At 64.7% G+C, this 104009-nt stretch carries 92 protein-coding genes, 1 tRNA gene and 3 pseudogenes; 57 read left to right on the plus strand and 39 right to left on the minus strand.

What is annotated here, in order from left to right:
- Positions 1–301: pseudogene (locus tag BLS91_RS20345) on the plus strand (IS110 family transposase); the annotation flags it as partial.
- A gap of 181 nt (positions 302–482) precedes the next feature.
- Here the strand turns inward: BLS91_RS20345 and BLS91_RS14900 are convergent.
- Positions 483–2003, minus strand: a complete 1521-nt coding sequence (locus BLS91_RS14900) for a SulP family inorganic anion transporter (RefSeq protein ID WP_092341552.1) — start codon at positions 2001–2003, stop codon at positions 483–485.
- Between the two features lie 183 nt (positions 2004–2186).
- Complete coding sequence (locus tag BLS91_RS14905) at positions 2187–3707, minus strand: SulP family inorganic anion transporter (protein ID WP_092341553.1); 1521 nt, start codon at positions 3705–3707, stop codon at positions 2187–2189.
- Positions 3708–3905: 198 nt separating this feature from the next.
- On the opposite strand from BLS91_RS14905, the gene BLS91_RS14910 reads away from it, so the two are divergent.
- A complete protein-coding gene (locus BLS91_RS14910) occupies positions 3906–4304 on the plus strand; it encodes a MerR family DNA-binding transcriptional regulator (RefSeq protein ID WP_092341554.1) in 399 nt (132 codons plus the stop codon).
- Between the two features lie 15 nt (positions 4305–4319).
- On the opposite strand, the gene BLS91_RS14915 is transcribed toward BLS91_RS14910, so the two are convergent.
- A complete protein-coding gene (locus BLS91_RS14915; protein WP_241983152.1) occupies positions 4320–5591 on the minus strand; it encodes an MFS transporter in 1272 nt (423 codons plus the stop codon).
- 366 nt (positions 5592–5957) lie between these two features.
- Between BLS91_RS14915 and BLS91_RS14920 the strand changes: the two genes are divergently transcribed.
- A complete protein-coding gene (locus tag BLS91_RS14920; RefSeq protein ID WP_134505321.1) occupies positions 5958–6401 on the plus strand; it encodes a hypothetical protein in 444 nt (147 codons plus the stop codon).
- 26 nt (positions 6402–6427) lie between these two features.
- Positions 6428–8113: a ribonuclease J gene (locus tag BLS91_RS14925; RefSeq protein WP_092341557.1), complete on the plus strand. Its 1686-nt coding sequence runs from the start codon at positions 6428–6430 to the stop codon at positions 8111–8113.
- Positions 8114–8187: 74 nt separating this feature from the next.
- Here the strand turns inward: BLS91_RS14925 and BLS91_RS14930 are convergent, their stop codons facing one another.
- The 3 genes and pseudogenes from BLS91_RS14930 to gnd all read right to left on the minus strand — a co-directional run bounded on the left by BLS91_RS14930 (position 8188) and on the right by gnd (position 11606).
- On the minus strand, positions 8188–9837 hold the full coding sequence (locus tag BLS91_RS14930) for a peptide chain release factor 3 (protein ID WP_092341558.1): 1650 nt from the start codon (positions 9835–9837) through the stop codon (positions 8188–8190).
- Positions 9838–9880: 43 nt separating this feature from the next.
- Positions 9881–10240 carry a helix-turn-helix domain-containing protein gene (locus tag BLS91_RS14935; protein ID WP_092341559.1) on the minus strand — a complete coding sequence of 120 codons (360 nt, stop codon included), beginning with the start codon at positions 10238–10240 and terminating at the stop codon, positions 9881–9883.
- Positions 10241–10658: 418 nt separating this feature from the next.
- A pseudogene (gene gnd / locus BLS91_RS14940) lies at positions 10659–11606 on the minus strand (phosphogluconate dehydrogenase (NAD(+)-dependent, decarboxylating)).
- Positions 11607–13047: 1441 nt separating this feature from the next.
- Between gnd and BLS91_RS14945 the strand changes: the two are divergent.
- A complete protein-coding gene (locus BLS91_RS14945; RefSeq protein WP_092341560.1) occupies positions 13048–13452 on the plus strand; it encodes a VOC family protein in 405 nt (134 codons plus the stop codon).
- A 122-nt stretch (positions 13453–13574) separates the two neighbouring features.
- On the opposite strand, the gene BLS91_RS19995 is transcribed toward BLS91_RS14945, so the two are convergent.
- A complete protein-coding gene (locus BLS91_RS19995) occupies positions 13575–13730 on the minus strand; it encodes a hypothetical protein (RefSeq protein WP_158252850.1) in 156 nt (51 codons plus the stop codon).
- 530 nt (positions 13731–14260) lie between these two features.
- On the opposite strand from BLS91_RS19995, the gene BLS91_RS14955 reads away from it, so the two are divergent.
- The 3 genes from BLS91_RS14955 (at position 14261) to BLS91_RS14965 (ending at position 21251) form a co-directional block, all read left to right on the plus strand.
- Positions 14261–18208 carry a Pls/PosA family non-ribosomal peptide synthetase gene (locus BLS91_RS14955; protein WP_092341562.1) on the plus strand — a complete coding sequence of 1316 codons (3948 nt, stop codon included), beginning with the start codon at positions 14261–14263 and terminating at the stop codon, positions 18206–18208.
- Between the two features lie 18 nt (positions 18209–18226).
- On the plus strand, positions 18227–19552 hold the full coding sequence (locus tag BLS91_RS14960; protein WP_092341563.1) for a M1 family metallopeptidase: 1326 nt from the start codon (positions 18227–18229) through the stop codon (positions 19550–19552).
- Between the two features lie 709 nt (positions 19553–20261).
- Complete coding sequence (locus tag BLS91_RS14965) at positions 20262–21251, plus strand: type IV toxin-antitoxin system AbiEi family antitoxin domain-containing protein (protein ID WP_092341564.1); 990 nt, start codon at positions 20262–20264, stop codon at positions 21249–21251.
- Between the two features lie 413 nt (positions 21252–21664).
- Here BLS91_RS14965 and BLS91_RS14970 read toward each other — a convergent pair whose 3' ends face one another.
- Entirely contained in the window at positions 21665–22273 is a 609-nt protein-coding gene (locus tag BLS91_RS14970) for a 4'-phosphopantetheinyl transferase family protein (protein WP_159433875.1), read from the minus strand.
- Between the two features lie 89 nt (positions 22274–22362).
- Here BLS91_RS14970 and BLS91_RS14975 point away from each other — a divergent pair, with 89 nt between their 5' ends.
- The 3 genes from BLS91_RS14975 (at position 22363) to BLS91_RS14985 (ending at position 27444) form a co-directional block, all read left to right on the plus strand.
- On the plus strand, positions 22363–23379 hold the full coding sequence (locus BLS91_RS14975) for a magnesium and cobalt transport protein CorA (RefSeq protein ID WP_092341566.1): 1017 nt from the start codon (positions 22363–22365) through the stop codon (positions 23377–23379).
- A gap of 79 nt (positions 23380–23458) precedes the next feature.
- Positions 23459–27229 carry an ATP-binding protein gene (locus tag BLS91_RS14980; RefSeq protein WP_092341567.1) on the plus strand — a complete coding sequence of 1257 codons (3771 nt, stop codon included), beginning with the start codon at positions 23459–23461 and terminating at the stop codon, positions 27227–27229.
- Positions 27226–27444 (plus strand): hypothetical protein, encoded by a 219-nt coding sequence (locus tag BLS91_RS14985; RefSeq protein ID WP_092341568.1) that lies wholly within the window; start codon positions 27226–27228, stop codon positions 27442–27444. The genes BLS91_RS14980 and BLS91_RS14985 overlap by 4 nt, the downstream gene beginning before the upstream one ends.
- On the opposite strand, the gene mscL is transcribed toward BLS91_RS14985, so the two are convergent.
- The 3 genes from mscL to BLS91_RS15000 form a co-directional block, all read right to left on the minus strand.
- Entirely contained in the window at positions 27445–27930 is a 486-nt protein-coding gene (gene mscL / locus BLS91_RS14990; protein ID WP_233206106.1) for a large conductance mechanosensitive channel protein MscL, read from the minus strand. It lies immediately after the preceding gene.
- A gap of 4 nt (positions 27931–27934) precedes the next feature.
- Entirely contained in the window at positions 27935–28285 is a 351-nt protein-coding gene (locus BLS91_RS14995) for an FmdB family zinc ribbon protein (protein WP_092341570.1), read from the minus strand.
- A 107-nt stretch (positions 28286–28392) separates the two neighbouring features.
- Positions 28393–28971, minus strand: a complete 579-nt coding sequence (locus BLS91_RS15000) for a 5-formyltetrahydrofolate cyclo-ligase (protein ID WP_092341571.1) — start codon at positions 28969–28971, stop codon at positions 28393–28395.
- Positions 28972–29005: 34 nt separating this feature from the next.
- On the opposite strand from BLS91_RS15000, the gene galU reads away from it, so the two are divergent.
- The 4 genes from galU (at position 29006) to BLS91_RS15020 (ending at position 31810) form a co-directional block, all read left to right on the plus strand.
- The gene (gene galU / locus BLS91_RS15005; RefSeq protein ID WP_092341572.1) at positions 29006–29899 is read left to right on the plus strand and encodes a UTP--glucose-1-phosphate uridylyltransferase GalU; all 894 of its coding nucleotides are present in this window, start codon (positions 29006–29008) and stop codon (positions 29897–29899) included.
- A 40-nt stretch (positions 29900–29939) separates the two neighbouring features.
- A complete protein-coding gene (locus tag BLS91_RS15010; protein WP_092341573.1) occupies positions 29940–30599 on the plus strand; it encodes a GNAT family N-acetyltransferase in 660 nt (219 codons plus the stop codon).
- 105 nt (positions 30600–30704) lie between these two features.
- Positions 30705–31634, plus strand: coding sequence for a hypothetical protein (locus BLS91_RS15015; RefSeq protein WP_092341574.1), 930 nt, complete (start codon positions 30705–30707; stop codon positions 31632–31634).
- A 100-nt stretch (positions 31635–31734) separates the two neighbouring features.
- Positions 31735–31810 (plus strand) — tRNA-Ala (locus tag BLS91_RS15020).
- A gap of 118 nt (positions 31811–31928) precedes the next feature.
- Here BLS91_RS15020 and BLS91_RS15025 read toward each other — a convergent pair.
- Positions 31929–32801: an IclR family transcriptional regulator gene (locus tag BLS91_RS15025; RefSeq protein ID WP_092341629.1), complete on the minus strand. Its 873-nt coding sequence runs from the start codon at positions 32799–32801 to the stop codon at positions 31929–31931.
- Between the two features lie 167 nt (positions 32802–32968).
- On the opposite strand from BLS91_RS15025, the gene BLS91_RS15030 reads away from it, so the two are divergent.
- Complete coding sequence (locus BLS91_RS15030; protein WP_092341575.1) at positions 32969–33685, plus strand: CoA transferase subunit A; 717 nt, start codon at positions 32969–32971, stop codon at positions 33683–33685.
- A gap of 11 nt (positions 33686–33696) precedes the next feature.
- Positions 33697–34344, plus strand: coding sequence for a CoA transferase subunit B (locus BLS91_RS15035; protein WP_092341630.1), 648 nt, complete (start codon positions 33697–33699; stop codon positions 34342–34344).
- 50 nt (positions 34345–34394) lie between these two features.
- On the opposite strand, the gene BLS91_RS20000 is transcribed toward BLS91_RS15035, so the two are convergent.
- From BLS91_RS20000 to BLS91_RS15050, 4 genes are all read right to left on the minus strand, one after another.
- Positions 34395–34565, minus strand: a complete 171-nt coding sequence (locus BLS91_RS20000; protein ID WP_158252848.1) for a hypothetical protein — start codon at positions 34563–34565, stop codon at positions 34395–34397.
- A complete protein-coding gene (locus tag BLS91_RS15040; RefSeq protein ID WP_233197442.1) occupies positions 34546–35532 on the minus strand; it encodes a trypsin-like serine peptidase in 987 nt (328 codons plus the stop codon). The genes BLS91_RS20000 and BLS91_RS15040 overlap by 20 nt, the downstream gene beginning before the upstream one ends.
- Before the next feature lie 177 nt (positions 35533–35709).
- Positions 35710–37953 (minus strand): hypothetical protein, encoded by a 2244-nt coding sequence (locus BLS91_RS20005; protein ID WP_092341576.1) that lies wholly within the window; start codon positions 37951–37953, stop codon positions 35710–35712.
- A gap of 32 nt (positions 37954–37985) precedes the next feature.
- Positions 37986–38402, minus strand: a complete 417-nt coding sequence (locus BLS91_RS15050; RefSeq protein ID WP_174774995.1) for a DUF6855 family protein — start codon at positions 38400–38402, stop codon at positions 37986–37988.
- A 327-nt stretch (positions 38403–38729) separates the two neighbouring features.
- On the opposite strand from BLS91_RS15050, the gene BLS91_RS15055 reads away from it, so the two are divergent.
- The 14 genes from BLS91_RS15055 to BLS91_RS15120 all read left to right on the plus strand — a co-directional run bounded on the left by BLS91_RS15055 (position 38730) and on the right by BLS91_RS15120 (position 53623).
- Positions 38730–39542, plus strand: a complete 813-nt coding sequence (locus BLS91_RS15055) for an IclR family transcriptional regulator (RefSeq protein WP_092341577.1) — start codon at positions 38730–38732, stop codon at positions 39540–39542.
- Between the two features lie 115 nt (positions 39543–39657).
- Complete coding sequence (locus BLS91_RS15060; RefSeq protein ID WP_092341578.1) at positions 39658–40839, plus strand: 4-hydroxybenzoate 3-monooxygenase; 1182 nt, start codon at positions 39658–39660, stop codon at positions 40837–40839.
- A 147-nt stretch (positions 40840–40986) separates the two neighbouring features.
- On the plus strand, positions 40987–41484 hold the full coding sequence (aroQ, locus tag BLS91_RS15065) for a type II 3-dehydroquinate dehydratase (protein ID WP_092341579.1): 498 nt from the start codon (positions 40987–40989) through the stop codon (positions 41482–41484).
- Positions 41481–42383 carry a shikimate dehydrogenase gene (locus BLS91_RS15070; protein WP_092341580.1) on the plus strand — a complete coding sequence of 301 codons (903 nt, stop codon included), beginning with the start codon at positions 41481–41483 and terminating at the stop codon, positions 42381–42383. Before aroQ ends, BLS91_RS15070 begins: the two co-directional genes overlap by 4 nt.
- Positions 42383–44260 (plus strand): bifunctional sugar phosphate isomerase/epimerase/4-hydroxyphenylpyruvate dioxygenase family protein, encoded by a 1878-nt coding sequence (locus BLS91_RS15075; RefSeq protein ID WP_092341581.1) that lies wholly within the window; start codon positions 42383–42385, stop codon positions 44258–44260. Before BLS91_RS15070 ends, BLS91_RS15075 begins: the two co-directional genes overlap by 1 nt.
- Before the next feature lie 55 nt (positions 44261–44315).
- Positions 44316–45671: an MFS transporter gene (locus BLS91_RS15080; RefSeq protein WP_174774994.1), complete on the plus strand. Its 1356-nt coding sequence runs from the start codon at positions 44316–44318 to the stop codon at positions 45669–45671.
- A 92-nt stretch (positions 45672–45763) separates the two neighbouring features.
- Positions 45764–46471: a TetR/AcrR family transcriptional regulator gene (locus tag BLS91_RS15085; RefSeq protein ID WP_092341583.1), complete on the plus strand. Its 708-nt coding sequence runs from the start codon at positions 45764–45766 to the stop codon at positions 46469–46471.
- A 77-nt stretch (positions 46472–46548) separates the two neighbouring features.
- On the plus strand, positions 46549–47358 hold the full coding sequence (pcaH, locus tag BLS91_RS15090; RefSeq protein ID WP_241983151.1) for a protocatechuate 3,4-dioxygenase subunit beta: 810 nt from the start codon (positions 46549–46551) through the stop codon (positions 47356–47358).
- Entirely contained in the window at positions 47351–47914 is a 564-nt protein-coding gene (gene pcaG, locus BLS91_RS15095; RefSeq protein ID WP_092341584.1) for a protocatechuate 3,4-dioxygenase subunit alpha, read from the plus strand. The genes pcaH and pcaG overlap by 8 nt, the downstream gene beginning before the upstream one ends.
- The gene (locus BLS91_RS15100) at positions 47907–49451 is read left to right on the plus strand and encodes a lyase family protein (RefSeq protein ID WP_092341585.1); all 1545 of its coding nucleotides are present in this window, start codon (positions 47907–47909) and stop codon (positions 49449–49451) included. The genes pcaG and BLS91_RS15100 overlap by 8 nt, the downstream gene beginning before the upstream one ends.
- The gene (gene pcaDC / locus BLS91_RS21060) at positions 49448–50782 is read left to right on the plus strand and encodes a bifunctional 3-oxoadipate enol-lactonase/4-carboxymuconolactone decarboxylase PcaDC (RefSeq protein WP_092341586.1); all 1335 of its coding nucleotides are present in this window, start codon (positions 49448–49450) and stop codon (positions 50780–50782) included. The genes BLS91_RS15100 and pcaDC overlap by 4 nt, the downstream gene beginning before the upstream one ends.
- A 12-nt stretch (positions 50783–50794) precedes the next feature.
- The gene (locus tag BLS91_RS15110) at positions 50795–51589 is read left to right on the plus strand and encodes a CoA transferase subunit A (protein ID WP_092341587.1); all 795 of its coding nucleotides are present in this window, start codon (positions 50795–50797) and stop codon (positions 51587–51589) included.
- Positions 51589–52263, plus strand: coding sequence for a 3-oxoacid CoA-transferase subunit B (locus tag BLS91_RS15115; protein ID WP_092341588.1), 675 nt, complete (start codon positions 51589–51591; stop codon positions 52261–52263). The genes BLS91_RS15110 and BLS91_RS15115 overlap by 1 nt, the downstream gene beginning before the upstream one ends.
- Before the next feature lie 136 nt (positions 52264–52399).
- The gene (locus BLS91_RS15120; protein WP_092341589.1) at positions 52400–53623 is read left to right on the plus strand and encodes an acetyl-CoA C-acetyltransferase; all 1224 of its coding nucleotides are present in this window, start codon (positions 52400–52402) and stop codon (positions 53621–53623) included.
- Positions 53624–53684: 61 nt separating this feature from the next.
- Here the strand turns inward: BLS91_RS15120 and BLS91_RS15125 are convergent, their stop codons facing one another.
- The 4 genes from BLS91_RS15125 to BLS91_RS20985 form a co-directional block, all read right to left on the minus strand.
- The gene (locus tag BLS91_RS15125; protein ID WP_092341590.1) at positions 53685–54194 is read right to left on the minus strand and encodes a peptidase associated/transthyretin-like domain-containing protein; all 510 of its coding nucleotides are present in this window, start codon (positions 54192–54194) and stop codon (positions 53685–53687) included.
- 111 nt (positions 54195–54305) lie between these two features.
- Complete coding sequence (locus BLS91_RS15130) at positions 54306–55559, minus strand: acyl-CoA dehydrogenase family protein (protein WP_092341591.1); 1254 nt, start codon at positions 55557–55559, stop codon at positions 54306–54308.
- Positions 55560–55865: 306 nt separating this feature from the next.
- A complete protein-coding gene (locus BLS91_RS15135) occupies positions 55866–56735 on the minus strand; it encodes an alanyl-tRNA editing protein (protein ID WP_092341592.1) in 870 nt (289 codons plus the stop codon).
- Between the two features lie 147 nt (positions 56736–56882).
- A complete protein-coding gene (locus BLS91_RS20985; RefSeq protein ID WP_255408738.1) occupies positions 56883–57005 on the minus strand; it encodes a hypothetical protein in 123 nt (40 codons plus the stop codon).
- 179 nt (positions 57006–57184) lie between these two features.
- Between BLS91_RS20985 and BLS91_RS15140 the strand changes: the two genes are divergently transcribed.
- Positions 57185–57430, plus strand: coding sequence for a hypothetical protein (locus BLS91_RS15140; protein WP_134505318.1), 246 nt, complete (start codon positions 57185–57187; stop codon positions 57428–57430).
- A gap of 52 nt (positions 57431–57482) precedes the next feature.
- Here BLS91_RS15140 and BLS91_RS15145 read toward each other — a convergent pair whose 3' ends face one another.
- Genes BLS91_RS15145 through BLS91_RS15155 form a run of 3 tightly spaced genes read right to left on the minus strand, consistent with a single transcriptional unit; the run spans position 57483 to position 60920 of the window.
- Entirely contained in the window at positions 57483–58829 is a 1347-nt protein-coding gene (locus BLS91_RS15145; RefSeq protein WP_092341594.1) for a threonine/serine exporter family protein, read from the minus strand.
- The gene (locus BLS91_RS15150) at positions 58826–60049 is read right to left on the minus strand and encodes an acyl-CoA dehydrogenase family protein (protein WP_241983150.1); all 1224 of its coding nucleotides are present in this window, start codon (positions 60047–60049) and stop codon (positions 58826–58828) included. The genes BLS91_RS15145 and BLS91_RS15150 overlap by 4 nt, the downstream gene beginning before the upstream one ends.
- Before the next feature lie 10 nt (positions 60050–60059).
- Entirely contained in the window at positions 60060–60920 is an 861-nt protein-coding gene (locus BLS91_RS15155) for a DUF4349 domain-containing protein (RefSeq protein ID WP_092341595.1), read from the minus strand.
- Positions 60921–61061: 141 nt separating this feature from the next.
- Between BLS91_RS15155 and BLS91_RS15160 the strand changes: the two genes are divergently transcribed.
- Positions 61062–61283 (plus strand): hypothetical protein, encoded by a 222-nt coding sequence (locus tag BLS91_RS15160; protein ID WP_092341596.1) that lies wholly within the window; start codon positions 61062–61064, stop codon positions 61281–61283.
- Positions 61284–61285: 2 nt separating this feature from the next.
- Positions 61286–62125, plus strand: coding sequence for an alpha/beta fold hydrolase (locus tag BLS91_RS15165; protein ID WP_092341597.1), 840 nt, complete (start codon positions 61286–61288; stop codon positions 62123–62125).
- Here the strand turns inward: BLS91_RS15165 and BLS91_RS15170 are convergent.
- Together BLS91_RS15170 and uriH are read right to left on the minus strand one after the other, a co-directional pair.
- The gene (locus BLS91_RS15170) at positions 62122–63078 is read right to left on the minus strand and encodes an SDR family oxidoreductase (protein WP_092341598.1); all 957 of its coding nucleotides are present in this window, start codon (positions 63076–63078) and stop codon (positions 62122–62124) included. The genes BLS91_RS15165 and BLS91_RS15170 overlap by 4 nt on opposite strands.
- A 405-nt stretch (positions 63079–63483) precedes the next feature.
- Entirely contained in the window at positions 63484–64434 is a 951-nt protein-coding gene (gene uriH / locus BLS91_RS15175) for a uridine-preferring nucleoside hydrolase UriH (RefSeq protein WP_092341599.1), read from the minus strand.
- 192 nt (positions 64435–64626) lie between these two features.
- Between uriH and BLS91_RS15180 the strand changes: the two genes are divergently transcribed.
- The 5 genes from BLS91_RS15180 (at position 64627) to BLS91_RS15200 (ending at position 69208) form a co-directional block, all read left to right on the plus strand.
- Positions 64627–65745, plus strand: a complete 1119-nt coding sequence (locus tag BLS91_RS15180) for an adenosine deaminase (RefSeq protein ID WP_092341600.1) — start codon at positions 64627–64629, stop codon at positions 65743–65745.
- A gap of 69 nt (positions 65746–65814) precedes the next feature.
- A complete protein-coding gene (locus BLS91_RS15185; RefSeq protein WP_092341601.1) occupies positions 65815–66258 on the plus strand; it encodes a PTS sugar transporter subunit IIA in 444 nt (147 codons plus the stop codon).
- Positions 66255–66530 carry a PTS sugar transporter subunit IIB gene (locus BLS91_RS15190; RefSeq protein ID WP_092341602.1) on the plus strand — a complete coding sequence of 92 codons (276 nt, stop codon included), beginning with the start codon at positions 66255–66257 and terminating at the stop codon, positions 66528–66530. Before BLS91_RS15185 ends, BLS91_RS15190 begins: the two co-directional genes overlap by 4 nt.
- 588 nt (positions 66531–67118) lie before the next feature.
- Positions 67119–68171 (plus strand): NAD(P)-dependent alcohol dehydrogenase, encoded by a 1053-nt coding sequence (locus tag BLS91_RS15195; RefSeq protein ID WP_092341603.1) that lies wholly within the window; start codon positions 67119–67121, stop codon positions 68169–68171.
- A gap of 344 nt (positions 68172–68515) precedes the next feature.
- Complete coding sequence (locus tag BLS91_RS15200) at positions 68516–69208, plus strand: DUF1345 domain-containing protein (RefSeq protein ID WP_092341635.1); 693 nt, start codon at positions 68516–68518, stop codon at positions 69206–69208.
- A 142-nt stretch (positions 69209–69350) separates the two neighbouring features.
- Here BLS91_RS15200 and BLS91_RS15205 read toward each other — a convergent pair whose 3' ends face one another.
- Both BLS91_RS15205 and BLS91_RS15210 read right to left on the minus strand, forming a co-directional pair.
- The gene (locus BLS91_RS15205) at positions 69351–71132 is read right to left on the minus strand and encodes a phospho-sugar mutase (protein WP_092341636.1); all 1782 of its coding nucleotides are present in this window, start codon (positions 71130–71132) and stop codon (positions 69351–69353) included.
- A 389-nt stretch (positions 71133–71521) separates the two neighbouring features.
- Positions 71522–72355, minus strand: a complete 834-nt coding sequence (locus BLS91_RS15210; RefSeq protein ID WP_092341604.1) for a purine-nucleoside phosphorylase — start codon at positions 72353–72355, stop codon at positions 71522–71524.
- A gap of 182 nt (positions 72356–72537) precedes the next feature.
- Between BLS91_RS15210 and BLS91_RS15215 the strand changes: the two genes are divergently transcribed.
- Positions 72538–73974 (plus strand): NAD(P)H-quinone dehydrogenase, encoded by a 1437-nt coding sequence (locus BLS91_RS15215; RefSeq protein ID WP_092341605.1) that lies wholly within the window; start codon positions 72538–72540, stop codon positions 73972–73974.
- 48 nt (positions 73975–74022) lie between these two features.
- Here the strand turns inward: BLS91_RS15215 and BLS91_RS15220 are convergent, their stop codons facing one another.
- Both BLS91_RS15220 and BLS91_RS15225 read right to left on the minus strand, forming a co-directional pair.
- Complete coding sequence (locus BLS91_RS15220; protein WP_092341637.1) at positions 74023–75795, minus strand: acetyl/propionyl/methylcrotonyl-CoA carboxylase subunit alpha; 1773 nt, start codon at positions 75793–75795, stop codon at positions 74023–74025.
- Between the two features lie 85 nt (positions 75796–75880).
- Entirely contained in the window at positions 75881–76531 is a 651-nt protein-coding gene (locus BLS91_RS15225) for a Maf family protein (protein ID WP_174774993.1), read from the minus strand.
- A gap of 85 nt (positions 76532–76616) precedes the next feature.
- Here BLS91_RS15225 and BLS91_RS15230 point away from each other — a divergent pair, with 85 nt between their 5' ends.
- From BLS91_RS15230 to BLS91_RS15245, 4 genes are read left to right on the plus strand one after another with little or no spacing between them, the layout of a single operon-like run.
- Positions 76617–77933, plus strand: coding sequence for a class I SAM-dependent RNA methyltransferase (locus BLS91_RS15230; RefSeq protein ID WP_092341606.1), 1317 nt, complete (start codon positions 76617–76619; stop codon positions 77931–77933).
- A 38-nt stretch (positions 77934–77971) separates the two neighbouring features.
- Positions 77972–78679 (plus strand): response regulator transcription factor, encoded by a 708-nt coding sequence (locus BLS91_RS15235; protein WP_092341607.1) that lies wholly within the window; start codon positions 77972–77974, stop codon positions 78677–78679.
- Positions 78672–79991, plus strand: a complete 1320-nt coding sequence (locus tag BLS91_RS15240; RefSeq protein WP_092341608.1) for a sensor histidine kinase — start codon at positions 78672–78674, stop codon at positions 79989–79991. Before BLS91_RS15235 ends, BLS91_RS15240 begins: the two co-directional genes overlap by 8 nt.
- Positions 79988–81037 (plus strand): hypothetical protein, encoded by a 1050-nt coding sequence (locus tag BLS91_RS15245; protein ID WP_233197437.1) that lies wholly within the window; start codon positions 79988–79990, stop codon positions 81035–81037. The genes BLS91_RS15240 and BLS91_RS15245 overlap by 4 nt, the downstream gene beginning before the upstream one ends.
- 417 nt (positions 81038–81454) lie before the next feature.
- Here BLS91_RS15245 and BLS91_RS15250 read toward each other — a convergent pair whose 3' ends face one another.
- A complete protein-coding gene (locus BLS91_RS15250) occupies positions 81455–81691 on the minus strand; it encodes an acyl-CoA carboxylase epsilon subunit (protein ID WP_092341609.1) in 237 nt (78 codons plus the stop codon).
- The gene (locus BLS91_RS15255; protein WP_092341610.1) at positions 81691–83295 is read right to left on the minus strand and encodes an acyl-CoA carboxylase subunit beta; all 1605 of its coding nucleotides are present in this window, start codon (positions 83293–83295) and stop codon (positions 81691–81693) included. The genes BLS91_RS15250 and BLS91_RS15255 overlap by 1 nt, the downstream gene beginning before the upstream one ends.
- A 243-nt stretch (positions 83296–83538) precedes the next feature.
- On the opposite strand from BLS91_RS15255, the gene BLS91_RS15260 reads away from it, so the two are divergent.
- Entirely contained in the window at positions 83539–84363 is an 825-nt protein-coding gene (locus BLS91_RS15260; RefSeq protein ID WP_092341611.1) for a biotin--[acetyl-CoA-carboxylase] ligase, read from the plus strand.
- 8 nt (positions 84364–84371) lie between these two features.
- Positions 84372–84947, plus strand: coding sequence for a PH domain-containing protein (locus tag BLS91_RS15265; protein ID WP_092341612.1), 576 nt, complete (start codon positions 84372–84374; stop codon positions 84945–84947).
- Here the strand turns inward: BLS91_RS15265 and BLS91_RS15270 are convergent.
- Positions 84924–85454, minus strand: a complete 531-nt coding sequence (locus tag BLS91_RS15270; RefSeq protein WP_092341613.1) for a GtrA family protein — start codon at positions 85452–85454, stop codon at positions 84924–84926. The genes BLS91_RS15265 and BLS91_RS15270 overlap by 24 nt on opposite strands.
- Before the next feature lie 131 nt (positions 85455–85585).
- Here BLS91_RS15270 and BLS91_RS15275 point away from each other — a divergent pair, with 131 nt between their 5' ends.
- The 3 genes from BLS91_RS15275 (at position 85586) to BLS91_RS15285 (ending at position 88634) form a co-directional block, all read left to right on the plus strand.
- Complete coding sequence (locus tag BLS91_RS15275) at positions 85586–86722, plus strand: 5-(carboxyamino)imidazole ribonucleotide synthase (protein ID WP_092341614.1); 1137 nt, start codon at positions 85586–85588, stop codon at positions 86720–86722.
- Positions 86723–86805: 83 nt separating this feature from the next.
- Positions 86806–87273, plus strand: coding sequence for a 5-(carboxyamino)imidazole ribonucleotide mutase (gene purE / locus BLS91_RS15280; RefSeq protein WP_092341640.1), 468 nt, complete (start codon positions 86806–86808; stop codon positions 87271–87273).
- Positions 87270–88634, plus strand: a complete 1365-nt coding sequence (locus tag BLS91_RS15285; RefSeq protein WP_241983149.1) for an LCP family protein — start codon at positions 87270–87272, stop codon at positions 88632–88634. Before purE ends, BLS91_RS15285 begins: the two co-directional genes overlap by 4 nt.
- Positions 88635–88641: 7 nt before the next feature.
- Here BLS91_RS15285 and BLS91_RS15290 read toward each other — a convergent pair whose 3' ends face one another.
- From BLS91_RS15290 to rfbB, 6 genes are all read right to left on the minus strand, one after another.
- Positions 88642–89910 (minus strand): type II toxin-antitoxin system HipA family toxin, encoded by a 1269-nt coding sequence (locus BLS91_RS15290; RefSeq protein WP_092341615.1) that lies wholly within the window; start codon positions 89908–89910, stop codon positions 88642–88644.
- Between the two features lie 3 nt (positions 89911–89913).
- Positions 89914–90174, minus strand: a complete 261-nt coding sequence (locus BLS91_RS15295) for a helix-turn-helix domain-containing protein (protein ID WP_158252847.1) — start codon at positions 90172–90174, stop codon at positions 89914–89916.
- 165 nt (positions 90175–90339) lie between these two features.
- On the minus strand, positions 90340–90753 hold the full coding sequence (locus tag BLS91_RS15300; protein ID WP_092341617.1) for a GtrA family protein: 414 nt from the start codon (positions 90751–90753) through the stop codon (positions 90340–90342).
- A gap of 2 nt (positions 90754–90755) precedes the next feature.
- On the minus strand, positions 90756–91898 hold the full coding sequence (locus BLS91_RS15305) for a glycosyltransferase family 4 protein (protein ID WP_092341618.1): 1143 nt from the start codon (positions 91896–91898) through the stop codon (positions 90756–90758).
- The gene (gene rfbD / locus BLS91_RS15310; protein WP_092341619.1) at positions 91895–92749 is read right to left on the minus strand and encodes a dTDP-4-dehydrorhamnose reductase; all 855 of its coding nucleotides are present in this window, start codon (positions 92747–92749) and stop codon (positions 91895–91897) included. The genes BLS91_RS15305 and rfbD overlap by 4 nt, the downstream gene beginning before the upstream one ends.
- A gap of 1 nt (position 92750) precedes the next feature.
- Positions 92751–93737, minus strand: a complete 987-nt coding sequence (gene rfbB, locus BLS91_RS15315; protein ID WP_092341620.1) for a dTDP-glucose 4,6-dehydratase — start codon at positions 93735–93737, stop codon at positions 92751–92753.
- Positions 93738–93810: 73 nt separating this feature from the next.
- Between rfbB and BLS91_RS15320 the strand changes: the two genes are divergently transcribed.
- Positions 93811–94419, plus strand: coding sequence for a dTDP-4-dehydrorhamnose 3,5-epimerase family protein (locus BLS91_RS15320; protein WP_092341621.1), 609 nt, complete (start codon positions 93811–93813; stop codon positions 94417–94419).
- Between the two features lie 5 nt (positions 94420–94424).
- Positions 94425–95288 (plus strand): glucose-1-phosphate thymidylyltransferase RfbA, encoded by an 864-nt coding sequence (gene rfbA, locus BLS91_RS15325; RefSeq protein WP_092341622.1) that lies wholly within the window; start codon positions 94425–94427, stop codon positions 95286–95288.
- Here the strand turns inward: rfbA and BLS91_RS15330 are convergent.
- Entirely contained in the window at positions 95285–96175 is an 891-nt protein-coding gene (locus BLS91_RS15330; protein ID WP_092341623.1) for a glycosyltransferase family 2 protein, read from the minus strand. The two genes, rfbA and BLS91_RS15330, sit on opposite strands and share 4 nt — an antisense overlap.
- 70 nt (positions 96176–96245) lie before the next feature.
- Here BLS91_RS15330 and BLS91_RS15335 point away from each other — a divergent pair, with 70 nt between their 5' ends.
- From BLS91_RS15335 to BLS91_RS19700, 6 genes and pseudogenes are all read left to right on the plus strand, one after another.
- Positions 96246–97082 carry an ABC transporter permease gene (locus BLS91_RS15335; protein ID WP_092341624.1) on the plus strand — a complete coding sequence of 279 codons (837 nt, stop codon included), beginning with the start codon at positions 96246–96248 and terminating at the stop codon, positions 97080–97082.
- Positions 97079–97825 carry an ABC transporter ATP-binding protein gene (locus BLS91_RS15340; RefSeq protein WP_092341625.1) on the plus strand — a complete coding sequence of 249 codons (747 nt, stop codon included), beginning with the start codon at positions 97079–97081 and terminating at the stop codon, positions 97823–97825. Before BLS91_RS15335 ends, BLS91_RS15340 begins: the two co-directional genes overlap by 4 nt.
- Positions 97826–97924: 99 nt before the next feature.
- Positions 97925–100438 carry a glycosyltransferase gene (locus tag BLS91_RS15345; protein ID WP_092341626.1) on the plus strand — a complete coding sequence of 838 codons (2514 nt, stop codon included), beginning with the start codon at positions 97925–97927 and terminating at the stop codon, positions 100436–100438.
- Positions 100439–100480: 42 nt separating this feature from the next.
- Entirely contained in the window at positions 100481–100798 is a 318-nt protein-coding gene (locus tag BLS91_RS15350) for a hypothetical protein (RefSeq protein ID WP_092341627.1), read from the plus strand.
- A 5-nt stretch (positions 100799–100803) separates the two neighbouring features.
- Entirely contained in the window at positions 100804–102354 is a 1551-nt protein-coding gene (locus BLS91_RS15355) for a glycosyltransferase family 2 protein (RefSeq protein ID WP_092341628.1), read from the plus strand.
- Between the two features lie 128 nt (positions 102355–102482).
- Positions 102483–104009, plus strand: a pseudogene (locus BLS91_RS19700) (hypothetical protein); the annotation flags it as partial.

Consider the following 104009-nt stretch of genomic DNA (forward strand, 5'->3'; position numbering starts at 1 on the left):
AGAATACGTGGCCAGAAAGCGCTCCGAGGGAAGAACACCCAGGCATATCCTTCGCTGCCTCAAACGCTTCATCGCAAGGGAAATCTACCGTATCCTGACCGATCCACATCCGATCACTTCAGTCGAAGACCTCCGACCGAAACGAGTCGCCCTGGGCATGTCCATGCAGGTCACCGCCAATCACTGCGGCGTTGCTCAGGGCACCATCTCCCGCCTCGAACGCGGCATCAATGTCAACTACGACCTCGCCCGGCACTACCGCACCTGGCTAGACCAACAATCGGCCACAATTACCACTTGACATCAATAGGAGCATCAAAACGGCGGCATGAAACCCGGGACGGTTCAGACTTCTCGTTTAGTTTTCGTTTGTCATTTTTTTGGCCACTCGTGAAATGTCGCGCGGTGAGATTGATGAGCCGAAGCGCCGATTGGGACGATTTTCTGACGTCTTGGTGCTGCACTGCATAACGGCGAACTCGTCAGTGGCCGGCGCCGAGGTTTCCGGCTAGGCGGCTGTGCAGCTCATGGCTGGCCTCGTTGAGTCCCTCGATGACGACGTACTTGTCGTGCCGCTCATATTTGTAGGTGATCGCGTCGAGAGTGGCAACGGTGGAGGCGTCCCAGATGTGCGAAGCCGACAGGTCGATGACGATGCGGTCGGGATCGTCCGCGTACTCGAACTGGGTCAGCAGGTCATTGCTCGAGGCAAAGAACAGCGCCCCGGTCACGGTGTAATAGGCGGTCGGCACGGGCTGGTTGAGCTCGACGGTGCGTTCCACCCCGGCGAGGTGGGCGACGCGGCGCGCAAACGCGACCATCGCGACGATCACGCCGACGACGACGCCGATGGCGAGGTTGTGGGTGAGAACGATGACGACGACCGTGGCGACCATGACGGTCGTCTCGCTCTTGGGCATCCGTTTGAGCGTTGACAGACGGATGCTGTGCCAGTCGAACGTGAGGTACGACACGATGATCATCACGGCGACCAGGGCGGCCATGGGTACAACGGCGAGCACGTCGCCGAGGCCGAGCACGAGCACGAGTAGAAAGACTCCGGCAAGGAACGTGGAGATGCGGGTGCGAGCGCCGGAGGCCTTCACGTTGATCATGGTCTGGCCGATCATGGCGCAGCCGCCCATGCCGCCGAAGATGCCGCTCATGACGTTGGCGACGCCCTGGCCCCAGGTTTCCCGGGTCTTGTTCGAGTGCGTGTCGGTGATCTCGTCGACGAACTTCGCGGTCATCAGAGACTCGAGAATTCCGACCAGGGCCATGCCGAGTGCGTAGGGCGCGATGATCGTGAAGGTGTCCCAGGTGAGGGGAATGTTAGGAATGAACAGCTCGGGCAGGCTCTGGGGCAGTTCGCCCTGGTCGCCGATGGTGGGCACGTTGATGGCGGTCACGACGGTCGCGACGGTGAGCACAACGATGGCCACGAGCGGGGCCGGGATCACCTTGGTGATGCGTGGCATGACGATCATGATGATGAGGCCTGCGGCGACGAGCGGGTAGACCATGAACGGCACGCCGAGCAGCTGGGGGAGTTGGGCGCCGAAGATGAGGATGGCGAGGGCGTTGACGAAGCCGACCATGACGCTGCGCGGAATGAACCGCATGAGTTTGGCCACCCCCACCAGACTCAGCACGATTTGGAGCACCCCGGAGAGGATGACCGTGGCGATGAAATACTCCATGCCATATTCCCGCGCGACCGGGGCGATGACAAGCGCGATCGCGCCGGTGGCGGCGGTGATCATGGCCGGGCGGCCACCGACGAAGGCGATCGTGACGGCCATGACAAAGGATGAGAACAGGCCCACGCGCGGGTCGACACCGGCGATGATCGAGAACGCGATCGCCTCGGGAATGAGCGCCATGGCCACGACAAGACCGGCGAGCACCTCACGGGTGAGCAGTCGAGGCGTGCGCAGCGCGGTCAGAACCGACGGCTCCGCACGGTAGCGGTTCGCGGTGATGGGCTTGGAAACGATGGCCATGAGGCCTCCAGAAAGGGGAAGGGACCTCACGGAGAAGCCGAATGAATGGGAGTCGGCGACAGTGCCACGTTGACCTTGGCAAGGTTACCTTAACGTAAGGGTTTATCGATCCGGGCAGCACAAATCGGCCGAGCCCCCGTCATGCGACGGGGGCTCGACCTGATGAGGCAGTGATGTGCCGGGTCAGTGGCCCGAGCCCATGTTGCCGGCGAGGCGGGCGTGTAGCAGGCTGCTCGCTTCGTTGAGTCCCTCAATCGTCACGGTCTTCTCGTGGCGTTCGTATTTGTATTTGATGTCGTCGAGGGTGGCGACGGTGGAGGCATCCCAGATGTGCGAGTTCGTCATGTCGATGATGATGCGGTCGGGGTCGTCGAGGTAGCTGAACTGTGTCTTGAGGTCGTTGCTCGAGGCGAAGAATAGTGCGCCGGTGACGGTGTAGTAGGCGACCGGGCCCTGGTCATCCACGGTCAGGCTGCGTTCGACCTGTGCGAGGTGGGCGACGCGGCGGGCGAAGGCGACCATGGCGATGACGACACCGATCACGACGCCGACGGCGAGGTTGTGGGTGGCGACGACGGCGATGACCGTGGCGACCATGACCGTGGTCTCGCTCTTGGGCATTCGTTTCAGGGTGCTCAGGCGGATGCTGTGCCAGTCGAAGGTCAGCACGGACACGATGATCATCACCGCGACCAGAGCAGCCATGGGCACGACGGACAGTACATCGCCGAGGCCGAGCACGAGCACGAGCAAAAAGAGGCCGGCGAGGAAGGTGGAGATGCGGGTGCGGGCCCCGGAGGCCTTGACGTTGATCATGGTCTGGCCGACCATTGCGCAGCCGCCCATGCCGCCGAAGAAGCCGGAAAGCATGTTGGAAACGCCCTGAGCCCAGGACTCGCGGGTCTTATTAGAGTGGGTATCCGTGCTCTCGTCGACGATCTTGGCCGCCATCAGGGATTCGAGGATTCCGACCATCGCCATGCCGAAGGCGTAAGGAGCGATGATCGTCAACGTTTCCATGTTGAGCGGCACGTTGGGAAAGAACAGCTGCGGCAGCGTGGTGGGCAATTCGCCCTGATCGCCGATGGTGGGGACGTTGATCGACACCACGACGGTGAGGATCGTGAGAACGACGATCGCGACGAGCGGTGCGGGGACCACCTTGGTGAAGCGGGGCATGACGACCATGATGATGATGCCGACCGCGACGAGCGGGTAGACCATGAACGGGACGCCCAGCAGCTGCGGTAGCTGTGAGGTGAAGATCAGGATGCCGAGGGCGTTGACGAAGCCGACCATGACACTGCGGGGGATGAACCGCATGATTTTGGCGACGCCGATGAAGGCGAAGACAATCTGGAAAATACCCGCCAGGATCACGGTAGCGATGAAGTAGTCGATGCCGTAGTCCCGCGCGACCGGGGCGATTACGAGCGCAATGGCTGCGGTCGCACCGGTGATCATGGCGGGGCGGCCACCGAGAAATGCGATCGACACGGCCATGATGAAGGTCGAGAACAGTCCGACGCGGGGGTCCACACCGGCGATGATGGAGAAGGCAATTGCTTCGGGGATGAGGGCCATGGCCACGACGAGGCCGGCGAGCACCTCCCGGGTGAGGATGCGCGGTGTGCGCAGAGCTTTCATCACGGTGGGATCGGCTTTGTACCGATTCTTTTCCGTGGTTTTTTCAATGATGGCCATGGGGCCTTCCTGGAGCGGGACACACGAGTGGTGTCGGATGAGTAGAAGAAGTGAGTGTGGGCGCCCCGTCGCGCACCTCCACCAGTCATCAGGGACAATGGTGGGAGAGTGGGCTCACATGACAATGTCAGCCAACTTCTGCAACACTACTCTAACGTTAGGGTTGATTGCTAATCCGTTCGAGAAAAGGTATCAACTATGACTTCCCAAGCCGCCACGGCCACCACGGGCACCATGCACATTGGAGAGCTCGCCGAGAAGACCGGTCTCTCCTTGCGCACCATTCGTCACTATGACGAAATCGGGCTGCTTAAGGCCTCTGGTCGTACCGAGGGCGGTTTTCGCCTCTATACGCAGGAAGATCATTCTCGGCTGATCTTGATTCGCCGCATGAAGCCGCTGGGGTTCTCTCTCGAAGAGATGATGGCGCTGTTGAAGATCATCGACACGCTGCAGGGCGGCGTGGCTGGTTCGGACAATCCGGATGTCCGCGCGGAGCTCGACACCTTCATTGCACAAGCGGTTGAGCGTCGGCAAAAACTCCAAGACCAGCTGGGAATGGCCGACGAGTTTCTTGAGGTTCTGCGCACTCAGTAGGGCCGAGCGAGCGACCTAGGCGCGCTGCGGTGGTCGCACGAAGAGAGTGATACCGACGACGATGACGGGAATAAGCGCCAGTGCCAGTGCCGGTGTGGTGAAGCTGCCGGTCAGGTCGAACCCGAGCGAGAGCGCGACCGGACCGAAAGCCGTCGACGCGAGGCCGATTGCCGTAGCTACTCCTCGGATATTGCCAATGTGTGCCAAGCCGTAATAGCGCACGTATGAGGCGGCTTCCATACCGCGCAGGCTCCCTCCGGCCGCACCCAGAACGAGGCCATAGACGATGGCCGCCACTCCGCTGCTCACCCACGGCAGCAGAACGAGAGACGCGGCCAGCGTCACCATGGAAAAAACGATGAAAACCTTGGGACTAACCCGGTCGACGAGGCTTCCCGTGAGCAGGGTGGCCAGGATCCCGGTCACGGTCTGCGGCAGGAAGTTCGCCGCCGCTTCTAACGGAGTCAGGCCTTGGGCGCCTAAAATGGCAATTTGGTGAAACGCCAGCGCCGTTGTCAGCATGCCCGAGGTTGCCAGGCTCGCGGCGATGACCCAGAACATGCCCGATCGGATGGCCTCCGGCAGTGTCCACGATTCTTTCTGAATGGTGAGTTGAGCCGTGGAGGGGGTCGATTCCGGATCGACGGCGGGGGCGCGCTTGGGAAAGATCAACGCCAGCGGAATGACCACCACGGCCACAAGCACCGCTTCCCACCGCCACGCATCATAAATACCCACGGATGCGATCAGCCGCTCCACAAAGATCGGTGCGAGTGAGATGCCGGCCGAGCCGATGGCACTCGCAATGCCGAGGGCCAGCCCGCGCCGATGGTGGATGGCCCGGGCAACCGCGGTGGTCGCGGCCAGGGTAAGCGCGCCCTGGCCGGCCATCCGAACACCGGTGAAGCCGGCGGTGAGTCCGATGATCTCGCCAACGAAGCTGAAGGCCAGAAGGATGACGGCGAAGCCCACGCCAATCGCGACCGTGACGGACCGTGCTCCCCATCGATCCAACGCCCGCCCAATGAACGGCTGCACGGTCGCGCCAACGAGCGTGCCAATGAGATAACTGAGCGAGACATCCGTTCGCGACAGTCCCAGGTCGGCAATCAGGGGATCTGTGAAGACGGAGAGACCGGCAGTCTGGCCGGGGGCCGTCATGACCGAGATCAGCCCGGCGGCACCGATGAGGGACAGCCAAGACCACGAGATTCGTGGGCGTAGGCGTGGCGCTGCCTCGCGGTCGGACGGCGCGGGGGAGTGGGGGGAGTGCGGTGTAGAAGACACGGAAGCTTTCACAAGAATGGGGCAGACGGCGCGCCAGCAGTGCGTTAGCTGCGACGTGGGAAAAGAGCGCATCTGGAAGGTTCGAACAGCTTTCGAACAGCTTTCGAATGGTGAGCGACACGCAAGCCCACCTACACTCTACTCTCACGTGAGAGGAAGGTGATCGATGGTGGATAGGAGAGCGCCGTCAATTCCTACTCTTCCCTTACGTTACGGTAGAGTTGCTGTAAGTGGTTGACAGAAAACTGCTTAGCGGTCCGTCACCCGATCGCGGTCCCAACTTTCCCCGTTCTAGGTTCCCGAGAGGAGCACTCCATGTTCATTCATCCCCTCGCTCGTACCGACCAGCACCTAATTCAGGATTTCATGCTGACCAAGATCACCCTCCTGCTGGCCCGCCACGCGGAACATGAGGAGTGGGAATTTGAACTCACAGCAATGGACGACAAGTCCCGCGAAGGATCGTCGCAGGGACACGCATTCCTCTTCATTTACACCGTCGCGCGGTACTACGTCGCGGTCACGCGCGCCCACGCGGAATTCAACACCTCCCAGACCGGTCCCGATCGCGACGAGTCAACATTCTTCGGCGACTTCATCGATGCTGTCGCCAGCAACGACCCCAAACGAGCGTTGACACGGTGGTTCTCCACCGACATCAGCGCCGAAACCGATATCGCCGCTCCGGCAATCCGACAACTCGCCTTTGAATTCCTCGACCGGCTCACCATGCCGGCCTCGGATTTCATTGCCAGTGACGTGGCCGATTTCCTGCCCGACCCGTACGAATCTGACCATTGCCTGGGCTGACGCCCGCGCCCCAAGAAAAGAGCTCCATGAGCACCCATCCACTGTCCCTTACCGCACCGCCCGCACTTCCTGCGCGCGGCCTGCGCATCATCCCGCTCGGCGGTCTCGGCGAAATCGGCCGTAATATGACCGTGTTTGAGCACAAAGGCAAACTGCTCGTCATCGACTGCGGGCTGCTGTTCCCGAAAGACATTCAGCCCGGCATCAACGTGATCCTGCCCGATTTCTCGATCTTGCGTGACCGGCTCGACGACATCGAAGCCATCGTCCTCACCCACGGCCACGAGGACCACATCGGCGCCGTGCCCTACCTGCTCAAGGAACGCGGCGATATTCCCGTCATCGCCTCCAAGCTGACCCTCGCCTTCGTCGGAGCAAAATTTCAGGAACACCGCCTGCATCCCCCGGTCGTTGAAGTCAAGGAAGGCGAACGCCGCTCTGTTGGTCCCTTCGACCTCGAATTCCTGGCCGTGAACCATTCCATCCCCGACGGCCTTGCCATCGGCATCCGCACAGAAGCCGGGCTGGTCGTGCACACCGGCGACTTCAAAATGGATCAGTTCCCCCTCGACAACCGGCTCACCGACCTGCCCGGTTTCTCCCGGCTCGGCGACGAAGGCATCGACCTGCTGCTGATCGACTCGACCAACGCCGTTGTACCCGGATTCACCACACCCGAAGCCGACATCGGTCCCGCCATCGACACCGTGTTTCGCACCGCGCCACGACGGATCATTGTCTCCAGCTTCGCCAGCCACGTCCATCGCATCCAACAGGTGATCGATGCCGCTGTACGCCACAACCGCAAGGTGGCCTTCGTCGGCCGATCCATGGTGCGCAACATGGGTATGGCCGCTGAATTGGGGTATCTGCACGTCCCAAAGGGACTGCTCGTCGATGTCAAGGCCCTGGAGCGGATGAAAGATGACAAGGTCGTTCTTATCTGCACCGGTTCACAGGGAGAGCCGATGGCGGCTCTGGCCCGTATGGCGAACCGTGAACACACCATCCGCATCGGAAAGGGCGACACCGTTCTCTTGGCCAGTTCGGTCATTCCCGGAAATGAAAACTCCATCTACCGGGTCATCAACGGACTCACTCGCTGGGGTGCCAACGTCGTGCACAAAGCCAACGCCACAGTCCACGTGTCCGGGCACGCCAGCGCGGGCGAACTCGTCTACTGCTACAACGTGATGCGCCCCACCAACGTGATGCCCGTACACGGTGAATGGCGCCACCTCACCGCCAATGCGGACCTGGCCGTGCGCACCGGAATCAGTAAAGACCGCGTTCTCGTCGTCGAAGATGGCATCGTGGTCGACCTGGTCGATGGACGCGCCACCGTCGTGGGCCGAGTGCCAGCCGACTACGTCCTGGTCGACGGGGTGACCGTCGGAGGAGACGCAGCAGAAGCGATGGAAGACCGTCGACTCCTCGCGGAAGACGGTGCCATTACCGTTCTGGGAATTCTCAACACCGAGACGGGACGCCTGGCCGAACCTGTGGAATTCATCTCCCGCGGCTTCAATCACGATGCCGACTGGGCAGCCAATGCCGCGCAGGTCATCGACGAGGCCATGGTCGCAGCAACCCGGAGCAACGCTCTCGACGGAGCAGCCCTCGAGCGCATCTTCTCCGAGAGCGTGACCCGATGGATGCAACGCAAGTATCGGCGCAACCCGGTGATCACGGCGGTCGTCGTTGACGCCTAGACGATAGCCAGCACAGCAACGGCCCGGCACATTACGTGTGCCGGGCCGCTGCTGTTCTCGCCGGTGACTCACCTTCAGCGACGTTTATCGCCGCGGGCTGCGCCCTCGACGGACTCCATCTCGACGGACGGGCTGAGGTTCTCCAGCACGATATCCGGGAACTCCCGAGCGACAGCCTGAAACCGCCATGGGGTGCTGAACAGGGCCAAGAGCGTGTTGTCGGATCGAGTGAGCACTTCCACCTGGCGCAGCGACCCCAGTCTGCCCGCGCTTGCTCGATCGGTGCGGCGCGCGACTTGGTAGGGCAACGCCTCCATGCGGATATCAGCACCAAAATCATGCGTCATGCGTTCCTCAACGACGTCGAACTGCATCGGACCCACCGCCCCGAGTACCGGTGCCTGGTCGCCCCGCAGGTCAGACCGCATGACTTGAATGACCCCCTCATGGTCGAGCTGATCGATTCCGCGACGGAATTGCTTGTGCTTGCTGGTGTCGGCGGGGCGTACGGCACGAAAATACTCGGGGGCGAACACCGGCAGCGGCGGGTATTCAACGGGTTCGGAATCATAAAGTGAATCGCCCACCCGAAGAGAGGCTGCGTTGATCAACCCGACGACGTCGCCGGGCCAGGCCTGCTCCGCCATGGTGCGTTCCCGTCCGAACATCTGTTGCGCATACTTCGTGGCAAACGGACGGCCGGTCGATGCCTGCGTCACAACCATCCCGCGGTGGAACATGCCCGAACACACCCGCACGAATGCGACGTGGTCACGGTGCGAGGCGTTCATGCCGGACTGAACCTTGAAGACAAAGCCGGAGAAGTCACCGTTGACGGGCCGTTGTCGACCGGTGATATCTGCCCGGGCCAGAGCGGGCGGAGCGAATTCCACGAGAGCGTCCAGCAGCTGGTGAACACCAAAATTGAGGACGGCAGCGCAAAAAAGCACCGGCGTGGTCGTCGCACGAAGAAAAAGTGCCTCGTCGTGGTCGTGCCCTTCGGCATGGAGCAGTGCTGATTCTTCGGCAGCATTAGTCCAATCCTGGCCGAGTTCCGCGGCAGCGGCCGTCGCCGTGGTACGAGCTTCAATGGCAGCGGTCGCGCCTCCTGGAGTTCGGGTGAAACGCACAAATCCGGGGGATTGTCGATCCAGAACTCCATGAAACTCGCCGGCGAGCCCGACCGGCCAGGTGAGCGGTGTGGGCACAAGTCCGGTGCGATCCTGGATCTCGTCCATGAGATCCAACGCGGACTTTCCCGGGCGATCCCATTTATTGATGACCGTGATCACAGGCAGGCCGTGTTGTCGGCACACCTCAAACAACTTCATGGTTTGCGGTTCGAGGCCCTTGCTGGCATCGACGAGCATCACAGCGGCATCAACAGCGGAGAGGACCCGGAAGGTGTCTTCCGAGAAATCGGCGTGACCGGGGGTGTCAACGAGATTGATCACGGTGTCGCGATACTCAAACTGGATAGCGGCGGATGTCACGGAAATGCCACGGGCCTGCTCCATGGCCATCCAGTCAGATACGGTGCCTCGCCGGCCTGCTTTACCGTGTACCGCACCCGCCCGATCAATCGCGTGCGCGTGCAGCAGGAGTGCTTCGGTCAGCGTGGACTTGCCGGCATCCGGGTGAGAAATAACGGCAAAGGTGCGCCGTTTGTGGGCTTGGGCGAGGATGTCGAGGTTAGAGACGGTGGGGGTGGTTTGATGCGTCACGGTGTTCCTGTCTGAGCGTGATCACGAAGTGGGCGTGGTTGAGTCACAGACTCCGCAGCAGGTCGACGAACCCGCTGGCTACGCGAACCTGTTCGCAAAGAGCACGTTCACGCGCTTCGATATCGCTGATCAGGATGGCGAGATCACGCCGGATTGTTGACACTCTCCCGTCTGGGTCGGAGTCGACCAGATCCAGTGTCGCCAGAGCATTCTTGATTTCCGGATGGGTGAGCGACAACGCTCGGAGGCTGCGGATGATGCGTGCCCGGTCGAGGTCGGCCGGGGCATAGAGCCTATAGCCGGAATCGCTGCGCCCTGACGCCTGCAAAATGTGGATCTCGTCGTAGTGCCGCACGGTGCGCTGGGAAAGTCCAGTCCGTTCGGCAAACTCACCAATAAGCATGAATGCCACCTCGTTTCGTACGGGAATAATCGTACATCTCTACTCTAACGTAAGAGTAGAGTTAGTGGTAATAGACATGAGACATATGACCAACGCAGGCCTGAACCACCCGTGGACGCGGGCATGTGGGCTCCGGATCGGCTGCACTTCAACCCATTGGGTCACCTCACGATTGCACGCAGCGTTCTGAGCACTCTCCGCGTCGAGAACTCATTGCAGCCATCCCAGATCGAACCGTTGCCAATACCGTCCTGGCGGAGCGCACGAACGAGCGATGTCGCGTGGGCCCGCACCTATCTGATGCCGTGGGTCCTGCGCCGCGCTCGGCACCACTCCTCGGACGATCACATTCTGCCCAAACGCCCCGAGGCCAGCCCCTTGGACCAGCCTCGGTTCTGCCGCTGCCTGTGTTCGGCGGCTACTCGGCGGACTTGACCGCGTGACCGCCGAACTGGTTGCGCAGTGCGGCGACGGCTTTCATCGCCGGGGAATCTTCCTGGCGAGATTCGAACCGGGCGAAGATTGACGCGCTGATGGCGGGAACGGGCACGGCATTCGCCAATGCTTCTTCAATGGTCCAGCGGCCCTCGCCGGAATCATCGACGTATCCTTCGATACTGGTCAGGGCCGGATCCTCCTCGAGCGCCTGAACGAGGAGCTCGAGCAGCCAGGACCGAACAACAGCGCCGCGCTGCCAGGCCTTGAACGTTCCGGGAACATTCTTGACGATGTCCTCGCGCTTGGCGAGTAGCTCGTATCCCTCGGCGTAGGCCTGCATGAGGGCGTATTCGATGCCGTTATGCACCATTTTGGCGTAGTGACCGGCACCGACCTCGCCGGCGTGTACGAAGCTTTCCTCGCGCGGTCCGGCCGGACGCAGGGCGTCGAATACCGGCATGAGCCGGTCAACGGATGCCTGGCTACCACCGACCATAAGCACAAAGCCGTTCTCCTGGCCTCAGACTCCGCCGGAGACACCGGCGTCGATGTAGTCGATTCCCTTTTCAGCGAGGAGGGCCGCGTGCACGAAGTCGTCGCTGAAACGGGAATTACCGCCGTCAATGACCAAATCACCGGTGCCCAAGAGCTCGCCGACCTCAGTAATGACGGCCTTCGTGATGGCGCCGGAAGGAACCATCACCCAGACGGCCTTGGGCGATGGGAGGGCATCGACGAGGTCTTGCAGGGTCGCGACGTCGGTGACGTCGGCGTTGCGGTCGTAACCGGTGACCTCCACGCCGTTTTCGCGGAGGCGGGTGCGCATGCTGGCGCCCATTTTTCCGAGGCCGATGAGGCCGATGTGCATGTTCATGGTGCTCATTTCAGTCGTGTCCTGTTGGGCCGAGATAGCTTGAGGTGTGCTCATCAAACGTACGCATAAAGATCGACGCCGTCGGGGATTCGGGTGTATTCGTTGTGCTCCAACACCACTGAGCCAGGCTACGCTTCCGTCCCCGGCTGTGGTGAGTGCAGTGAGAACGGTACGTTCGCCGGAATTGGACGCAAGCTCGTGGCGACCGCGCAGAAGAATCCTTTCGTTTAAGCCAAGGCACCGAACCGCAGGGTTACGAGATGCTGCGTTCAGCAAGTCCGCAACGCCAAAAGTTCCATCGAGTGTGAGCCCGAACATTTCAAGATCTTGGCCAAAATAGGCGCGGACCGTCGGCAACACCGTCTGCGGGAAGTCTTTGCGCAGCACTGCCCCGATAACGACAATTGGGCGGTGCATTTGCCGGCAACGGCATGCTGTCATGGGCGGGGGTATGTTGGGTGGTGATGCAAGCGGCATCCGAGCTGGTCGAGGTACCGCCGGTTTGGACCGCTCATCATGAGGAGATTCAATGTCGCATCAGGGTCATATACCGTGCGCAACGGGAGATCTCGAGATCCGCAGCCTATCCGATCATGAATGGCGTGTGGGTGATCGACGCTGCCACGAAAGGTCGCCCGAGAAGGTGCTGGGTTACATCGAGAAACGTGGTTCCGCTTATGAAGTCATGAACATAGAGACACCGCGACGACATGTCATGTTCGATCATTTCGAGTCAGCGGTCGCCTCATTTGCTTCAGTCTTCTCGACTTAGATTTTATTCATGGCCTCGATGCCAACTTGCCGATTCGCTCAGCTTCGGAGCGCGGTACCAACATGTCGACACTGCGACGCTCAGATGGAGCCGGAGCGCCTCAGCGCACCCTTCTTGACGCTAAGCAGCAGCCGTGTCAGAACACTTTCTTCGGCGAATTCTGCACCGAATACATTGCTTGTTGACATAACCATTAGTATCGACCGCAGCGCCCTGTGGGGACGCGTGAGGGTGATGAACTGAGGGGCTTTCTGATGGACCCAGCTTTGTTGTTGTGGATGACAACACACGTGTGGGGCTCGAACGGTTTAGAGCCGTCGACTGATCCCGCTGAACGTTTCCGTCGAGGGTACTTCGCTGGAGGATACACCGGTGCCGCGTAACGGCTGCGACGCTGGCAAGGTAACGCGTGACGCTTCGCAAGCGTGCCCACGATTTGCCCACACTTGAAAAAACTTTGAGTGAATCTGGATGCCTCATTGTGACTCAAAAACGTTGAATCCACGCGGCTCTTGACGCCATCGATGACACCGCGCGGACGGTTATTGGAGTTCGAATCCCTCCAGGGGCACCACGGGAACACTGCAAGAACCGCGTGATCACGGGACCCCCCCCGTTAGGTGGTGCTTTGCCGTGATGCCCACATGAGCGCACACATGGTAAATATCGCTCCCGCTGTTGCTGCTGGGAGAGGTGCCCTGGCGTTCATGGAACGATGGTTGCATGGCAGCTGGCGTGCATCACATCGAGATTTGGGTCGTTGACTTGGACAGCGCCCGACATTCGTGGGGCTGGCTGCTGGTAGCTCTTGGTTGGTCCGTCGACCAGGAATGGAGCATGGGCATCTCCTGGCGATGCGGCGAGGTGTACATCGTGGTCACGCGACCGCCTGCCATCTCTGGCCGGGAGCATGACCGGCGACTTCCTGGACTGAATCACATTGCCCTTCATGGAGGGAGCACAGCTGATATTGACCGCATCGTTGGTCAGGCATCAGCCCACGGATGGAATGCGCTGTACGGCGATCGGTACCCCTACGCGGGAGGCCCCGACCACTACGCCGCGTATCTCGAAAATGAAGCCGGTTTCAAAGTTGAAGTCGTCGCGTCAACGCCGCGTAGCGGCTGAGACGTGCTGTACGGTTGGCCGTTTCTGCGGTGCGCTTGGGTCGGGCATCCGTTTGGAATATCGTGCCGAAATCGAGCAGGAGATCAAGGACCGCAGGGGCCGGCCGGGCACCGATCTCGGGGTCAGGAATCCACGGGGCGTTGCACCGTGATCGGTGAAGTCTCCGGATCGGCAACGGCAGCGCTGGCGTCCTGCGCAACGTGATGCAGCTCGTCGTAGAGATGAACGGCCGACTCTTCTTTCAGGCGCTCCCACGTGGAGTTCGATACATGCTTCATGGTTCAGCGCTCCGTTCGTCCCCCGACGGGATCAACGCTTATTATCCTCGCCCGCCAACGGGAATTGAGCCGGGAGAAGACACTCAATGCCCCGGGAAGACACCCCGAACGGCCGCGAACATGGGCGTACGCCGTCCGACAGACTGGGGAGTGCCAGATAATTCGGCTGCGATGGATGCGTGACCCCGTGCGAATTCGTCATCACCGCCGACTTGGCCCGCAGGCTCGTGAGATAGGGCTCATTGGCGACCTGGCTGTACGAGTGGTTCTCGAGCACAACGATCACGACGTGAGCGGGTCGCGGCGGAGTCATGGCGAACGCCGCCTCCGGCTGGCCAGCCCAGAGTCCAACGCACAGCAATGCCAGCAGGGCAGCGGATGCGAAAACTCGTTTCATGAAAACTCCTCACGCAAATACTATTCCCGGGCTGAGCGGAGAGCGCCGCACAGTTCACCCGTCCGTTACCCGCGAGTTCTAGACTGATACTTTCGCGGCGTGCCGTACTGCCACGACCTGAACGAGGAGGCGTGTGAGCGAGCACCAGCACAGCCCAGCGGGCGCCAGCGGGCACTCCCAGTCGGTGCTCGCGGCAGGCCACCGGGCCAAGCCGGCCCGCACCCTGGCCGACATTCTTGCGGTAACCGCAGCGCAGCATCCGGATGCTTTAGCGCTGGAAGACGCGGCCGGCACGATCAGCTACCGCGGCCTGCTGCGGCGGGTGCAGGCCCAAGCCAACGCGCTGAGCCTGGCCGGCGTGCGACGCGGCGACACCGTGGGCATTCGCATCCCCTCGGGCACCCGTGACCTGTACGTGTCCATTCTGGCGACTCTGTTCGTGGGTGCCGCCTACGTTCCGGTCGATGCCGACGACCCCGAAGAACGCGCCCGGCTGGTCTTCGCCGAGGCACACGTGGTCGGCATCATCGGCGAGAGCAGTGTGTTCGCGCCGCGTGACGGCCTCGACCTGCAGTCCCTGCGCGCTCGCCGCGTCGAACCGCAGGAGGATCCCGCGCTGGTGTTTCCGACCGCGAATATTCCCTCGCCCGACGATGATGCCTGGGTCATCTTCACCTCCGGCTCGACCGGCGTGCCCAAGGGCGTCGCCGTCACCCATCGCTCGGCGGCCGCCTTCGTCGATGCCGAGGCCGGCTTGTTCCTGCGATCTGAACCGATCGGCCCCGCAGACCGGGTGCTCGCCGGACTCTCGGTGGCCTTTGACGCGAGCTGCGAAGAGATGTGGCTGGCCTGGCGAAACGGCGCCTGCCTCGTGCCGGCCCCGCGCTCCCTCGTGCGCAGCGGCGCCGACCTTGGCCCCTGGCTGATCACGCACGGCATCACCGTGGTGTCGACCGTGCCGACCCTCGCCGCCCTATGGCCGGAAGAATCGCTCGAAGCCGTGCGCTTGCTCATCTTCGGCGGCGAAGCCTGCCCGCCCGAACTGGTCGCCCGCATTGCCACCCGCGGCCGCGAAGTCTGGAACACGTACGGCCCGACTGAGGCCACCGTCGTCGCCTGCGGCGCCCTCGTCGACGGCGTTGGCGAGATGCGTATCGGCCTGCCGCTCGACGGCTGGGACCTCGCCGTCGTCGACGCGCGCGGCGAGCGGGTTTTAGAGGGTGAGATCGGCGAGCTCATTATCGGCGGCGTCGGCCTGGCCCGCTACCTCGACGCGGCCAAAGACGCCGAGAAATATGCGCCGCACCCTCAGCTCGGCTGGGCGCGCGCCTACCGTAGCGGCGACCTCGTGCGCTTCGACCGCGCCGGCCTGGTGTTCGCTGGGCGCGCCGACGACCAGGTGAAACTCGGCGGCCGACGCATTGAACTCGGCGAAGTGGATGCCGCCCTCAACGCCCTGGACGGGGTGGCCGGCGGCGCCGCCGTGGTGCAGATCACCCCGGCCGGCAATCACGTCCTCGTCGGGTATATCGCGCTCACCAGCGCGAACGCTCCGCTCGACCGGAAGGCCGCTCTAACCCGGCTGCGCGAGGAACTGCCCGCCGCGCTCGTGCCACTTCTCGCCGTGGTCGACGCGCTGCCCACCCGCACCTCGGGCAAAGTTGACCGGGCGGCGCTGCCGTGGCCGCTGCCGGCCTCGGACGACGACGCGGCCGCGCTGTCACCGACGGCGGCGTGGCTGGCCGAGGCGTGGGCATCCATTTTGGGGGTGCCGGTGACCGGGCCCGACGACGACTTCTTCGCCCAGGGCGGCGGCTCACTCTCGGCCGCCCAGTTCGTGTCGGCCGTACGCGCCCGCCATCCTGAAACCACCGTCGCCGACCTCTACGACCACCCGCGCATCGGCTCGCTCGCCGACGAACTCGATGCCCGCACCCCCGTCACACCCCCGGTGCTGCGGAACGTTTTGCCGACGCCGGCCCGCAGCCAGCTGGCCCAGACGGTGCTCGGCATTCCGCTGCACGTGTTGAGTGGCGCGCGCTGGCTGGTCTATCTGGCCATTGCCAACAACCTGCTGAGCCTGAACGGTGCCAGCTTTGCTCCGACGCTGTCGTGGTGGTGGGTGGCCCTCGGGTTTGCGCTGTTCGTCACCCCGCCTGGCAAGATGCTCATCGCCGTGATTGCCGCACGGCTGCTGCTGCACGACGTCATGCCGGGCAACTACCCGCGGGGCGGGTCGGTGCACCTGCGGCTCTGGCTGGCCGAGCAGATCGCGCTGCTCGTCGACGCCGCAAGCCTGGCCGGCGCGCCCTGGATCAGCTACTACGCCAGAGCACTTGGCGCAGAGATCGGCCCCGACGTCGATCTGCACTCGCTGCCGCCGGTGACCGGACTGATGACCATCGGTGCCCAGGCTTCGATCGAACCCGAAGTCGACCTGGCCGGGCATTGGATCGACGGTGACGTGCTGCGCATCGGCCACCTGCACGTCGGCGCAGATGCTCGCATCGGCTCCCGCAGTACCCTGCTCGGTGGCGCCCACGTAGGTAACGGCGCCGAGATCGACCCGGGCGCCGCCGTCTCGTCGCGGGTGCCGGCGGGGGAGCGCTGGGCCGGTTCCCCGGCGCGTCGGGTGGGCTCAGCTCGCCGCCCGTGGCCGGCCGAACGACCGCCGCGGGCCAGTCGCTGGCTCGGCGCCTTCGCGGCCGGGTCGGTCGCGATGATCGCGATCCCCACGGTCGCCCTCGTACTCGGCGCGCTCATCGTGGGTGCCGTCGTCGGTCACGCGGACAGTCTCGCCGTGGCCGTGTTGCGCGCCGCCCTGATCATGCCGGTCGCCGTCATCGCGGGCGGTCTCGTCTACGCGCTGCTCGTGATCGGCTTCGTGCGCGTCCTCGGCGTGGGCCTGCGCGAGGGCTACTACCCGGTGCGCAGCCGCATCGGCTGGCAGGTCTGGATGACCGAACGCATCCTCGATGGCGCCCGCACCGTGCTGTTTCCGGTCTATGCGAGCCTGCTCACCCCCACCTGGCTGCGCCTGCTCGGCGCCAAAGTAGGAGCGGACGTCGAGGCATCGACCGTGCTGCTGCTGCCGTCGCTCACGACCATCGCGCCCGCCGCGTTTCTCGCCGACGACACCATGGTGGCCTGTTACGAACTCGGCGGCGGCTGGATGCACATCGGCCCGGCCAAAGTTGGCCGCCGGGCTTTTCTCGGCAACAGCGGCATGGCCGGTCCCGGCCGCACGGTACCGCGCAACGGACTCGTCGCGGTACTCTCCTCGACCCCGCGCAAGGCCAAGCGTGGGTCGAGCTGGCTCGGCAACCCGCCCTCGCGACTGCGTCGCAAGCAAACGGATGCCGACGACTCCCGCACCTTCCACCCTCCCGTGCGCCTGAAAGTAGCCCGATCGCTGTGGGAACTCCTGCGCATCGTGGCCGGCTTCACCAGCGCCTGGATCGCGTTGCTCGCGCTCACCCTGCTCGACCTGCTCTGGCTGCAGCTCGGCCTCGGCGCGGCGATCGCGCTGTCCGGCGTGGTCATGCTCGCCGCCGGCGCCGTGGCAGCCGGGGTGACAACGGTGGTCAAGTGGATGCTGGTAGGGCGGATCGACGCGTCGGAGCATCCGCTCTGGTCATCGTTCATCTGGCGCAACGAGGTGTCGGACAGTTTCGTCGAGATGGTCGCCCGCCCGTGGTTTGCCGAGAAGGCCTCCGGCACGCCAGCGCTCGCCGTGTGGCTGCGCACGCTGGGGGCTTCGGTGGGGCGCGGCGTCTGGTGTGAGACGTACTGGTTGCCCGAGGCAGACCTGGTGCGGCTGGGCGACGGCAGCACCGTCAACCGCGGCTGTGTCGTGCAGACCCACCTCTTTCACGATCGCATCATGCAGCTTGACGCGGTGGAACTCGCCGACGGATCGACGCTCGGGCCGAACGGCGTCATTCTCCCGGCCGCGTCGATTTCAGCTGGGGCGACCGTGGGGCCCGGCTCGCTCGTGATGCGCGGCGAACGGGTACCCACCGGGTCGCTCTGGTCTGGCAACCCGATCACGCCGTGGCATCAGCCGCCGTGGCAACGGTGAACGTGGAATAGTGGACCGATGGCCCCTGTGCAGACGACCTACGGCTCGGCCAGCGCTGGCGACCCCTATATTCCCACCGGCGGCAACGGCGGTTACGTTGCCGAACACTACGATTTGAACTTGTCCTACCGGGTGGCTACCAACCGGCTGAACGCGACCGCGATCATCACCGCGCGCGCCCTCATACCCCTCGACCGGTTCAGCCTTGACTTCGCCGGGCTGAGCATGGAGAAGGTCACGGTCAACGGCGAGCGGCCGACCAAAGTGACGCACAGCGCCCGCAAACTCGTGATCAGCGTTGCCACTCGGGTTGAGGCCGGGGCGGTGTTCGAGGTGACGGTGCGCTATCGCGGGGCGCCGCATCCGGTTCGCAGCGCCTGGGGCGACGTCGGCTGGGAAGAACTCGACGACGGCGTGCTGGTCTCCGGGCAGCCGTGCGGGGCCGCATCCTGGTTTCCCTGTAACGATCATCCGAGTAACAAAGCCACCTATCGCATCGAGATCGCCTGCGAATCCGGCTACACCGTGGTGTCGAACGGGGTGTTGTCGGCCAGGTCGAGCCGGTCGGGCCGCACCAGCTGGACCTTCGATGTGCGCGAGCCGATGGCGACCTACCTCGCCACGGTGCTGATCGGCCGCTACCGTCGCCGCGACCTCGCCGCAGCTCCGGTCGCGCACAGTCTGTTCTTTCCGGCCCAGCTTGCGACCCGGGTCGGCACCGACTTCGCTCGCCTCACCGAGATGATCGCGTTCTTCGCCGACCGGTTCGGCCCGTACCCGTTCGCGTCATACTCGGTCGTGGTGACCGACGACGAGCTGGAGATCCCCCTCGAGGCGCACGGCCTGGCCGTGTTCGGCAGCAACCATGTCGACGGGGAGCACGGCAGCGACCGCCTGATCGCCCACGAGCTGGCACACCAGTGGTACGGCAACAGCCTCACCGTGGCCCGCTGGCAGGACATCTGGCTGCAGGAGGGTTTCGCCTGCTACGCCGAATGGCTCTGGGAGGAACAGCGCGGCGGTCGCACCGCCGACTCCCTTGCCGTACTGCACCGCGGCAAGGTGGCGGCCCTGCCGCACGACATCGTCGTCGGCGATCCCGGCCCGCACGCCATGTTCGACGACCGGGTCTACAAACGCGGCGCGCTCGCCCTCCACGCGATTCGCAAATCGCTCGGTGACGAGGCCTTCTTTGCCGCCCTGCGCGCCTACACCGCGGCCCGGCGGCACGGTCAGGTCTCCACCGAGGACTTCGTGGAGTTCTTCTCCGAACACACCGGCAGCCGGGCGATCGGCGGGTTTGTGGCCCGCTGGGTGCAGCAGAGCGCGCTGCCGAGTCTCTAGCCGAGCCTCGTGGGCGTGGGCGTGGTTGCCCCGCGCGGGAATTCGAGGTTGGCCGCCTCGACGGCGCCGAGGTGCTGACGTGCGCCAGCGCGGTCAGCTGCGGGGTTTGCTGCGCCGGTGCTGCGCCGGTGCGCGGGTGTTCGATGCCCGCCCACTCTGAGGTGCTGAGGTGCCGTGCGCGGGTGCTGCGCCGGTGCGCGGGAGTTCGAGTGAGGTGCTGGCCCCCGCAGCGTGGGCTACGCGGGTGTTGCGCCGATTCGCGGGAGTTCGGGCTTGGCCACAACTCCAGCGCGACGCGATGGGCTGGACCTGCGCCAGTGCGCGGGAGTTCCGCCTGCCGCGCACTGGCGCAACTCCCGCGGCGGCGTGAAACGGACGGCCGCGAACGGCCGAGGGCCGGCATCCGTCGCCAGACAGATACCACGCCGGTGCGGCGCCCCTCCACAGCGTGGGCGGCTCTGCACGAAGACGGCGAACGCTCACCTGCAGCGCAAGACGGATGACTCGGGTCGGCCAGACGCGGGCATCCGTCGAATGCGAGCTTCACGAGAAGGGTGGCGGCCGGGCGCGACTCCTCCACAGGCGGGCGTGAGGCCGGTTATTGGCCAGAATGAAGATCTCTGGCCCGCTGTGTTCGCCGTCCGGGCACGCTGGCTCTATGTCTCAACCGAGCTTCGACCCGAGCGCGAGCCTCAGCCTGACATCCCGAATGAGCACCAGTCCCGATCCCGGCGACGGCCTCATCCTCGCATCTGACCTCGGCAACGCTTTCGGCGTCGACTTTCGCCTTCGACGCGAGTCGTCACGCGGCCGACTGCAGCGAGTGAGCCGCGGCCTGTACTATCCCAGCGCGCGCTGGGATCAATTGCGCGACGACGAGCGCTACCTGATCCGGGTGCGCGGGGCAGCCCTCACTCGTCGCGGTCAGGCGGTGCTCTGCCACCAGTCGGCCGCCGTGCTCTGGGGGCTGCCGATGCTCGTCGGCTGGCCGAACGAAGTGCACCTGCTCGTCGAACGAGCCTCCGGCGGACGCTCGGATCCGGGAGTCCGCTGTCACGCACTCGGTGTGGATGCCCGGGACGTCACTACAACCGATGGACTGCTCGTGACGACCATCGAACGCACGGTGGTCGATCTGGCCGCGACCCTCGATCTGAAATCCGCCGTGGCATTGGTCGACCGCGCGCTCTATCAGGACCGATTTGGACGCACCCCAACCCTGACCACCAAAGACGCACTCCTCGCTACCCTCGAGCGGATGCTTCCCTTCCGCGGTTCGCGCCGCGCCCGCGCGATCATCCAGTTCGCGACGCATCTCTCGGGTTCGCCAGCGGAGTCGGCCAGCCGGGTGAACATCGCCCTGAGCGGATTTCCTGAGCCGGAGTTACAGCATCCGTTCATCGTCGATGGCAAGGAGTGCGAGACGGACTTCTACTGGCGCGAGATCGACAGCGCGGGCGAGTGCGATGGCAAGGTCAAATACTTCAACCCGGAATATCTGGCCGGCCGCTCTCCTGAGCAGGTACAGTACGACGAGAAGCAGCGCGAGGACGGGATTCGGCGCCAGGTACACGGATTCGGCCGGTGGCCGGCCTCGGTCGGGATGAGCCAATTCTCCTTGCGTCGGCGGCTGCTGGAGCTTGGATTGCGGCCTGGGCCACAGCGCGTTCTGCGCGGCCTCGAACGCCCCTCGTCGTAGCGGATTTTCTCGCCCGGCGCCTCAGCTCCAGCGTCACGCGACGGGCTCGTGTTGCGCCGGTGCGCGGGAGTTTGATATCGGGCCGCTCGGAGGTACCGAGGGAGCTGCGCGGGTGTTGCGCGGCTGCGCGGGAGTTGAGCCGGTACGCGGGAGTTCGACGTCGCGCCGCTCGGACCTGCCCAGGGGGCTGCGCGGGTGTTGCGCCGGTGCGCGGGAGTTCCGGCGGAGGGGCGCCCGTGCAGCGTGGGCTACGCGGGTGTTGCGCCGATTCGCGGGAGTTCGGGCTTGGCCACAATTCCAGCGCGACGCGACGGGCTGGACCTGCGCCAGTGCGCGGGAGTTCCGCCTCCCGCGCACTGGCGCAACTCCCGCGGCGGCGTGAAAGGGATGGCTGCGAGCGGAAAGAGTGAGTTTTAAAGCATCGAAAGGCTCGGGGCTCTCGGACCGAGCAAGGCCAGGGTGCCCACCAGACCGGGGCCCGCGTCGAAGCCCACGACGTGCACCCGGCTCAGATCGAGGGTGGCGGTCGGCCAGCTCAGCAGAGCGGATGCCCCACCCGGCCCCAACGCCACGGTCACCTCGCGCGGGTCCACCGTCAGCCCCTCGCCGGAGAGCTTGAGCAGAGCCTCCTTGGTGGTCCAGAGCGCGGCGCGCGCCCGATCGCGCTCGTCGACCGGCAGCTCCGCTAGGGCGGTGCGCTCGTCGGCGTTGAACGCGACGTCGTCGAATCCGGCCCGGGCGACCGAGGCCACGCTCTCCAGGTCGACCCCGATCGGTCCGACCTGCGACACGGCAACGACAACGGTGCGACCGGCGCGGCTCAGGCTCACGTGCACCCCGCCCGGTGTCAGCACGCGAGGCCGCCCATGCGCGCCGCCGCAGTGTTCGCAGCGTTGTTCGATGGTGACGGCCGCCAGGTCAACGGCGCAGACCCGGGCGACAGCGGCGGCGAGTAGTAGCCGGTCGGTCTGGGGAAGCGGCGCGCGCGGTTGTAACAAGAGGGAAACAAACGTTTGCGGCACGATCTAACCGTACCCGCCGGCAAAACTGCACCGGCGTTACCGCGCAGCTACGCCGAGTGGCACACTGGTAGATCGGAGAAGGAGAGCCAATGGCGCTGGTGGACAACGCGGTCTACGTGGACGGGCACCGGGTTGCCACGCCGCCGAGCCTCGACGAGACCTTCGAAGTGATGAAAGAGAAGAAGGGCTTCGCCTGGATCGGGCTGTACCGGCCGAGCGAGGAGGAAGTGCGGGCCGTCGCGACCGAGTTCAGCCTGCACCACCTGGCCGTGGAGGACGCCCTCAAGGGGCACCAGCGGTCGAAGATTGAACGGTACGCAGACATCCTGTTCATTGTGTTGCGCCCGGCCCGCTACATGGACGACGAAGAGCGCGTCGAATTCGGTGAGCTGCACGTGTTCGTCGGCCCCGATTTCGTGGTGACCATTCGCCACGCCGAATCGCCCGACCTCGCCCTGGTGCGGGAGCGGATGGAGAGCACCCCGCACCTGCTCGCCCTCGGCCCGGAGGCCGTGCTGTACGCCATTCTCGACCAGGTCGTCGACGAATACGGGCCGGTCGTGGCCGGGCTGGAGAACGACATTGACGAGATCGAAGACCAGCTGTTCGACGGCGACCCGGAGGTCAGCCGACGCATCTACGCACTGTCCCGCGAGGTGATCGAGTTTCAGCGGGCCACCCAGCCGCTCGTGAGCATGTTCGAGGCGATGCAGCGGGGCTTCGACAAATACAACGTGGACCTCGAACTGCACCGGCACCTGCGTGACGTGCTCGACCACACTCTGCGCATCGTGGAGCGCGGCGACGCGTTTCGGCAACTGCTGCAGAACGCTCTGACCGTACACAGCACCCTGGTGGGCCAACGCCAGAACGACGAAATGCGGCACCTGTCCGAGACGAGCCTCGCGCAGAGCGAAGAAGTGAAGAAGATCTCCAGCTGGGCGGCTATCCTTTTCGCCCCGACCTTGGTCGGCACCATCTACGGCATGAACTTCGACAACATGCCCGAGCTGCACTGGCCGCTCGGCTATCCCTTTGCGATCGCTCTGATGCTCGCCATGGGGTTTACCCTGTACACCGTGTTCAAACGGCGAGGCTGGCTGTGAACGGCCAGATTGGGGCACAAACACGCGAAACCCCGGCCGCCTCAGGGCAAACCGGTGATTTGCCAATTAGGGTATCCCTGTGTGGCACCTCGATAGAAAACAAGACGACGACGACGTGCTTTCCAAGTACCTGGACGTCGTTCCCGTCGACCCTCAAAACGTGACGAGTCCACACAACCTCAGTCTGGGCGATCCGGCGTTCACCGCCGGTAACATCGCCGAGCCGGTCTGGCAGCGCTGGCGCGACGAACTCGCCGCGCTCGGCGGCCGCTCCCCGCTGCTGCACTTCACCGATGAAGCCCGCACCCGCATCGAGCTGAGCGCCACGCATCCCGGCGGTCTGCCGCAGTTCATCATCGGCAAGACCACCCTGCTGTCCAACCTCATTCGCGATGAGCTTGCGCTGCGTAACGCCCGCCTGGCCGCGAACGAGATCACGCAGAAGGGCATCGAACTGCGCTCCATGCGCGGCCTCGAATCGGTCAATCTCGCCATCGGCCTCGCCGAATGGCGCTATCAGGATGTGGACTACAGCGCCCCGGTGCTGCTGCGCCCCCTCGCCATTCGCCGCTACGGCCGCGACTACGAACTCAAGCTCAAGGGCCAGCCCTTTCTCAACCCGGAACTCGCCCGTGCCCTGAAGGACCAGTTTCAGATCGTGCTCGACGCCGACGCTTTTGTGGCGCTCGCCGTGACTAACGGCGCGTTCAAACCGCAACCGGTCATCGACCGTCTGCGCGGGTTGACCTCACACCTGCCCTGGTTCAACGTCGTGCCGCGCCTAGTGGTCTCAAGCTTCGCCGACGTGGGGCGGGCGCTGGCCGCCGACGCGTCGAACCTTGACCATCCGCTGCTCGACGCCGTGGCCGGCAACAAGACCGCCCGCCGCAACATCGAGACGGCGTACAACCCGGTGGTTCCGATCGGACAGGATGCCAGGCCGCCGGCCACCGACACGCTGCTCGGCGACGCCGACTCCGAGCAGGAGAACGTTGTCGCGCAGATCGCGGCCGGCAACTCCCTCGTCGTGAAAACCTTGCCCGGTACCGGCGGCACTCAGACCATCGTCAACGCGATCGGCTCGCTCGTGGCCCAGCACAAGCGGGTGCTCGTGGTGAGCGCCCGCCGTTCGAGCCTCGACGGCATCCACGGCCGCCTCGTGCAGGTGGGCCTGCCCGGCATCGCCGTGACCCCGCGCACCCTGCGCCGCGACCTGATCCAATCGATCACCCGCAATGAGAAGGCCGCCCAGCCGCGCGTCGGCGACGTCGACGACGCCCTTGTGCGCCTCCGCAAGGTGCTGCTCGACTACCGGTCGGCGCTCACCCGCCGCGACTCGGCCCTCGGAGTCTCCGTGCTCGACGCGCTCGGTGAACTGGCCCGCTTGGCCCAGCTGCCCGAGCCGCCGTCGACCACCGCCCGCCTCGACCGCCAGGCCCTCGAACTGCTCGCCCATTCCCGGTCAGCCGCTGCCAACACCCTGATCAAGGCCGCCGTGCTCGGCGAGTTCCGCTACGGTCCCGGCGACTCGCCCTGGTACGGTGCCTCGTTCACCTCCACAGCGGATGCCTCCAACAGCCACCAGCTCGCCAAACGCATCAACCAGATCGAACTGCCGCGTTTGCTTGAACGGGCCAACGGCCTCATCGGCCAGACCCGGCTGCGCCCGTTCGAGACCATCAACGAGCTCGGCATCTACCTGCGCCTGCTGCTGGATATTCGCGAAACGCTCGACAAGTTTCAGCCCGGGGTTTACGACCGGTCGCTCACCGAGCTGATCGCCGCCACCTCGTCGCGCCGCGAATCGTCGGAGATGAGTTCGGCCAGCCGCAGAAGGCTGCGTAAGCTCGCCGAGGAATACCAGCGCCCCGGCGTGCGGGTCAACGACATGAACGAGAGCCTCCGCCGCATCCAAAGCCAGCGCACGCTCTGGCAGCGCTATGCCGCCGCCGGTGTCACGCCCGAGGTGCCGGTCGGCATCAACGATGTGCACGTCGCTTTTCAGCGAGTCTCCGAAGACCTCGGTCTGCTCGACGTTCCGCTCGGCACGATTGGCACGACGCGCGCTCTCACCGGGCGCCAAATCAATGAGCTCGTGTCGATGATTTCCGGCCTCGCCGCCGAGAGCGAGGTGCTCGCGAACCTGCATGAGCGCACCGCACTGCTGGCAACGCTGCGCGAGCACAACCTCGACCCGCTGATGACCGATTTGTCCCAGCGACATGTCTCGGAGGAGAACGTCGCCGCCGAGCTCGAGCTGGCCTGGTGGCAGTCCGTGCTCGAGATCATGCTCGCGAGCGACCGGGCGTTGCTCGGCGCCAACACTGCGGTATTGGACCGCCTCGAGGCCGATTTCAAACTCGTCGACGAGGCGCACGCATCCGCTACCGGCAAGCTTTTGGCCTGGCTGCTCGCCGAAACGTGGAAGATCGGCGTCGTCGACTTTCCCGAGGAAGCCGACCAGCTGCGCCGCCTGCTGCGCGCCGACCGCGCCACCCCGGCCCGGCTGAACGAAGTTGCCCCGCACCTCGGCCGCGTCCTCGCCCCGGTCTGGCTGGCCTCGCCGTATGAGATCGCCGGCATCAGCGACCAGATCACCTTCGACACCGTGCTGCTCGTCGACGCCGGCGCCACAACCCTCGCCGAAAACGTCGGCGCGATTCGCCGCGGCCGCCAGATCGTGGCGTTCGGCGACCCGGTCACCCAGACCCCGTCGGCCTTCGAGACCGGTATCGCCGGCTCAGGGGAGACGGCCGCGCCCGAGGTCTCGGTGGACGCCCTGCACGCCGACTCCGCCCTGGCCCGCCTCGGCGAACTGCTGCCGACCCTCACCCTGACCCGCAGCTACCGGGCCGGCGGCGAAGACCTCGCCGAACTCGTCAACCACCGTTTCTACGGCGGACGCATCGACTCCCTGCCCTGGGCCGGCAGTTTTCTCGGCCACGGCAGCCTCACCATCAACTATGTGGCCGGCGGCCGCGGCATGCCCGACGCCGACAGCGGTGCCATCGAGAGCGTCGACGCCGAGGTTGTCAAGGTCGTCGACCTCGTGCTCGACCACGCGTCAAAGCGCCCGCGCGAATCGCTCATGGTGATCACCGCGAGCACCCGGCACGCCGTGCGCGTGCAGCAGGCCGTGCTCGCCGCGTTCGCCAAGCGCACCGACCTCTCGGACTTCATTTTGAAGGACCGCAGCGAACCGTTCACCGTGCTCACCCTCGAGCAGGCCGTCGCGCAAAGCCGCGACCGGGTGATCTTCTCGATCGGCTACGGCCGCACCCCGCACGGTCGCCTGTTGTCGAACTTCGGTTCGCTCGGCGAGCCCGGCGGCGAACGCCTGCTCGCGATCGGCATGACCCGCGCCCGCCGCGCGCTCGACATCGTCTCGTGCTTCCGCCCGGCCGACATCGACGAGGACCGCCAGCGCCACGGCATCCTCGCCCTGTCCCAGGTGCTCAGCGAAACTGAAGCGCGGCGCGACGAGGTGCAGGTGCCCGACGCGAGCGAGGCAATGCTGGTCGACCTCGGCGGCCGCCTCGAAAAGCTCGGCCTCACCGTGCGCCTCGGCCACCGCGGCAAGCTCGCCCTCGCCGCGTCCTACGGCACCCGCGCGATCGTCGTCGAAACGGATGCCGTCGTCGGCCGCGCCAGCCTGCGCGAGTCCCTGCGGCTGCGCCCCGAAGTGCTGCGACGCCTCGGCTGGCACTACCTGCGCGTGCACAGCTTCGAGCTGTTCAGTAACCCCGACGCCGTTGCCGCGCGCGTCGCTGCGATCGCCGGTATGCCCAAAACGGATGCCGCTCCCTTTTCGACCGGCGACCCGATCGCTCCGAAGCGGCCTGGCGCGTGAATGCTTCTGACGGTGTGCCGCCTCTCGGAACGGCTCGTCAGCCGATCGTGAAGGCCGCAGGCAAGGCTCGGCGCGCCAAGCTGCTGCCGGCACCGGACACCGACCCCAACCCGCACCCGCCCGTGCTGCGCGAAGAGGGCGGCGTCGCGCACACCGGAAGTGCGCCCAGCGCCAACGAGTCGCAACTGCGGCAGGATCGCCCGCCGCACTGGTAGTTAGTGCTTGGGGCCCTGGTCAGCGGCGGCGTTCTTGGCCAGAAGATCACGGATCTCCGTGAGCAGGTCGAGCTCGGTGGTGGGGTCCACGACGACGGCCGCGGGAATACCCGCGTTGCGGCGGCGGTCCTGCGACTCCTTCAGCTTGTTGAGCGGCAGCACGAAGACGAAATACACCACGGCAGCGATCAGTACGAAGTTGATGATCGCTGCGATGACCGCTCCGAGCATAAGCGTCGGCGGATTCTCGCCGGAGCGCAACGGAATCGGCAGGGCTTCGGCGAGGGTCGCGGCATCGAATAGCGCGGCGATCAGTGGGTTGAAGATGTTAACGACGATGGCGGTAACCACGGCGGTGAACGCCGTGCCGATGACGACCGCGACGGCGAGGTCGATGACGTTGCCGCGCATGATGAATTCTTTGAAACCGTTGATCACGGGGTGCTCCAATCGAATGACTTGGGAGACCGTCTTTGTCAGCGCCATCTACCTAAGACGCCTTCGCGGCCGGAACGGAGGAGGACGATGTCGACGACTTGGCGGGCGTGCTGTCGGGCTTCTTCTCGGATTTCTTCTCGGCCGGCTTACTCGCCGACGAGTCGGACGTGTCGGCAGACTTCTCGGCCGGCTTGCGATCGAGGTTGGGATTGGACCGCTTCGAGTCCGACTTGGAGTCGTTGCTGTAGAAACCGGAGCCGCTGAAGGTCACGCCGATCGAGGAGAACACCTTGCGCAGCTTTCCCTGGCAGGTCGGGCACACCGTGAGCGAGTGGTCGGTGAAGGCCTGCTGGATATCGAAGGCGGTGTCGCACTCGGTGCAACGGTAAGAGTAGGTAGGCACTGCATCTCCAGCTGGTTGAGCCGACAGGCAAACGCCTGCCAGTACTAAGGTTATGCGCGCCCAAGGGCCCGCACGTTCAGAATGCGCGTCATGAGCGGTAAAAACGGTCAGAAAGCGATGATTCTGGTCGGCGTTACGAGGCCGTTGACCGGCTGATCGTGCACCTCGCGAGGAACTTCCTGCAGATATTCACTGTCGAACACCACGGCGTAGACCGGCGGGCACTTCTCCATCGATCCGAGGGTCTTGTCGAAGTAGCCGCGACCCCAGCCCATGCGCAGTCCGTCCTCACCGACGGCCGCCGCCGGAACGATGATGAGGTCGACATCGTTGATGGCGATCGGGCCGAGCAGGGTTCCGACGGCTTCTGGCACCCCCGAAATGCCGGTGAATTCTTCCTCACCGTCGCCGACGGTCCAATCGAGCAGGCCGTCTTCGCGTGAAATCGGAAACAGAATCCGGATGCCTTCTGCCGTGGCCCAGTTGAGAAAAGGTCGAGTATCTGGCTCGTTGCGAGCTGATAAATAACAGGAGATCGACCGCGCCGACAGGTCGAGCACGAGGCTTTGCAGGTTTTCGGTGAAGCCGGCCGTGGCGGCCTCGCGTTCCGAGGAGGTCATGTTCTGGCGGCGTTCGCGCAATTCCGCTCTCAGCGCACGCTTGTAATGACCTGTGTCGGAGTCCATATAAGGCATCCTACTTGCCACTAACCTAGTGCCCATGGGTACCCCGATAACTAAAGCCGTCATTCCCGCAGCTGGACTCGGAACACGCTTCCTCCCAGCGACCAAGGCCATGCCGAAGGAGATGTTGCCGGTCGTTGACAAGCCGGCGATTCAATATGTCGTCGAAGAAGCCGTCGCGGCCGGCCTCAGCGACGTACTGATGGTTACCGGTCGCAACAAGAATGCCCTGGAAAACCACTTCGACCGCATGACCGAACTTGAGGCCATGCTCGAACGCAAGGGCGACCAGACCCGGCTCGCCAAGGTGCGCGAATCCAACGAACTCGCCGACATCCACTATGTGCGTCAGGGCGACCCGCGCGGACTCGGCCACGCCGTGCTGCGCTCGCGCATGCACGTGGGCAACGAGCCCTTCGCGGTGCTGCTCGGTGACGACATCATCGACGCCCGCGACCCGCTGCTGACCCGCATGCTCGAGGAACAGGTCAAGCGCGGTGCCAGCATCGTGGCTCTGCTCGAGGTGGACCCCTCGCAGATTCATATGTATGGCGCGGCCGCGGTCGAGTCCACCGACGATCCCGACGTCGTGCGCATCACCGGCCTGGTCGAAAAGCCGAGCGCCGCCGATGCCCCCTCGAACCTCGCCATCATCGGTCGCTACGTGCTGCGCCCCGAAGTCTTCGATATTCTGGAACACACGGCGCCCGGCAAGGGCAACGAGATTCAGCTCACCGACGCCCTGCAGGAGATGGCCGTCAACCCCGAGTCGACCGGCGGCGTATATGGCCTGATCTTTCGCGGTCGGCGCTATGACACCGGCGATCGGCTCGATTACATCAAGGCCATTGTGCAACTCGCCGTCGATCGTGAAGATCTCGGTGCCGACCTGAAACCGTGGCTGCGCGAATTCGTCGCCACGCTCGACTAAATCATCACCCAGCTTCCATTCCAGAACAGACAGGCGAACCGTGCCGATCGCAATTCCGACCCTTCGTGAGGGCGCCGTCACCCTGCGCCCCATCCGCTTGCGCGATGCGCGCACCCTCGAGGGCGAATTGCTGGCCAACCGGTCGTGGCTGCGCAAGTGGGAGGCGACCAATCCGTACGCGCCGATGTCCTTCGACACGCGGGCGAGTATCCGTAGTCTGTTGACGCACTCACGGTCGGGCCACGGTCTGCCGTTCATCGTGGAGCAGGACGGTGAACTGGCTGGCCAGCTCAACGTCTCGTCGATCACTTGGGGATCGCTGTCGTCGGCGACGATCGGATACTGGGTGAGCGAGAAATTCGCTGGCCAGTCGGTTACTCCCACGGCCGTGGCCCTCGCCACCGATTACTGCTTCTACCAGCTCGGCCTGCATCGCATGGAAATCTGCATCCGCCCCGAGAACAAGGCCAGCCTGCGCGTCGTCGAGAAACTCGGCTTTCGGTACGAGGGACTGCGCCGCCGCTATATCCACATCAACGGCGACTGGCGCGATCACTTTTGCTTCGGTCTGGTCGCCGAGGAACTCGGCCAGGGCGTCATGCGTCGCTGGCAGGATGGCCTGGTGCCAGCGGATGCCGCGAGCGTCACCACGGCAGATCTCGAGTCGGCCGCGCATCCGGTGCGTGTCATCACCCGATGACGGTGAAGAATTTCCCTGTTCGGGGGCAGGATCAGTGCATTAAGTTGGGTGACACACCGAGAGTAATCCTCGGCGGATGCGCCCGCGCCTCTTACCGTTGTCAACATGAGTAGTGAGGCATTGGGCGGCGGGGTCATGGTGGCGGTGGCTGCCGTGCTCTGGGTTGCCTATCTGATGCCCACCTGGTCGCGGCGCAAGCAGTATCAGGCGACCGAACGAAATGCGGTGCGATTGCAGCAGACACTGCGTATTCTGGCGGAAACAGCCGAGGTTCCTCAGCAAGTGCGGCTTGAGGCGACGGCTCGCACCGTGGCTGAGCAGCAGCGGGTTCTGGCCCGGGTCGAGCAGTCCGAACGGGTTGAAGCGCAGGCGGTAGCGGATGCTGCTCGCGACGTTCGCCGCGCAGCCGCCGCTGTGGCCGCCGCAGCCACACCGCGCCTGCCGGAGTCGCCGGTGAAGAAACTCCGCCGGCTTCGACGCTTTCGCGGCTTGGTGTCGACGATTCTGCTGGCCGGCCTCGTGCTGGCTGGATCAGGAATCGCGCCCGCTCTGGCGGGTTCGTTCACCGCGCTGGTCAGCGGCGGAGTCGTCATGGTCGCCGCGTTCGGCATCCTGGGCCGCCTGGCCACGGTCGCCCGCTCTGCCCGCATCGTGCGGCTGGAAGCCCCGGTTGAGCTGCCAGTGCTGATCGGCCAGACCTTTGAACCCGTTCAGCTCGAAGAGACTCCGGTCGCCGCAGCCACTTGGACGCCCCAGCCGCTGCCACGCGCGCTGCACCTGTCGCGCGGATCCATCGCGCAGACGGCGATGGCATCCGTTGAAGCGGCCAATCAGCTGCGCAAGGCTGCCGCCGAAGCGGAGGTAGCCCGCCGCGCCGCCGCGCTCGCCGAGGAAGCCAACCGGGCGGTCACGCCCTTGGTGCGCCCCGAGCCTGCCGCGGTGCCGAGTCGATTCGCGTCGATGGGTATCGTCGGTGAGACGGAGCCGGGCATGACCGACCTCGACGCCGTACTGCGTCGCCGTCGCGCGGTTTAGTTCGCCGCACTCGGGCGCCAGGCGCGGTCTCGAAATCGTGCCTCACGCTTGAAAGCGGTGAAACTGTCGCCCAGCCCGTGATATTCTTCAAAGGCAGTTTGGGGCTTTGGCGCAGTTGGTAGCGCGTCTCGTTCGCAATGAGAAGGTCAGGAGTTCGAATCTCCTAAGCTCCACCACACTGTAAGAAAAGTCCCGGCTTCGGTCGGGACTTTTCTCGTTCCCCGACCAGATTGCTGCCCGCTGCGGGTGGAGGGCCGGGCGAATGGGGCAGATTCCGTCGTCTCGCGTCGTTGGCTAGGTGAGTGGGGGCCGCTGCAGGATCTGGGTGACGCGGCTGGCCTCGTCGAGCAGCAGCTGGCCGAGCACCTTCTGCCGTTCGGGCTTGAACCGTGGCTCGATTCCGGTGAGTGAGAGCGCCCAGCCCGGTCGTCCGCTGCGGTCGAAGATCGCTGCGCCCATGCCCCAGCTGCCCTCCAGAATGAGTCCGGGGTTGACCGCGTAACCGGTGACCCGGGTGCGTTCCAGATTGGCGCGGATGCTCGCGGGTGAATGCTGGGCGCCCCAGCGAGCCGCGATGGTCTCGGTTTCGCCGAGACCAGTGTCGGCGAGGAGGGCATCCACTTCGGCATCGGGCAGGTAGGCCAGAATCGCCATTCCAGCGGATGCGACCCCCAACGGAAAGCGCACCCCCTCGTGCAGCACGAAGGAGCGTATGGGGAAGCTGCCCTCCTCGCGGAGCAGGCAGACGGTTTCAGCGCCGCGCCGGATGGAGAGGAACGCGCTTTCGCCGGTCTCCTCGGCGAGGCGAACGAGACTCGGTCGGGCGAGCTCTTCAATCGGGTAGCAGGCGGCGGCGACCGTTCCCATGACAAAGACCTCTGGTCCGTAGTGCCAGGTGTGCCGCACGGCGTCATGGTCGAGCAGCCCCTCGGCGGCGAGCGAGGTGAGCAGTCGGTGCACCGTGGGCCGGGTCAGGCCGGAGTCCCGCACGATCTCGGCCAGGGGAGTGCCCGAAGGGTTTCGTCCGACCAGGCGCAACAATAGGGCAATTCGCGCCACGACCTGAGCGCCCTGCACGGGCTGGGCCAGCGGTGGCTGCTGGGCCGGGCATGGTGGCTGCGTTGTGTGGGCCTTCCGAGGCTCGCGGGCGGGCGACTGACCAGTCATATCGACTCCTTTGTCCATAATGTGGATGATTAGCAGCCTACTGTTCATGGGGTGGATTCTCATAAAACTAGCAATTGACAGGGCCTGCTGCGCCTGAATACCATGACGTTACGTGCCGATGTCCATAAGATGGACTCCACAGGATCATCACTCAACGAGGAGACAGCATGTCTAAGGTTCAGGCCAGCGCGAGCGAGGCGCTGCAGGATGTACTGCGCGACGGGATGGTGCTCGCGGTCGGCGGATTCGGCCTCAGCGGAATTCCGGCCGATCTCATCGACGCGGTGCGGGCATCCGGTGTGAAAGATCTCACCGTCGTCTCGAACAACATGGGCGTTGACGGCAAGGGGCTGGGCGTGCTGCTCGAAGCCGGCCAGGTTCGCAAGGTCATCGCCTCGTATGTGGGTGAGAACAAGCTGTTCGCCGAGCAGTTTCTGGCCGGCGTACTCGAGGTGGAGTTCAGCCCTCAGGGCACCCTCGCCGAGCGGCTGCGGGCTGGCGGCGCGGGTATTCCCGCGTTCTATACCAAGACCGGTGTCGGCACGTTGATCGCCGAGGGCAAGCCGCTCGCCGACTTCGACGGCGAAACCTACCTGCAGGAACGCGGCATCGTCGCCGACGTCGCGCTGGTGAAAGCCTGGCGCGCCGACACCCTCGGCAACCTCGAGTACCGCTTCACTGCCCGCAATTTCAACCCGGTCGTCGCGACCGCGGGGCTCGTCACCATCGCCGAGGCGGAGCTGATCGTCGAGCCAGGAGACATCGACCCGAACCACGTGATCACCCCCGGGGTGTACGTGCAGCGCCTGATCCAGGCCTCGGCGCGGGTCAAAGACATCGAACAGCGCACCGTGCGCAGCCGGCCCGTGCTGGCATCCGCTTAAGGAGAATGACCATGGCTTGGACCAGAGACGAAATGGCCGCGATCGCGGCGCAGGAACTGAGCGACGGCGACTACGTGAACCTCGGGATCGGCATTCCGACGCTCGTGGCCAACAACCTGCCCGAGGGAATCCACGTGACCCTGCAGAGCGAGAATGGCCTGCTCGGCATGGGGCCGTTCCCCTTCGAGGGCGAGGAAGATGCCGACCTGATCAACGCCGGCAAGCAGACCGTCACGGTGCTGCCCGGGGCGTCGATCTTCGACTCGGCGACGTCGTTCGGCATGATCCGCGGCGGCCACGTGAAGGTCGCCATTCTCGGCGCCATGCAGGTCTCCGGGCTTGGCGACCTCGCCAACTGGACCATCCCGGGCAAGATGGTCAAGGGGATGGGCGGCGCAATGGATCTCGTGGCCGGCACCCCGCGGGTGGTGGTGCTCACCGAGCACGTCGCCAAAGACGGCACGCCGAAGATCGTCACCGAGTGCACCCTGCCGCTGACCGGCGTGCGCGTCGTGGACCGTATCATCAGCGACACCGCCGTCTTCGACGTCACGCCGACCGGCCTCGTGTTGCGGCAGCGAGCCCCGGGCGTGAGCTTGCAGGACATCGAGGACACTACCGAGGCCGCGTTTACGGTTGAGGAACTGGCTCCGGTCTAGTCGCCAAATCTGAAGGCCCCGCTCAGGTTCTGGGCGGGGCCTTCAGATATTCAGGATTCCGGTTCGTCGGTGTCCTGTTCGCGCGACCCGTCTGGGTTCAGGCGGATGCTGCGCGGCCGGGCCGCGCGCATCCGCTCGTCGTTCCAATCGTCAGTCTCGGGGTCGAGCTTTTGGCGGGCCACGTCGGCTGCGTCGCTCGGATCAAGCGGATGCTGCGACATAGGTATTCTCGATGACCGAGCCCCAGTACGGGCCGAACATGGTGTTGGCGATGTTGTTGTAGCCGAAGCTGTTGACTGAGTTTTGCAGGCCGCTGGAGCCGTTGCCGATCATCCACGGGCCGCCAGAGGAGCCGCCGGTCATGTCGCACGGGATTCCCTGTGACTGGCTCTGGCCGTAGGGGTCGGCGCTGGCGGTGCCGTAGCAGGACTGCAGGGTCTCGCCGGTGAAGGGCGGGGCCGCCGGGTAACCGTAGGCGGTGTAGGTGAGGCCGCGGCTCTGGTTGAACGTGACGCCCGAGGCTCCGACGCTGTCGCTCAGCGAGGTTCCGGTGGGCGAGGCGACGATGGCGAAGCCGGTGTCATAGCTGATATCGCCGTTATTGCTCCACTGGGTGGGAGCGTAGAGCTCGGTGGCATTCCACTGGCCGAACGGTGCCGAGCCGTTCTCGTAGGCCGGCACGAAGATGAGGCGTGAGGCGAAGTTGCCGGGACCTTCATTGACGCAGTGCCCGGCAGTGACGACGGTGTTCTCGTTCGCGGCCGAGATGGAGTTGCCGGAACAAACGTAGTCGGTGCCGCCGAGGGTGAAGAAGATCTTGCCGATGTGCGAGATGGGGGAGACCTGGGTGGCCGTGGGCGACTGGTCGGGGTCGGCCTGCTGCGGGGCCACGAGCGAGGTGGCTCCGGCTGCGACGGCGCCGATCATGCCGGCCGCGACGTTGTCCTGCACCAGTACTTCGCCGGGGATGGCGGACTGCATGCGCTCGGCGGTCCAGTAGTCGCCGCCCTGTTGAGTCTGCGGAACGACCCAACGGTCGACATCCGCAGACGTTGACGTGGTCGTAGTCAGTGACCCCGGCGCGATGGCGGCTGAGGCTGCGCCGGCCGACAGAAAACCGCCGGTACCGACTAACGTGCCGATCAGGAGCGCCGAGAGGGCGCCGGTCTTAACTTTGCTTCGCATCATGTGCTTCACTCCAGTTATCGATCGCATCCCGCGGACTGTATTGCCGTAGGTATTAATACAATATTGAGGAGTGCACTCCCTGTCTACCCTTTATGGGTCACACCCATTAGGGGGGGCTTCCGGATGAAGTAGAGAGGCGGGAGCGCTTCGGCCTCCGCAACGCCAATGGCGACTGCCTCAGCGTGGGAGTCGGCCCGGTGTGCCGTCGTTCGCAGCGATGGTCGTGACGGACTTCGCTCGAGCCGTGAACTTTGGAAAGGCGCGGCTGAGCCGACTCAGCCATCGAGGCACGATTTCGAACCGCTCCATCGCCCAAATTACACGAGTGGCCAACCAGAACCAGATGAAGGCTACCGGTGCGGTGAGGAATGGCGCGAGGGTCGGCCACCGCCAGATTTGGCCGGCGAGAAACCCCAGCCAGATCATCGTGCCGCAGACCAGCACCCATACAAAAAGTGCGCCCAAGATCCAGATCGGTGCGCGCGCCGCGAGGGACTGGCGGGACTGCACCAAGGCAGCGTTCACTTCGCGGTTGCGTACCGACAAAATATCCGCTTGCCGCCCCGACTGCTCCTGGGTCTCCGGTGAGTCGGGCCGTGACCGCGCATAGGTCGACCGGGGAACGGCCTCTGCGATGCGGTCGATCACGAGTGGTGCGACCTGCTCGGCGATGGAGAGGGCATGCGATACGCGAGTTATGACATCAGTCTCGGACGGGTTCGACCGGTTCTGCGCGTATTCTTGACGTAGCGCCATGAGGCCCTTCGCCGTGCGATCGAGGAGTTCGATTGCGTCCGGGCGCGCCGTGACGGCCGCGACAACGCCGAGAACCACACTTGTCGTGCCTTCCAGACTCATCCAGAGGCCGTCCCGTTCACTTGTCGCTGCGCAGCCGATAAGTCGCGTGACGACAGCGTGCAAGTCGTCTTTGTTGCCATCGAGATGCAACCCCAGCTTTAGAAAACCGATCCAGTCCAACAACCTGATGGCCAACGGAGCGTCAAGGTCGTCATCGTCGATTTTGTCGATCGACTTGAACATGTCGTCCATCGGCGTACGGTCGATAGCGGTCCGACACGCGGATATCAGCGCACCCGTGCCAGGGTCATCTGGTGCCAGAGTGGCGAGAAGGCCCTGGGCGCTGTGCAATATTCTGGGCGATGCCGCAACGCTCGTGAGTATCTGAACCGTTGCCAGTACCGACGTCATGGTCATGCCCGGATAGACCAGTGAGGTGAGGCGTGCACTGAATAGCGGGTCGGTTTGCGGGTTCCAGACGTTCCCCAAACCAGGAAACAGACCGCAGAAGTAGCTCGCGGCCAGTATTTGGTTTCGGAGCGGGAAAATATCCGTGCACGTCTTGACACCGTCGACATCACTGTCGAGATTTGAGAAGAAGTTCCGCGCGAATTCCAGGCGCCGACTCCCGATCAGGCCGGAGAAAAACGTCACATCGTTATCTATTGTAGCGGCGGCGGAAAGAACTACTCCTCCCGCCTTGGCGGATTCCAGCCAAGCCGGCGATATCGCTTGGGGACGAAGAACGTCACCGACGAGATGTAGGGCCGGCCGAGTGATGAGCCACTCCGTCGTCGGGCCGGTTCGGCGATTATCGGTCGGGCCGGTCTCCGGATCTACAAGATAGGACGTGCCGAGCTGGGAGAGAGCCGGAGCCAGCGGGGACGGTGCATCGTCATCGTGTCCCGACCACACCACACACTGAGGACTTCCTGTTGCGATGAATTGGGCGATGTTACGAAGCAGGTCCTGAGCTCGATGCCAATCAAGCGGGAGTGCACACGCCACGACTCGCCAATCAAATGAATCCGAGCTCCGACTGAGGAGCACATCTCCGGTCGCGCCGCGCAGGACAGCTTGAAATCCTTCCATCTCGCTCAGGTCGACGGCCATCCAGGACACTTTGGACTGCAGTTGTCCCGTCGTCGCAAGTCCCGCATCGAAGTCAGCCACAAACTCCGGATAGTTGAGCAGGGGGTCTTCGGCGCGAACGCTGGCGGATGCATTCGTCGGTGTGAGCTTTCCGACTTGCGCTGCCGCGTACCGGAGAACAGTTCCATTCGGCATGTCCAAGGGTAGGGCGCCGGCACCATATTGGTGCAAGACGGCCAGCCCATGCCCCGCGTTCAAGAACTTGACGATCTCTTCGCGATGTCCGCTGACCGCTTTGGCGACGAGCCCATCGGCATGTCGCAGAGAGTTCGAAGCGAAAAAGAGCGCGGCAACGTCGGAATCGGCAAGGCCATCGAGGAGGCTCTCGACTTGAGAGTCGCGAAAGATTTCGACATCGATCGGAGAATTACCGACGCGAACATTTACGCAGGCCTGTCGGATCGCCTCGCCGTCATCTGAGTGAAATTGCCGTGTCGATTCGAGGCCGTCAACAATAATTGCAATACGCATACTGTTGACATTACTTGTAGCGGTACAGCCCCTCAGAGCGCGCGCATCCGGTTATTGCGCGGGTTGTGCTCGACCTCGGCAAGGCCGAGGGCTTCGAGCAGCGGCGGCACGTACATCCCGAACCGAACGCGAAACCCGTTCTTCAGGCCGTACCAGCCGCCGACCGGGTTGCTCTCTGCGCGGCCCCAGGCCTCGACGGTGTCGGGCTTGGCCTTCTTCTTCTCGTCGGCGGCGCCCAGCTCGACCCAATCACCGTTCTGTTTGAGCATGGCGTGCAGGTCCTCAATGCAGCTCAGTCGATAGGAGAGCGTAGTGGACCCGACCTTGCAGATGAGCGCCGGGGGAGTCGCCGCCTCGTCGCGATACATGAGGTACTCCGACGACCCGGGCGGAGTGCGCAGCACCCACGGGTCGTCCTTGCTGCCGGTTCCGATGCTCGTGTCGGTCATGACTGTCTCCTCGATTTTGGACCTCAATCGGTTCATCGTGGCCTGTCGTGGGCCGAATTGCCACGCAACGAGTGCATTGGGCAGGCGTGTCTGCTCTTCGCCCGGCATAACTCCTGCAATTTCTGTAGCGCTCCGCAGACTTCCGTGTGATTGCGGGCTGGGATTCTGGCGAACGTGCAAATTGCAGGAGTTCTGTGCGCAGCGGTGGAGCGGATGCCGGCAGCCAGGCCGGCCGCGCGGCGCACAACGGGTGGAGCGGATGCCGGTGGCCACCGACGGGTTCCATTCAGTGGAAGTTCTTGGTGCATAGCTGTAGCGTGGCGGGTAATGAGTGGAAAACCTGCACAAAGGCTAGCGAGCGGAGGCGGCGCGGCCGTCGACGATCGTTCCGTCGCGGCGCGACTCTTCGCCATCCTCGACGCCTTCGCCACGCCCGCCGGGGCGACGTCCTTCACACTCTCCCTCACGGCGATCGCCCAACGCGCCGGCCTTCCCCTCTCGACCACTCATCGGCTGGTCGCGGAGTGGGTCGGCTGGGGCGGCCTGACCCGCCAGGACAATGGCCAGTATTCGCTCGGCATGAAGTTGTGGGAGCTGGGCGTGCAGACTCCGACGGCCCGCAACCTGCGCACGATCGCGCTGCCCTATCTGGAAGACCTCTACGAGACGACGCGGGAACACGTGCACCTCGCCATTCTTGACGGGCGAGATGCCCTCTATTTGGAGAAGCTATCCGGGCACCACGCTGTTCGCCTGACCTCACGGGTGGGTGCGCGTCTGCCGCTGCACTCCACCGGGGTTGGCCTCGTGCTCCTGGCACACGCTCCAACCGATGTCGTGCAGGACTATCTGGCAACGAGTCTGGAGCGCTTTCTTCCCGGCACGGTGACAGAGCCGGACGCCGTGCGCCGACGACTGGCCGAGATTCGTCTGACCGGCGTGGCCCGCATGTCCGAGGAGATGACGCTGGGCTCCAGTTCGATTGCCGCTCCGATCCGGGATCGGACCGGGCTGGTCGTGGCCGCCGTGTCGATCGTGATCCGCACCACTGACACCGCCAACCCCGAGCAGGAGCGGGCCGTGCGCGTTGCCGCGCAGGGTGTCAGCCGTGCCCTCGGCTACCGGCGTGCCCAGCAGTAGCCACCCAAAGCCCATCGACAACTCAACTTTCACTGAGCGGAATACGTCCAGCAGCGTCTGGCCCAGACCGGCACACTGATCGCAACACCCCCTGTCATCGTCGCTAGGAGAACCCGTGCCCCACGAAACAACCCGCGTCGCTATCATCGGCGCCGGTCCAGCCGGACTTCTCCTGAGCTGGGCCCTGCGTGATGCCGGCATCGACTCGATCGTCGTCGAAAACCGCTCGCAGGACTACGTGCAGGGGCGCATCCGCGCCGGCGTGCTGGAACAGGGCTCGGTCGAGACCCTGACCCGCCTCGGGCTGGGTGACCGCCTCGCATCCGAGGGCCTGCAGCACGACGGAATCTTTCTGCAATATGCCGGTGAGCGACACAATGTGAACTTCAACGAGCTGATCGGCCGCACAGTCACCGTCTACGGCCAGCAGCAGGTCGTGAAAGACCTCGTCACAGCCCACGAGCAGGCCGGATCGACGATCTACTACGAAGCCTCCGATGTGGCCGTCGACTCGCTCACCACGAAGAACCCGAGCGTGACCTTCGTACACGATGGCGAAGCGCACACCATCGACGCCGACTTCGTGGTGGGTGCCGACGGATTTCACGGCATCTGCCGCGCGTCGATCCCTGCCGAAGAAATCACCCTGTTCGACCGCAGCTACCCCTACGCCTGGCTTGGCATTCTCGCTGACGTGGCACCGTCCTCGGACGAACTCGTCTACGCGCTGCACGAAGATGGTTTCGCGATGCTCTCGATGCGCTCGCCGGTCGTCTCCCGGCTGTACCTGCAGGTCGATCCGGCCGACGATATCAAGAACTGGTCGGACGACCGCATCTGGGAAGCTCTGCAGACCCGGCTCGGCACGCCCGGCTGGACCCTGAACCAAGGCCCGATCACCGACAAATCGATCACCCCGATGCGCAGCTTCGTGGCGTCGCGGCTCGCCTACGGCAACCTGTTTCTAGTCGGCGACGCCGGCCACATCGTGCCGCCGACCGGCGCGAAGGGCCTCAACTCGGCCATCTCCGACGTCACCCAGCTCGCCGGGGCGCTCACCGCCTTCTACGCCCAAGACGAGACGCTGCTCGGTCGGTACAGCGAGACCGCGCTGGCCCGGCAGTGGCGGGTGCAACAGTTCTCCCGCTGGATGACCGAGATGCTGCACACCAGCCCCGGCGATCTGCAGACCGGCGCGTTCGATTACCGCAGCCAGCTCGGCCAGCTCGACTACGTCACCCACTCGCCGCTCGCCCAGTGCATGCTCGCCGAGCAGTACACCGGCCTCCTGCTTTAATCTTGCCCCTGCTCGGACCGCGAGACGCCTGCTCTTGGTCACATTCGAGTCGAACCTTGCCCGGGGCCTTGACAAGAAGGTCCAGCATTTCCATAATGTACTAACTAGTCCGTACTTAATAAGCCTCGTAACCAAGGACATGAATCAATGACGATTTCCGACCGGCCCGAACGCCCGCTCGTGCTCGTGGTGAACGGACCGAACCTGAACCTGCTCGGTTCCCGAGAGCCGGCGAAGTACGGCACCACCAGCCTCGCCGACCTCGAACAACGAATTTCCGGTACGGCTGAGCGGGTGGGCGTGGACGTCAAATTCGTGCAGAGCAACCATGAGGGCGTGTTGATCGACGCGATCCACGCCATGCGTCAGCGCGCAGCGGGAATCATTATCAACGCTGGCGCATTCACCCACACGTCGGTCGCAATCCGCGATGCGATCTCGGCCGTGGCCTTGCCGATGGTCGAGGTGCACCTCACTAACGTGCACGCCCGTGAACCGTTCCGCCGCCACTCCTTCCTGTCTGACATCGCAGAATCTGTAATCGTCGGCGCTGGTCCCAAGGGCTACGACTTTGCCCTGGAGCTGCTCGCTAGCCGGGTAGCCCAAGTGGATGCCTTCCACAACACGGCAGGAGCTGTCGAATGACTGCGCCGACCGAATTTCTCGTCGGGCTCATCGGCGAGGGCATCACCGCATCGTTGACCCCGCCGATGCACGAGCGCGAGGGTCGCCACCTCGGCTTCGACTACGAATACCGCATTCTCGACCTGCTCGAATCGGGACGAGCGCCGGAAGAGGTCGGCGCGATACTAGCGGAAGCGCGCGAGCAGGGCTTTGCAGCCCTCAACGTGACGCACCCCTGTAAACAACTCGTCATCCCGTTCCTCGACGAGCTCACTCCGGCCGCCGAACACATCGGTGCCGTGAACCTGGTGCTCATCGAGAGCGGTCGGCTGATCGGTCACAACACGGACTGGACCGGGTTTCGCTCAGCCCTGCTCACCGGACTTCCCGATGCGCGGCGCAACCGCATTGTGCAGTTCGGTTCCGGTGGTGCCGGCAGCGCCACGGCCTACGCGCTGCTGACACTCGGCGTGCACCGGCTCGCGATCGTGGACGTGCTGCCCGAGCGCGCACAAGCCCTGGTCAACGCCTATGCTCCGCTGTTTCCCGACCAGGAGGTGTGCGTGAGCACCACGGATTCCCTGCACACCGATCTGGCCACCGCCGATGGCGTCGTGCACGCTACCCCGACCGGCATGAAGGAACACCCCGGACTTCCCGTCGACGTGACCGCGCTCGCCGCGACTGCGTGGGTCGCCGACATCGTCTACCGCCCGATCGATACTGAGTTATTGCGAGCGGCACGCTCGCTTGGCCACGAGGTGCTCGACGGAGGACGTATGGCTGTGGGCCAGGCCGTCGACAGCATCCGCTTGATCACCGGTTCCGAACCCGACGCAATACGCATGCGCACGCATTTCCTGGAACTGCTCGGCGACGGCGCGGCCTCACGCGTCGTTGCGGCCTGGGGGCGGGTCTGATGCGCTCCTCTATCGCGACCGTGTGCATCAGCGGGTCGCTCGGCGACAAGCTCACGGCCATCGCCGATGCCGGATTCGACGGTTACGAGCTGTTTGAACTCGACCTGGTCACGAGTCGGATGTCACCGGAGGAGGTCGTGGCCCGCTCCGCCGACCTCGGCCTCTCGATCGACCTCTACCAGCCGTTCCGTGATTTCGAAGGAGTCGCACCAGACCAACTCGCTCGCAACCTCCGCCGCGCTGATCACAAATTTGAGCTCATGAACCGTCTTGGCGTTGACACCATGCTGCTGTGCTCCAATGTGGGCACCGCTACTCTCCCCGGGGAATCGGTTGCCGTCGACCAGCTTGGAGCTTTGGCGGTGCTGGCCTCACAACACGGCGTGCGCGTCGCCTACGAGGCGCTCGCCTGGGGAAAATTCGTCTCCACCTACGACCACGCCTGGCGCCTGGTCGAGCAGGTCGACCACGACGCCCTCGGCGTCTGCCTCGACAGCTTCCACATTCTGTCCCGCGGAAGCGATCTCGGCGCGATCGCAACCATCCCGGGTGAGAAGATCTTCTTCTGCCAGTTGGCGGATGCCCCGCTCATGAACCTCGACGTGCTCAGCTGGAGCCGGCACTTCCGATTGTTCCCGGGCGAGGGCAGCTGGGACCTCGCTGATTTCGTGGCCCGAGTTGTGCACGCCGGATACCAGGGACCCCTCTCCCTGGAGGTCTTCAACGATGTGTTTCGGCAGGGCGACCCCGGGGTTACCGCCCGAGACGCCCGGCGTTCCCTCGTGTTGCTCGAGGACGCGGCCCGCGCGGCCCGGCTCCCGCTCGCTGTGACGGAATCTGCCGTGACTGATGTTGTGCCTGCTCCTGCCCTCCTTGCCGGGCTGCCCCACGTCGATGCCAGCCGCGGCTTCAGCTTCATCGAGGTGCAACCGGGCAATGGATCCGCAGTCGACGACCTCCTGACACAACTCGGCTTCATCCACCGGGGCAAGCACCAGCGCAAGAACGCCCAGCTCTGGTCGCAGGCCGATGTGCACATCATCGTGAACGGCGACCTCGAGGGGACGCGACCGCGCGTCGCGGCCATTGGGTTCGAGGTCTCCAACGTCCAGTGTGCGTCCGCCCGGGCAGTCGCCCTGCGCTCACATCTGCTGCCCCGGGACCGCGCCACTGACGAAGACATTCTCAACGGTATCCTGGCGCCTGACGGCACGGAGGTGTATTTCAGCGAACGCGCCGGCGAGACCCCTGGTTGGCTGGCTGAATTCGGCCCGGGTGCCAGCGTCCCGACCGCGTCTTCGACTCTGCCTCACACCGGCATCACACACGTGGATCACATCGCGCTGGTGCAGCCTTGGCAGCGCGCCGACGAGGCCGTCCTCTTTTATCAGAGCATCCTCGGCCTCACCGTGTCCGACAGCCTCGACCTCGCCGGCGAAGCCGGGCTGGTCCGCAGCCGCAGCCTCGTCACAGCCGACCGCGGCATCCGTCTCGCTCTCAACGTGACGCCGCTGCAGCCAGGGGAGACGGAGGTTTACCCCAACCACGTTGCACTGCACACGAACGATCTCGTCGCGACAGTTTCTGTGCTTCGGGCCAGGGGCACCCGACTGCTGCCGATTCCACAGAACTATTACGAGGACCTCGACGCCCGGCTTGACCTGGGTGCTGAGAGAGTCGAGACTCTGCGCTCGATTGAGATTCTCTTCGACCGTGACGACCGGGGCGATTTTCTCCACGTCTACACGATGCCGATCGGCCAGGTCTTCTTCGAGATCGTGCAACGAACCCGGGGCTACGACGGATACGGCGCAGCCAACGCCCCAGTGCGGCTTGCGTCGCAACGCGCCGAGGAGCGGGGGAGGCCGACCGACTAGGACCGTTCCACCCGGCACCGACCACACTCAGACATAACTGACAAGAGGATCAATGATGACCCCTGGATCAACCCCGAGCACCGCACCCGCCGTCACAAAGGCCAACCCGCGCCGCGCCGCCGCCGCAGCCTGGATCGGCAGCGCTCTCGAATACTACGATTTCTTCATCTATGGCACCGCTGCGGCACTGGTCTTCGGCCGCGTATTCTTCCCCGACAGCAACCCGCTGGCCGGCACCCTGCTCGCCCTGGCTACCTTCGGCGTCGGCTACCTCGCCCGCCCGATCGGCGCCCTCGTTCTCGGTCACCTCGGCGACACCGTCGGGCGCAAGAAGGTACTCGTGCTTACAGTGCTGCTCATGGGAATCTCGACAGTGCTAGTCGGGTTCCTCCCGAGCTACGAGCAGATCGGCGTCGCCGCACCCGTACTGCTCGTGCTGCTGCGCCTCGCCCAGGGGTTCTCGGCTGGTGGAGAGCAGGCCGGTGCGAATTCCATGTCGATGGAACACGCCCCTGACCATCGCCGCGCGTTCTTCACCAGCTTCACGCTCAGCGGCACCCAGGCCGGTCAGATCTTCGCCACCGCCGTCTTCATTCCTGTGGCGCTGCTGCCCGAGGCCCAATTGCTCAGCTGGGGCTGGCGAATCCCGTTCTGGATCAGCGCCATTGTTATCGTCGTCGCCTTCCTGATTCGCCGCACGCTTGACGAAACCCCGGTATTCACGGCGGAAGTCGCCGGGGGTGTCGTCGCCGAGGTTCCCGTGCGGGTACTGTTCCGCGACCACTGGCGCGGGGTCCTGCGCGTTATCGCGGCAGCCCTGATCGCGTCGGTCAGTACCATTTTCACGGTCTACGCACTGAGCTTCGCGGTGAACACCGTGGGCCTGGACCGAACCACCATGCTGTGGGTCGGCGTGCTCGCCAATGTCGCCGCGCTCGGCACGATTCCGCTGTGGGCTATGCTCTCCGATCGGGTCGGACGAAAGCCCGTTTTCATCGCAGGCTCGCTGGGCTGCGCGGCGCTCATGTTCGCCTATCTCTATGCCATCGCGATCGCGAATTATCCACTCATTTTTCTGGTCGGAATCGGCATGTTCGGCTTTGTCTACACCGCTACCTCGGCCGTCTGGCCGGCGTTCTACGCCGAGATGTTTCCGGCTACCGTGCGTTTGTCGGGGATGGCCATTGGAACCCAGATCGGATTCGCGGTCGCCGGTTTCGCCCCCACCATCGCGATCGCAGTGGCGGGCGACGGAGCCAACGCCTGGTTCATCGTGGCCGTGATTACGGCGATCATTTGCATCATCAACGTGATCGCCGTCGCGACGGCAAAGGAAACCTTCCAGACGCCGATGAGTCAGCTCGGGCTGAAGCAAGTTAGCACTGAGCAGGCATCGCGGGTCACTGTGTAACAGTGCACCCCGCGTAGGGTGGGGGAATCGGCGGCTGCGTCGGCCGATTCCCCCACCGGAGAACGGATTCGGCGAGGGTACGAAGGAGCACTATGACCGCGATCACACCGGCGGACGGCGGAAACCGCCGCGATCCGGAACGCACGAAACGAGAGATCCTCGAAGTCGCTACCGCTGAATTCGCCGCTAGCGGATTCGCCGGAGCCCGCGTCGACCGCATCGCGGAATTGACGCGCACCACCAAGCGCATGATCTATTACTACTTCGAATCGAAGGAAAGCCTGTACCTGCAGGTGATGGAAACGGCCTACGCGCTCATTCGAACGGTCGAACGCGAACTCGATGTCGCTGAGTTGTCACCGATAGACGGTTTACGCGCGCTCGCAGAGTTCACCTACGACCACCACACCAGTCACTCGGATTTCATTCGACTCGTGAGTATCGAAAACATCCATCGCGCCCAGCACATCAGCAAGTCGACGGTCATTCACGATCTCAACTCGACCGCGATCGATGCCCTACAGGACCTGCTCCGCCGTGGCGCGGTTGCGGGGGAGTTTCGCACCGACATCGACGCGCTCGACGTCCATGTCATGATCAGCGCCTATTGCTTCTTTCATGTGTCCAACCGCTACACGTTTCGCACCCTATTTGGGCGTGACCTGCTCGAACCCGAGCGGCACTCCTACTACCGGCGGCTAGTCGGCGACATGATCATCGCAACTATGACCGACTTGCAGCGTCCCGATCTGGTGCCCCCTTCACTGGGAAGCGACCTGCCGGGACCAAACTTCCACTGAGCGGAAGCTCGCCTCGCCGAGGGTTATCCCTCGGCCAGACTCATGTTATCCACCTGTCACCGTTGCTAGGAGAAACCGTGCCCCACGACTTCGTTTCGTCCCCTACGCCGGGCTCTGGCCGTGAATCTCAGGATTCCATCACCATTGAGATCGAAGCGATCGAAGCGGATGCCGCCGCCCGCGTCGCCGCCGGCGGCTCACCCGAGATGCAGCCCCGCCGCGACTACGCCCCGTACCGCAGTTCCCTGCTGCGTCACCCCACCCACGAGCTCGTGCGCGTCGACCCGGAAGAGGTCGAGCGTGTCTCACCCGCCTTCGGCCACACCGACGTGAACGTGCTGGAGAGCGACCTCACCATCCAGCACGCCGGCGAACCGATCGGCGAACGCATAACAGTGAGCGGCCGTGTGCTCGACGGCGAGGGCCGCCCGGTGCGACACCAGCTGATTGAACTGTGGCAGGCCAACGCCGGCGGACGCTACGTGCACAAACGCGACCAGCACCCAGCGCCGCTCGATCCCAACTTCACCGGAGTCGGCCGCGCCATCACCGGAGACAGCGGCGAATACTCGTTCACCACCATCAAGCCCGGGCCCTACCCGTGGAAGAACCACCTGAATGCGTGGCGACCTGCCCACATCCACTTTTCACTATTCGGCACCGCGTTCACGCAGCGCCTGATCACGCAAATGTACTTTCCCGGCGACCCGCTGTTCGCCCTCGACCCGATCTACCAGTCGATAGCGGATGCCGACGCTCGCGCCCGCCTGGTCGGGCAGTACGACCACAGCCTGAGCGTGCCCGAATTCTCGCTCGGCTACAACTGGGACATCGTGCTGACCGGCCCGAAGTCCACCTGGATGGAAAGCGAAGACGCCGATGAATAAGCTCCAAACACCGTCGCAGACCGTCGGCCCGTTCTACGGCTACGCCCTGCCCTATGCGGGCGGACCTGAACTGGTTCCCGGGTACCATCCCCGCGCCATCCGCTTTCACGGAACCGTCACCGACGGCGCCGGCGAGCCGATCCTCGACGCCCTGCTCGAGATCTGGCAGGCCGACGAGAGCGGCACGCTCGTGCGAGAGCTGGGCAGTCTCGACCGCGACGGCTTCACCTTCACCGGGTTCGGCCGCTGCGCGACCACGATCGCCGGGCACTACACCTTCACGACGCTCAAACCGGGGGCGGCCGGCACCGCAGCGCCGTATATTCTGGTGACGGTCTTCGCTCGCGGAGTCACCCACCACCTGTTCACTAGGGCCTACTTTGCCGAGGATGCCGCGCTGCACGCGACGGATGCCGTGCTCAGCAGCCTGCCTGCTGACCGCCGGAACACACTCATCTGTGTCTCAGAGGGAATTGTCGGGGGAGCCGAGTCATACCGCTTCGATATTCGCGTTCAGGGCGAGAACGAGACAGTATTTTTGGACTTTGATGACTAATTTCACCTTTGATGTCGGGCTGCTCAATCCGCTGAGCCACGGCACCCGCGAGTCTGAGCTCACGAGCGATCAGGCCTGGTTGCAGGCGATGGTCGACGCCGAGCTTGCGCTGACTCGCGCGCTCGTCGACGCCGAGCTGGCCCCCGAATGGATGCTCGCAGTCTGCGACGCGCTAGCGGATGCCAGGCAATTCGACCTCCGCGCCATCGCTGCCGAAGCCAGAAACGGCGGCAATCCGGTGATTCCGTTTGTGAAACACCTCGGCCGCGCCGCCGAACGGGTGCGTGCCGGGGCGTCGGACCACCTTCACGTTGGCGCGACCAGCCAGGATATTCTCGACACCGCCGCGATGATCGTGGCCCGCAAGGTCATCTGCGAGCTCATCCACCAGCTCGATTCCTTCGGCGCCGACCTCGCCGACCTCGCCGACGAACACCGCGGCACCGTGATGAGCGGCCGCACCCTCGGCCAGCAGGCCTCGCCGACGAGCTTCGGCTTCGTCGCGGCCGGCTGGCTCGACGCCGTGCTGCTGATCGTCACCCGTCTCGAAGGCATTCGTGACTCCCTGCCGGTACAACTCGGCGGAGCCGTCGGCAACCTCTCCGTGCTCACCGAAATCGGCCGCGCCAGGCGCAGTGAAACACCAGCCTCGGAGGTTCTCGACACTGTGCTGGAGCGGTTCGCTGACCATGTCGGCCTAGTCGTGCCGCGCCTCAGCTGGCACACCAACCGGGTCGTCATCTCCGAACTGGCGTCCGTGCTGGCCGCCGCGACCGGGGTCGCCGGCACCTTTGCTCTCGACGTGTCGGTGCTCTCCCGCAACGAAATCGCCGAGGTGAGCGAACGCCTCGCCCCCGGCCAGGGAGGCTCCAGCGCTATGCCGCACAAGCGCAACCCCGTCTCAGCCGTGCTGATCACTGCGGCGGCGCTGCAGACGCCGGGTCTCGCATCCACTCTGTATGGAAGCATGCTCGCTGAAGACCAGCGCCCGAGCGGGGCCTGGCATGCCGAATGGCAGTCGCTGCGGGTGCTCGAACGGCTCACGATTTCGGCGGTGACCGGTGCCGCGTCGCTCGTCGCTCGCCTCGACGTGGACCCCGATCGCATGCGCGCCAACCTCGACCTGACCGACGGACTTGTGTTCAGTGAGCGAGTCACCACGATTCTGGCCGAAACCGTCGGCAAGACCACGGCGTTCGCGCTAGTCGAACGCGCGTCCCAGGAGGCGTTCGCTACCAACCGGCCGCTGCAGGTTGTCCTCGCGAGCATCCTCATCACCGAGGGCTGTTCCGACGAACTGCGCGCGCAGATCTGGGCGGCCTTCGACTATGAGGGCCAGCCCGGCCAATCGGCGGCCGGCATCGACCGCGTCGTGCGCGCCTTTCGCCAGCGATCGGATGCCGCCGCACGGCGTGCCCGGGCGGCCAACTCTACCGATATGGTCGAAGGAGACGACGCGAAGGTGGGCGCCCCCGCTCGCTCGAACAATGCTCGCTCGAACAATGCTCGATCCAACAATGACGTGAGGACCGCATGACCCAGCCCGTCATTCACTGCACCATCGAGCCGGCGCGAAACGGAGACGCCAACGCGCCACTGATCGTGCTCGGCCCCTCGCTCGGCACCACCACCGGCCTCTGGGCCACCGTCGTGCCGGCGCTCGCCGCCACCCACCGGGTGCTGTGTTACAACCTGCCCGGGCACGGGTTCAGCCCGAAGGCGTCGGCCGCATTCACCCTCGAGGAGGTCGCCGACGCCGTCGTTGGCCTCGTCGATTCCCTTGGTGTCGACACGTTTCACTACGCCGGAATCTCCCTCGGCGGCGCCATCGGCCTCGCCCTCGCCGTGAACCACCCAGGCCGCCTCGTGAGCCTCGCCGTGTTCTGTTCCGGCGCAAAAATAGGTTCGTTCGAGGCCTGGACCGAACGAGCCGCCGGGGTGCGGGCGAGCGGCACCCCCTCGCTCATCGCCGGCAGCGCCTCCCGCTGGTTCGCCACCGACTTTCTCGGCCGCGACCCCAAGGCCGGCGCGCACGCCCTCAACCAGCTGCTCGACATCGACGACGAATCCTACGCACTCGCCTGCGAGGCGCTCGCCGTTTTCGACCAAACGGATGCCCTCAGCGGCATTCGCACGCCCGTTCTGTGCGTCTCGGGCGAGTTCGACGAGGTGACACCGACCGCGCAGCTCGAGGAGCTGGCTGCCCGCATCCCGGGCGCTACATCGGCCGTGATCGCCGGGGCCGCGCACCTGCCGTCGCTTGAGCGGCCGGCCGAGGTCGGCGCGCTGTTGGCGGAGTGGGTGGCGGGAGTATCGGCTACGCCGGGCCCGGCCGGTGCTGGTCGTGCCTCGGGTACCGGTTCTGGTGGAGGCGTCGGTTCTGGTGCCGACGTCGGTTCCGCGGCGCCGCGACCCACCACCGCGGCCGAGCCGCTGCCGGGAGGCCGCACCGCAGCATCCGCTTATGACGACGGCATGGTCGTGCGCCGCGCGGTACTCGGCAACAAGCACGTCGATGCGGCGACCGCCGCGATCACCCCCGAAACCGCCGTGTTCCAGGACTTCATCACCCGCTACGCCTGGGGCGAAGTCTGGACCAGGCCGGGCCTCGACCGGCGCACCCGCAGCTTTCTGACCATCGCCGCGCTCGTCACCGGCGGGCACGAGGGCGAGCTTGCGATGCACGTTCGGGCCGCCCTGACCAACGGGCTGACCCGCGCCGAAATCAGCGAGGCGATTCTGCACACCGCAATCTATGCGGGCGTACCGGCCGCCAACGCCGCATTCGCCGTGGCCCGCGAGACCTTTGCCGGGCTCGATGCGGCTGCTGATACCTGCACCGACGACACCACTATTCGGCCCAGCTAAGGACTTCGAACCATGGACAAGACCTATCCCTCCGCTGCGGCTGCCGTCGCTGACATTCCCGATGGTGCCTCGCTCGCCGTCGGCGGGTTCGGCCTGGTCGGTGTACCGATCGTGCTCATTCGTGCGCTGCTCGCGCTCGGCAGTACCAACCTGCACGTTGCGTCGAACAACTGCGGCGTCGATGGGTGGGGGCTCGGCGAGCTGCTCCGCGAGGGCCGGATCAGCCGGGTTATCGCTTCGTACATCGGTGAGAACAAGGACTTCGCCCGCCGCTACCTCGGTGGTGAGCTCGAGGTTGAGCTCACCCCGCAGGGCACTCTGGCCGAGCGGTTGCGCGCTGGCGGCACCGGAATTCCGGCGTTCTACACGGCGAGTGGCGTGGGCACCATGGTCGCCGACGGCGGACTGCCGTGGCGCTACGGCCCCGGCGGCGAGGTCACCGTGTCATCGCCGCCGAAGGAGACCCGGCTGTTCTCGTCGCTCGGCAGCGAGAAGGAATACGTGCTCGAAGAGGCCATCGTCACCGATTACGCCCTCGTGCGTGCAGCCAAGGGCGACCGGCACGGCAACCTCGTGTTCGAGAAATCGGCCCGCAACTTCAACCCGGTGGCCGGCATGGCCGGCCGCATCACCATCGCCGAGGTCGACGAACTGGTCGAACCCGGCCAGATCGACCCCGACGAGGTGCACCTCGCCGGCATCTACGTGAACCGCATCGTGCAACTCGGCGCGGTGGATGCCGCTGATCTGCCGATTGAGAAGACGACGACGCGGCCGCGACCGTCGACGGAAACTGGGGCGAACTGATGGCTCTCACGCGTAACGAAATGGCTGCCCGCGCCGCCCAAGAGCTCGCCCCGGACTCATATGTCAATTTGGGCATAGGCCTCCCGACGCTGATTCCGAACTTTCTCCCCGACGGCGTGCACGTCGTGCTGCACTCCGAGAACGGTGTGCTCGGCGTGGGCCCGTACCCGTGGGAGGGCGAGGCCGACCCCAAGCTCATCAATGCCGGCAAAGAGACCGTCACGGTCAACCCGGGAGCGGCGTACTTCGACTCGGCGCAGAGCTTCGGCATGATCCGCGGCGGGCTGATCGATGTGGCCGTGCTCGGCGCCATGCAGGTGAGCGTGGTCGGCGATATCGCCAACTGGGCGGTGCCCGGCAAGATGATCAAGGGCATGGGCGGCGCGATGGACCTCGTGCACGGCGCCGACACCGTCATCGTCGTCATGGAACACACGACCAGGACCGGCGAGTTCAAGATCAAGAAGGTCTGCGACCTGCCTCTGACCGGCAAGGCCGTCGTCACGCGCATCATCACCGATCTCGCCGTGATCGACGTCAGCCCTGACGGCCTCGTGCTGCGCGAGGTCGCGCCTGGCGTCACCGTCGCCGAGGTACAGGCCGCCACCGAGGCCACCCTGCTCGTGCCGACCCCGCCGACCACCATCACGACCCTGATCGGCGCTGGCACGTGATGCTGCTCGCCGCGACGACCGTCCGAAACACCCGCACCGCCCTGTGCGGGTTGCCCGCCCGGTGTGCCCGTCGCGACCGGGGCGCTGTGCCAGCCCGGAATTGCTTCACCACCACCCTCAGCAACGGAGCCGCCGCATGACCACCACCACCCTCCGCCAGGTCGTCATCTGCGAACCGCTCCGCACGCCGATCGGCCGGTTCGGCGGCGCGTTCAAGACCGTCGCCCCGGCCGACCTCGCTGCGGCGGTCATCGTCGCGCTGCTGGAACGCACCGGACTCGACGGCGCCCTCGTCGATGACGTCATCTTCGGCCAGGCCTATCCCTCGGCCGAGGCCGCGCCCGTTGCCCGGGTCGCCGCCCTCAACGCTGGCCTGCCCGTCACCGTCGGCGGCGTGCAGGTCGACCGCCGCTGCGGCAGCGGCCTGCAGGCCATCCTCGACGCCGCGATGCAGGTGCAAACCGGCGTCAGCGATCTCCTGATCGCCGGCGGCGTCGACGTCATGAGCCAGGCCCCGCTCTACACTGTCGATTCCCGCTGGGGCCTGGCCGGAACCGCCGGCGTGCTGCTGCGCGACGCCCTCGGCCGTGGCCGCGAGACCGCCGGCGGACGCAACTATCCGGTGCCCGGCGGCATGCTTGAAACCGCCGAGAACCTGCGCCGCGACTACAGCATCGACCGCGTTGAACAAGACCAGCTCGCTGTGGAATCCCAGCGCCGCGCCCTCGCCGCCGTCGCCGACGGCCGCTTCGTCGACGAGATCGTGCCGGTCACCGTACCCGGTCGAAAGGGCCCCGTCGTCGTCTCCGTCGACGAAACTCCGCGCGACACCACCCTCGAGGCCCTCGCAGGCCTCACACCGATCATGGGCAAAACGGATGCCGCAGCCACCGTCACCGCCGGCAACGCCAGCGGCCAGAACGACGCCGCCGCCGCGTGCATCGTGACCACCCCGGAGCGGGCGGCTGAACTCGGGCTGACTCCGATCGTGCGGCTTATATCGTGGGCACGCGCCGGAGTCGAACCATCCCGCATGGGCCTCGGCCCGGTGCCCGCGACGAAGCTCGCACTCGAGCGCGCCGCGCTCACTCTCGCCGACATGGACCTGATCGAACTCAACGAGGCCTTTGCCGCCCAGGTGCTCGCCGTCAGCCGGGAGTGGAACTTTGTTCCCGAAGACTGGGCCCGCACCAACGTCAATGGCTCGGGCATCTCGCTCGGTCACCCGGTCGGCGCGACCGGCGCCCGTATCCTCGCCACCGCGAGCCGCCACCTGCAGCGCACCGACGGACGCTACCTGCTCGAAACCATGTGCATCGGCGGTGGGCAGGGCCTGGCGGCCATCTTCGAACGCGCCTAGCAGCATCCGCTTCGCCGAGGTGTGAGTTTGAGCCCATTCTCGGCCAAATTCGGGCTAGGACTCACACCTTGGCGAACGGATGCGTCAGACCACGCCGACATCGAGGTTGATGTAGCCCAGATACCCCGTTGCGGTCATCATCGAAGCCGACCTGGGCGGTCAGTACGGTGGCCTTGTTGACGTGCACCTTCAAGTGGATGTGCACGGTGCGGCCCCGATACCAGCCCGGCCAGATCGTCGTGAACTGCACGATCCCGTTGGCGTCGGCGACCTGGGCCCCGCGCAGATAGGTGCCGTCGTCGCCGGGCGTGGCCTCGGAATCGCCCTCGGTGTAGCTGCCGTCGGTCGTGGCACCAGACCCGCCAGAACCAGAGCCAGGTCGCTGGGAATGGAATCCACGTCGAAGTAATACGGCCCGGCCGTGCGCGACTCGGTCTCGGTGCCGCAGGATGACCCGACCGCGTCGAGCTTGGCCACGATGTCGCCGGCCGCGCTCGTCGACGGGGTCAGTGTTGCCGTGCCGCTCGAGGTCGCCACCGTGGTCGCTGAGCCGGGCTCGGCCGTGCTGCACGCGGTGAGCAGGGCACCGAGTCCGATCGATCCGCCCAAGCCGAGGGCCCTTCGGCGGCGTCGTGAGGCGACCAGCGGCATCCGTCTTGGGGATCTCCGGGCCCGCAAAACGCTACTGGAACGCGGAGATGCCGGTGATGGCGCGGCCGACCACGAGGGTGTTGATTTCGTAGCTACCCTCGTAGGTGTACAGCGCTTCGGCGTCGGCGAAGACGCGGGCCATGCCGAAATCGGTGGAGATTCCATTGCCGCCGAACACAGAACGGCCGAGCGCCACGGACTCCCGCATGCGGGCGCTGGAGGAAGCCTTGGCCAGCGCGGCGTGCTCGGGCCGCAGCGTGCCGGCCTGCTGCAGCTGGGCGATGCGTACCATCGTGCCGAGCGACGTCGTCGCGTTCTCGAGGATGCGTACGAGCTTCTCCTGCACGAGCTGGAACGAGGCGATCGGCTTGCCAAACTGCTGGCGCTCGAGGGCATAGCGCAGGGCATGGTCGTAGGCGGCGAATTGCAGCCCGACGGTCTGCCAGCCGACCCACACGCGGGAGTTGGTGAGCAGCCGGTTGGTGTCGCGAAAGCTCGAGGCTCCCGGAAGGCGGTCGCGCTCGGCGACCACGACATTGTCGAGGGTGATCGTGGCGTTCTGCACGATGCGCAGGGCGATCTTGTTTTCGATGGCCTCGGCCTTGTAGCCGGGCAGGGTGGCGTCGACGATGAAGCCCTTGATCTGGTCGTCGGCGGTGTCGCGCGCCCAGACCAGCACGTTGGCGGCGAAGGTTCCGCTGCCGATCCAGCGCTTGACGCCGTTCAAGGTCCAGCTGGAGCCGCTGCGCGTGGCGGTCGTCTCCATATTGCGCGAAACGTCAGAGCCGTGCTCCGGCTCGGTGAGGGCGAAGGCTCCGATCTTGCGCAGGGAGACGGCGTCGTCCAGGTAGCGTTCGTGCTGGTCGTCGGTGCCGAGCTGGGCAATGGCCGCCGCGAACAGTCCGCTATGCACGCCGACGAAGGTGGAGATGGAGGCATCTACCCGGGAGAGCTCGAGGGTCATGAACCCGTGCAGCAAGAAATTGTTGCCGCGGGCGCACAGCTCAACCAGGTTGAGGGAGGTGAGCACGGGAATGATCTCGAACGGGAAAGTCGCGTTGTTCCAGTGCTCGGCCACGACCGGGCGGATCTCGCGTTCGAACACAGCACGGGCCTGGGCTACGAGCTGCTGTTCCTCGGGGGAGAGCAGGTCCTGGTAGGAGAAGAAGTCGGCGGTGGGGCCGGTGAAGAAAGCGGGGCTGGCGGCATCCGTTTCGGGGTAGGCCGTTGCGTCGTCTATGCCGCGGGTGGCGGCGATGTCGGTGCTGGCAATGACAATGCTCATGGCTGGTCCTCTCTGACCTGGTACACCTGAATTGTGCGCCAATGAGCCCAATTGCGCAATCTCTCGCCTGAAGACCGTGCATAATGCCAAAGACTTGGGGGAGGAGGCCCGCCAGATTGCCCTCTCTGCGCGAGTGGACCGAGCGCCCAATTGTAAGCCCCCGAGGCGGGCGTCAGGAGGTGATCGCCGAGGTGCGTCATCGACCCGTGAGTTTCGTGCGCCGAGGTGTGAGTTTGAGTGCGAATTTTGCTCAAAATGGCCTCAGACTCACACCTCAGCGAGCGGATGGCTACCGCGCGCGACCCGCTAGCGCGTCGCGGAGGTGTTCATAGTCAAAACGTCGGTGCCGTCCAGGTCGTGCAGGCCCAGCGTCACGTTCACGACACCGAGGGTGCTGAGCGACGAAACGTGGGTGCCGCCACAGGGGATTCGCACGCTCGTGCCCGGCAGCTCGCAGACCCAGTAGCGGCGATCGGTCAAAAGGTCGCCGTCGCGGTCGATGTGCACCGCGGCTTCCGTTGATGTCCAGTCCAAGAGGGTCGCGTTGATGGCTGCTTCGAGCTGGGGCAGCGCCTCGGCGAACCCGTCCACGGAGAAACCCTTCTTGCGCAGCGACTTGCCGAGCCGGTAGGTGTCGACCGAGGCGTTCGGCCCGATCAGCGACTCGTCGATGGCGAGGCCGTCGAAGTCGGGATGGCCCAGGGCGTCGGGGCGCACCTCCTTTTTCCAACGGTCGGCGAGTGCGAGGTTGAGCGCGAGCGAGGCGAGGTGGCAGCTCGTGTGCCCGGCGCTCGTACTGTCGCGCAGACCCTCGTCGACCTCGACGGTGACGGTGTCGCCGGCCGACAGCCCGTCCGTCTCGACCACGTGCACGACGACGAAGGCCCAGCCGGGCGTTCCCTTGCCCACCGGAATGTCCTCGCCGATATACAGCGCTGACCCGTCGGTGGCGCCCACGATGCAGTCTTCGACCGGCCAGAAGGCGGCGCCGTGGTGCAGCAGGGCGAGGTCGGGGCCTTGGTCGGGCCAGCCCGCGTCGACCGGATGCACGGGTGTCACGTCGAGCAGAACCGCAAACCCGCCGCCCGGCAGCAGCTCGGAGTGCAGAACGGTCGCCTGGGCGTCGACCGCGCCACCCGGGTAGAGCACACGGGTGTCTTCGGTGGGCAGGGTCATGGCTGGTCCTTTCACTGTGGCAGACGGCGCGTCATCCGAGCGGATGCTACGGCGCAAGCGGGTACATCAACCCAGCGGATTGAAGTGGTGCGAGAAAAAAAGAGGTGCCGCCACGATCGTGGCGGCACCTCGTGCGCTGGTTGGAACCTAGCTCTTGCGGGCCCGAGAAGCGGTCTCTTCAGACTTCGCCTTCTTGTCGGCCCTCTTTTCCTTGAGGGACTTGTCGGCAACCTTCTTGGTTGCATCCTTTTTCGGTGATTTGTCAGCCATTGTGTACTCCTTCGCGCCGAGCCGTGGGGCCCCGTCACCTTGAGAATACGCGGGTTTAGCGCAAACGGCATCTTGCGGCACGGCTCAGCCGGCCAACCCGCCGGCAGCCCTGTGCACGACTGCCGGTGTGTCGTATGCTGTCGCTCTACCGAACCGTTTCTCGTCGAAAGGTCACCCTCATGAGCCATAGCGCCACCTACCGTGCAGTTCTCTTTGGACCGAACCCGATCGCCGCCGGAACCGAAGTGGAGCTGGAATATATCGACGGTGCCTACCAAGACGTCGTGGTGCTCGAGTCGGTCGAAGATACGGAAACGATCACCCGCACCTACAGGCGCGGTCGGGAGACCGAGGAGCCCATTCCGTACCGGTTCGTCGAAGAAGACGTCGCCGAAGACGACGGAGAGGCCGACGTTCCCAACTGACGCGAGTGGCGGCATCCGCTTTCACAGCGGATGCCGCACCCTCGTTCGAAAGTTAAATGCGCTTGGTGGAGTCCCGGCCGAGCCGCACCGGCAGGGCCATGAGCGGTCCGACGAAGCGGCGCTGCAGGCGACGAGCCGGACCCCAGACGATCTGCACAACGTACTGCGACAGAAGAGCGCCGGCCGCGAGTGCCATGGCAATGCCCGCCGCGGTGAGCAGCGAGAGCAGCCCATTGATGTCGCCCTCCGAGAGCTTCAGCAGTCCGCGAAACAGGGTGAGCCCGGGAACGAGTGGTACCAGGGCCGTCACCATGATCACGAGCGGGGGAGTGCGCACCATGCGCGCGGCGACCGCGGCGAGCAGGCCGACGCCGAGGGCGCTCGCCGCTGACCCCCAGACCAGGCCAAATCCGCCGGCCATCGCGGCCACGAACAAAAACTCAGCGAGGGCGCCGAGCACACAAACCACCCAGATCGCCCGCCACGGCACCTGCACGGCGAGTGCAAACCCAATAACGATTACCACGGCAGCCACCAGCAGCACCGGCAGAACGGCCAGGGTCACGATCGGGTTTGATTCGATCTCGAGAACCAGGCCGAACCGCGCCAAAAAAAGCGCCGAACCGGACACCCCGGTGACCAGGCCGGCCGTGATCAGCAGCGCCTCGACCAACCGGGCGGTGCCGGTGAGGTAGAACCCCGACAGTGTGTCGTGCACGGCGCCGAAGGTGGTGACGCCGGCCAGGAGCATGATGATGGTGGCGACGACCACGAGCGAGGGGCTCGCGGTGGGGTCGATCACGCCCACGATCGCGGCGACGATCGGGCCGACCGCACCGCCGACCACGGTCTGGTAGAACAGCGGAACTTGCCGGTGGTCGAGCACCGAAGTGATCCAATCGATGATCCAGGTGGCGATGAACGCGGCGATGATCACCGTCGGCCCACCGCCGATCAGCACGGCAGCGCCCGCACCGACCAGGCTCCAGCCGATGCGGCGCCACTGTTTGGGCACCTGCGGCTTCGAGCTGACGATGGTCGCCAGAATCTTGCGCGCCTCGGCCACCTCGATCGGCTTCTCGATGATGTCCGCGATCAGCTCCGAGGTGGCGGTGAGCTTGGAGTAGTCGAGGGTTCGGTATTTCACGTTGCGGCTGCGGGTGATCGACTCGTGCGTCGCCGGGTCTTCCTGCGTGAGCGTGATGATGGTGTGCGTGATGTTCGCGTCGGTGCCCTTGAGCCCGTAGGCACGGGTGAGCGCGATCATCGCGGCGGTCGCGTCTTCGGCACCGGCTCCGGCGGTGAAGATAACTTCCGCGAGTCGCATGGTGAGGTCGAGAACGGCCCGGGTATAGCCGGAGTGGTCGAGGGTGATGGCGGTGGTCTTGCTGAAGGTCATGGGGTGCGCAGATCGATCGGGCCGAGAACGGATGCTGCGGCGGTGGCGTGCGCGGAATCCGCGTCGGAGGGGTGGAAGAAACCGGCGAGCACGTCGCGGTAGAGCCGGGAGAGTTCGGAGGTCGTGTTGTAGGCCTGGCCGCCGGCGACTTGCACGGCGGTGTCCACGACGAACTTGGCGTTCTGTGTGGCCCGGTATTTGAGCCCGGACAGCTGCGCGAACCAGGCCGGTCCGACCGTGAACGAAAGCTCGTCGACCGCGCGGGCGAGGGCGTCGATTTGCGGGTAGATGCCGTCCATCGCGATGACGAGGTCGCCGACCCGCCATCGGGCCACCGGATCCTGCGCATGCGTGCGCCCGTCGTTCTTCAGCGAGGTGCGCCGGTGCGCTCCCGCGACGGCGAGCTCCAGCGCGCGCCGGCCGATTCCGGTGTAGACCGCGGAGAGCAGAATCTCGAAGTTGGCGAAGATTCCGGCCACGAGCGGGTCGCCGTTCGGACCGACCGGCAAGCGTCGCACGACCCGGTCGGGGCGGGCGAGAGCGCCGTCGAGCACGGTGCTCTCGCTCTGGCTGGCGCGCATGCCGAGGGTGTTCCAGTCATCTTTGGAGCGGATGCCGGCATCCGCTTTCTCGAGAAACGCCCAGACGATCGCGGGGTCTGACGGGTCGGTCGAGTCGAGTCCGAGGGTGCCGAGCCGGGTCCAGGCGGGGGACAGCGACGTGAAAACCTTGGTGCCGGTGAACCGGTAGCCGCCTTCTGGCGTAGGGCGGGCGTCCGTTTGGGAGCCGAACAGAACCAGGTCGTTGCCGGGTTCGCTCACGCCGAAGCCGAAGATTTCGCCTCGGCCGGCCTCGTCGAGCAGAAAGTCGAGCGAGCGGTCGCCCTGGGCGTGCAGGCCGCGGGCGACGCCGGTCCAGACCAGGTGCATGTTCACGGCGAGGGCGGTGGCCGGGGCGTGCGCGGCCAGTCGGGTCTGCTCGCGCATGATCTGCTGCAGGGTGAGTCCGAGTCCGCCGAACTCTATCGGCACCAGGGCGCGCAGGTAGCCAGCGGCGACGAGCGCTTCGAGGTCTTCGGTGAAGAACGCGTTGGCCTGGTCATACCCGGCAGCCCGCGAGCGGATGCCCGCCAGCAGCTCGGCGGACAGCAGCGATTCGTCGCTGGAGGGTACAAAAACGGGCGCCGCGGGCAGGGCTATAGCAGGGAGAAACTTGGTCACACAGACAAGCCTATGCAGCCTTGCGGCGCCGCGCGAACATGCGCACGATCAGAAGCACAATTGTCCCCACAATCGCCAGCAGGACCAGCCAAGGCAAGGCAACTCCGAGGCCCACCAACAGGCCGCCGAGGGCGGTCACGAGGGCGGTCCAGCCGGCGATGATTCCGCTCCAGAAGGTGTCGGGACCGCTCGCGGCGACGGTGCCCTCCGCGACCAGTTCGAGCTGCACGGTGGAGTAGTCGATCTGGTCGGCGAGGTAGTCGCGCTGGGACTGCAGGCTTTCCAGCTCGCCCTGGCGACTCGACAGGGCACTTTCGATGCTGATCAGGTCGGCCGTGGTGGTGGCCGACGCCATCAGCGCCAGCAGCCGGTCGACCGAGGTGGTCAGCGCGGTGATGCGGGCGTCGAGGTCCTGGCTCTGCTGGGTCACGTCCTGCGCGGTGAGCGTGACGAAGTTGAGGGTGCCGAGCTTTTTCAGCTCGGCCAGGGTGCGGTCGAGTTCGTCGGACGGAATGCGCAGGGTCAGGTTGGCGCTGGCCGGCTGCACGTCGGTGGCCGGGTTTTCGCTGCGGCTGTCGACCCGGCCGCCGGCCTGTTCCGTGATCGTGACGGCCGATTCGCTCGCTTTCACCGGGTCGGTGGCGGTGATCGAGAGGGATCCGGTGGTGATGACATCGCGGCTGGAGGTGTTCACGTCGCCGGTGGTGCCGGTGACGGAGGCCTTATCGCCCGCGGCAGGAGCTACGCCGCCGGAGACGCTTTCCGACGAATTTCCCGAATCGCTGCTCACCGAGCTGCCGCTGTTCGTCGTGCATCCCGCCAGCAAAACGGCCGCCAGAAAAACCGCGATCACACCCCAAGTTCGTCTCATGTCTCACTGTATTGGCGCGCCGACGCCCGGGACTGGAGGCAGTCTGGGAGTCGGATCACAATTGGGACTCGATGTCTGTCCCCCGAAGTAAGGTCGTGGGGTCGGCGGTTCAGCCCGACTCGCAACGACCAGGAGGACGACATGGGATTCATTGACGATGCCAAGGATGCACTCGACGCCACCGGCAAGAAGATCGGCCGGGCTGTGGATGACGCCAAGGACCGCGTCGAAGACAAGGCCGATGAGGTCAAAGCCGACGCCAAGGTGAAGAAGGCGGAGGGCGACGTGAAGCACGCCGAGGCCGAGCGGGGCGTCACCGAGGCCAAGAATGACTTCAAAGCCACGCTGCGCGACGATAATTAGATATGACCTGGTGGGCGGAGCGGATGCGCAGAGCGCGTCGGCCCCGCCCGCCGCTCTTGCACGTCGCAACGGATGCCGGCAGCGGCCCGGTCGTCATTCTCGTGCACGGCATCGCGTCGTCGTCGGTCACCTTCTACGAGGTGATCCCGATGCTGACGCCGAATCACCGGGTGATCGCCGTCGACATTCTGGGCTTCGGCCAGTCGCCCGCGCCAGACGGGTGTGAGTACCGGCTGGAGGATCATGTCGGGGCCTTGGCCGCGACCATCCGCTCGCTGAAGCTGAAGGAACCATTCGTTCTGGTCGGGCATTCGCTTGGCAGCCTGATCAGTACCCGGTATGCGGCCATGGAACGGCACGGTCGGTTCTGGGCAGCGTGGCGCCGGCTGACCGCCCGCGGACCGGTCTCCCGCTTGCTGCTGGTGGGACCGCCGGTGTATCTGTCGCCGAGTGATATCGGGGATCCGCGGGTGCGGGCCCGGGTGAGCGCCTACCTGCGTGCCTACGATTTTCTGCGCGCCAACAAGGAGTTCACACTCGCCAACGCCGCGATCATGTCGCGCCTGCTGCCCAAGGGCATCTTCGAGCTGACCGAGAAAACCTGGACGCCGTTCATCAAATCGATGGAGCACTGCATCGAATCGCAGACCGTGGTGAGCGACATCGCGAGCCTCACTGTGCCGGTCGATGTGATCTATGGGGCGCTCGACGCGTTCATCGCGCAGGGCAGCATGACCGTGATCGAGCGGATGCGCCACGTCACCATGCACCGCGTGGAGGCCAACGACCACATCATTCGGAAGCGCCTTGCCCGGGTGCTGGTGAAGGTGATCGACGGCTAGACGGCCGGGAAGGTGACCCCGGTGAGCTCCTCGGAGAGCGACCAGAGGCGGCGGGCATCCGCTTCATCGAGGGAGCGCGGGGGCAGCTTGGCCGGCGCGGGGCTGCCGGTGAGTTCGCCGAATCCGCCGGGGCCGTAGTAGCCGCCGCCGGCCGCGGCCGGGCTCGTCGCCGCGTAGAGTGCGGGCAGGATGCCCTGGTCGATCTGCTGCCACATCCAGCCGATGCGGTGGCTGGCTTCGTTCACGGCGAGGAAGACCTTCGCCGACGCGCCGTTGTGCGTGGGCCCGGTGATCTGCAGGTTCGTGACGGTCGCGCCGGGGTGCGCGGCGACGCTGCGTACTCCCCAGCCCCCGACAATGCTGCGCCGGTTGAGTTCGCGCGCGAACATGAGCGTCGCCAGTTTGGAGAGAGCGTAGGCGCGGTGCGGGCGGTAGCGCAGGCTCTGCAGGTCGGTGAAGTCGAGGCGGCCGGTGCGGGCGATCAGGCTTGAGAGGCTCACGACCCGGCTGGTTCCGGCGGCGCGCAGCAGCGGAAGCAGGTGGGCGGTGAGCGCGAAGTGGCCAAGGTGGTTGGTGCCGAACTGCAGCTCGAACCCGTCTTCGGTCTCGTCGCGCACGGGCGGCATCATGAGGCCGGCGTTGTTGAGCAGGATGTCGATCGGGCGGCCCTCCTTAGTGAGTTCCTCGCCGAATCCGGCGACGCTTGACAGCGACGCGAGGTCGAGGTGACGGATGCTGAGGGTCGCGTCGGGGTTCTCCTCCTTTATCCGTTTGATGGCCTCGCTGCCCTTCTCCTCGTTGCGCACGGCGAGGATGACCTCGGCGCCCGCCCGGGCGAGGCGGCCGGTGAGTCCGAACCCGAGTCCGCTGTTGGCGCCGGTGACGACGGCGAGCTTGCCGCGCAGGTCGGGAACCTGGATATCGGGGAGGGTCTTGGTGCTGGTCTTCGTCATGAGGCTCCCGTTGTCGTGGTGCTCTATTGAACCCGTTCGGGCGGGGGAAGTCACGCGGCTGCCGGTGTGCCGGGCACATTCACGGGTGCGCACTGGCCGGTCTGCGACTGCTCTGCGGCTGCTCCGCGGCTGCGATTTCGCTCCAAGACAATGCCCCAACTCCCGCGCATTGGCGCAGCCCCCGCGAATCAGCGCACCTCCCGCGCAGCGTGGCACCACCTCACCGTGCCACGTCCCGCCTGACCCACCTGCTCGCACCCTCGCTGAGCTTGCCCCGCTGCTCGCCTGACCCCTCACTCTCGGGGACGGGGCCCAGGCCCCGTCCCCGGGCCCAGTTTACAAACTGGGCCCAAGGCCCGGGCCCGGGCCCCGTCCGTCTTGCCGGCGCCCTGCAGGCCGGAGCGCTCAGCCCTGCGGCGGGTCGCCGATGCGTTCGAGGGCGTCGACGATGAGCGCCCAAAACTTCTCGTGGTCCAGGTCGACGGCCACCTGGGTGGTGCAATCCGATGGGGCCGGCGCGCGAAAGTCCGCTACGGTCATGCCGAGGGTGAGGGTTCCGGCCAGTTCCACGTCGAGCGGAGCCTTCCGCACGGTGATCACACTCGGATCGATCACGTAGGCGACCGCGCACGGGTCGTGCACCGGTGGAAAGTCGAAACCCTGTGCATCCTTGTAGGTCTCGGCGAAGAAGGCCAGCAGATCGCCGACGAACCGGGCCGGCGCCGTGCCGACGGCCGCGATGCGGGCGACGATATCGGGGGTGGCGAGAGCCTGGTGGGTCAGATCGAGCCCGATCATGGTCAACGGCCACTTCTCGTTGAAGACGATGTGGGCGGCTTCGGGATCGATGACGATGTTGAACTCGGCCGTGGCCGACCAGTTGCCCACGTGGTAACCGCCGCCCATCAGCACGACCTGTTTGACCCGCTCGACGATGCGCGGCTCCTTGCGGGCGGCGAGGGCGATGTTGGTCAGCGCGCCGGTCGGCACGAGGGTGATCTCACCCGGCTCGTGCGCCATGATCGTGTCGATGATGAGGTCGACGGCGTGCCGGCCGTCGAGCTCGAGCGTGGGTTCGGGCAGCACCGGGCCGTCGAGGCCGGACTCGCCGTGAATCGACGGCGCCGTCTCAATCTGCCGAACCAGTGGGCGCGGGCATCCGGCGGCAAATGGCACCCCGGTGATGCCGGCCACGCGGGCGACCGAGAGAGCGTTGCGGGTGACCTTGGCGAGGGTCTGGTTGCCCATCACGGTGGTCACGGCGACGAGGTCGATGTTCGGATTGCCGTGCGCGAGCAGCAACGCGATCGCATCGTCGTGGCCGGGGTCGCAGTCGAGGATGATTTTGGTGGGCACAGCTCAGGGTACGTGGTCGTGCGCTTTCCGGGCCCGGTGCAGTCTGCAAGACGCAGCGAGGACGGGCGACCAAAGCGACGGGAGGCGCGGCATCCGCTCACCGCATTTCTGATGGTCCGTCCAGAGCGCCTCCGATAAGCTGGGCGCGCGGTTGTAGTTCACATCCGCCCCCGTACCGAGGAGCTTGTTCGTATGACTTTGATCGAGGAATTCCTCATGCCCGGCGGCGGCACGAGCATCAACACCCTGCCCAAGGTCTCCCTGCACGACCACCTCGACGGCGGCCTGCGCCCGCAGTCCATCATCGAGCTGGCCGACTCCATCGGATTCGTGCTTCCCACAACGGATGCTGACGCCCTGGGCGAATGGTTCTCCGACCAGTCCAACGCCGGCTCGCTCGTGGAATACCTGAAGACCTTCGACGTCACGACGGCCGTGATGCAGACCCGCGAGGGCCTCAGCCGCGTCGCCCGCGAATTCGTTGAGGACCTCGCCGACGACGGAGTCATCTACGGCGAGATCCGCTGGGCTCCCGAGCAGCACCTGGCCCGCGGACTCACCCTCAACGAGGTCGTCGAAGCCGTGCAGGACGGTATCGAAGCAGGCATCGAGAACGTCGAGCAGTCCGGCCGCAGCATCCGCATCGGCCAGCTCATCACCGCCATGCGCCACGCGAACCGCGGCCTCGAGATCGCCGAACTCGCCGTGCGCTACCGGTTCGACGGCGTCGTCGGGTTCGACATTGCCGGTGCCGAAGCCGGCTTCCCGGCCGGAAACCACCGGGCAGCCTTCGACCTGCTGGCCCGCGAATTCATGCCGGTCACCGTGCACGCCGGCGAGGCCGACGGACTCGACAGCATCCGCGGCGCCCTGTTCGACGGCCGCGCCCTCCGCCTCGGCCACGGCGTGCGCCTGGCCGAAGACGTCACGATTGAACGTCAGGACGACGACAACACCTTCGTCACCCTCGGCCCGGTGGCCCAGTGGGTGCGCGACCGCGAGATCACGCTCGAACTGAGCCCCTCCTCGAACCTGCAGACCGGAGCGGTCGCCGCCTGGGGCGAGGAACTGTTCGACCACCCGTTCGACCTGCTCTACCAGCTCGGCTTCAAGGTCACCGTCAACACCGACAACCGTCTGATGAGCGACACGACCCTCACTCAGGAGCTCGCCCTGCTCTCGGATGCCTTCGGTTACGACCTCGGCGACCTCGAGACCTTCCAGCTTAACGCGGCCCACGCCGCCTTCCTGCCGCTGGAAGACCGCGAAGAGCTCGTCGAAGCCATCGAAGCTGGCTTCGGCGACGCCTGAGACCGGCCGCCCGAGCCGGCACCTCCACGACCCGGCTCACCCGCACCACCCGTTTACCCGAAAGAAATCATGCCTCTCCCGCACCTCCCGCTAAACGCCATCACCATCGGCGCGCACGCTGACGACTGGCCGGCCGCCATCACGGCGGCCGGTGACGCCCTCGTGCGTTCCGGCGCCGCGACATCCGCTTATACCGAGCGCATGATCGCGGTGATTCGTGAATTCGGCGCGTATATCGTGATCGCGCCGGGCCTGGCGCTCGCGCATGCCCGTCCGGGAGCGGATGTTCTCACCGACGGACTCTGCGTCGTCACCCTCGCCGAGCCGGTCGCCTTCGGGCACCCGCACAACGACCCGGTCAGCGTGATCGTCGGTCTGGCCGTGACCGGCGCCGACGACCACCTGCAGTTCGTCGCCGAACTCGCCAACGTGTTCAACGACCCGAAGGTGATTTCGGCGCTGGCCGGCGCGACCACCGCCGAGTTCGTGCAGAGCGTGTTCGGTCGATCATGAAGATCGTCGTGATGTGCGGAATCGGCCTGGGCACTTCGGCCATCCTCAAGGTCAATGCCGAGCGCGCCCTGGAACGCCTCGACATCGACGCTAGTGTGCAGGCCACGGATGTCGCCGGTGTGCGCGCCGCCGCCGCCGACGCGCAGGTCATCCTGACTTCGTCGGAACTCGTCAACGCGATCGGCAAGACCAACGCCGACGTCATCGTCATCAACAACTACTTCGACGTCGACGAACTCGTCGCCAAGCTTGAGGTCGCCCTGGGCTCCTAGCCCCCGCTTTGTGCGCACGCGGGTAGCGTTCGGTGCCCGCATTGTGGACGGTTTACGCATCCCCGATGGTGCCCGCATTGTGGACGGGGCCCAGGCCCCGTCCACGGGCCCAGTTTATAAGCTGGGCCCCGGGCTATAAGGTGGGCCCGGCGTGCCGATTCCCCCCTTGGAACTTTCCGGGCCCGGTCCCGGAAACCGGGCCCATGATAGATCATGGGCCCGGTCCCCGAAGGTGGGCCCGGCACCCGCACGCCGTCGCCCACTCGGCGAGCGCCGCAAAATGGATACCCGCCAGCGCGAGCACGCCGCGCGGCGGCATCCGCTCGCCGAGCCGTGAGTTTCAGCCCGGTTTAAGCAAAAATGGCCTGAAACTCAAGGGTCGGCGAACGAAACTCACAGCTCGGCAAAACTGACGCTACCGCTCCCTCAAACCAACGGAAGCGGATGCCGCAGCCCAAGCCGCGCCGCGGCATCGGCTCACGACGCTGTGGCATCGTTTCGCGACCAGTACGGCCAGGCACGAGGAGTACGGTTATATGCGTATACATGTACTGACCTAATTGCCTGAAGCATTAGAAAGAAGAGAAAATGCGCGCCGTCGTATTTGAGGCTTGGAAGACTTTCCCGACTTTGAAGGACATCGAGAAGCCCACACCCGGTCCGGGTGAAGTGCTGCTGAAGGTGGCCGGTGCGGGCGCGTGTCACTCCGATGTTGCCGTGTACAGGGATTTCGAGGCAGCCACAGCGCCCCCACAGCTCGCGCCCAGTTATGTGCTGGGTCACGAAAACTCCGGCTGGGCCGAAGAGCTCGGGGAGGGAGTCGAGGGCATCACCCTCGGCGACGCCTTCCTGGTCTATGGCCCGATCGGCTGCGGACACTGCGTGGCGTGTTCCCGGGGCGAAGACACCTACTGCTCCAACGCTGCCACGATGCCGTACCTGGCATCGGGCCTCGGCCGCGATGGCGGCATGGCCGAATACATCGTGGTTCCGGCACGCAATCTGGTGCCGCTCGGCGATGCCGATCCAATTGCGGCCGCGCCGTTGTCGGACGCGGGCCTCACGCCGTATCACGCGATCAAGAATTCCCTGCCAAACCTCGCTGGCGGCGGCAAGTTCGCCCTCGTTGTCGGGCTGGGCGGCCTCGGCCAGGTTGCCGTGCAGATCCTCACGGCGCTCACCGGCGCCACCGTGATCGCGACCGATTCCAAAGCGGATGCCATGACTCGCGCAGAAGCGCACGGCGCCATCACCGTGGCCAGCGGCCCGGACCAGGCCGCGAAGATCCGCGAAATCACCGGTGGACGCGGCGTCGACGCCGCCTTCGATTTCGTGGGAATCGCCCCGACCATCGCCCTCGCCACCTCCGTCATGGCGACCAAGTCGCGCCTCACCGTCGTGGGGATCGCGGGGGGAAAGTACGAGTGGTCATTCTTCACCACGCCCTACGAGTCCACCTTGACGAACACCTATTGGGGAACCATCGAGGACCTCTACGAGGTCGTGGCCATGTACAAGGCCGGGCAGATCACGCCCGATGTCGAACTCTTCGCCATGGAAGACGCCCTCGAGGCGTACCGCAAGCTCGAAGCCGGAGAACTCACCGGCCGCGCTGTCGTCGTGCCGCACCTCGCCCGGTAGCCCGCCGCTGGCTGCGCGCCGGCGGAGGCGTGGCATCCGCTGCACCGTGGACGGGGCCCAGGCCCCGTCCACGGGCCCAGTTTCTAAACTGGGCCCCGGGCCATAAGGTGGGCCCGGCGAGCGGATTCCCCGCCACCCCGCCTTCCGGGCCCGGTCCCGGAAACTGGGCCCATGATCAATCGTGGGCCCAGTTCTCGAAGGTGGGCCCGGCGCGCCGATGCCGCCCTCACGCCGCTGACCGGCCGCGCCGCGCGACTCCGAAACCCCGCACTCCTCCTAGTCCGAAACCCCGCACGGCGCGTGGGCACGCCCAATGACCGCACGACGGGCCTATGCTCAGCGGCATGAGCGACAATGTGAAGCAGGGTGCCAGGGCCGAACATCGCTGGCCGGCCGTACTCGGGTTGCTGATTGCGCTCGCGCTCTACGCGACGCTGCCCAGCACGTTCCTGCCCGGCCTGCGCTACACGGTCGTCGCCATCGGTATCGCCCTGCTGATCCCGCTCATCGCCCTGAACCCGCATCGGCTGCACCGGGAGACCCGCTGGTCGAAATATATCGCCACTGGCCAGGCCTTTCTGCTGGTCGTCGCCAACGAGGTCGCGCTCGTGCAGCTCGTTATCCAGCTCACCTCGAGCGGCAAGAGTGACGGCCCGACCCTGCTGCTCGCGGCGCTGCAGGTGTGGGTGACCAACGTGATTGCGTTCGCCCTGGTCTACTGGGAACTCGACCGCGGCGGCCCGGTCTCCCGGCGGCATGCCGACCGTGCGGACTTTCCCCCGGCCGACTTTCGCTTTCCGCAGGACGAGGACCACGACGCCATCGACGAGGTCGCGGCCCGCTCCTCGCGGCGCATCGGCTGGGTCGCGTCATACTTCGACTACGTGTACTTCTCGCTGTCCAACTCCATGGCGTTTAGCCCGACCGACACGATGCCGCTCTCGCTGCGCGCCAAGTCGCTCATGGCGCTTGAATCGTTCGGCGGCTTCGTGCTGCTCGCCCTCGTGATCGCCCGGGCGGTCTCCCTGCTCGGCTAGCCGCCCCCGAACCACCGCGCCGCGGACGGGGCCCAGGCCCGAGCCCTGGGCCCAGTTTATAACCTGGGCCCGTGGACGGGGCCTGGGCCCCGTCCGTGAAAGCCCGAGCACTGAGTAGCGCACGCGCGCCCAGCCGCACCGCCTACGCGATCAGCGCTCGCATGCCCCGATCGAGCTCATCGAGCGCCGCCTGCGCCGCAGCGCGCCGCTCGACCAACGTGCCGACCGTGCTGCGGGTGTCGATGTACACCTTGAGCTTCGGTTCGGTTCCGCTCGGGCGCACCATGACGCGCGACCCGTCCGTCAAACGGATGCGCAACACGTCACTCGGGGGAAGGTCGCCCAACCCCCAGCGAAAGTCGTCGATCTCGTCGACCCGAATGCGCCCGACGTGGGTCGGCGGGGACTCCCGCAGACGCGTCATCACGAGCGCGATCGTGGACAGTTCGGACACCCGCACTGAGATCTGACCCGACGCGAAGTGTCCGAACTTCTCGCTGAACAGGTCCAGGTAGCCGGCGAGAGTGGTCCCCTCCGACTTGAGGTCGCTCACCAGCGAGAGCAGCGCGACCGCGGCCGAGATGCCGTCCTTGTCGCGCACGGTCTCCGGGTTGACCAGGTAACCGAGCGCCTCTTCGAACCCGTAGACCAGGTTAGGCACCCGCGATACCCACTTGAATCCGGTGAGGGTTTCCACGAAACGCAGGCCGTAGGCATCCGCTACCGCATGCAGGGCGGGAGACGACACGATGGAACACGCGAGTGCGCCGGCCTCCTCAGTGATAACAGCGTCAGGGTCAGAACCAGCCAGCGCAGCGGCCCGCCAGCCGAGAATTGCGCCAACCTCGTTGCCGCTCAGCCGGCGGTAGCCGCTCGCGCTGGACAGATCGGGGATGGCCACGGCGAGGCGGTCCGCATCCGGATCGTTGGCGATGATCAGCTCGGCGCTCACCTCGCGGGCGGTCTCGTAGGCGAGATCCATGGCGCCGGGCTCTTCCGGGTTCGGAAACGCGACGGTCGGAAAGGCGGCGTCCGGGGCGATCTGCGCGTCGACCAGGGTCGGCAGGTCGAAGCCGGCCTTGACGAGCACGCGGCGGGTGGTATCCCAGCCGACCCCGTGCATTGCGGTGTACACCGCGTTCACCTGCGCGCGCGGCGTGTGCGCGATGCCGGCTGTCGCCGCGATGTAGGCGAGCACGACGTCTTCCTCGGCGGTCTCATACGTCCCGCGCGGAAGCTTCAAGACGTGCTCGTCGGCGGCGACGCGCAGAATCTCGTCCGAGATCGCCTTGTCATCGGGGGAGACGATCTGCGCGCCGTTGTTCGCGCCGCCCAGATACACCTTGTAGCCATTGTCATTGGGCGGGTTGTGTGACGCGGTCACCATCACACCGCAGCTCGCGTCGAAGTGCCGCACCGCGAACGCGAGAACGGGCGTCGGCAGCAGACGCGGCAAGAGGATGGCGCGCACCCCCGCGCCCGCCATCAGCGCCGCCGTGTCGGTCGCGAAGACGTGCGAGTTCTTGCGTCCGTCGTAGCCGATGACCACCGATGGCGTCACGCCGGGCGCTGCGTGCCGGCGCAGGTAGGTGGCGAGGCCGGCCGCGGCCTGCGAGACGAGCACGCGGTTCATGCGGTTCGGTCCGGCGGAAATTTCGCCGCGCAGCCCGGCCGTGCCAAAGGCAAGGCGGGTGTCAAAGCGCGAGTGTAGGTTCGACAGGGCCACCGTGTCGCCATCGTCGACGGCATTGATGAGAGCGCGCAGCTGCGCCTGCGTCTCCGGATCGGGATCCTGATTCAGCCAGGACCTGGCCGCCTGCAGCAGCGCCGCTGTGCGGTCGCTCGGAGTCTCCGGCGCCTCGTGCGCGACCGGAGCCGTTGCGAGGTCGTCGACATCGTCGTTTGCCGTGCCATCAGGGCTCATCGTCTGGATGGCAACGGTCCGTTCTGAGCCGGCATCGTCGCTGTCGTGCACGATGGTCTGCATGGCGACGGTGGGCTCGGAGCCGGCATCGTCGCTGTCCTGCACGATCGGCAGGGCGCGGGTCGGGGTGTGCACTTCGTCGGCCGCGTCGGGGTCGGTGACGTGCGGCGCGGCATCCGAGGTGGCTGGCTCCGAGGTGGCTGGCGGCGTTGCGGGCGCGGTAACGGGCGCACCGACCGGCGCGGTGACCGGCGCAACGACCGGCGCAGTGACCGGCGGGGCCGAAGGGGTCACGTTGGCCGCGGCATCCGCTGGCGGGCCGGAATGGCGACCGCCGCTGCGCGAAACCGTCGGGGCGTCGTTCTCGGAATCGCCACGCTCGCTGCCGGTCACAGCTTGGCCACGATCCGGGCGAGGAGCGCGCTGATCACGGGTTCGGCCAGCGCGCCGGCCTCGATCACTTCGCCGTGACTGAGCGGGGTCTTCTGAATGCCGGCGGCGAGGTTGGTGATGAGCGAGAGCCCGAGAACCTCCATGCCGGCCTGCCGGGCCGCGATGGCCTCGAGCGCGGTCGACATTCCCACGATGTGGCCACCGATGGCCTTGGCCATCTGTACCTCGGCGGGCGTCTCGTAGTGCGGCCCGCGAAACTGGCAGTACACGCCCTCGTCGAGGGTTGGGTCGATGCCGCGCGCGAGATCGCGCAGTCGCTTCGAGTACAGGTCGGTCAGGTCGACGAAGTTCGCGCCCTCGATCGGGGAATCGGCAGTCAGGTTGATGTGGTCGCTGATCAGTATCGGGGTTCCGGGCTTCCACGATTCACGGATGCCGCCGGCCCCGTTGGTCAAAATCATCGTTGTCGCACCGGCCGCCGCCGCCGTGCGCACACTGTGCACAACCCGGCGCACGCCGTGGCCCTCGTAGTAGTGCGTGCGGGCGCCGATCACGAGGGCGCGCTTGCCTCCGGGAAGCAGGATTGAGCGCAGCGTGCCGGCGTGGCCGACCAGCGCTGGAGCGCTGAACCCGGTGATATCTGCGGCGGCCACGGTGTGCGTGGTCTCGCCGATCAGGTCGGCGGCCTTGGCCCAGCCGCTGCCGAGGGTGAGAGCGATGTCGTGCCGGGGCACTCCCGTGATTCCGGCGATCTCCGCAGCGGCCGAACGTGCTGCCTCAAACGGATCTGTTTCGGGCAGGTCTAACGGGTTGATCTCGTTCGTGAACATTTCACTACTCTAGAACCCCCACCTTGAGCACGGAGATTCTGCGCGAATTCTGCTCATCGGCGCGCCGAACGGCCGTCGAAACGGTCATTCGGCGTGTTTTCGCCCTTTTCGAGGGACAAACCGGGCTCTGCGGGCGGCGAAGCGGTTTTGTGGGGGCTCGGCGCCTTGAGAGAATGGAGTACATGGCCTATGAGTTCGAACGCAAGCAGCGCATCGCAGTACTGGGCGGTGGGCCCGGCGGATACGAAGCGGCCATCGCCGGAGCACAACAGGGTGCTGACGTCACCCTCATTGAAAGCGTCGGTGTCGGCGGTTCCGCCGTGATAACGGATGTCGTCCCCTCCAAATCCCTCATCGCCACGGCCGAGGCCTCGAACTCGATCGGCGAGGCCACCGACCTCGGCGTGCAGTTCTTCGTGCGCGGAGAAACGGGCAAGCCCCTGCGCCCGGAAGTGGCCATCAACCTGGCCGCCGTCAACAAGCGCCTGCTCGCCCTCGCCCGCCAGCAGTCCGAAGATATGAAGGCCACGCTCATTCGCGCCGGCGTGCGCTACGTACAGGGCCACGGACGCCTCGACGGCACCACCGGAATCATCGTCGCCACCTCCGGCGACTCGACCGCCACCGACTTCGACCGCATCGACGCCGACACCCTCGTGGTCTCGGTCGGGGCGAGCCCCCGCGTGCTGTCCTCCGCACTTCCCGACGGGGAGCGCATCCTCACCTGGACCCAGCTCTATAACCTCAAGGCCATCCCCGAGCACCTGATCGTGGTCGGATCGGGCGTCACCGGCGCCGAGTTCGCCTCCGCCTATCGTGCCCTCGGCGCCAAGGTCACCCTCATCTCCAGCCGCGACCAGGTTCTGCCCGGTGAAGACGCCGACGCTGCCAACGTCATCGAAAACGTCTTCAAGCGCAATGGCATGACGGTGCTGTCCAAGTCGCGGGCCTCCTCGGTGGAACGCACCAAGACCGGCGTCATCGCCACCCTCGAAGACGGACGCACGGTCGAGGGCAGCCACTGCCTCATCGCCGTCGGCTCCATTCCGAACACCGCCAACATCGGGCTGGAGCAGGCCGGCGTGCAGATCACCGACTCCGGTCACATCCAGGTCAACCGCGTCGCCCGAACCTCGATTCCGAACATCTACGCGGCCGGGGACTGCACGACCGAGATTCCGCTGGCATCCGTTGCGTCGATGATGGGCCGCACCGCCGTCTTCCACGCCATGGGGGACACCGTCAACCCGATCGAGATTCGCAACGTGGCCGCGAACATCTTCACGCAGCCCGAGATCGCGACCGTCGGCTACACCCAGAAGCAGATTGAAGACGGACTCGCCCAGGGCGAGATCTACAAGTTGCCCCTGTCGCAAAACCCGCGCGCCAAAATGATGGGAATCAAGGACGGCTTCGTCAAGCTGTTCGCCCGCACCGGCAGCGGCACGGTCATCGGCGGCGTCATCGTTGCCCCCAAGGCCAGCGAGCTCATCTTCCCGCTCGCCCTCGCCGTCGAGCACCGCCTCACCGTCGACGAGGTTGCGCGAACCTTCCCGGTCTACCCCTCCCTGACCGGCTCCATAACGGATGCTGCGCGAGCGATGCACGTAGTCCTCTAGTTCCTCAATCCCCGCGCCTGCTCGAAAACGAGGCGCGAGGGCTGAAGGCTAGGCGGCGTCGGAGACCGTCAGCAGCACCGAGCCGGAAGAGACCGTCTCGCCGACGACGGCGGCGACGTTGCCCACGGTGCCGTCGCGGTGCGCGACGAGGGGCTGCTCCATCTTCATGGCTTCGAGCACGAGCAGCAGGTCGCCCTTGACGACCAGGTCGCCCTCGGCGACGAGGAGCTTCACGATGGTCGCCTGCATCGGCGCCTTGATGGCGTCTCCGGTGGCGGTGTCGACGGAGTGCAGGCCGCCGCGACGCTTCGGTGCTGGTCCCACCGAACGGGCGCTCGCGCCGCCGGGAAGCAGACGGGTGGGCAACGTCACCTCGATGCGGCGTCCCTCCACCTCCACGACGATACTGTGGCGCTTCTGCTCGCCCGGGGCGTCTTCCATGCTGCCGCTCCACGGTTCGATGTCGTTCTCGAACTCGGTCTCAATCCAGCGGGTGAAGACCGTGAAGGGCTTGCCATCGGTCGGCGCGAAGGCCGGGTCGCGCACGACCTTGCGGTGAAAGGGCAGCACGGTGGGCAGGCCGGCCACCTCGAACTCGTCGAGGGCACGGCGCGAACGCTCGAGCGCTTGTTCACGGGTTGCGCCGGTGACGACGAGCTTGGCGATGAGCGAGTCGAACGATCCGCTAATCACATCGCCCGACTGCACGCCGGTGTCGACACGCACGCCGGGGCCGCCGGCGGGCTTGAAGACGTGTACCGGGCCGGGGGCGGGCAGAAAGCCGCGGCCGGCATCCTCTCCGTTGATGCGAAATTCAAAGGAGTGAGCGGATGCGACCGGGTCGCCGTAGGTCAGTTCGCCGCCCTCTGCGAGGCGGAACTGCTCACGTACCAGGTCGATGCCGGTGACCTCTTCGGAGACGGTGTGCTCGACCTGCAGGCGGGTGTTAACTTCGAGGAACGAGACGGTGCCGTCCTGGCCGATCAGAAACTCGCAGGTTCCGGCGCCGAGGTAGCCGACCTCTTTCAGAATTGCCTTGGACGCGCGGTACATCTCGGCCGTTTGCGCTTCGGTGAGAAACGGTGCCGGCGCCTCTTCGACGAGCTTCTGGTGCCGGCGCTGCAACGAGCAGTCGCGGGTCGACACGACGACGACGTTGCCGAGCATGTCGGCGAGGCACTGGGTTTCGACGTGGCGGGGGGAGTCGAGATACTTCTCGACGAAGCATTCGCCGCGACCGAAGGCTGTAATGGCCTCCCGAGTGGCGGAGTCGAACATTTCGGCAACCTCGTCGCGGGTGCGGGCCACCTTGAGGCCGCGGCCGCCGCCACCGAAGGCGGCCTTGATCGCGACGGGCAGGCCGTGCACGTCGACGAAGGCGAGCACCTCGGCGGCATCGCTGCACGGGTTCAGGGTGCCGGGCGCCATCGGTGCATTGACCTTTTCGGCGATCTTGCGGGCCGAGACCTTGTCGCCGAGCTGCTCGATGGCCTCGGGCGACGGCCCGATCCAAATGAGGCCAGCGCCGATCACGGCGCGGGCGAAGTCGGCGTTCTCGGCCAGAAAGCCGTAGCCGGGGTGCACGGCGTCAGCGCCGCTCCGGCGGGCGATCGACAGAATCTTGTCGATGACCAGGTAAGTTTCGGCGCCGGTGGTGCCGTCGAGACCGTACGCCTCGTCGGCTAGACGGGCGTGCAGAGCGTCGCGATCCTGGTCGGCGTAGACGGCGACAGAGAGAATTCCACTGTCTTTCGCGGCACGGATGACCCGAACGGCGATCTCGCCTCGGTTGGCGATGAGGACCTTCGTTATGAGTGACACAATCACTTAGCCTATTGCCCGCCGCCGCATCCCTTTTGGTTCTGTCCCACAAAAAGACCCGGCAGATTCTTGCGGATGCCTACAACTAGAGTGCTCCGGGGCGATTCCACAGGGTCGGCCACTCGTGTCCGAGGGCGCGCACCAGCCGCCGCAGCGTTGGTAGCGACAGCCCCACCACGGTCGACGGATCCCCGACGATACTCGTAATAAACGGAGCACCGAGACTGTCGATCGTGAAGGCCCCCGCCACGAACAATGGCTCCCCGGTGGCAATATAGGCGTCGAGCTCGGCGTCGTCGAGGTCGTCGGCGAAGGTCACCTCGGCCACCGCGACCGCGCCGATCGCCCGCCCGGGCCGGCCATCAGCGACCTCGATCAGCCAGTGCCCGGAATACAGCGTGCCGGTGCGACCGCGCTGGCGCTCCCACCGCTCGCGGGCAGCATCCGCTGTGTGTGGCTTGCCGTAGATGACGCCGTCGAGCACGAAGACCGAGTCGCCGCCGAGCAGCAGGCCGGTCAGCGGTTCGTCCAGCCGAGCGGATGCCGCTGCTTCCGCTTTCGCGCGCGCCAGCAGCTCCACGAGTACTCGCGGCTCGAGCGCCGAGCCCACAGCGGCTTCAGTCTCGGCGACGAGCCGAGCCTCGTCCACCTCGGGGTTGATCAGCACCGGTTCGATGCCGGCCGCGCGCAGCAGGGCCAGGCGAGCCGGAGAGGTGGAAGCCAGATAGAGGCGCATGGTGATCCTTTTCAAACGGGGCGTAAGCATCCATTCAAGCAGGCGGCAACCCGCAGCCCGGCAAACGGTGTGGGATCATCGTTAGATGAGCAACACGAGTCACCAGCCCCAGGCCTCCGAGCCGACATTGTCTGCCAGTGTCGGCGACGAGCTTGAACTGAACATCACCAACGTCGCCCACGGCGGAATCTTCATCGCCCGCCACGAGGGCCGCGTCATCTTCGTCAGCGACACCCTGCCCGGCGAACGGGTGCGGGCCCGTCTCACCGAGGCCAACCACAAGAGTTTCTGGCGGGCCGAAACCGTCGCCGTCATCGACGCCGCCCCCGAACGGCAGCCGCATATCTGGAGTGCGGCATCCATTGACCGCGCCCCCGAAAATCGGGCCGGCGGCGCCGAGTTCGGCCACATCGAACTCGGCTTCCAGCGCGAACTCAAGCGCCAGGTACTCGCCGACGCCCTGAAGCGCATGGCCGGGCTCGCCACCGACGTCGTGGTCGAGCCGGTCGCGGTCAGCGTCAAGGCCAGCCCCGGCGACGCGATGGACGGCACCGGATGGCGCACCCGGGTCAGCCTGCACGTGGCCGCCGACGGAACCATCGGCCCGTACGCCGCCCGCAGCCACCGGGTGATTCCGGTCGACGACCTGCCGCTCGCCGAACACGAGCTCGAACTGCGCGCCCCGCTCGACACCCTGTTTCACAACGCAGCTCAAGTGGACCTGGTCGCGCCAAGCAAGGGCGACGTGCAGGTGCTGGTCTCGGCCAAAGACAGCAACGGCAAGCCCAAGCGGGTGCCGCACGGTCTCATTCACGAGATCGTCGCCGACCGCGAATTCGAGCTGGACCGCTCCGGATTCTGGCAGGTACACTCCATGGCCGCCGACACGCTGTTCCACGCGGTGCAGAACATCATCGATCCGTCGTCGTTCGACCCGCGCGCCTCCAACCTCGACCTCTATGGTGGTGTCGGACTGCTCGCCGCGGCCGTCGGCGATAAATTCGGCCCGACGACCCGCATCACCTCGGTCGAAAGCGACCCCGAAGCTGTCGCGTTCGCCGCCCGCAACCTCAAGGAATGGGCCGGTGCCACCGCCGAGGCCGACCGCGTCGACCGATTTCTGCAGCGCCTCTTGCGCGAAGCGGATGCCGCCGAACGCGCCCGTCTCGCCGCCGCCACGGTGGTGCTCGACCCGCCACGCTCCGGAGCGGGCAAGGCCGTCGTTGACCAGCTCGTCGCCATTGCACCGCAACAAATCGTCTACGTGGCCTGCGACCCGGTGGCTCTGGCCCGTGACGTGGCCCTGTTTGCGAAGCAGGGTTACCAGCTGAAGTCCCTGCACGCCTTCGACCTGTTCCCCAACACCCACCACGTCGAAGCCGTCGCGCTGCTCTGCAAATAGCTATCGTTGTACCCAAACAACCCGAAGGCAGCCCTACCGTGAGCAACACAGCAGCAGATCCCGTACCAACCACCCCCACCGACGCGCCCGTTCGCGTCGGTATTGTCGACGACCACGAGTCGGTACGACTGGGCTTACAAGCCGCCTGCGAGAACGCCGGCTACGAAGTTTTGTTCGCGGCAGCAACCGCGCAGGCGCTCGTCGCCGGCCTGGCCGGCCGCAAGTGCGACGTGATCGTGCTCGATCTTTCGCTCGGTGACGGGTCGCTCGTCACCGACAACGTGCACCTCGTGCAAACCACCGGCTCCGCCGTACTCGTGCACAGCATCGCCGACCGGGTCGCCTCGGTGCGGGAAGCCCTCGCTGCTGGCGCGGCCGGGGTCATCCCCAAGTCGTCGCCGACCACCACGGTCATGGCGGCCGTCGCATCCGTTGCCCGCGGCGATGTGCTCAACAACCTCGAGTGGGCCACCGCCATCGACGCCGACCGGGACTTCGCCAAGGCGCAGCTCGGCCGCCGCGAACGCGACGTGCTGCACCTCTACGCTTCGGGCCTGCCGCTCAAGATGGTCGCCATGCAGTTGGGGATCGCGCACTCCACCGCCCGCGAATACCTCGATCGCATTCGCGTGAAGTACGTCGAGGTCGGTCGCCCCGCGCCGACCAAGGTCGACCTGTTGCGCCGCGCCGTCGAAGATGGAATCCTGCCCGGGCTCGACGCCACCGAAGCTGACCGCGGTGTCTAAACGGGCCGCCCGCCAGGGCGACCGCAACCGCCAGGGCACCCTGGTCTCCACGGCAACGCAGCCATTCACGGCCGTCGGTGACGACGCACTCGAGACCGACGGCAGCCTGTTTGGCCACGCCCGGCAGCCGCGCAACCCGATCAGCCACGCGCAGATCGAAATCGTGCTGTCGCGATCGGTGGCCGCCGTCGCGGTGATCTTTGCCCTGCAGTCCGTACCACTTATGCTCGAGCAACTGTCCAGCCGAAAAACCGAGGCGGCCATCCCTCTCGCCGGGCTGCTCGGCCTGTCGATCCTGGTGTTCGTCTTCGCGACTCTCCTGCGACGTGGCATTCGCAGCTCCGCTGCCGTGGTGAGCGGCATCTACCTGGTCGCGCTCCTGGTCTGGCCGCTGGTCATGATTGATCCCACCCTCGTGCTCGCGAGCAAACCGTGGCTGTGGTTCATGTGCACTGTCGCCACCTCCTGTGCCGCCATCGCCCTGCCGTTGTTCTGGGCCGTCGCCTACACCGTGATCACCCCGGTCGCCTTCGGACTCGTGCGGGTGCTGCCGTCCGGCGGCGAGGCCGAGACCGTGCTCGCCGTGCTCGACACGTTCTATGCAATGTTGCTCGGCGGCACCGTGCTCATCATCATCTATGTGCTGCGCGAGGCCACGGCCAAGGTCGATTCCGCCCAGTCCAATGCGCTCGCAAAGTACTCCGTGGCGGTGCGTCATCACGCCACCGAGGTGGAACGTGTCGAGGTTGATTCCATCGTGCACGACAGTGTGCTCGCGACCCTGCTCTCTGCGGCGGGCGTGCGCAATGCCAGGGGCGCGGAACTGGCCGCCGCCATGGCTCGCAGCGCCATCATCCGCTTGCAGGAAGCCAACGGCGAGCGCAATCTTGACGATGCGTCCGTCGCCGTCAGCATGTTGGTCGCGCGCATCCGCTCCGCCGCGACCGCGACGGGCGTGTTCACCGTGACCGAGCTCTGCGTGGATGGCCTCAGCATTCCGGAGCATGTCGCCGAGGCCCTCTACTCGGCCAGTGTGCAGGCCATGGTCAACAGCGTGCAGCACGCGGGTCCCGCACAATCGCGCAGCGTCACGGTGGGCGGTAACGACCAGAGCGGATGCACGATCGACATCAGCGACACCGGCCGCGGTTTCGACGTGTCCACCGTCGCCAGCGGCCGCCTGGGCTTGCGGGTGTCGATCCATGACCGGGTGGCCACCGCCGGCGGCGTGGCAGTGCTGCGCACGAGCCTGGGCCAGGGCACGACCATCACCATCACCTGGCCACGGCCCGGTGACGCGGGCGGCCAATGATGACCGGCGTCGTCGTTGTCTCCCGTGCCCTGGCCCTCATCGTGGCGGCCTTCTTCTCTGGCTATCACGTGCTGCTCGGCGTATATTCGCTCGACACACCGCATTCGGCAGCGCCGATTTTCGCTGCCATGGGCCTGTATCTCGTGGCGACGGTTGCGAGCCTCTGGCCCTCCAAGCCGATGCGCATGTCGCTGCCGCTGGCCCTGTTCAATGTGGGTGTCTCGGTGGCGATTCCGCTGATCGTGGGCAGCCAGCTCGACGGGTCCTCCGGCAGGCTGGGGTACGCCACCTGGTACGTGGCCGCGGTGGGCACCTTGATGACGATCACCGCCACCCGCAAGCGCCCGCAGCTGGCCCTGCTGGGGGTCGGCGCGCTCGTCGTGCACAGCGTCATCTGGGCCGGCGTCGGCGAGCTGGGGCACATGGGCGTCATTGGCAGCGTGGTCTGGGTGGTTGCTGCCGGGCTGCTCTCTCGAGCCCTCGTGAAGGCCAGCCGGGATGCGCGCCAGTATGCGCGGGCCGAGCGTGAGGCGAGCGGATGGCATGCCGCCCAGGAGGCTCACCTCTACGAGCGCCAGGTTCGGCTGACCCAGACCATGCGCCTGGCCATGCCCATGCTGCGCCGCATCAGCGAGAGCGACGGCGATCTGAGCGAGGCCGACCGCCAGGAGTGCCGGCTGCTCGAAGCGGCAATTCGAGACGAAATCCGCGGGCGGCGTCTGCTGAACCACGCCGTGCGCGAGCAGGTCATGGCCGCCCGGCGACGGGGTGCGAGCGTCACCCTGCTCGATGAAGGCGGGATCGACGACCTCAGCGGATCTGAGCTCGAGATCGTGCTCAACGCCCTCGCGACGGCCATCGGCCGCACGAACGCGGATAAGATCATCGCCCGCACGTCGGCCGACAGCGCGACCATCGCGGTGACCGTGGTGGGCCTGAACAGCCCCGACCCGGCCGTGAGCGCCCTCGGACCGGACTCATCCGGCGAAGAAGAAGTCGACCTGTGGATGGAGATCCCTCGGCGGGCAGCGACTGCCGTGGTCTGACGGGGGCGTGACTGGCCGCGTGCCGGGGTGCTTGACGGGCGGCGAAGTAGGCGGCGTGACGGACCATCCGCTGGTGGGAACGCGAAAGGGGATCAGCCGAAGCTGATCCCCTAACGACTATTCGAGAAAGGACGCCAACCCGAATGGCATCCGTTCTCGCCCCCAACACATTCGCTCGCTTACCCTAGTCAGCGAATGATTGGTGGTGAAACTCCAGGAGCGTCACCGAGCACCTTCAGTCTGTACTATCCCCGCTGCCCGCACAGTCGGCATTTAGGAGGACAGACCGACCGGCAGTTGCGCCCCCGCATTTTGGGGACGGGGCCCAGGCCCCGTCCCGGGGCCCAGTTTATAACCTGGGCCTGTGGACGGGGCCTGGGCCCCGTCCACAGTAGACACGGGCGAGAGGCGGGGGAGTCAGCCGGTGAAGCCGCGCCAGCGACCGACGCCGGGGTACACGGGCTTGCGAATGGCACGCTGGTTCTGCTGCCAGGCGCTCTGGCCCAGTTCCGGCGCGGCCCGACGCTCGTCGGACTCTTCCTGCAACAGACCACGGATGACGGCGCTCACCGCCGACACCTCGACATCACTCACACGCGTGGTCACGAAAACCAGCTCTGACGGGTCGAACTCTGACGGCTTCGAAGATGGCATTAGAGCGGAATATTCCCGTGCTTCTTGGCAGGCAGAGTGGCCCGCTTGGTGCGCAGCGCGCGCAGCGCCTTGATGACCGATACCCGGGTTGCGGCCGGCTCAATGATGCCGTCGAGCTCCCCGCGCTCCGCGGCCAGAAACGGGCTCGCTACGTTGTAGGTGTACTCGTTGGCCAGGCGGGTGCGCACAGCGGCGACGTCTTCGCCGGCCTGCTCGGCCGCCTTGATCTCGGCGCGATAGAGAATGTTCACGGCACCCTGGCCGCCCATGACGGCGATCTCCGCGGTCGGCCAGGCCAGGTTGGTGTCGGCTCCAAGCTGCTTGGAACCCATCACGATGTACGCGCCGCCGTAGGCCTTGCGCAGGATGACGGTGACCAGCGGCACGGTGGCCTCCGCGTAGGCGTAAAGCAGTTTCGCCCCGCGACGGATGATGCCGGTCCATTCCTGGTCGGTACCGGGCAGAAAGCCGGGCACGTCCACGAGGGTGAGAATCGGGATGGAGAATGCGTCGCAGAACCGCACAAAGCGGGAGGCCTTCTCGCCGGCCTCGATGTTCAGCGTGCCGGCCATGGCGTTGGGCTGGTTCGCCACGATGCCGATCGAGCGGCCCTCGACCCGGGCAAACCCCACGACGATGTTCGGAGCGTACAGCGGCTGCGTCTCGAGAAAGTCGCCGTTGTCGACGATGTGCTCGATGACCGTTTTCACGTCGTAGGGCTGGTTGGGCGAATCGGGGATGATCGTGTTGAGGCGACGGTCGGCATCCGTTGTTTCGAGCTCCACCTCGCTGTCGAACACGGGCAGCTCGGCCAGGTTGTTGTCGGGCAGATAGCTGAGCAGGGCGCGGGCGAAGTCGAGCGCGTCAGGCTCGTCGCTGGCGAGGTAGTGCGAGACGCCGGAGATCTTGTTGTGGGTGAGGGCGCCGCCGAGCTCTTCCATACCCACGTCTTCGCCGGTGACGGTCTTGATCACGTCGGGGCCGGTGACGAACATCTGACTGGTCTTGTCGACCATGATCACGAAGTCGGTCAGCGCGGGGGAGTAGACCGCGCCACCGGCGGCCGGGCCGCAGATGATCGAGATCTGCGGAATGACACCGGATGCCGCCGTGTTGCGACGAAAGATCTCGCCGTACTTGCCGAGGGCGACGACGCCCTCCTGGATGCGCGCTCCGCCGGAGTCGAGAATGCCGATGATCGGTACCCCGGTCTTCAGGGCGAGGTCCATCACCTTGATGATCTTCTCGCCGGCGACCTCGCCGAGCGAGCCGCCGAAGATGGTGAAGTCCTGGGAGTACACGGCCACCTGGCGGCCGTGGATGGTGCCGGTTCCGGTGACGACGGCGTCGCCGTACGGCCGCTTCTTCTCCATGCCGAAGGCCACGGTGCGGTGCCGCACGAACTCGTCGAGTTCCACGAAGGACCCCTGGTCGAGCAGCAGGTCGACGCGCTCGCGGGCGGTCATCTTGCCCTTGGCGTGCTGCTTCGAGGTGGCGGTCGCCCCGCTGGCGGTCACGGCTTCGTGATAGCGCAGCTTGAGGTCGGCGAGTTTTCCCGCCGTCGTATACAGGTCCGGTGCCGCAGCGGGCGTCTTATCAGTCACCGTTTTACTCTACCGGCACCCCCCGGGCGCTTTCCGTTGACGATATTCCACAACTTTGCGGCGCAACACTGGTCGTTTCCCCCTCTGGCCAAGCATTTCAGCCCGCATCGTGGCTCAATCGGCGACCTCTACCGCCCTCCCCGTTCATAACTGCGGAGATCCTGGCCGAAATGACAAGGAATAACACATTTGGGGTCAGATTCGGCAGAATTACCGCAGTTACGTTTGAAGGAGAGAGTAGCCATGGAGTTTTCGCTCAGCCGCACCGAGGTCACCCGGTTCGAGTACCGGTCCGAGGCCGCCTCCACCAACGATGTGCTCAAAGAACTCGCCACAACGGATGCCGCCGCCTGGCCCGATTTCTCGGCCCTCGTCACCGACAACCAGACTCAGGGGCGTGGCCGGCTCGGTCGCGTCTGGCTGGCCCCGACCGGCAAAGCCCTGGCCATCTCGGTGCTGATCCGACCCCAGTTACCGCCGGCGACCCTCGGCTGGTTCCCGCTCCTGGCCGGCGCCGCCATGACCCGTGCCGTCAAAAACGTGGTGGAAAAAAGCATGAAGCCCGTCGAAGGCGTCAAAGAGGCCGAGGATCCCCGCCACGACGTGACCCTGAAATGGCCCAATGACGTGCTCATCGACGGCTACAAGGTGTGCGGAATCCTCTGCGAACTGCTGCCCGACGGCACAGGCATCATCATCGGCGCCGGCCTCAACCTCTCGCTCGACGAGCACGACCTGCCCACCCTCACCTCCACCTCGCTGCTGCTGGTTACCCGCACCGCGCCCGACCCCGACGCGGTACTCGCCGCCTACCTGCACGAGCTCGCCACGCTGTACCGAGCCTTCCTGAAGGCCAACGGCGACGCCCAACACAGCGGACTGCATCAGCAAGTCGAAGAACTGTGCGGCACACTCGGCAGCGCAGTACGGGTGGAACTGCCCGGCGGCACCGACCTGGTCGGCACCGCCACCGGCATCGACGCCGAGGGAAGGCTGCGCGTCGTCAACCAGGTCGATGGCGAAGAACGGTCTGTCGCCGCCGGCGATGTCACCCACCTGAGGTATTAATAGAAGTAATGAAAGCCAAGAAGACAGAGCCCAACGAGACCGAACCCTCCGGCTACGCCCGCGAGAGCCGGCCCGAGAAGGTCGTTGCCCGCCTGCGCCCGCACGCCCGGGTGCTGGCCTGGCCCACCCTGCTCTTGTTCGCCCTGGCCGGCGGCACCGGCTACTTCTTCGGCAACCTGCCCGAGCCGTGGCAGAACGCCGCCCTGCTCGCCGGTGCCATCCTGCTGGCGCTGCTCGGCTGGCTGCTGCCGCTCGCCGCCTGGCTCACCAAGCGCTACACGATCACCACCCGCCGCATCATCTTTCGCCACGGGTTCTTCGTGCGCATCCGGCAAGAGCTGCTGCACAGCCGCGGCTACGACGTGAGTGTGCGGCAGAACTGGCTGCAGGCCGGGTTCCACTCGGGCACGGTGCTCATAAATTCGGGGCTGGAGCATCCGCTTGTGTTGAAAGACTTGCCCAACGTCGACCTCGTGCAGAGCACGCTGCACGACCTCATGGAGCAGGCCAGCACGGTCATGGGTTCCCGCCGGCAGGAGCAGTCGGCGCTCTCCGAAGAGTCAGCGTTCTGGGGTCGCCGCTAGCCGAATAGCCCCGGTGCGGGTACTGACCACGGCGATACCAACGGATGCCGGCGCCCCGCTCCGACTCGGCGCGAACACCCAGTAGCGGTACAGCGCGAAACGAAACACCGCGCCGAGAATTAGGCCAACGACGTTGCCCGAGATGTTGTCGGCGAGAACGCTGGTGTAGCCGAGCACGTAGTGGCTGAACCAGAGGCAGCCGATGCCGATGCCCATGCCCACGAGGCTCACCGCGAGAAACTCCAGGCCCTCGCGAGCCGTGTGGTCCTGCCGGTTTTTGCTGAAGGTCCAGTAGCGGTTGCCTAGCCAGTTCACCAGAATGGCGAGCACGGTCGAGATGACCTTGGCGTAGATGGGGCCGGCGTGTACGTCGGCGGAATCCAGCACGGTGGTGCGCAGCAGGTTGAACACCGTGAAGTCCACCACGAAGCCCAGTGCACCGACGGCGCCGAACTTGAGGCCCTGACTCAGAAAGCTGAGCAGGCGCTGCTTCAGGGTGATCGACATGCGTCCGTCCGACGTTCGGTAAAGTGGCACTAGGAAAGCATTGAAGTCTCGCAGTCTACGGCGTGTTGAAATTGCCTGGCTGGGTATTCCCGTTCGTTTAGCTGAACGCTTGCATAGAAAATGGTGAACAAATGGCTTTAACCGTCGGTGTGATTGGCGCAGGCCAGCTGGCCCGCATGATGATCCCCGCGGCCGTGAACCTCGGCATCGAGCTCAAGGTTCTCGCTGAAGCCGATGGCATGTCCGCCGAACTCGCCGCGGTCCGCGTGGGCGACTACCGCGACCTGGCCACCGTGCTCGCCTTCGCCAAGACCGTCGACGTGATCACCTTCGATCACGAACACGTGCCGCAGGAGATTCTGCGCGAGCTCGTGCGCGAGGGCGTCAGGGTGCACCCCGGCCCCGACGCCCTGCTCTACGCGCAGGACAAGCTGCTCATGCGCGAGAAACTCGCCGAACTGGGCCTGCCCGTGCCGGACTGGGCCCGCATCACTGACGTGGCCGGCCTCGCTGACTTTTTGAAGGACCACGGCGGCCGCGCCGTCGTGAAGACCGCCCGCGGCGGCTACGACGGCAAGGGCGTGCGCGTGGTCAGTCACGAACACGACGTTGACGACTGGTTTCAGGCGCTCGCCGAAGACGGCAACGGCGGTGCCCTGCTGGTCGAAGAGCTCGTGCACTTCAGCCGCGAGCTCGCCCAGGTGGTCGCCCGCCGCCCCAGCGGCGAGATCGCCGTCTGGCCGGTCGTGGAGACCGTGCAGAAAGACGGCGTCTGCGCCGAGGTCATCGCTCCGGCCCCCCAGTCCATGGGGCGTCTCGCCGACGTCGCCACCGACATCGCCGTTGCCGTGGCCGAGGGCATCGGCGTCACCGGGGTGCTCGCCGTCGAGCTGTTCCAGACCACGGATGAGCGCCTCCTCATCAACGAGCTGGCGATGCGCCCGCACAATAGTGGTCACTGGTCGATCGAGGGTTCGACCACGAGCCAGTTCGAGCAGCACCTCCGCGCTGTGCTTGACTTGCCGCTCGGAGCGACCGGCGCCCGGGACCCGTGGACGGTGATGGTGAACATCTTTGGTGGACCCGCGTCAGGCTCGCTGGGTGATCGTTATGGGAGCGCTCTCGCGGAGCATCCGCTTGTAAAGGTGCACAACTACGGCAAGGCATCGAGGCCCGGCCGCAAGGTGGGCCACGTGACGGCGGGCGGCGACGATCTCGATGAAGTTGCCTATCAGGCGCGCGCCACTGCACAAATCTTTCAGGACTGAGCCATAGGATCATCTGCGTGCCAGATAACACCGAGACATCCACTGTGCCTACTGACGGCAGCAAGCCTATCGTCGGCCTGGTCATGGGCAGCGACTCCGACTTCACCGTCATGAGCGCTGCAGCGCAAACCCTGAAGGACTTCGGGGTCGCGCACGAGGTGCAGGTTGTCTCGGCACACCGCACCCCAGAGCGGATGCTCGACTACGGCCGCACCGCGCAGGCCCGCGGCCTCAAGGTGATCATCGCCGGAGCCGGGGGAGCCGCGCACCTGCCCGGCATGCTCGCCGCCATGACCACGCTGCCCGTGGTGGGCGTGCCCGTTCCTCTCGGGCTGCTCGACGGCCTCGACTCGCTGCTGTCGATCGTGCAGATGCCGGCCGGCGTTCCGGTCGCAACCGTGTCGATCGGCGGAGCGAAGAACGCCGCGCTGATCGCGATCAAGATTCTGGCCACGAGCGACGACGCGCTGCGCGTGAAGCTCGAAGACTATTCGGTACAGCTTGCAGATCTGGTTGAGCAGAAGAACCGGGACCTCCAAGAGCGATTATGAGTAGTGTTTCCGACCCGATCCGGCACCCGAATTCCGGCTCCGCACGCATTATGACGACGCGTGCGTGGTGGCTTGTCGTACTCAATTTCGTTCTGCCCGGTTCGGCGCAGGTGCTGGCCGGCAACCGTCGGCTCGGCCGGTTCGGCCTCGGTGCCACCCTCACCCTGGTGGCCGTGGCCATCATCGCCGGCGCCGTCTATCTGTTCTGGCCCGAAGTGCTGCTCACGGTGTTCACGAGCACGATCGGCCTCTGGGTCGCCGCCGCAGTGCTCGCGTTCTACGCGGTCACCTGGCTCGTGCTCACCGTCAACACCCTCAGCCTGATCAACCTGATCAAGGCGGCGCCCGGTGCCCGCCCGCTCATCGCGGCGTTCTCCGCCGCGCTCATGGTTATCGTCTGCGGCACAGCCGGCTACGGCGCCTTCGTCGCCACCTCGGCCAGCGGCTTTCTCTCCTCCGTCTTCGTCGCGGGCCCGAGCCAACCGCCGGTCGACGGCCGTTACAACATTCTGCTGCTCGGCGGCGATGCCGGTGCCGACCGTGAGGGCCTCCGCCCCGACAGCATCTCAGTGGTCAGTATCGACGCCACAACCGGCCAGGCCACGACCATCAGCCTGCCGCGCAACCTCGAGAACGCGCCGTTCTCGGCCGGATCCTCCCTCGGCGCCCTCTACCCCGAGGGCTACGGCTCGATCGACGGATGCGACGTCTCGGCCTGCATGCTCAACTCCATCTTCACCGAGGCCGAGTTGAAACGCCCGGAATACTACCCCAACGCCACGGCGGAGGGCAGCTCTCCGGGAATTCAGGCCACGCTCGAGGCCGCACAGGGCATCACCGGACTCACCATCCAGTACTTCGTACTCATTGACATGCAGGGCTTCTCCGACCTCATCGATGCCCTCGGCGGCGTCGACATCAACGTAAAGAACCGCGTTCCGGTGCACACCGACGAGACCTTCAGCAAGGTGCTGTTCTGGTTTGAGCCCGGCATGCAGCACATGGATGGCTACCACGCCCTCTGGTTTGCCCGCTCCCGCCACGGCACGAGTGACTACGACCGCATGCAGCGCCAGACTCAGATGCAGGAGGCCCTGCTCGCGCAGGCCAGCCCGGCGAACGTGCTCTCCAAGTTCCAGGGAGTGGCCGCTGCCGGCACGCGCGTCGTCAAGACCGACGTGCCGCAGGGCATGCTCGGCTACTTCGTGAACCTGGCCAGCAAAACCAAAGAACTGCCGGTCATCTCGGTGCCGTTGATTCCCGAGAACGGCGTCGACCCCGAAAACCCCGACTACGCGGCCATTAAGGCCATGATCGCCGCGGCACTGGCCCCCGCGCCCACCGCCACGCCCGCCCCGTAGCCCTTCGTTACCAACCGCGTTCGCGCGCAAGTGTGAAGATCGATTTTGACACCGTCGTCGCGAATCCCTGTTCCTCCGAGCCACCACTGACGCTCCCGGCGGCATCCGCGAATGCGCCGGCAACATTGCCGCGTATGTAGCGAACACGCTCTTCAGCGTAATCTGCAGGGATCTGCAGTTTCGCGGCCACCGCGAGAAAGTCCTGAAGCCCGATGGCGTTCATGCGATACTCGTCACCGACCTTCATCGCCGAGCGAAGCGCACCAGTCGCCGGATACGGCGCATGCGTACCGAGGTCATAAAGCGGGGCGAGCACAGCGCGGTCGCCACGCAAGAGAATCGAAATGTTCTTTGCATGCGCGTCGGTGCAAGCGGCCGAAACGTTGAACACGAGGGAATCAAAGAACCGCTTCTGGCTTGCCTCCCGATCGTTTAAGGGCAATCGGCCGAGCAATTGAGCGATGGTGCCAACGCCCGGGCCGCCGTCCTGCTGATACTTGAGGTCTGGTGGAACGCTTAGAGCCTGGCAGAGGTCTTCCTGATGTAGCCGTGCCCATCGTCCGTCGAATTGTCGTCGGTCGTATCGGCGGGAGACAAAGACGCGATCGCCCTGCTCCGTCGTCGTGAGCTCGTGGTCGGCGACGTTGAGCCCCAGAAGCCGGGCCGCGCGCATCGTCACATACTCGTTCACGTCATGATTGGAATACGGCGCGATGGCCGGTTTCAGAATGTGCGTGGTCGGCGTGGAATCGTTGGGCACGCCCCACCCGCCATCATCGAATCGGAATAGGGCAACCTTGGGCTGCGCGCCAGGCAAACTCCACCGCGCGTCGTCGCCGCGCTGTCCCCAGGTATCGGAGTGCTGAACGATGTCTTTGATGAGGCTACTGAATTCATCATCGGAAAGTCGTTCGACATCTCCCTGTCGCGTGGCGGCATCGGTCGAGGTCTCATCGGGCGGCAGAATCTGTACGGCTCCCGCGGCATCCCGGCCGACGTGCGCCAACAGCCCGAAAGCGTTTCGAGCGGATGTTTGATACGTTGCAGCTAGCTCAGCAAGCTTGGTCGGGCTGTCGGTCAAAAGGCCCTGCAGGAAGGCCGTGACGACCCGCGATGGGTGCTCGCGCCTTGCCAGCGGCATGGAAAGCGATAAGGGCGTCGACCGACTATCCAACCGGTATCGTTCGTCGTAGGCAAAGGTGGTTTTGCCCTGTTTGGTTTGGGCGAGCGTGCCGACGCGCTCGCCGTCGAGGTAGACGTAGAGTTCGGAGTTCACCGGTCATCGCCCCAGATCGGCAAAGACATCGTCAAGCACATTGTGCGGGTCCGGGGCTCGATCGCTGACATCCAGGGCGAGCTGCAGCACCTGAAGCACGTCAAAAACGCGAAAAAGTGATACGCCCACCTTCGCGGATTCAAAGTTGACGAGCCATTCACGAGAGACTTTTGCGCGGTCGGCTACTTGCTGTTGAGTAAGTCCCAAGGCCTCGCGTTTCGCGCGCGCCAGCGCACCAAGATCTTGTGCGGAACGTGTATACACTTTAGCCTCCAAGGTGGATGATCGTCCACAGTTTCCATTATGGATGATCATCCACAATCCAGCAAGTGCATGATCGTGCACATGCTCTCCAGAACAGCAACCCACATCGCGAAGCGGCCACCTACGAGTGGGTCACCCATCGGCGATCGGCGGCTAACCCTCGCTTCACTCACCACTGCGGCGAAACGAGAACTTCTTGTGCCCGAAGAAGCTCAGCAACGTCGTGACCAGGAGAATGAACAGCTGGGCGAGCAGCGGCGGCACCAGCACGACTTCAACCAGCAGCGGCAGCGCGGCCGCATTGATACCGATCGCCACCAGGTACACGCTCACGAACCGGGCGAAATCCCGCAGCACGTGCCCGTGCACCACGAACACGAACCGTCGGTACAACACGAACGCCAGGGTGATACCGACCACGTAGGAGAGCGCGAGGCTGATCAGGTAGCCGAGGTAGACATCCGCGAACACCCACAGGGTGAAAAAAGAGAAGACCAGGTACCCGACCGCCGTGTTCGTGGCGCCGACCACGAGAAACCGAACGCGCTGGTCGCGCACAAATCCCAGAAAGCTAGCCATGGCTACAGGTCCGCGTGCAGCTGCCAGACCCGTTCGGCCGAGTCGCGCCAGCTGAAGGCCCGCGAGCGGTCGCCGCCGAAGATCGTCATGCGGTTCCGCAGCACGCTGTCGCCGAGCACCCGGTTGATCGCATCCACGAGTCGGGCCGGGTATTCCTTGGGGTCTGACCGCTCGACCGCGACGCCGGCATCGCCGGCCGCTTCGAGCAGTGCCGGGGCGTCGGAGTGCACCACCGGGGTCCCCAGGTGGAAGGCCTCGATGATCGGCAGTGCGAAGCCTTCTTCCAAGCTCGGATACACGAAGACGCTCGCCCGGGCAATCACCACGGCCAGATCGGAGTCGCTCAGGCCCGACAGTGCGCGCACGCGCCCCGGTGCGAGCCCGGCCTCGTCGGCGACCGACGCGAGGTCGAGTTCGCCCCAGGTGTCCGGTCCGAGCACGATCAGCGGTAGGTCCGGCGCGCCCGGTAGCCCGAGCGCTGTGATCAGCGCGGTCACGGCCTTGCGCGGGTCGAGCGACCCGGAGGTCAGGATGTACTGTGACGGCAGCTCCAGCGCCTGCAGGCGCTCTTCCACCAGGGGAATGGCCGGCAGCACCAGCCCGCGCCCGACGGCGCCGCCGATTACGCGCACCCGGTCGCCGAGGTCCATGATCTCGGTCAGCTGTCTGGCCACGGCGTGGCTCGGCACCACGATCGCGTCGGCGTGCTTGCGGGCACGCTTGAGCATGCCCTTGGTCCAGGCCACGGTTGTCGGGGTCAGCGACGACGGATGCGTCCACGCCAGCACGTCGTGCAAGGTCACGGCAATCTGAGTGCCGTCGTCGGCGCGGTTGTGGCGGCGCAGCGGGGCGAGCAGTCCCGGCGCGTGAATGAGGCCGGTGCCCGACGCTGCGGTCACGCCGAGCGCCCAGGCCGTGGCCAGCTCGCGGCGGGCCAACGTCGTCTTGTGCAGGTTAGCCAGGCCGGGCAGGGAGGCCTCAATGAGTTCATACTGTGCGGGTGGCGACGACGAAACGATGCCCTCAACGTCGCACTCGGCCGGCGCGGTGGCAATCAGTGCGCGCGTGAGTTCCTCGGTGTAACGCCCGACGCCGCCCGGAACCGGGGCGACCATCTGGTCGACGACTACCCGCAGAGTGATCATGCTGTCTCGAAAACCCCCGCGGCAAAGGCCTCGGCCTGGGCGTCCTGCCAGCTGCGCATTGGCGCGAGCCCCGCGGCGGCCCAACCGGCGTGACCGAGCACCGAGTAGGCCGGCCGGGGTGCGGGCAGCACGAAGGCTGAGCTGTCGGTCGGCAGCACGCGCTCGGGGGCGAGTCCGGCCAGGGCGAACACGTCGCGGGCCTGGTCGAACTTCGAGGCGACCCCGGAGTTCGTGCCGTGGTACATGCCGGCGGGCGCATCAGAGTCGAGCAGCAGCACGATCTGCGCGGCAAGATCCACCGTCCACGTGGGCTGGCCCACCTGGTCGGTGACAACGCTCAACGTGTCGCGCGTGCCAGCGGCCTTGAGCATGGTCTTGGCGAAGTTCGGGCCGTTCTTGCCGTACAGCCAGGCGGTGCGCACGATGTAGCTGCGCGAGCCGTTTTCCACCTGCACGAAATCCTCGCCGGCCGCCTTGGTGCGGCCATATGCAGAGATTGGGCTGTGCGGAGTGTTCTCGGCGTAGGGCGTGGTCGCGCTGCCGTCGAAGACGTAGTCCGTTGAGATCTGCACGAGCTTGGCTTGCAGAGCGGATGCCGCCACCGCCAGATTGTACGGCCCCACCGCGTTCACGGCGTAGGCCTCGTCTTCATGCGTTTCGGCGTCGTCGACCTTGGTGTACGCGGCGCAGTTGATGATGACGTCGTGCCCGGCAACGGCGGCCTTCACCGCGTCGAGATCAGTCACGTCGAGGTCGCTGCGGCCGAGGGCTGTCACGTCGCGTCCGGCGAGAGCCGTCTGCAGGTCACGGCCCAGCATGCCGGTGGCGCCGGTGATGAGATAACGGGTCATGTTAGTTCAGCGCCGCACGAGCCTTGAGCGGTTCCCACCACTGACGGTTGTCGCGGTACCACTGCACCACGTCGGCAAGGCCCTGTTCGAACGGAACCTCGGGGGCATAGCCCAGTTCGGCTTGAATCTTGGAGATGTCCACCGAGTAGCGCAGGTCGTGGCCGAGACGGTCGGCGACGCGGTCGACATAGGACCAGTCCTTGCCGGTCGAGTCGAGCAGAAGCTGGGTGAGTTCCTTGTTGGTCAGCTCGGTGCCGCCGCCGATGTTGTAGATCTCGCCTGCGCGGCCGCCGACGAGCACCATCGCGATGGCGCGGGTGTGGTCGTCCACGTGCAGCCAGTCGCGAATGTTGTTGCCCTCGCCGTAGAGGGGAACGTGCAGGTCGTCGATCAGGTTGCTGACGAAAAGCGGAATGACCTTTTCGGGAAAGTGGTACGGGCCGTAATTGTTTGAGCACCGGGTGATTGACACGTTGAGGCCGTGGGTGCGGTGGTAGCTGCGGGCGAGCAGGTCGCTGCCGGCCTTCGACGCTGAATAGGGGGAGTTCGGCTCGAGCGCCCGCTCCTCGTTCCAGGAGCCTTTGGCGATAGAGCCGTAGACCTCGTCGGTGGAGACGTGCACGAACCGGGCCAGCTTGTGGCGCAGGGCTGCGTCGAGCAGTTGCTGGGTGCCGAGCACGTTGGTCTCGACAAAGATGGTCGAGTCCATCACCGAACGGTCCACATGCGATTCGGCGGCGAAGTGCACGACCGCGTCGAGTCCGAGAAACAGGGTGTCGAGCAGTTTGCCGTCGCGGATGTCGCCGTGCACGAAGGAGTAGCGCGGGGAATCGGCGATCGGGGCGAGGTTTTCGAGGTTGCCCGAGTAAGTCAATGCGTCGAGCACAACAACCTCGGCGCCTTCCAGGCCCGGGTACTTGTCTTCAATCGTGCGTCGCACAAAGTTGGAGCCGATAAAACCGGCGCCGCCGGTGACGAGGATCTTCATATAGGAGTAACCGTTCCGTTCGCTTCAATGGCCTCCGCGATTCTACCGGACACGGATTGGTAGACTGCCGATCGTGCAGATTCGCGAACTTTCCATCCCAGACTCCTACGAGATCACCCCGCAGCAGTTCGGTGACGATCGCGGTGTATTTCTCGAGTGGTATCGATTCGACAAACTTGAAGAAAAGGTCGGGCACAAACTAGACCTGGCTCAGGCGAATACCTCTGTGTCAAAACGGGGTTCAGTGCGCGGTATTCACTTTGCGGATGTCCCGCCCAGCCAGGCCAAGTACGTCACCGCCGTCCATGGTGCTGTTCTCGACTACATCGTTGACATCCGCGTGGGCTCACCTACCTTCGGCCAATGGGACAGCGTTCTGCTCGACGACACCGATCGACGGGCGGTCTACATCGCCGAGGGACTCGGGCACTGCTTCGTCGCGCTGACCGACAATGCCACGGTCAGTTACCTCGTGAACAGCACGTTCAGCCCGGGCCGTGAGCACGGTATCAGCCCACTCGACGAAGAGATCGGGCTCGTGTTCCCCCCAGAAGCCGGAGAGCTACTGCTTTCGCCCAAGGACACGCAGGCCCCCACCCTCGCGGCTGCCGCTGCTGCTGGCTTGCTCCCCACCTGGGATGCCGCTCGCGCCTACTACGCTACTTTGAACGTCAGGAACTAATACTCATGCGCGGAATCATTCTCGCCGGTGGCTCAGGCACACGGCTGTGGCCCATCACCAAGGGTATCTCCAAGCAGCTCATGCCCATCTGGGACAAGCCAATGATCTACTACCCCTTGTCGACGCTGATGATGGCGGACATCAAAGAGATCCTCATCATCACGACGCCGGAATATAATGAGCAATTCCGCGCACTCCTCGGGGACGGCTCCGATCTCGGCATCCGGATTGAATATGCCATTCAGCCGTCGCCCGACGGATTGGCCCAGGCGTTCATCATCGGTGAAGAATTCATCGGCGACGAGAGCGTCGCTCTCGTGCTCGGTGACAATATTTTCCACGGCGCAGGCCTCGGATCGGCGCTGCGCGGCAACGCCGAGATCGAGGGCGCGCGCATCTTCGCATATCACGTGAGCAATCCCACGTCCTACGGCGTCGTCGAGTTTGACGAGACCGGAACAGCGATCTCCATTGAGGAGAAGCCCACGAAACCGAAGAGCAACTACGCGGTACCCGGCCTCTACTTTTACGACAATTCCGTCATCGAGATCGCCAAGACCATTGAACCCAGCGCGCGCGGCGAGCTGGAGATCAGCACGGTGAACGAGCGCTACCTGGAGCAGGGCACCTTGCACGTTCAGGTCCTCGATCGGGGAACCGCATGGCTGGACACCGGAACTTTCGAGTCCATGATGCAGGCGTCCGAATACGTGCGCGTCATCGAGGACCGCCAGGGTTTCAAGGTCGGTTGCATTGAGGAGATTGCCTGGCGTGCCGGCTGGATCACGGATGCGCAGCTCGCAGTCCTCGCAGCCCCCCTCATTAAGAGCGGCTACGGTCGGTATCTGGCAGGTCTGGTTCAGCCTTAGCGGGCTGACCGGCGAGCCTCGAGGCGAGACCGTAGCCCCAACCCGACGGCCAACAGGAGTCGTAAGGGCCCGAGCCAGGGACCCGAGTATTTCTTGAAGAGAAACTTCTGGGCGCTCTCGTGGTGCGCGCGAATCATCCCGGCAGACTCATCGTGAGTTGAGGTGGAATGCGCGCCGGTATGCACGACGGCGGCGGCGGGCTCATACACGTTGCGAAGCCCCAGACGTCCGATGCGGTACCCCAGGTCGACATCTTCGAAATACATGAAATAACTCTCATCGAAACCGTCAATCTGATCGAAAACAGATCGACGAATCATTAAGAAGGCACCAGACAGCCAGCCCGCATCCCGCCGTACGGGCTCGATTTCGGATTCCCTGCGATAGTTACGTGTCCACGGGTTTTTCGGCCAGAAATTTGCAAAGATCGCGTGGCCGACGCCGGAACGAAGCGACGGTACCGTGCGAGCCGAGGGATAGACCTCGCCGTCGGAGGAAAGAATGCGGGGGCCGACCGCTGCGATAGACGAATCGAGGACTGATTCCAGGAGGATGTCGATGCAACCAGGATTCACCGTCACATCGGGGTTGCTCACCACGACCCAGTCGATTTCCGGTCCCAATTCGCGAACTGCTGTATTGATGGCGTATCCGTACCCTCGATTCGAGGGCAACGACAGGTAGGTCCCACCTGCGGACGTCGTCATCGACTCGACAGCGTTCGTCGTTGCAGCTGGTTTGTTGTCGGCCACGACCACGTGAAGCGGCTGGCGGGATGCCGATGGCAGTGATGCCAGGAAGGGGCCGAGGACGTCCTCAGAGCCATAACTGACAGTCACAACGGCTACACGTGCGGTGCTGGCGGGAGGCTTCGATACGGTGGACATACGACTCCCAATCATAGTTCTAGGCTAGATTGGCATGCGGCCATACCGGCCAGATACCCAGTGAGGCTAAATGCGATACCTAAAGGAAGTTCTCGAGTCGCGAGAACTCCTGGCCAATCTCACCCTGCGTGAGATTCGTGGTCAGTACAAACGCACAATTTTCGGCCAGCTCTGGTCGTTGGTGAACCCACTCGCTTCGATGCTGGTTTACACCCTCGTTTTTGCGTTGATTATTCGCGTTCAACCTGAAGCTGGCGATCCCAGCGGGTTAGATATTTTCGCCGTTTGGCTCCTCTGCGGACTGCTCCCCTGGACGTTCTTCTCGAACGTCGTGCAACAGGGCATGGGATCGATCCTTGGCAACGTTGGATTAGTTCAGAAGGTCTATTTCGCGCGAATAGTGCTTCCCCTGTCGAAAGTCGGTTCCGTCGGCTACAACTGGCTGTTCGAGATGGGCGTGCTCGTTGTCGTGCTGGTCATCTGCGGTGCATTCGTCTGGCCGTGGCTTCCCCTGGTCGTTGTGACCATGGTCCTCCTGGCAATCTTTGCGGCAGGGCTCGCGCTCATGCTGGCCGTGGCCAATGTTCATTTTCGGGACACGCAGTATTTTGTCTCAATCATCATGCAAATCTGGATGTATTTGACGCCGATCATCTACCCGATCAGTCTGGTCGCGACTCAATCTGAAAAATACGGTGGACTGTTCGGTACGACGGTATCGATCCTCGATCTTTACCGGATTAATCCGCTTGAGCGATTTGTCGCCGTATTCCGGCAACTCCTGTACGACAACCGGTGGCCCGATCCGCAGGATTTTCTGTTGTGTGTCATCTGGGCACTTGCCGCGTTCACCGTGGGACTGTGGATTTTCCGACGGAGCGAGAGAGGACTGGCTGAAGCACTGTGAGCGAAATCGCCGTCAGCATTGAACACGTCAGCAAGAAATTTCGGCTCTACCACGAACGGAATCAGTCGATCAAGTCAGCAATCATGCGCGGGCGTACTTCTGTGCATGAGGATTTTTGGGCGCTGAAGGACGTTGGGTTCGAGGTACCCGTCGGGTCGACTTTTGGTCTCATCGGCAGTAACGGCTCAGGCAAGTCGACACTCTTGAAATGCCTCGCGAAGATTTACTATCCCGAGACGGGAAGCATCACCTACAACGGCAAGATTGCCGCTCTTCTTGAAGTTGGCTCGGGTTTTCATCCCGAGTTGTCGGGGAGAGAAAATATCTTCCTGAACGGGTCCATCCTCGGCATGTCCAAGAAAGAAATCACCGGGAAATTCGATGAAATCGTGGATTTTTCAGGAGTTGAACAATTCATCGATCAGCCAGTGAAGAATTACTCCTCGGGAATGTACGTGCGCCTCGGCTTCTCCGTAGCGATCAATGTCAACCCCGATATTCTTGTGGTGGACGAGGTTCTGGCCGTCGGAGATACGGAATTCCAGGCCAAGTGCGCGCAAAAATTCGTTGATTTCAAGAACGAAGGGCGCACTGTGATTCTGGTGAGCCATTCGATGGAGTCCGTTCGTGACATGTGCGACAGCGCTGCCTGGCTGAGGCACGGTGAGCTCGTCAGAGTCGGGCCGGCCGACGAAACCATCACCGCGTACCTGGAATCACTTCCTGGAGCGTCGGCCGCATAGCAAAGCGTCGGTGAGTGGACGCCGACTGTGTAGTAGGAACCATTGATCGTTGGATTTACCGCGTTCGTGCGGTGTAGTCACTAATTGTGAGGTGTCACTGTGAAGAAGCGTCGTTTGGGTGTTGTGTCGGTCGTGCTGGTCAATTTTCGGGGCGCTGACGACACGATCGAATGTGTTCGTGGGCTGCTCGCGTTGGATTGGCCTGAGAAGCTTCTCGAAATCATCGTCGTCGAAAACGGTTCCGGTGATGACAGCCTGGCCCGACTCCAGGAGATCGGCGACAAGGTCGTTCTGGTTGAGTCGGAAACAAACCGTGGTTTCACCGGCGGATGCAACCTCGGCGTTTCCCGTTCGTCTGGTGAGTTCATCGCTTTCCTCAATAATGATGCAAAACCTGACAAGGGCTGGATCTCGGAAGCAATTGCCACTTTCAACGCCGGACTGAACATTGGTGCAGTGGCCAGCAAAGTGCTGGACTGGGACGGCGACAACGTTGACTACGTGGATGCATCCATCACCTGGTACGGCATGGGATACAAACCGCACGCTGGTGAAAAGGACCGAGGCGCCTGGGACGTCGAGAAAGATGTCCTGTTCGGAACCGGTGCCGCGATGTTTATTCGTGCGTCAGTTTTTGAGGAGCTGAACGGTTTCGACGACAGCTTCTTCATGTTCTATGACGACGTGGACCTGGGATGGCGCTTGAATCTACTGGGCTACCGGTTTAGATTCCAGCCGAAGTCACTCGCGTTTCACAAACATCACGCCTCTATGAACAAGTTCGGGAATTTTCGCGAGACGTACCTGCTGGAACGCAACGCGCTCTACACCCTGTACAAGAATCTTGATGATGAATCACTCGCGCAAATATTTCCTGGTGCCCTTTTGCTGGCAACCCGACGAGCTGTCGCCCGTGGGAAACTCGACTCTGGTTCCCTGGACCTTCGCGTCCTGGGTGATGACTCTGAGCTGACCGTACCCGTCTCCAAACTGACCATGGCCGGCATCTACGCTGTAGACCAGTTTGTGGAACTCCTCCCTGAGATGACACAAGCCCGCTCCGCGGTACAGGCCAGCAGGACTCGAACGGATCGACAGCTGAAGAGCCTGTTTGGCAACACCGACGAGCCGGCGTACCCGATCGACAACTATCTGCGCGGCTACGAGAAGATCATCGATAACCTCGGGCAGTTGAACATCGAGGGCCGCCGACATGTACTGGTAATCACCGGCGACCCGGTCGGGCTGCAAATGGCCGGGCCAGCAATTCGCGCGTGGAATATCGCCAAGACTCTGTCCGCCGATCACGACGTTCGTCTGGTCAGTATGAGCAAAGCCGTTGCCCTCGATGACATCGTCGAGGTCGCAATGATTTCGCATCACAAACCAAATTCGGTTGTTGAACACGAGCAGTGGGCCGACATCATCATCGTTCAGGGTCATGCTTTGGCACTGTTCCCCAGCCTGGAAACATCCAGCAAAATACTCGTCGTCGATGTGTACGATCCGTTGCACCTCGAGCAGTTGGAGCAGGGTAAGGGCCTGTCGCTCAAAGTCTGGAACAAGCAGGTCTCTGAGGCTACAGATGCGCTCAACCACCAGCTGCTGCTCGGTGACTTCTTCCTGTGCGCGAGCGAACGTCAACGCCACTTCTGGCTTGGACAGCTCTCAGCCTTGGGGCGGGTCAACCCCTACACGTACTCTCGCGATTCCGATCTGGCCTCTCTGATCGCAGAAGCACCATTCGGCATCCCGTCTAGTGACCCGGTCCACAATCGACCGGCCCTGCGCGGTGTAGTTCCAGGAATTGGCCCGGACGACAAAATCATCATCTGGGCCGGAGGAATCTACAATTGGTTCGACCCGGAAATCTTGATCCGCGCCGTGTCGCAGCTCAGCCTCACCCACCCCAATATTCGATTGTTCTTCATGGGCGTGAAACATCCAAATCCGGCTGTGCCAGAAATGGAAGCGGTAACATCCGCCCGCGTTCTGTCTGAGCAGTTGGGCCTCACCGGCAAGCACGTCTTCTTCAACGAGTCCTGGGTGCCATACGACGACAGACAGAATTACCTGCTTGAGGCAGACCTCGGCGTGTCCACCCATTTTCAGCACGTCGAGACGACGTTCTCCTTTCGCACGCGAATCCTTGACTACTTGTGGGCGGGGCTTCCGATTGTGACAACAGACGGCGATTCCTTCGGCAGTCTCGTTGGCCGGGAGTCTCTGGGCGCAGCCGTCCTCGAGCGAGACCTCGCGAGTTTGGCCGCAGCACTCGAGCGTTATCTCTTTGACGACGCCGCGATTCTGGCAGCTCGGGAGAATGTCGCGCGGGTGCGGCAATCCTTCACCTGGGACAAGGCGTTGGCACCACTAGTAGAGTTCTGTCGCAACCCGCAGTCGGCCGCTGACAAGGCAGTTGCCAAAAAGGGTCGAAAGCAACGACGATCTTCGAAGGTGCCCAACGGCCTGCCCCCAGCGCGGTCGTCGCGAAGCACGGGCATCCGTCGTGATCTTGAACGTGCCGCCTATTACTTTCAGCAAGGTGGGCCGAGCGCTGTGGTCGAGCGCGTGCGCGCGCGGCGGGAGCGTAAGAGCGATGCGGCCAACTGAACGTGCGCAAAGAAGCTGTGGAACGAATGAATTGTAGAAACTATGAGTGACAAGGTAGAAGAAATGCATCCGGACGAGGAACAGTACTGCGACAAGACAGGGTGCGTACAAAACCGACGGGAACGCGACGCACTTCTGGCGAGCATCAGAGATCTCACGCACTCCCAGCTGATCAGTCGAGACATCGAGTTGGGGCTACGTGCCGAACTCATGCAGACTCAGATTGATATCGAGGATGCACGCGCTCGCGGTAACCACGACCTCGCCGAGACACGTCGATCCGTGACCTGGCGGGTCGGACGACTTGTCCTTCGCCCTGTTTCCCTGGGCAAACGAGTATTCAGACTCATCAAGAAGTGAAGTCTATGAAACCGCCTCTCATCTCCCTCGTTACACCGGTTTACAACACTCCGCTGGACGTGCTGCAGGACACCATAGATTCAGTCCTGGCTCAGACCTTCGAAGACTGGGAACTTGTTCTCGTCGATGATTTCTCCCCGCAGGGAGGTGTACGAGATGTTTTGCACCGTGCTGCCGTCAAGGACTCGAGAATCCGAGTAGTTGAGCGGAGCTCCAATGGTGGAATTGTGCAAGCGTCCAATGACGCCATTGCCGCTGCGACTGGCGAATTCATCGCGCTGCTTGACCATGACGACATTCTCTCGGCGCGGGCACTGGAACGAATGGCGACGGAGATCCTCGACGATTCGCTGGTCGATTACCTGTACTCCGACGAAGACAAGGTGGGACCGGATAGAAAGCACTTCGACAGATTCGATAAGCCGGACTGGTCGCCGGAGCGGCTGCGCGGCCAAATGTACACGGGGCACCTCTCCGTATTGCGCACGGCCCTCGTGCGAAAAGTTGGTGGGTTTCGACAGGAATTCGAAGGATCGCAGGATCACGACCTCGTACTTCGTGTCACCGAACAGTCACGACGCATCGTTCACGTTCCCGAGGTGTTGTACCACTGGCGAGTCGTACCCGGGTCGACGGCCGAAAACATCGACAACAAGCCGTACGCCTGGGACGCCGGCGTTCGGGCCGTGACCGCTCATCTCAAGCGCGTTGGAATCCGAGGGCACGCCGTCGCGGGTCCAGTTCCAGGTACCTATCGCATCGAGCGAACCCCCGAACTGGACCGGTCCGTCAGCGTGATCATTCCGACCCGCGGCACCGCCGGAGAGGTCTGGGGCCAACATCGCGTCTTCGTCGTCGAGGCGGTACGGTCGCTCTTGGCCACGTCCAGCCATCGGGACCTCGAAATTGTCGTGGTCTATGATGCGTCAACACCCGAAAATGTCCTGACCGAACTTACCGAGATCGCAGGCGACCGACTGACCCTCGCGCCGTTTACCGGAAAGTTCAATTTCAGTCGGAAATGCAACGAGGGATTTCTCGCAGCGCGCGGTGATGTCCTGTTTTTCCTGAACGACGACGTGCAGGCGATCAGCGACGAAATCGTGGGACGGATGATCGCCCCACTCAGCGAGCCCGAAGTGGGTATGACGGGCGCCCACCTGTTTTTTGAAGATGGTGCTATCCAGCATGCCGGCCACACACATCACATGGGGCAGTTCAGCCACGCCTATTTGGGTGCCAAACGTGGGGACTACGGGGCGTTCTCGTCCCTGCTCATAAATCGGGAGGCGTCAGGTTTGACCGCCGCCTGCATTGCGATGCCGCGGGACGTTTTTATCAGTGTTGGTGGATTTTCCGAGCTGTTCCCCGGCAACTTCAACGACGTCGACCTGTGCAAAAAGGTCGGACAGGCAGGCTTTCGAATGGTCTGGCTGAGCGATGTCGAGCTGTACCACTTTGAATCTCGATCTCGTGACCCGCTCGTGCATTCCTTCGAGCACAAGATGATCATTGACCGTTGGGGCGGGCCGCAGCGGGACCCCTACCTGGCCTAGGACGGGCGGGCACCGGAGAATTACCTGCACACGGGGCGACCTTGACATAGTCTTGAGAACGTGGCATGAGCTTTTCGAGTAGTTCGTCACTGAACTGCGGCACCCGCACCCGAACGAGAAATACGGTTATGAAGAGTAAATGGATGCGCGTGTTGGCGCTTGGTCTCGTTTTAGGTTCCCTCGGGGCCTTCGTTGTTGCCACACCGCAGCGGGCAGAGGGACTGTCCGGCTCGGAGTTCAATGCCGGCTACATCATTTCCGACGCGAAGTTCTACGCTCGGGATGTCATGTCGGAAGGCCAGATTCAGACGTTTCTGGATTCGAAAATCGGTGGCTGTCTGAATGCGAACTGCCTCAATGTTTTGCGCGTCAGTACCGCGACGACGACACTCGACTTCGGAACGTGTGAAACCTATGCCGGCGGGGTAAACGAGTCCGCAGCCCGCATCATTTATAAAGTACAACAGGCCTGTACTATCAGTGCGCAGGTTATTCTGACGACACTGCAGAAAGAACAATCACTGGTCACCAGCAGGGCACCCACCGAAGCTGTTCTGCGAAAGGCCATGGGGCAAGGCTGCCCGGACACTGCGGCGTGCGATTCAGCATTCTACGGATTCTTCCTGCAGGTGTTCACGGGGGCTCGGCAGATGGCCTGGTATGGCAATCCGGCAGGTTCGCATACTTCGATCAAGGTGGGGCAGCTGAATGCCCGTCCGTTCTCCCCGAACTCGGACTGCGGGTCATCAAACGTTCTGATTCAGAACCGAGCAACGGCGTCTCTGTACTACTACACGCCCTACCAGCCCAACGCTGCCGCCCTGTCGAATCTCAACGGCTCCGGTGATGCCTGTTCGTCCTATGGAAATCGTAACTTTTGGGTCTACTACAACAACTGGTTTGGACCGCCGACTCTCGGCGGAAATCCCATCGGAAACGTTGAGGTTCACGAGGGCGGTGTCGGCGGGATCCGAGTCGGTGGCTGGGCATTTGATGGGGATTCCCAAGAGCCCATTGAGGTCCATGTCTATGTTGACGGTACCGGATACCGGACCACTGCCACCGGGTCCCGTCCGGATGTCGGCGCGGCATACCCCGGGGCGGGTGATAACCGCGGGTTCAACCTGACAGCCACAGTCCCGTCATCCGGAAACCATGAGGTATGCGTCTACGGGATCAACGTTGGCGCTGGAGCCAACTCTCTGTTCGGCTGCTGGACAATTGCCGCGCAGGGCGGCTCGCCGTTTGGAGTTCTTGAATCTGTTACGTCGAGTTCAGGAGTTATCAACGCACAAGGTTGGGCCGTTGACCCGGATACCGCAGCTTCAATTCCGGTCCACGTCTACGTCGACAGCGTAAGCGTGAATGTCACTGCGTCTGAGACCCGATCGGACGTAGGGTCGGCCTACCCTGGTTTCGGGGATCAACATGGTTTTTCGACGACACTCAGCGCCGCGCCGGGAACGCATACGGTGTGCGCATATGCAATCAATACGAATTGGGGATCAAACGCTCTTCTCCGGTGCGTGGAAGTCACCGTTCCGGGGGCTTCGGGGATTATGGAGAAGGGGCGAGCCCCGATCGGTTCCCTTGACGTTATTTCTGGGTCGTCTGCCGGCATAACGGTTGGCGGGTGGGCCTTGGACCCGGATACG

It is taken from the genome of Cryobacterium flavum, assembly GCF_900103805.1.
Taxonomy (GTDB): domain Bacteria; phylum Actinomycetota; class Actinomycetes; order Actinomycetales; family Microbacteriaceae; genus Cryobacterium; species Cryobacterium flavum.

Coding starts and splice junctions, on each gene's coding strand:
- pcaDC (WP_092341586.1), top strand. CDS start 49,448: ATGACCCAGCCCGTCATTCACTGCACCATCGAGCCGGCGCGAAACGGA.
- BLS91_RS15170 (WP_092341598.1), bottom strand. CDS start 63,078: ATGACGAAGACCAGCACCAAGACCCTCCCCGATATCCAGGTTCCCGAC.
- rfbB (WP_092341620.1), bottom strand. CDS start 93,737: ATGAAGATCCTCGTCACCGGCGGCGCCGGTTTTATCGGCTCCAACTTT.
- BLS91_RS15180 (WP_092341600.1), top strand. CDS start 64,627: ATGACTTTGATCGAGGAATTCCTCATGCCCGGCGGCGGCACGAGCATC.
- BLS91_RS15250 (WP_092341609.1), bottom strand. CDS start 81,691: ATGCCATCTTCGAAGCCGTCAGAGTTCGACCCGTCAGAGCTGGTTTTC.
- BLS91_RS15330 (WP_092341623.1), bottom strand. CDS start 96,175: ATGTCCACCGTATCGAAGCCTCCCGCCAGCACCGCACGTGTAGCCGTT.
- BLS91_RS15080 (WP_174774994.1), top strand. CDS start 44,316: ATGACCCCTGGATCAACCCCGAGCACCGCACCCGCCGTCACAAAGGCC.
- BLS91_RS15230 (WP_092341606.1), top strand. CDS start 76,617: ATGAGCAACACGAGTCACCAGCCCCAGGCCTCCGAGCCGACATTGTCT.
- BLS91_RS15000 (WP_092341571.1), bottom strand. CDS start 28,971: ATGGACTCCGACACAGGTCATTACAAGCGTGCGCTGAGAGCGGAATTG.
- BLS91_RS15270 (WP_092341613.1), bottom strand. CDS start 85,454: ATGTCGATCACCCTGAAGCAGCGCCTGCTCAGCTTTCTGAGTCAGGGC.
- BLS91_RS15195 (WP_092341603.1), top strand. CDS start 67,119: ATGCGCGCCGTCGTATTTGAGGCTTGGAAGACTTTCCCGACTTTGAAG.
- BLS91_RS15040 (WP_233197442.1), bottom strand. CDS start 35,532: ATGATGCGAAGCAAAGTTAAGACCGGCGCCCTCTCGGCGCTCCTGATC.
- BLS91_RS15115 (WP_092341588.1), top strand. CDS start 51,589: ATGGCTCTCACGCGTAACGAAATGGCTGCCCGCGCCGCCCAAGAGCTC.
- BLS91_RS15265 (WP_092341612.1), top strand. CDS start 84,372: ATGAAAGCCAAGAAGACAGAGCCCAACGAGACCGAACCCTCCGGCTAC.
- BLS91_RS15140 (WP_134505318.1), top strand. CDS start 57,185: ATGAGCCATAGCGCCACCTACCGTGCAGTTCTCTTTGGACCGAACCCG.
- BLS91_RS15335 (WP_092341624.1), top strand. CDS start 96,246: ATGCGATACCTAAAGGAAGTTCTCGAGTCGCGAGAACTCCTGGCCAAT.
- BLS91_RS15215 (WP_092341605.1), top strand. CDS start 72,538: ATGGCCTATGAGTTCGAACGCAAGCAGCGCATCGCAGTACTGGGCGGT.
- purE (WP_092341640.1), top strand. CDS start 86,806: ATGGGCAGCGACTCCGACTTCACCGTCATGAGCGCTGCAGCGCAAACC.
- BLS91_RS15075 (WP_092341581.1), top strand. CDS start 42,383: ATGCGCTCCTCTATCGCGACCGTGTGCATCAGCGGGTCGCTCGGCGAC.
- BLS91_RS15260 (WP_092341611.1), top strand. CDS start 83,539: ATGGAGTTTTCGCTCAGCCGCACCGAGGTCACCCGGTTCGAGTACCGG.
- BLS91_RS15305 (WP_092341618.1), bottom strand. CDS start 91,898: ATGATCACTCTGCGGGTAGTCGTCGACCAGATGGTCGCCCCGGTTCCG.
- BLS91_RS15355 (WP_092341628.1), top strand. CDS start 100,804: ATGAAACCGCCTCTCATCTCCCTCGTTACACCGGTTTACAACACTCCG.
- aroQ (WP_092341579.1), top strand. CDS start 40,987: ATGACGATTTCCGACCGGCCCGAACGCCCGCTCGTGCTCGTGGTGAAC.
- BLS91_RS20005 (WP_092341576.1), bottom strand. CDS start 37,953: ATGCGTATTGCAATTATTGTTGACGGCCTCGAATCGACACGGCAATTT.
- BLS91_RS14925 (WP_092341557.1), top strand. CDS start 6,428: ATGAGCACCCATCCACTGTCCCTTACCGCACCGCCCGCACTTCCTGCG.
- BLS91_RS14935 (WP_092341559.1), bottom strand. CDS start 10,240: ATGCTTATTGGTGAGTTTGCCGAACGGACTGGACTTTCCCAGCGCACC.
- BLS91_RS20000 (WP_158252848.1), bottom strand. CDS start 34,565: ATGTCGCAGCATCCGCTTGATCCGAGCGACGCAGCCGACGTGGCCCGC.
- BLS91_RS15110 (WP_092341587.1), top strand. CDS start 50,795: ATGGACAAGACCTATCCCTCCGCTGCGGCTGCCGTCGCTGACATTCCC.
- BLS91_RS15185 (WP_092341601.1), top strand. CDS start 65,815: ATGCCTCTCCCGCACCTCCCGCTAAACGCCATCACCATCGGCGCGCAC.
- BLS91_RS15055 (WP_092341577.1), top strand. CDS start 38,730: ATGAGTGGAAAACCTGCACAAAGGCTAGCGAGCGGAGGCGGCGCGGCC.
- BLS91_RS15300 (WP_092341617.1), bottom strand. CDS start 90,753: ATGGCTAGCTTTCTGGGATTTGTGCGCGACCAGCGCGTTCGGTTTCTC.
- BLS91_RS20985 (WP_255408738.1), bottom strand. CDS start 57,005: ATGGCTGACAAATCACCGAAAAAGGATGCAACCAAGAAGGTTGCCGAC.
- BLS91_RS15205 (WP_092341636.1), bottom strand. CDS start 71,132: ATGAGCCCTGATGGCACGGCAAACGACGATGTCGACGACCTCGCAACG.
- BLS91_RS15015 (WP_092341574.1), top strand. CDS start 30,705: ATGAGTAGTGAGGCATTGGGCGGCGGGGTCATGGTGGCGGTGGCTGCC.
- BLS91_RS14945 (WP_092341560.1), top strand. CDS start 13,048: ATGGCAGCTGGCGTGCATCACATCGAGATTTGGGTCGTTGACTTGGAC.
- BLS91_RS15035 (WP_092341630.1), top strand. CDS start 33,697: ATGGCTTGGACCAGAGACGAAATGGCCGCGATCGCGGCGCAGGAACTG.
- BLS91_RS15030 (WP_092341575.1), top strand. CDS start 32,969: ATGTCTAAGGTTCAGGCCAGCGCGAGCGAGGCGCTGCAGGATGTACTG.
- BLS91_RS15050 (WP_174774995.1), bottom strand. CDS start 38,402: ATGACCGACACGAGCATCGGAACCGGCAGCAAGGACGACCCGTGGGTG.
- BLS91_RS14900 (WP_092341552.1), bottom strand. CDS start 2,003: ATGGCCATCGTTTCCAAGCCCATCACCGCGAACCGCTACCGTGCGGAG.
- BLS91_RS15245 (WP_233197437.1), top strand. CDS start 79,988: ATGATGACCGGCGTCGTCGTTGTCTCCCGTGCCCTGGCCCTCATCGTG.
- mscL (WP_233206106.1), bottom strand. CDS start 27,930: ATGGCGCTGACAAAGACGGTCTCCCAAGTCATTCGATTGGAGCACCCC.
- BLS91_RS15285 (WP_241983149.1), top strand. CDS start 87,270: ATGAGTAGTGTTTCCGACCCGATCCGGCACCCGAATTCCGGCTCCGCA.
- BLS91_RS15135 (WP_092341592.1), bottom strand. CDS start 56,735: ATGACCCTGCCCACCGAAGACACCCGTGTGCTCTACCCGGGTGGCGCG.
- BLS91_RS15350 (WP_092341627.1), top strand. CDS start 100,481: ATGAGTGACAAGGTAGAAGAAATGCATCCGGACGAGGAACAGTACTGC.
- BLS91_RS15085 (WP_092341583.1), top strand. CDS start 45,764: ATGACCGCGATCACACCGGCGGACGGCGGAAACCGCCGCGATCCGGAA.
- BLS91_RS14965 (WP_092341564.1), top strand. CDS start 20,262: ATGAGCACCAGTCCCGATCCCGGCGACGGCCTCATCCTCGCATCTGAC.
- rfbD (WP_092341619.1), bottom strand. CDS start 92,749: ATGACCCGTTATCTCATCACCGGCGCCACCGGCATGCTGGGCCGTGAC.
- BLS91_RS15025 (WP_092341629.1), bottom strand. CDS start 32,801: ATGACTGGTCAGTCGCCCGCCCGCGAGCCTCGGAAGGCCCACACAACG.
- BLS91_RS15190 (WP_092341602.1), top strand. CDS start 66,255: ATGAAGATCGTCGTGATGTGCGGAATCGGCCTGGGCACTTCGGCCATC.
- BLS91_RS15160 (WP_092341596.1), top strand. CDS start 61,062: ATGGGATTCATTGACGATGCCAAGGATGCACTCGACGCCACCGGCAAG.
- BLS91_RS14905 (WP_092341553.1), bottom strand. CDS start 3,707: ATGGCCATCATTGAAAAAACCACGGAAAAGAATCGGTACAAAGCCGAT.
- BLS91_RS19995 (WP_158252850.1), bottom strand. CDS start 13,730: ATGAAGCATGTATCGAACTCCACGTGGGAGCGCCTGAAAGAAGAGTCG.
- BLS91_RS15100 (WP_092341585.1), top strand. CDS start 47,907: ATGACTAATTTCACCTTTGATGTCGGGCTGCTCAATCCGCTGAGCCAC.
- BLS91_RS14975 (WP_092341566.1), top strand. CDS start 22,363: ATGGCGCTGGTGGACAACGCGGTCTACGTGGACGGGCACCGGGTTGCC.
- BLS91_RS15165 (WP_092341597.1), top strand. CDS start 61,286: ATGACCTGGTGGGCGGAGCGGATGCGCAGAGCGCGTCGGCCCCGCCCG.
- BLS91_RS15145 (WP_092341594.1), bottom strand. CDS start 58,829: ATGACCTTCAGCAAGACCACCGCCATCACCCTCGACCACTCCGGCTAT.
- pcaG (WP_092341584.1), top strand. CDS start 47,351: ATGAATAAGCTCCAAACACCGTCGCAGACCGTCGGCCCGTTCTACGGC.
- BLS91_RS14910 (WP_092341554.1), top strand. CDS start 3,906: ATGACTTCCCAAGCCGCCACGGCCACCACGGGCACCATGCACATTGGA.
- BLS91_RS15210 (WP_092341604.1), bottom strand. CDS start 72,355: ATGTTCACGAACGAGATCAACCCGTTAGACCTGCCCGAAACAGATCCG.
- BLS91_RS15120 (WP_092341589.1), top strand. CDS start 52,400: ATGACCACCACCACCCTCCGCCAGGTCGTCATCTGCGAACCGCTCCGC.
- BLS91_RS15225 (WP_174774993.1), bottom strand. CDS start 76,531: ATGCGCCTCTATCTGGCTTCCACCTCTCCGGCTCGCCTGGCCCTGCTG.
- BLS91_RS15070 (WP_092341580.1), top strand. CDS start 41,481: ATGACTGCGCCGACCGAATTTCTCGTCGGGCTCATCGGCGAGGGCATC.
- BLS91_RS15275 (WP_092341614.1), top strand. CDS start 85,586: ATGGCTTTAACCGTCGGTGTGATTGGCGCAGGCCAGCTGGCCCGCATG.
- BLS91_RS14960 (WP_092341563.1), top strand. CDS start 18,227: ATGGCCCCTGTGCAGACGACCTACGGCTCGGCCAGCGCTGGCGACCCC.
- BLS91_RS15130 (WP_092341591.1), bottom strand. CDS start 55,559: ATGAGCATTGTCATTGCCAGCACCGACATCGCCGCCACCCGCGGCATA.
- BLS91_RS15155 (WP_092341595.1), bottom strand. CDS start 60,920: ATGAGACGAACTTGGGGTGTGATCGCGGTTTTTCTGGCGGCCGTTTTG.
- BLS91_RS14920 (WP_134505321.1), top strand. CDS start 5,958: ATGCTGACCAAGATCACCCTCCTGCTGGCCCGCCACGCGGAACATGAG.
- galU (WP_092341572.1), top strand. CDS start 29,006: ATGGGTACCCCGATAACTAAAGCCGTCATTCCCGCAGCTGGACTCGGA.
- BLS91_RS15200 (WP_092341635.1), top strand. CDS start 68,516: ATGAGCGACAATGTGAAGCAGGGTGCCAGGGCCGAACATCGCTGGCCG.
- rfbA (WP_092341622.1), top strand. CDS start 94,425: ATGCGCGGAATCATTCTCGCCGGTGGCTCAGGCACACGGCTGTGGCCC.